This window comes from Desulfovibrio sp. ZJ369 (assembly GCF_011039085.1).
Taxonomy (GTDB): domain Bacteria; phylum Desulfobacterota; class Desulfovibrionia; order Desulfovibrionales; family Desulfovibrionaceae; genus Desulfovibrio.
This window is the reverse complement of record NZ_JAAKEI010000011.1, coordinates 1-81,934: the sequence shown is the minus strand read 5'-3', so window position 1 is coordinate 81,934 and position 81,934 is coordinate 1. Positions and strand designations below refer to the sequence as shown.

Sequence of the window (81,934 nt, the reverse complement as noted above, 5' to 3'; positions counted from 1 at the left end):
AACGCCATGCAAACGAATCTGGACATGACGGATCACGCCATTACCGGCGTGGGCGAAGTCCGGTTTACGGAGCGGGCGATCAGTACGGAAGCCTGTACCGCCGACGAGGATCAGGGTCGCGTCTTTCTGGATCGTGTGCACGGCCTCTACATCTGCCGCAATTACTCCCTGGAGATCATCGGGGATTCCGGCAACTCCGCGCTGTTCAAAAGTGCTGCCGTGGCCGTCAACGGTCAGCGCATCCCCAAGCCCGTTTGCGCGCCATCCACAGGCACGGTGCCGGCCATTTATACCGCGCCGTCCCTTGCCGAGGCCGGGCCACAAGCGCCACCGCTGACTTCACTCCAGACCTGGGCGACCTCGGTATCCGATACCGAATGGCAGGTGCATCTGCGTGTGCAGACCCCAAACAAAAAGTTGGGAGACGCGGACGGCTGGATATACCCGACGGACAGTTACGGCAGGATCATGGTGTTCACCACATGCGCGAAGCAGGAATGATAGTGTTTCTGGCGCTCCTGTGCTGTTGCGCGCCAGCTCATGCCAACACCTTGCGGGAACGTCAGCGGGCCGTGGAGCATCTCTTTGACGCGCCGTGCGCCCGCTATCAGGTGCCGAAAGCCCTGGCGCTGGCCATTGCCCGCACAGAGTCCGGCTGCCGGCCCTGGATACTGAATCTCGCCGGGCGGGACGTGCGGCCGGACTCCAGGGAAAAGGCCCTGCGTCTGGCGCGGGCCGCCCTGCACAGTGGCCGCTCCTTCGATGTGGGGATCATGCAGGTCAATGCCTACTGGATCAGAAAATACCACTGGCCGCTGGAACAGGTGCTGGACCCGGCCACCAACGTCCGGATCGGCGTATGGATTCTGGCGCAGGAGATCCGCCGGCACGGGCTGAACTGGAAAGCCGTGGCCTCCTACCACACGCCGCTGCACAAAAACCCCGAACGCGGACGGATCTATGCGCGAACCGTGTTCGGGCATGTGAAAAAGATACTGGCGGAGAAGTGAAAAATCCTCCACTGAAGGAAAAAGTATGCGAATGAACCAATTTTTCTTGTCTTTCTTTCTCCTGTTTGTTTTCCAACTGACATTTACCCCGCCGCTTGCCACAGGCGCGGATGCTACCGCTTTCAATCCCACGACGGTCGCCGTGGTTGCCAAAAATGCGGGGGGCGGCGTCCCTGTGGGAACCATCGTCGCATGGCCCGTTGCAACCAACCCTGAAGATATGGATAACTGGTTGGAATGTAACGGACAAACCGTGTCGCAGACAGCCTTCCCGGAACTGTTTGCGCTTGTGGGCGGGCGAGTTCCCGATTTGCGAGGCCTGTTCCTGCGGGGGCATGGGGGAAATTCCGCAGGGCTGGGAGCGCATCAGGGGCACGCTACAAGAAATTATAATGGTGTCGGTTATATTTGGACGGGGTTTGGAGCAGATTTACGAGCAAGTGGAGCATTCGTCTGGAACAGCTCATGGGGAATTTCAGCACCTGCCGCTTCATGGGGAGGATGGACCTGTAATCAATATCGAATTGATGTTTCTCCTGCCGCTTACGGTGTACCTGTTGCCAATGAAGTGCGCCCCGATAACCAGGCCGTCCGCTATCTCATCAGGGCTATGCCTTAGAAGCGCCTTAAAATGGCAAAAGCAATTACTCTGCGCGATGGCTGAAGAAAAAAACGGGAAAACCTGGCCGGATCAGCCGATCATTTACGATGAGGAAAAGACGGTGTACGAGGGAAGTAAGAAGTCGGCTCCCGAACGCTTTCAAGCCGGGTGTTGAACGAAAAAAACACTGAACGAGGTGAAATTTATGAGTAAAAAAATTATAGCGGTCAATGCCGGGCCACGGAAAGGCTGGAACACCGATACCCTGATCACCGAGGCATCGAAAGGCGCTGAGTCCTCAGGCGCAACTGTGGAAAAATTCGACCTGTTCCGTCTCGAAAAATATACCGGGTGTATTTCCTGTTTTGGATGCAAGAAAAACCAGAACAAAGGGCACTGCGTGTGCCGTGATGGACTGACAAAAGTACTGGATGCCATCCGCGAAGCTGACGGACTGATCATTGGTTCTCCGAATTATCTCAGCGAAATGACAGCCTCGTTCCGGGCGCTCTATGAACGGCTGGTGTTCCAAAATTTGACCTATAACAGTGAAACGCCGTGTTGCAATCAAAATCCGATCCCCGTGCTGCTGATCATGACCAGCAACGCGCCCGATACGGCTTACACGGGACTGCTGCAAAACTACCAGCAGATTCTGAACAGATTTGTCGGGCCAACGGAAACCCTGGTCAGCGGAAATACGCTCCAGCTCAAAGACTATAGCAAGCTGGACTGGCCCTGGTCGTATTTCGATCCCGAGGCGAAAAAACGCAGACATGAAACCGTATTTCCGCAGGAATGCAAAAAGGCGTATGAGATGGGGGCCGCGCTGGTTATGAAAAACATGTCTTAACAAATTGAGAATATTAACTAAATAATGTTTTACTGTCATCCAGAGATCGGGAGAACTCTTTTTGCGATTTGCATAATCCTACCACTCCCACCAGAAAGCCCCATATGCTACAGCATCGCCAAACGGGGAAAAACCTTTGGCGGCTCTGGCGTATGACGGCTTCAGACCAAAATACTTTCGATGATCGACAGCTTTTCGCTTTCCTGTCCGGGAAAGAGGTGCGCGTACCTCATCGTCATGGTGATATTTTTATGACGCATCAGCTTTTGCAGCTCCATGAGCGTGACCTGCCCAGACTGCGCCAACCACGAGGCGAAGGTGTGCCGCATGGTGTGCAGGGTAATGGCGTACAGGCTGTCGCCGTCCTCAGGGGCCAGGTTGAGCTTCCTGACCGCGGTTTGGAAGCAGGCCGGAGTTTGTTTAAACGCGGCCTTTTTCCTGGGCTGCTGGAAGATCGGTTCAGCAGACTTGCGATTGTAGGCCTGGAGCATTCTGATCATATCTTCCGGCACACGGACGAAAACCCGTTTTCCTCCTTTCTGGAGGATGTAGAGGCCGCAGGCGTTGGCGTCCACATCCTGCCCCTTGAGTTTGAACATTTCGGTAGGCCGGAGGCCGGTTCGCAGGGAAAGCAAAACCATATCGTGCAACTGCGGATGCCGCTTTTCAAGGTCATCCAGAAGAGCTTTGGCTTCATCCCGCGTGAGAAAGCGCAATCGTTCATTATTGGGCTTGACCATTTTCCATGTGCCTCCCCTGGTGGACAGGGGATTGGCGCCACTCCATGCGCCGGTAGCTATGCCCCGGTTGATGGCGGATCGCAGGAAGCTGAAAATGCAGTTTACGGTTTGACCTGCCAGAGTCTTCCGGGGCTTCGCCCTGGACACGGACTCGACAGCAACATTCTTTTTGGATTTTGTGTTGCCCTTTGGGGTAGCGAGCAGTTTCGCCTTGAGATTGGAGAGCAATCCGGCACTCAAGTCGGAAACAGGCAGATCGTGGATTTTAGCTTTGAGGTGGACGCGATACTGACTGTAGTGCTGGTCAACGTATTTCCCCTCACTGCGGCCCCATGTGAGGTAGGCGTCCACGAGCTGTCCGACCGTTACCCTGTCACGGGCTGCGGGGTCTATGCCGGTATCGGCGATTTCGGCAATGAATTTTGCCCGTTCACGTTTGGCCAATGCGGGCCGGACACCCTCACTGTGCCTGCCGACCGTTTTCCAGTGCCCCTTGCCCTGAGCATCGGTATAGCAAAAACAGTAGATGCGATCCGGCTCTCCCGTCTTGGGGTTGCGTTTCTTGGAAGACAGGCGATAGAAAACGCCTTCAAACTTTGTTTTTATGTATTTTCGGGTAGTTACGTCGTTCATGGAAGCATGATAACGGCGAATCCCTCAAAAGGGAAGATGATTATCCGTCCATTATCCAAAATGGATTTTCGGGATAAAAATGATGAAGATAATTATTTGTTTTTATTGATAATTATTGGGCTATTCATGAAAATATGTGAGATGCTTTCAAAGTGAAATTGCTCTAAAAGCAAGACGCGCTACCGCGCGGTCAGGGCCGCGAAGCGGCGCATGCTCAAATGGCAGACCGATACGGCCAGGGCGTCCGAAACATCCAGAGCCCAGGCGGCCTCTTTGACGTTGAGCAGGCGCCTGACCATAAAGGCCACCTGTTCTTTTTCCGCCCGGCCCGTGCCCACCAGGGATTTTTTGACCAGCGTGGGCTCATAGTCGCTGATGCATACGCCGTGCGCCGCGCAGGCGGCCACGGCCACGCCTCTGGCCTGGCCCAGTTTGAGCGCGCTGGCCGCGTTTTTGGCTGTAAACACCTGCTCTATGGCAGCCTCGTCGGGCCTGAAGCGGCTCATGACCGCCGTAAGCTCATGGTAAATGCGGGCCAGGCGCTCGGAAAACGCCCTGCCCGCGGAGGCCGTGCGCACAATGCCGCAGTCCACGAGCTGCAAAACGCCCGAAACTTCGCGCACCACGCCCCAGCCCGTGCGCTGCGAGCCGGGATCAATGCCTATGACGGTAACTGGCTGCATAGACGGTCCACGCTCTTGCCTTTTGTTCCGCTGTAGCCCGTAAGGGCGTACCATCGCGACCGCAACGGCAACAAGGTATTTCGGCGCAGCGATCGTAACACAGAAAACGAAGTTTTGGGTGTTACATGGTACTAATCCGTGGGCATGTCATCGGGAAAATCAACGTTCGCATACACATTCTGCACGTCGTCATTGTCGTCCAGGGCATCCATGAGCCGCAAGACCTTCTGCCCCATGTCCGCATCCACGGCCACCAGGTTCTGAGGCACCATGGCCAGCTCGGCCGACTGCATGACAATGCCCGCGGCCTCCAGAGAATCGCGCACGGCCGTGAAATCGGCCATGGCCGTGTGGATGCTCCACACGTCGTCCTCGTCCAGCACGTCGTCGGCTCCGGCTTCCAGGGCGGCTTCCATGATTTTATCTTCCGCGTAGGCGGCCTTGTCCACGCTGATCACGCCTTTGCGGTCAAACATCCAGGCCACGCTGCCGTTTTCACCCATGGCGCCGCCGTGCTTGGTGAAAAGGTGGCGCACTTCGGCCACGGTGCGGTTTTTATTGTCCGTGGCCACTTCGACCATGACCGCAATGCCGCCGGGCCCGTAGCCCTCGTAAAAGGCTTCCACAAAGTCGCCGCCCGCATCCTCGCCGGTGCCCTTGCGGATGGCGGCCTCAATTTTGTCCTTGGGCAGGTTGACGGCCTTGGCCGCGGCTATGGCCGCCCGCAGGCGGGGATTGCCTGCGGGATCGCCGCCGGTTTTGGCGGCAATGATGATTTCCTTGGCGGCCTTGGTGAAGACCTTGCCGCGCTTGGCGTCCTGGCGACCCTTGCGGTGCTGAATATTGGCCCATTTGCTGTGCCCTGACATAAAACCTCCCGAAAACCTTGAAGTAAATAAAAACGGGACTGATACTTTCGTTCAGATCTCTGCCGCGCCGCCGCAAAAGCCCAGGCCCACGAAAAAAGTTTCCTTGCTTTCGGCGCGCGAACTCTTGGGCTTGAAGGATTTGACCGAAGTAAACGCCCGGCGCATGGGCGCGAGCAACTCCTGAATGTCCGGCCCCATGAAAATCTTGACGACAAAGCCGCCGCCGCTCTTCAGTCGGGCGCAGGCCACGGCCAGGGCTTCCTGGGCCAGCTCCAGGGAGCGGGCCTGATCCGTAAAGCGCGTGCCCGTGGTGCGCGGGGCCATGTCGCTGATCACCAGATCAAAAGGGCCCAGCGCATCAAGTTTGGCCTCAAAGTCGGCCGAGCGCGCAAAGACGTCCTCCTGCATAAAGATGACCTGCGGGGGAAAAACCGTGTCCGTGCTCTGGATGTCGCAGGCCAGCACCAGGCCTTTGGAACCCACTTTTTCTGCTGCTCCCAAAGACCAGGAGCCGGGTGCCGCGCCCAGATCCAGCACTTTGAGCCCCGGTTTGAGCAGCCGGAATCTGGCGTCCAGCTCCTTCAGCTTGTAGACCGAGCGGGCCGGGTAATTTTCCCGTTTGGCCTTGAGAAAGTAATGATCGCGATATTCCTTCATGCAGACTCCAACATATAAGCCTACACTTTTTCAGGCGGTTCGCCAAGTGCCGCGAGGGCTCCCGCCCAGAGCGGACGCAACCGCCGGGCCGCCGGAACAGGCCGTGACATGCCTCGCTCCACATGAGAAAAAGGGCCGTCCATCTGCGCCAGTGGCCTGCGGAAACCTATTTGGAGGCGCAGCAGCACGCATATCTGCTGTAAAAGCAGTATGACCAGGAAAAAGATGCCATGTATTGACCGTCTTTTTAAAAAAGGATAGTCTATTTTTATATCAATAAACACATGTCGTTCGCAAATTTCCGAACGGCAGTACTACCAAGGAGAATAAATTTATGAAAAAAGCAACACTTGCCGTAAGTCTGCTGTGCGGCGGCCTTTTGATCATGGCCGGCCCAGCCCATGCGGAAACCGTCAAAACTCCCGTGAACATGATCAGCGCCGACGGCGTGGGTCAGGAAATCGGCTTCATCACCTTTGAGGACGGCGAAGGGGGCATGGACATCCTTGTTGATCTGGTCGGTCTGCCCCAGGGCCCGCACGGCATGCATATCCACCAAAACGCCACCTGCGCTCCGGCCGAGCAGGACGGCAAAATGGCCGCGGGCCTTGCCGCGGGCGGACATTATGACCCCAAGATGACCAACAGGCATGCCGGTCCCGGCAAGGGCGGCCACCTGGGCGACCTGCCGCTCATCACGGCTGACGACAAGGGCGGCGCTAAGGCCAAGCTGCATGTGGCCGGTTTGCAGACCAAGGATATCAAGGGCCGCTCTGTGGTGATTCATTCCGGCGGCGACAATTACAGCGACAATCCCCCGTTGGGCGGCGGCGGAGCCCGTATCGCCTGCGGCGTGATCAAATAAAGGGCCAAGGTTTATTTTTTGTCTGAACTCCCCGCCCGGCGCAGCAATGCGTTTGGCGGGGAGTTTCATTGCGCGCCTCCCTGCAACCCCGGCAAAAGTTGCGCAGCCTGCTCCTTCTGCCGCGTGCCGTCGCGCAAAAGCCCACGTTTTCAGCAAGGGGCGGAGAATGCGCCGGGCCTTGCGGATTGCCTGCCCGGCCCATAAATGCGCTGGGCCTTGACGGATAAATTCGCTACACTGGGCGGGTAAGACTGTTTGAAAACATGAGGCCAGCATGCCCGGTCGCCCTGCTCCTGAAATGCGTGAAAAAGCTGCTCTGCCGCGCCGTATCTGCCTGCCTGACTTTGCGGGCCGCGCAGTGAGCCTGCCCGAAGAACCCCAGGCCTGGGCAGTGGCCGGAGAAGGCGAGTACGCGCTGCTTTTGGGGCTGGGCCCCGGACGAGCGCGGGATTTGCCTTTTCTGCGGCAGCACGCCCGGGTTTTCTGGCTGGACGAACCGCTCACCCGACGCCGTTTGCAGGCGCTGCGCCCTGTTGCGGAGCGTGAACGGCTGCCTGCCAACTGGCAGGAGATTTCGCCGGATCAGGCTGTGGAACTGGCCCCGCGCTGCACGCGTTTTTTTTACCGCCCGGGGCTGAGGTTGGCCCCGGAATTCTGGGGCCCGCTGCTGGGCCGTCTGGATGCGGCGCTGCTGGCGGCAGGAGAGAAAAACCGCATTCGGCCCGGGGTCGCCACGGCGGCAGGACCGGATATTGCCCCTGCCAAGGATGCTCACAACTGCCGCGGCCCGGTTCTGTTGCCGGGCACGGACCGGCAACTGCTGCACCAGGAATTGCGCCGCGCGCTGACCGTCTGCGGCTTTGCGCCAATATGGGAACATCTCCCGCCAGAGCCCGCCAACGCTCACAATCCGGCTCATGGCAGCGGGGCGTCAGCCCAAGGGGGCGGCCAGGGGGCCTGGGAGAGCCTATGGGCCGGACGCAAGCCGGTATTGCTGCTGTCAGTCAATCTGCGCGGCCTTGACCCGGACGGTCGGCTTTTTTATTTCTGCCGGGCCCTGGGCGTGCCGGTGGCGCTGTGGTTTGTGGATAATCCCTGGCATCTGCTTTCAGCCCTGCGCCAGCCCTGGTGGCGCGAGGCTGCGCTGTTCGTGACGGACGCCGGTTTCATTCCCGGCCTCAAGGCCGCAGGGGCCAGGCGGGTTTTTCATCTGCCTTTGGCTGTCGCCCCGCATATGTGGCAAGACGTGCCGGAACAGGATGGCGAGAAAGCGGCGGGCATCGGCTGTGGGCCGCCGCTCTTTGTGGGGCGCTCAGCCTTTCCGGAACGAGAGCGTTTTTTCGCTGCGGCCCGCGTGCCCGCGGCACTGATGGCCGAGGCCGAGGCCTTGCTCTGTCAGCCCAACGGCGCCGGACCCATGCCTGATGTGCATTGGTGGCTGCAAAAGCTCCACGTCACGCTCTGGCCGGGTCACAGCGTACGCTGCGCCGGCCTGGGCGCGGAGCGTTGCGCGCTCGTCAACCGCGTCCGCTGGCTCAGGGCCGGGGCTCCCGCGGGGCTGCGCGTCGTGGGAGACAACGGCTGGCAAGGGCTGCTGCCGGGGCTGGAGCTTTTGCCGCCAGTGGATTATTATACGGTCCTGCCCCGGCTCTATGCCGCGGCCGCAGCCGTGCTCAACGTAACCAGCCTGCTTTTGCCGCAGAGCCTGAGTCAGCGCCATTTCGACGTCTGGGCTGCGGGCGGCCTGCTTTTGAGCGACCCTACGCCCGGCCTGGAAATTTTCCCTGAGGAGTTGACGCGGCCCATGACTTTGCGCGGCCCGGAAGAACTGCTTCCCCGGCTGGCGGAGCTCCGCGCCCACCCGGCCCGCGCGCATGCCTTGCGTGCGGCCTGGCGCGCTCATCTGCTCGCCGGGCATGGCTATGAGCATCGCGTGGCCCGGATTTGCGAGCTTCTGGAAATTCCATAAGCACAGCCTGCTCCCCAGCAGCTGACGCATCTGAATATTACGTGCAATAATTTTGCTATGTTCTCATAAGCGCTGGGAAGAGCCGCTTCGGCGGCGCGCACTTCGCTCCCACGAAGCCTGCGGCTTCGGGCGATGCTGTCGCATCGCCGCCAGGGCTGCCGCATACAATGCGTCAGCCCTGGCCTGCTCCCAGGAAAGACTTGACAGGCCCGCCTGTTTTGCCTAAAAAATTTTTCCGCAGTGTTTTCGTTTGTGGGGAAGTAGCTCAGCTGGGAGAGCATCGCCTTCGCAAGGCGGGGGTCGAGGGTTCAAATCCCTTCTTCTCCACCATGAATTTCAGGGGGTTAGAGCAACGCACTTTTGCTCTGACCCCCTTTTTGGCCATGCAGGAGTGCCCCCGAAAACGATGTGGGGCTGTGAGGCCGCATGAAAATTGAGAATGAGTCGCACGAGAAATGAGAACGTGCCAGAGCTTAGAGCAATTTCACTTTGAAATTGCTCTGGCGGCCGCGGGAGCGGCCGCCAGAGCGGTTGCCGTTTTCAACAGCAAACCGCTCTATTCAATGACCGTGGCTTTTTTGATGATCACCGGCGTAGTGGGCACATCTTCATAAAAACCCTTTTTGCCGGTGGCCACGCCTGCAATCCTGTCAACCACGTCCTGCCCCTTGATTACCTTGCCGAAGACGGCATAGCCCCAACCCTGGGGCGTCTGGCTTTTAAAGTCCAGAAAAGCGTTGTCCCTGGTATTGATGAAGAACTGAGAACTCGCCGAATGGGGATCCGCGGTGCGGGCCATGGCAATAGTGTATTTCCGGTTCCTGAGTCCGTTGTCCGCCTCATTGCGGATGGGCGCGCGGGCGGGCTTTTCCTTCAGCTCGGCGGTCATGCCGCCCCCCTGGATCATGAAGTCCTTGATCACACGGTGGAAAATCGTGCCGTCATAGTGCCCGGATTTGACATACTGGATAAAGTTGGCGGTGCTGATCGGAGCCTTGCGGGCATCCAGGCGCACCACAATGTCTCCCAGACTTGTCTCCAGCTTGACGGCCGGATCCGCGGACTGAGCCGGATTGGACGAGGCAGCGCGGGCGGCAGCCGGGAAGAAGGACGCAAGGCCCAGGCCAAGCGCCAGACACAAGGCCAGCCCCAGGGCCGAAAGAGCGCGCAGGCGGGGTAATTCCATGGTCAACTCCTTACATGCGACAGGTTTTTTCATGAGCGCGGCGGATCCTTCAGAGCCTGCCGTGCTGTGAGAGCATTTTCTGATTGAACGTATCCAGGTTCAATCCGCGTCAGCGAAAAAAGGCGGTTTTTTCAAGAATGATGCGGCTGTCGCTTTCGCGCCGGGAGAGCAGCTTCACTGTGCAACTGCTCTGAAACTAACACGCCCGGCAGCGGCGGGCAAGACGCGGGCACTTGCTAAACAGGAGCGGAGTCATGTAGTATGCCCAAAGGACTCCGAAAAAACGGTCTCCGCCCGGCTTCTCAGCGGAATGCCGGGGCGCGGTTTTGCGCATGTTTTGCTCAGCCATCAACAGTCTTTCTGGAGGACATATGTCACCGACTACCCGCAGTATCGCCCAGAGCGGCGTCAGCGCCGTTTCCGTCTATATGCGCCAGGTCTATCAGTGGATGACCGCGGGCCTTGCTCTGACCACGGTGGTAGCCTACGCCGTTTCCACATCCCCGGCCATCCGCGATGTGATTCTGGGCAACAGCCTGGTGATGATCGGCCTGATCGTGGCCCAGTTCGCTCTGGTCCTTGCGCTTTCCGCGGCGGTGCATAAAATGTCGGCAGGCACGGCCACAGGCCTCTTTCTGCTTTACTCTGCGCTCACCGGGGCCATGCTCTCGTCCATTTTCGTGGTCTATCCCATTGCGTCCATCGCCAATGCCTTTTTGGTGACCACAGGCACGTTTCTGGCCATGTCGGTCTACGGGGCCGTCACCAAACGGGATCTTACGGCTCTGGGCAGCTTTCTGTTCATGGGCCTGATCGGCCTGATCATCGCCATGCTGGTAAACCTGTTCCTGAAAAGCAGCATGATGGATTTCATCATCAGTTGCTTGGGCGTGCTGATCTTTACCGGCCTTACAGCGTATGACACCCAGAAGCTGCGCCGCTTCGGCGAGGCTGCGCCTTTGGATGACGGCACGGCCATCCGCCGCGGGGCGATCATGGGCGCGTTGACCCTGTATCTGGACTTCATCAACCTCTTCCTGATGCTGCTGCGGCTTTTCGGGGGCAACCGGAACTGATTGCCTGACCGGCCCATGCGGGGCGAAAAGCCTCAAGACCGGCTTTTCGTTCCGCCGTATTCTCTCTGGAGCAAGAGCCGTGAGCAAGGAGCGCGCCCGGAGCCCGAATGCCGCAGGCGTCGCAGTTGCTTCCAAAAAGAACGCGCTCCTTAGGGGCGCGTTCTTGCGACAGTTTTTGACGCGGCTTTACCGCTTGCCGCTTCTTTTGCCCCTTTTCTTGCAGAATACTGCAACAGCAGGAACAGCGTGAAAAAACGTAAAGGCAACCTGGCGCATTCCCATGATTCCCCAATCCCTGGCAGCGAAGAGCTGCTGGAATTTTTCGACCGCCAGGCCCGGCCCATGCGCCTTGACGGTCTGCTGCGCGCGGCGGACCTGCCGCGCAGGGCAAAAAAAGATCTGGAAGCGCGCCTGTCCGAACTGGCGCGGCAAGGGCGTCTGGTACGCTTGCGCGGCGGTCTCTGGACCAGGCCCGAAAGCCTGAAAAGCGTCATCGGCCGCTTCAGCGCCTTGCGCAACGGCGGGGGATTCGTGACGCCGCTGAGCATCCCGCCGGAGCAGGCCCCGGACAAAACCCGCGCTTCGGGGCGCAGCGCACGCCCGCTCGCGGCACGGGATATTTACATTCATCCCCTGCAAAGCAATGAGGCCTGGCATCAGGATCTGGTGCGGGTCATGCTGGCCCCCCGCGCTCCGGGGCGCAACGGCGGGGATTTTGGCCGCAGTCCGGGCCGCAATCCGGAAGGGCGCATCGTGGAAGTCCTGGAGCGAGGGCTCACGGAAGTGCCGGCGCATGTGCAAAGCCGCACCGGCAGGCTTTTGGCCTGCACTCCGGCGGACAGCCGCCTGCCCGCAGCCTTTCACGCGGAGCTGCCCGCGGGCGCGCCCGTGCCGGAAAAAGGCGCGCTGGTGCTGCTGGCCCCGCAGGAACGCCTGGCCTCGGATCTCTGGAGCGCGCGCTTTCTGGGCGCATACGGGCGCGAGGACGACGTGGCCGTGCAGGAGGAACTGGTCAAACTGAACCACGAGGCCCCACGCGACTTTCCCCCGGCTGTTCTGGCTGAAACCGAAGCTCTGCCCGCCGCGCCCTCGCGCAGGGATCTGGCCGGCCGCGAGGATCTCCGCTCCCTGCCCTTGGTGACCATTGACGGCGCGGACGCCAGAGATTTTGACGACGCGGTGCAGGTCGAAGCCCTGCCCGGCGGCAAGGGCTGGCTGTTGCGGGTGGCCATTGCCGATGTCAGTCAGTATGTGCCCGGCCGCAGCGCCCTGGACGCCGAAGCCCTGGAGCGCGGCAATTCCTGGTATTTCCCCCGCTCCGTGGAACCCATGCTGCCCCCGGCCCTTTCCAACGGCCTGTGCAGCCTCAAACCTCAGGAGGATCGGCTGGCCGTGCTGGCCGAGATCCGTTTTTCCCCTGACGGGCAGCCGGGCGCCACGCGCTTTGCGCTTGCCGTCATGCGTTCCGCGGCGCGCCTGACCTATGATCAGGTCAAAGCCTGCCTGCTGGACAAGGACCCGACAGCCCTGGCCGCTTTGGCTGAAAATCCGCGCGGCAAGGAAATACTGACCATGCTGGCCGAGGCGTTCCGGCTTTACGCAGTGCTGCGCGCGGCCCGCAAGGCGCGCGGCAGCCTGGATTTCGATCTGCCCGAGCCGGACTACAGCTTTGACGGGCAGGGCCGCGTGCAAAAGATCGGCTTTTGCCAGCGCCATGATGCCCACAGGCTGATCGAAGAGTTCATGATCGCGGCCAATGAGGCTGTGGCCCGGCATCTTGAGGCGTCCGGCCTGCCCTTTCTGTACCGCGTGCATCCCCGGCCCGACCCGGAGCGTTTGCAAAGTCTTTTCAGCACGCTGACAGCCACGGCCCTGGAAACCCTGCCCCCCAGACCCACGGCCGCGTCGCTTCAGGGCATTCTGGCCGAGGCCCAGGGCACGGACCGGCAATACCTGGTGGATCGGCGCTGCCTGCGGGCCATGCCCCAGGCCCGCTACCAGCCGGAAAATGAAGGGCATTTCGGCCTGGCCTCCGAGGCGTACTGCCATTTCACCTCGCCCATCCGGCGCTATGCGGATCTTCTCACGCACCGCGCCTTGAAAGCCTCACTGGGCCTGGCTCTCAGCCCCCTGCCCGCGGGGCAGAAGCTGCTGCGCATCGGGGATCGGTTGAACCGGCGCGAACGCGCGGCCATGGATTGCGAGCGTGAGCTGGCGCGCCGCCTGGCTTGCCTCGCCCTGCAAGGGCGCGAGGGCGAGCGCTTTTTCGGCGTTATTTCCGGAGTCACGGATTTCGGCCTGTTTGTGGAGCTGAGCGCCATGCCCGTGGAAGGCATGATCCGCGTGGAAGATCTGGGCGAGGACTGGTATGAGTACGACGCCCGGCAACAATGCCTGCTGGGGCGGAATTCCGGCGTGATCTGGCGGCTGGGGCAATGCCTGGAAGTCATTCTGGAAGACGTGCGCCCCGGACGCCTGGAAATCCGTTTTATGCCTTTGGAACTGCCCAGGGGCGCGAGAAAAAAAGGGCGTCGCCCCGGCTCCTCCGCTTCGCCCCGCTCCCGCAATTCACGCGCGCGTGGCGGAGAACCCGCGGGCAAGCGCGCCAAACAGGAGCGTGCAAGCGGCAAAGGCCATGCGCGGCGCGGCGCTGGCGGACCTGCCAGGCAGGGCAAGAGCCGTGCGGCGACCCGGACCAAACGCGCCGGCGGGAAACAGCGCTGATGGGAGTGCTCGCGGCGCGGCAGCGCATGGGCGCGGCGGCCCTGATTCTGGCTGCAAGCGCCATTCTCTCCCGTCTCATGGGCCTTGTGCGGGACAAGGTCATCTCCTGGCAGTTCGGCGCGGGCAATGAGGCGGACATGTACTTTGCCGCCTTTGTGGTGCCGGACATCATCAACTACCTGCTGGCTGGCGGCTTCATGTCGATCACCATCATCCCCCTGCTCTCGCGCCGTTTCGAGGAGGATGAAGCCGATGCCTGGCGCTTTTTTTCCTGCGTGTTTTTCTGGATCCTGGCCATTTCGGTTCTGCTTACCGGCGCGGGCATGCTGGCCGCGGACTCTCTGGCCCGGCTGGTGGCGCCCGGCTTTTCGCCGGAGCAATGGCAACGGCTGGCGTTTTTCATGCGGATTATTCTGCCCGCCCAGATCTTTTTTCTCTGTGGGGCCTGTCTTATGGCCCTGCTCTATTTGCGGCGGCAATTCAGCGTGCCGGCCCTGGCGCCGCTGATCTACAACGGCTGCATCATTGCCGGCGGCCTGCTGCTGCCGCATATTGCGGAAGCCAGAGGCATGACCGGCTATTGCGCGGGCGTGACCGTGGGCGCGGCCCTGGGCGCTTTTGCCCTGCCGCTGTGCGTGGCCGCCGGGGGCGGCCTGCGCCTGCGCCTTGTCTGGCGGCACCGCCTGATGCGCCGCTTTCTGATCACGGCCCTGCCCCTGATGCTGGGCCAGACCGTGATCATGCTGGATGAGCAATTTCTGCGCGTTTTCGGCAGTCTGGCGGGCGACGGCGCGGTCAGCCTGCTCAACTACGCGCGGCGCATTGCCCAGGTGCCTGTGGGCCTGATGGGCCAGGCCGCGGCCGTGGCCTCCTATCCCTTTCTGGTGGCTCTGCTCACCCAGGGCGACAAGGAGCGCTTTGATCAGACGCTGCGCACGGCCCTGCGCGCCGGGCTCGGCCTGATTATCCCCTGCGCGCTCTGGATGATGGCCTCCGCCTGGCCGATTCTGGGCGTGATCTTTCAGGGCGGCCGCTTCGGCGCGGCCGAGACCCAGGCCGCCGTGCCGCTCACGCAAATCATGCTGGCCTCCACGCCCCTGTGGATCGTGTATATGGTGCTGGTACGCGCCTATTACGCCCACGGCGACACCCTGACCCCGGCCGTGACCGGCACGATCATGACCCTGGCCTGCCTGCCGTTGTACCATTACTGGGCCGTGCCGCGCGGCGCCTGGGCCATTGGCGCGCTCTCCGGCCTGAGCGTGAGCCTCTATGTGCTCTGGCTCGCGGGCATCTGGCTGCGGCGGCAGGGCGGCGCGGCCTTTGCCGGACTTTGCGCGCTGGGCCTGCGGGCCTTTTTCTGCGCCCTGCCGGGCGCTGCGCTTTGCTGGTGGCTTTCCGCCTGCTGCCTGCGTACCCTGACGCTGCCGCCCATCTGGGCGGCCTGCGTGACCCTGGCTCTCAGCGGCTGCGTCTTTGCCCTGCTTTTTCTGCCGCTCTCCGCCATATTCGCGCCGTCCATTCTGGAAAGCGTCTGGCAACGGCTGCGCAAAAAACGCGCGGCCTGAACGCCCTGGTAAAGACGCGTTGCCGCTTTATCGTTCTCCATTCAGCGTATCTCTTTCTTCAAAAATATATTTTCAACAAGCCTCATGCTTTTTACTTATCAGCAACAGTCTTGATCATCACTCTGAAATAGAGTACTCTCTGAGTACATGAAGCCATGCCCGCCGCGAGCGTCAGCCGTTGGCGGCTGTGCCGCCTTACGGATGACGACAGCAGAGACAGGCGCAGGCGCAATTTACTTGCGCCGTTAAGCGCCGGAGCGAGCGTTTCAAAAGAAATATGCTTTAAGGCCTGTTGTCTTTGAAGGGCTCCAGCCACAGGTGCAGGCCCGCGTAGCCCACCACATGTTCCGTTTCTCCCGCGGCCGCGGCCGAGGTGTCGTGCAGGACCAGTTCCGCTCGCGGCGCGCCCAGATGTTGCGCGGCAAAAAGCGCCAGGGCCAGAGGTCCGGCCCCGCACATGCTGATGTTTTCCCGCGCGATCACGGAGAGCAGGCCATCGGGATCGCAGGCCAGGGCGCGTTCCAGGGCCAGGGCGTCTTTTTCCCTGGTGCGGCTTTCGCTTTCATAGTGGTTCATGTCCGAGCTGACGATCACGCCCGGAAGCGCGTCTTTCTGCGCGCAGAGCCTGAGCGTTTCGGCCAGGGCCTGCCCGGCCGCGCGCAAGGCCGCGGGCTGTTGCGTGCCCACGCTGATCGGCACTATGCGCAAAGGCTGCCCGTCAGCCGCCAGGCATTGCAGAAAGGGCAGCAGGACTTCAATGGAATGCTCGCCCAGATGAGAAAGCGTGTCCGGCGCGAAGCCGCCGCGGTGATCAGCAGTGCAGAGCCGGGCGGCCAAAGCCGCGTCCACGGGCATGGGCCCCAGCGGCGTGATCCACGCTCCCTGTGGCCAGACGCCCAGCGGTTCTCCCCGACCCGTATGGTTGGGGCAGAGAATGAGCAGCGTGCGCGGCAGTGGCAGCCCGCTCAAGGTCGCGCCCATGACCCGGCCGCAGTAGACATAGCCCGCGTGCGGCAGCATGGCTCCGAACAGGCGTACGGCTTCAGGGGCGACGTGTTGCCCGGCGTTTTTGCCTCTGAAGGCGACTTCGGCGCCAAGCGCAAGCCAGCCGCGAACCTCGTCCCTGAGAGCATCGGCGTCGGCCGGGTAAAAACGCCCGGCCGCCACCGGTTGACGCAGCAGCATTGTCCGTCTCCTTGCTGTGGGGCGCAGCGGCGGGGCAGATGCGCGTCCGCCGTTGCGGCCCTGCCGCCGATAGTCCCTGAAAGGGGCAGACCCTGGAGCATATTGCTTTTGAAACGCTCGCTCCGACGCTTCACGGCGAAAGTAAATTTCGCCAACGGCTGACACGCGCGGGCATGGCTTCGCCCTGCCAGAGCGTTTAGCTCATTTTATTGGCAAAACACTCTAAACCAGCCCGCCCAGCAGCGCTAAATGCGTTTCCATGTATTCCAGCAGGCCTTCGCGGCCGCCCTCGCGGCCCAGGCCGCTGTATTTCACGCCGCCGAAGGGCGTTTCGGCCGCGGCCAGGGCGGCGTCGTTGACGCCTGCCATGCCGTATTCCAGAGCATTGAGCATCCGCCAGCTCCGGCCCAGATCCCGCGTGCAAACATAAGAGGCCAGGCCGTAAGGCGTGTCGTTGGCCAGGGCCACGGCTTCCTCCTCGCTGGCAAAGGGCATGACGGCGGCCACCGGGCCGAAAATCTCGTTCTGGAAGATCTGCATGTCCTTGCGCAGACCGGTGAGCAGAGTGGGCTCGTAGAAATTGCCGCCCAGCGCGTGCGGCTTGCCGCCCGCGATCAACTGCGCCCCTTTGGCCAGCGCGTCGCGCACCATGCCGTCCACCCGCGCAACGGCCTTGGCGTTGATCAGCGGGCCCATGGTCACATCGGGATCCAGGCCGTTGCCCACGCGCAGGCCTTTGATCCGCCGGGCCAAACCTTCCGCGAAGGCTTCGTACACGCCGCGCTGGATCAGAAAGCGGTTGGCGCAGATGCAGGTCTGCCCGGCGTTGCGGAACTTGTTGGCCATAGCCAGATTCAGGGCCAGGTCCAGATCCGCGTCGTCAAAAACAATAAAGGGCGCGTTGCCGCCCAGCTCCAGCGAAAGGCGCTTGAGCGAGGGCGCGCAGTCGGCGGCCAGGCGCTTGCCCACTTCGGTGGAACCGGTAAAGCTCAGCTTGCGCACCGTGGGATTGGCCGCGATTTCGCCGCCGATGGCCGAGGCCTTGCCGGTCAGCACATTCACCACCCCGGCCGGAATGCCCGCGCGTTGCGCCAGCTCGGCCAGGGCCAGGGCGCTGTAGGGCGTGCGGCTTGCGGGCTTGATCACGATGGTGCAGCCCGCGGCCAGGGCGGGCGCGGCCTTGCGCGGGATCATGGCAAAGGGGAAATTCCAGGGCGTGACGGCCGCGGCCACGCCCACGGGTTCGTGACGGGTCAGGACTTGCGTGCCGGGCCGGAAGGCAGGCGTGACCTCGCCGCAGACCCGGCGGCATTCCTCGGCGTACCAGGGGAAATAGGACGCGCCCTGAAGGATTTCGCCGCGCGCTTCAGCCAGGGGCTTGCCTTCTTCCAGGGTGAGGATGCGGGCCAGATCGTCCAGATTTTCCCGGATGGCCCGTTCCCAGGCCCGCAGCAGGTTGCCGCGCTCCAGCGGAGTTCTGGCGCGCCAGGCCGGGTATGCGGCGGCGGCCGCCGCAATGGCGCGCCTGGTTTCCGCCGCCCCGCAGTCGGGCACCACGCCCAGCTTTTCATTGGTGGCGGGATTGCTCACGCTCAGCACGGCCTTGTTGTCCGCGTCGCTCCATTGGCCGTTGATCAGGCATTGCTGGCGGAAGAGACGTATATCTTTCAATGTGTCGGGCATAGGGCACCTTGCTTCAATGGTTGGCGTTGAGTCATGGATGCGTTCAGAACAGGCGCGCGCCGCCGAGCCAATGGTGCTTGACGCGGCCGCGCAACGTCTGCCCCAGAAAGGGAGTGTTGCGGCTTTTGGAAAACATGGTTTCCGGGCCGGGGATCCAGGTCTCGTCCGGATCCAGCAGAAAGAAATCCGCGGGATCGCCCGGGGCAAAGCCGTTCCAGGGCAAATGAAAAATTTCGGCCGGGCTCCGGCACCAGAGGCGTTGCAGATCCGCCTCGCTCAGCACGCCCTGGGCCACCAGGCTCCAGGTCAGGCTGACGGCCAGATCCAGGCCGCTAAGCCCGCAAGGGGCCTCATCCAGCGTGCTTTCCTTTTCCTGGGCCGCGTGCGGGGCGTGATCCGTGACCAGAATGTCGATCAGCCCGTCTTTGACCGCGCGGCGCAGGGCTTCGCGATCCTCGGGCGCGCGCAGGGGCGGGCTGACTTTGGCCGCGGTGTTGTAGCCCTCCAGCGCGCTTTCGTCCAAAAGCAGGTAATGGGGGCAGGTCTCGGCGCTGACTTTCACGCCGCGCGCCTTGGCCCAGGCGATCACCTCCAGGGTCAGCCTGCTGGAAACATGGGCGATATGCACCGGCACATGGAGGTATTCGGCCAGCATGACGTCGCGCGCGGCCTGCACGGCCTCGCCCACGCCGGGTTGCCCCTTGACGCCCAGCAAGCCGCTGGCCGGGCCTTCGTTCATCAGCCAGCCCCTGCCCAGCCAGGGATCCTCGCAGTGATCAATGAGAATCAGGCCCAAATCGGCCGCGTATTCCATGATACGGCGCAGAAGTTCCGTATTTTCCAGGGGGCGGCCGTCATTGGAAACCGCAACGCAGCCCGCTTCCCTGAGTTCGGCCAGGGGGGCCATTTCTTCGCCCCTGAGGCCCACGCTGGCCGCCGCAACAGGATACAGGCGCGGGCCGTGCGGGTGACTGCTCCGCGCCCGGTCGAGCATGAAGCGCGTCACGCTGGCCGTATCGTTGACCGGCCTGGTGTTGGCCATGCACAGCACCGCGCCAAAGCCCCCGTGGGCCGCTGCGGCAAGGCCGGAGGCAATATCCTCCTTGTATTCAAAGCCCGGCTCGCGCAAATGGACATGCGCGTCGATCAGACTGGGCATCAGCACAAGCCCGCGCGCGTCGAAAACTTCGCAGCCCTCGGGCGCGGGATGATGGCCGGCCGGGGTCATGGTCAGAATTTCTGCCCCGTGTACAAGCAAATCCACCGGCGCTTCCAGGTGGCGGGCGTTTTTGATGCAGAGCGTCATGCCTTGTTTCCTCCGAATGTTGACAAAGCCCGCTGCGGGAGCTGCCAGACTGTTTGAGCGGCGACCGCGCCCGCAATTCAGGCGTGTGGCCGCGCCGGGCGGCGCAACCGTCGCGCCTGCGGGCCTGCCGCCGGGTCAGCAGTTTCCCTCTTGCTCTCCTGCCGCGTCGCGCCTGGCCAGCAGATAGAGCACGGCCATGCGCGTGGCCACGCCCGCGGCCACCTGGTTGAGCACCAGGCTGGCGGGCGCGTCGGCTATTTCAGGGGAGATTTCCAGACCCCGGTTCAAGGGGCCGGGGTGCAGCACTTTGGCATCGGGCCGAGCCAGGGCCAGATGCGCCGGGCCCAGGCAGAAGCGGCGCGAGTATTCGGCCAGATCCGGCAAGAGCCCGGCCTGCTGGCGTTCCAGTTGCAGGCGCAGGCACATGACCGCGTCCACGTCGCGCACGGCGCTGCGCAGATCGCAAAAGACCTCCACCGGCCAGGTTTCCACGCCCGCGGGCAGCAGGGTGCGCGGCGCGCAGAGCCGGACCTTGACCCCAAGCAGGCTGAGCAGATGCACATTGGAGCGGGCCACCCGGCTGTGCGCGATGTCGCCCAGAATCAACAGGCTGCGTCCGGCGAAGTCGTCGCCCCAGGTCTCGCGCAGGCTGAAGCAGTCCAGAAGGGCCTGGGTGGGGTGGGCGTGCCAGCCGTCGCCCCCGTTGACGATGCCGCAGGGCAGCAGATCGGCCAGAAAGGCCGCCGCGCCGCTGCTGGAGTGGCGGATCACGATCACGTCCGGCCCCATGGCCTGCAAGGTCAGGGCCGTGTCCTTGAGGCTTTCGCCCTTGTTCAGGCTGGAGCCGGTTCTGGCAAGGGAATAGGTATCGGCGGACAGGCGCTTGCCCGCCACGTCAAAGGAAGTTTTGGTGCGGGTGCTGTTTTCCACAAAAAAAAGCACCACGGTCTTGCCCTTGAGCGTGGGCACCTTCTTGATGGGGCGGCGGTTGATTTCCCGGAAGCGGGCGGCCAGATCCAGCACATGCAGCACGTCCTCCCTGCTCAACTGGGTGACGTCCAGCAGATCCTTGTGAGGCCAGTGATAGCGGTTGTCGGTAGTCATGGGCGCGGGCCCTCGCGGTTAAAAAAAAGCCCCGCTGGCGTCAACGGGGAAAATGAAAAACAAACAGCTCGCGGACCCGGAAATGCCGAAGCATCCGGCCGTTCCGGCATGTTTCGGTCTGGGCCCGGAAATTTTCGGCAGATGCGCTTCAAACGGCTTCATGCCAAAAATGTTAGGCGCGCTGCGGAGCTTTGTAAAGAAAAAAGTCTGTTGACGCTGGGAAGGGCTTTGACTAGAACTTATCTTACAAATCGCCCTCTGGACGATGTATGCGGGGCACTTCGCCAAAAAACGCGGTTTTCGGCTCGTTCCCGGCGGCTATGCCGCCGCGTCAGGCTCTCGCCTGACAGGAGAAGTCATTCCTGCAATGACTTCCAGGAAACGGAAGGCTTTGTGCCGGTCTGGCCGGGTGCGTCGCAAATCACCCGGCGCGGGCTGCACAGCGCGTATTCCCGGAGCGTTTTTTCCGGATGCTTCCGATGAAAAGCGGACAGGTTCCGGCCCCTTTTTCACATTTTCAGGAGACATCCATGCTACTTTCTCTTGCGGTCTATCTTTGCTGTGGCGCGGTGGCGGGCGTGCTGGCCGGGCTTCTGGGCGTGGGCGGCGGCATTGTGATCGTGCCCATGCTGGTGGCCATCTTTCCTTCCCAGGGCGTGCCGCCGCAGTATGTGCAGCAGCTGGCCCTGGGCACCTCGCTGGCCAGCATCGTGATCACTTCCATTTCCAGCGCCCGCGCCCACAACGCGCGGGGGGCCGTGCACTGGGACATTTTCCGCAACATCACGCCGGGCATCCTGCTGGGCACCTTTGCGGGCGGCCTGGTGGCCACGCACATGCCCACGCTTTTTCTGAAGATATTCTTCATCTGCTTTCTGATGGTGGTTTCGGCTCAGATGCTTTCCAACTACCGGCCCCCGGCCAGCCGCAATATGCCCGGCTTTCCCGGCACCAGCGCCGCGGGAACGGGCATCGGCCTGATTTCGAGCTTTGTGGGCATCGGCGGCGGCACGCTCTCCGTGCCTTTCATGAGTTTTTGCAATGTTCCCCTGCATGAAGCGGTGGGCACCTCGGCGGCCATCGGCTTTCCCATTGCCGTGGCAGGCTCTCTGAGTTACATCATCGGCGGCTGGGGGCGGCCGGATCTGCCCGCGTACACCCTGGGTTTCGTGCATCTCTGGGCCCTGTTGGGCATTGCCGTGGCCAGTTATCTCACGGCCCCGCTGGGGGCCCGGCTTTCCCACTCCCTGCCCACGGCCAAACTCAAGCGCGCTTTTGCCGTTTTTCTGATCATCGTGGCCATGAAAATGCTCTGGGGCATCCTGTAGGGTTCCCGTAGGGGGCCCGCGCAAAAAGCGCGGCTTCACGGCACAGGGCGCGGCAATCCGCCTTCCCGCCGCTTTGCTGCCCGCGGCATGGACCGGATCCGAAAAGCTGCCTGCCCTTTTGCGGGCGCACAAGAGAGAAGATGAAGCTGTATACCTATAATCGCCGGCTGGCCGAATCCGTCTGGTGGAATCTGCTCTGGCTCACGCTGGGCGCGCTGCTGGTGACCGTCTGCATTCAGAGCGTGGCCGCGCCGCACGACTTTCTGGCCGGGGGCATTCTGGGCGTGGCGCTGCTGATCTGGTACTGCACGGATCTGCTCACGCCCCTGAGCTGGTATCTGCTGCTCTCCGTGCCGATCTGCGTATGGGGCTGGTTTTTCGTGGGGCGGCGTTTTTTGCTCTATACGGCCTACGGCACGGTCTGCACCTTTGTGTTCGGCATGTTCATCACCTTCCGGATACCCGTGGACAACGAGCTTTACGCCGCTGTGGTGGCCGGGGTGCTGCACGGCGCGGGCGTGGGCATCATGCTGCGCACCCTGGGCAGCGGCGGCGGCACGGACATTATTGCCGTGGCCCTGAAAGAGCGCTGGAACATCCCCATCGGCCAGTTCAGTTTCGGGGTCAACGCCCTGATTTTCATGATCGGCGCGTTCCGCCTTTCGCTGGATCTGATCGTGGCTTCCATGATCATGATGTTCATTTCCGCCAATACCCTGGAATATGTGCTGGGCATGTTCAACCGGCGCAAGCTGGTGCTGATCATTTCCGATCACGGCGAGGAAATCGGCGAGGGCATTCTGGTCAGCGAGCGTTTCGGGGCCACCATGCTGCGGGGCAAGGGGGCCTATTCCGGCTCGGATCGCGAAATTCTGCTCACCGTGACCAACAATGTGGCTCTCAAGCGTTTGGAAAATCTGGTCTATGCCATTGATCCTCATGCGCTCTTCATCGTGGAAAATACGTTTTACGTCTCCGGCGGCCAGTTTGCCCGCAGAAGTTATTGAGACCAGCGGGCGGGGCAAGCCATGACTGCGCCGGTTCTGGCCATCCGGGCCAAAAGCGTGCTGACCCTGGCCGGCGAAAGCCCGGCCAGAGGCGCGCAGCTTTTCGCGGCCCTGAAAAAGATCGACAACGCCGTGATCCTGGTGCGCGGCGGGCTGGTGGAAGACGTGCGCCCCTGGGCGCAGGCCCGTCTGCCCGTTGGCGCGCGCGTGCGCGACGTGGGGCCGGTCTGTCTGGCGCCGGGCTGCGTCAACGCGCATCTGCATCTGGAGCTCTCGCACCTGGCCGGGCGCACGCTCTGGGGCAAGGGCTTCACGCCCTGGCTGGCGAGCCTCATCCCGCTGCTTGGCGCATCCTCAGAGAATGAGGTGGCCGAGGCTCTGGCAAGCGCCTGCGCGGATCTGGCGGGCACGGGCACGGCGCATGCGGGCAATGTGACCGGCTCTCTGGCCCGCGGTCTGGCCCTGGCGGACAAAGCCTGCCGCGAGATGGGCCTGGACGTGAGCCATTTCTGCGAATGGTTCGGCTTCGGGCCGCCCTTTGTGGATGATGCGCGCCCCTGGCCGCCGCGCTGCCGCGCCGCCCTGGCTGCACAGCCTTTTCTGGCGGCCCGCTGCGCGCCTGCCGGGCATGCCCTGTATTCCACGGCTCCAGACGTGCTGCGCGCGGCGCGAAAGGCCTGCGCGGCGCGCGGCAAGGTTTTCAGCTTCCATTTGGCCGAATCGCCGGAAGAAACGCAATTGCTGACCACGGGCGACGGCCCCTTGCGCGACTGCTACGAAAATGTGGTCTTGCCGCAAGGCTGGCGGCCGCCGGGCATGCGGCCCCTGGCCTATGCGGCCTCGCTCGGCCTTCTGGGGCCGGGCGCGTTGGCTGTGCACGGGGTGCAGCTGGACGCGCAGGAGGTGGAAGCTCTGGCCGCAGGGGGCACGGCCTTGTGCCTTTGCCCGCGCTCCAACCGCAATCTGGGCGTGGGCACGCCGCCGGTGCGCGCGTTGATGGAAAACGGCGGCCTGCTCTGTCTGGGCACGGACGGGCTGACCTCCAACAGCGATCTGGATGTGCGCCGGGAGGCCGTCTATCTGCGCGAAACCCTGGACGTGCCCCCGGAAGCCCTGGTGCGGCTTTTGACGGTCAACGGCGCGGCGGCTCTGGGCCTTGCCGCAGGCGGCCGCCTGACGCCCGGCGCCCCGGCAACCTTCTGCGTGCTGCCGCAGGCCCTGACCTATTAGAGCGTTTTTTTGATTGAAAATGAATATTTTCAATCAAAAAAATAAGTTAGAGCGTTTTGCTAATAAAATTAGCAAAACGCTCTAAATCATGCCTTGCCCTGCACGCGCAGGGCAAGCCGCGCGTTTTTATCCCCAGAGCACCAGGCCGGTGTCCAGGGGCGTCCCCAGGCCCTTATGCACGGGCAGAAGCCTGATGCCGTAGCGGTAATGCCCGCTGTGCGTGGGGATATAGGTCACGGAGTATTCCATGCCGTTCTCGGACTGCCGGGGCCGCAGGCGCAACACTTCCGGCGGTTGGCGGAAGTTGCCGTTGCCGTGGGCCGGGCCGATGACCAGTTGAGCCAGGATTTCCTCGGGCTGCATCTCGCCCAGATGCGCGTGCACCCGCACGCTGATCGGCTCGCCGCAGGTCATGGTGTTGCCGTCCGCGCCGCTGATGATGATCTCTTCCATCTTCACCGTGCCGAAGCGTACCGGCAGGTTGCTCAGCCAGGCCGCCAGCTCGCGGCAGAGCGCCCAGTCGTTTTCGGCCAGGAGGTCGCGGCGTTTGGCGCTCGGCAGATAGGCCTGCTGGATATAGTCATGGAGCATGCGGTTGCTGCTGTACATGGCTGTAAGGCTTTTCAGGGAGCGCTTGGACATGGCGATCCAACTGGCGGGCAGCCCGGCGCTGTCAGTGTCGAAGTAGAGCGGCAGCACGGCTGTCTCCAGCAGGGAATAGAGGGATTCGGCATCCGCGTAGTCGTTCTGCTCGCCGCTGGGCAGTTCGGTGGTGACCACCGGGCCGATGGTCCAGCCGTTTTGCCGGTTATAGCCCTCGCACCACCAGCCGTCGGATATGCTCAGATTGATGCCGCCGTTGACCGTCAGCTTCATGCCGCTGGTGCCCGATGCCTCATGCGGGCGGCGCGGGGTGTTCAGCCAGACGTCGCAGCCCTGGGACATGACCCGGGAGACTGCCAGGCTGTAATCTTCAATAAAGAAGATCCGGCCCAGAAAACGCTCGTCCTGGCTCATGCGCAGCACTTCCTGGATCAGATTGATCCCCGCTTCGTCGGCCGGGTGCGCCTTGCCCGCAAAGACGAGGCAGACCGGACGCTGGGGAGTGTTCAGAATCCGCGCCAGCCTGTCGGGATCGGCAAAGAGCAGGGTGGCCCGCTTGTAGGGCGCAAAGCGCCGGGCAAAACCGATAATCAGGGTGTTGGGTTTGAGCAGGCTCTCCATCCGCTCTTGCTGGGCTCTGGCGAGCTTGAATTTTTGCGCAAAGCCCGGAATGCGCGCGCGCAGAAAGTCCAGAAGATCCTCTTTCTGGGTCATGCGCGTCGTCCAGTACTGCTCGTCCGGGATGGCGTCCACCTTGTCCCAGACCGGGGAGTCCGGCCGGGCCGAAAGCCAGTCCGGGCCCAGGTATTGATTGAGAAGCTCGTGCATATGCATGCCCACATAGGAGGGCGTATGCACGCCGTTGGTCACATGGCCGATGGGCGTCTCGGCCAGGGGCAGGCTTTTCCAGAGCTTGTTCCACATGTGGCGCGAAACCTCGCCGTGCAGGCGGCTCACGCCGTTGGCCTTGCCCGAAAGGCGCAGGGCCAGAACGGTCATTTCAAACGCCTGGCTGTTGCCGCCCTCCATCTGGCCGAGCTGCACGAACTGCTGCCAGGAAAGGCCCAGACTGGCGGCAATGCCGCCGAAATAGCGGCCCATGAGATCCAGCGAAAAGGCCTCGTTGCCCGCAGGCACCGGGGTATGCGTGGTAAACACCGTATTGGAGCGCACCCGTACCGCGGCCTCGTCATAGCTCATGCCCATGCTCATGCATTCCTGCAGGCGCTCAATGACCATAAAGGCCGAATGGCCTTCATTCATATGGTAGACATGCGGGGCAAGGCCCAGGGTGCGGATCAGGCGCATGCCGCCCATGCCCAGCAGCATTTCCTGCAAGAGCCGTATTTCGCGGTTGGCCTCATACAGCTTGTCGGTAATCTGGCGGTCTTCTTCGGTATTGCGGCGGGTGTCCGTGTCCATGAGGTAGAGAGTGACGCGCCCCACCTGCATTTTCCAGACGCGGGCAAAAAGAATCCGCCCGGGCAGCTCCAGTTGGACAAAGACGGGCGCGCCCGCGTCGTCATAGACCAGCCTGACGGGCAGTTGCCCGAAGTTGTTCAGGGGGTACTGGGCTATCTGACGGCCGTTGGGGTCGATTTCCTGTTTGAAATAGCCGTTCTTGTAGAGCAGGCCGATGCCGATCAGCGGCACGCCCATATCCGAGGCGGATTTCAGATGATCCCCGGAAAGCACGCCCAACCCGCCGGAATAAATGGGAATGGACTCATGCAGCCCGTACTCGGTGGAGAAATAGGCAATGGGATGATCGGGCGTCACGTTTTCGCTCAGGGCGCGTTGCGGCTCGGCCATATAGGCGTCGAACTCGGCCAGCGTCTCGTTGTAGAGCCGCATGTATTCCTCATTGGAGATCAGGTAATTGAGGCGTTCCGGGGCAGCCTCTTCGATCATCCGGATGGGGTTGCGGCATTCGTCCCAAAGCTGGGGGCTCATGGCCATGAACAGGGCTTTGGCATTGTCGTGCCAGCACCACCAGAGGTTTGCAGCCAGCTCGCGCAGGCGCGCAAGGGCCTTGGGCACTTCGGCCACGGCCATGATCGGCCGCAGAAAGGGCGTCACAGAACAGGAGGCCGTAAGAATCCGGTTCAGGGACTCGCGGCTGTTCAGCTCATGGCTGCCGCGCTCCGCGGCCTTTTCCAGCGCCAGCCGGAAGGCCTGAAGATAGTTGTCGAAAAAGTAGCTCCAGGACGTCTGCTCGGCCACGGCGCGCGCGTTTTTGCGCCACAGGGCCAGCTCATCCGGCGGGCAGGCCGCGCCCTGAAGCACATACTCGTGCAGGGCCGCCACGGTTTGATCAAAGTTGCTGCCGCGCCGGGGCATCACCTGCACGCCGGGCCGCGGCTCGGTCCATTCCTGGGTAAGTTGGCGGGCCCACATGCCGAAGCCCGAAAGATCCGTGGTCAGGGTCGGCACGGACCAGGCCGCGCATTCCTGCGGGGTATAGCCCCAGGGCTCGTACCAGGAAGGGAAGAAGCCGATGTCGCAGGCCGCGATGACCTGTTCATAGGGCATGTTCAGGAAACCGTCGTTGCCGTCCAGCATGGCCGGCACAAAGATCACCTTGACGTGCTTGTCGCAACTGTTGTCCAGACCCAGACGGCGGCAGGCGTTGATGATCGGATCCTGCGGCGCGTTCCAGACGAAATGGGTGCTGATGAAGGGCCGCCCGTTGTCGTTGGCCGCGGGATCGCCGGAAACCGCGGCCGGGTTCACGCCGGTGTGGCCGCCCATGACCAGGCAGAGCACCAGGATCGAGGTTTCCGTGCCCGCCAGGTTTTGATCCGCGCGGGCCAGGGCTTCCAAAAAGACGTCGACGCCCTTGTTGTGCATCTCGTAGCGCCCGGAAATGGCGAAAATGCGGGTGTTTTCCGGCATTTTGCAGCGCAGGAAGCGGCCGGCCGCCTCCAGGATTTTGGCGCGGTTTGCCAGGGGTTCGCGGCGATCTTCCGAAAAATCGGGAATCACGGCCATGTCCAGGCCGTTAACCGTGATCACGTCGGGCTGGCGGCCCAGAAGCACCGTGGATTCCTCGCTGGTGATCGGGCTCACGGTGGTGAAAGCGTCTGCCTCGCGGGCCGAGGCGCTTTCCATGGACCATTTGGCCGTGATGTTTGCGGCCGCGGCCTCATTGGCCGGGTTGATGCCGCGCAGGTTGCTGTAAATATCGCGTCCGGCGCCGGCCAGGGAGCGGCCGAGGATGGTGGCGTGGGTGGTAAAGACCGTGCCCACTTCCGGCGCCATTTTTTTCACGGTCAGCAGCCCGGCGCCGCACATCCATTCGTGAAAAAGCCCCACCGAGCGGCCGCCCAGGGGATGCACCAGACTTTCATGTATCGCGGCGATCACTTCGCCGCAGGCCGTGGCGAACATCACCGGCTCAGTATAGTCCCAGCCGCCGGAAAGCGAATCCACGCCGTAATTTTTCCAGAGATCGTAGAGCAGTTGGTTGGTGGCGTAGCGTTTGGAAAAGTCCACCAGAATGGCTTTGGGCCTGCCCGGTATGTTCCAGCGGCCCAGGCGGCATTTGAGATCCCGGCTGTTCAGAACAAGCCGCAGGGAGTCCCAGATATGCTCGTCGGTTTCTTCAAAGTCCGCGTTCTGTTGCAGGGCCGGGCCCAGGAGAAAATAATCCTCGCCGAAGGTCTCCACGGCCTGCAGGGCCTTGCTGCTGACCACGGTGTAGATGCCCCCGACCTTGTTGCAAACTTCCCAACTCACTTCAAAGAGGGTTACAGGGACGTTGTCGAAATCCATAAAGGCTCCTTAAAACGGACCCGCGGATCCGCTCGGTTATTGACAGGCTCATGGCGTCAGGCGGCCGACAGCGCGGCTTTGCCGCCGTCGTTTTCCAACCTGCCCAGGCTGCCGGCTGCATGAGCCTTTGCAAAAGCGCAACATTTCAAAGGCAATCTGCTCCGGGGCGCGGCAACATGACGCAGGGGAGCGCGACAGCAAAAACGCCGGGGTGAAAACGCGGGCGTCCGCTCCCGCGGCCGCCAGAGCAATTTCAAAGTGAAATTGCTCTGGCTCTGTGCGCGGGCTTGCTGAAGCCCGCTCGCAGACGCTCAGGACATTTTTCTCTTTCCGCCGTTGAGCGTGAGAGCGCTTTTGGGCGCGGCCCCGGCGGCTTTTTTGGCCGGCGCGGCCTTGGGCTTTGCCGTGCCTTCGGCAGTTTTCCGGCCTGGAGAGGGCTTGGGCTTTGCCGCGGCTTTTTTGCCGGGGTTCGCGGGTTTTTTCTCGGCTTTGGCAGCCTTTTCCGCCGCTGGGGGGCGTGACTTCGCGTTGGCTGCTGCCTTGCGCCCGGCTGTGCCCGCTTCAGCCCGCGAGCGCGGTTTGGCCGCGTTCAGGGCGGCGTGCTCCGCCGCGGCAAGGCGCATTTCAAAATCGGCCAGCACATTCATATAGGTGATGTACGCGTCATACGGGCTGCCGAAGGGATTGGCCCGATCCGGCAGATACCCGGCAAACCACTTGGTGGAAATATAATGGAAATGATCCGAGGTTTGCAAGCGTTGAAAATCATGCAGCAAATCCGGGGCTCCCAGCTTGCGCACGCGGCCGGTGAGACCGTAGAGGGCGTGGATGGCGTCCTTTTGCATGTCGTTGCCGAGCCAGGCGGTAAGATCGCGCTCCTCATCAGCCCAGGACATGAAATCGGGCACGTCCACCTCGCCCACCGGGGCGATTTTCCGGCTTACCTGTTCGGGCGTGAGGAAGCTGAAATCCTTGTGTCCAAGAATGGCCGCGGGCAGGGCCTCCATAAAGTCGAAAATGCCTGAATCCCGGTTGTGACGCAATCCGAATACATGGTAATCATTGAATATGTTGATAATTTCCGCCGAACCCGCGAGGCTGTGACACCAGGAGGCGAACTTTTCGGCCGTGAGGGGCCATTCGTTCCAGTCGCGGTTGCTGAAGCGCAGGCCGATGTCCGTGGAGAGGGCAGAGTTGCGCAGCAAGAGCCGCAGCTTCTGAGCGGAGACAGGACGGTACACATAATTGGGACTGCGCCAGCCGAGCACATGATCCGCGCCTTCGGCCAGTACGGTTTTGAAACCGTCTTTTTCCAGCGCCGCGGCCAGATCGTTGTTGTAGACAAATTCCGTGTGGCGGAAGGTCACGGGCTTTTTCCCGAACAGGCTTTTGATGCGGGCGCACTGCTCCCTGACCTGGATCTCGAATTCCTCCCTGGAATACAGAAAGGCCAGGGAGTGCGGCGCGGTTTCGGCCATGAATTCCACGCAGCCCGTGTCGGCCAAAGCCTTGAAGCCGTCCAGGACTTCGGGCGCGTACTGCTCGAATTGATCAAGCGCGGTGCCGGAAATGGAAAGGGCCACCTTGAAGTCCTGCGAGTGGCGGCGGATCATTTTGAGCAACAAATCATTCATGGGCAGATAGCAGGTCCGCGCCGCATACAGCAGGGCGTCACAGTTGCGATCGTCGTCCTCATAGATCGAGTTCTGGCCCATGTCGAAAACAGTATAGCGGCGCAGCCTGTACGGCTCATGAACCTCAAAGCAAAGACAGAGCGCGGGCATCAGTTACCTCCGGATACGCTGCGGTAAGCGGCCATCAGTTGATCCGCGGCGTTTTCCCAGCGGATGGACTTCATTTCTTCACGGCAGTTTTTCACCAGTTCCTGAGCCAGGCAGGGATAACGCAGAACCGCGCAGATTTTGTCGGCCATGTCGCGGATATCCCAGAAATCAGCCTTCAAGGCGTGCTTTAATACTTCGGAAACGCCGGACTGGCGCGAGAGAAGCACCGGCACATCGTAGAGCATGGCTTCCAGCGGGGTGATGCCGAAGGGCTCGGAGACTGAAGGCATGACATAGAGATCGCTCAGGGCGAACATGCGATCCACATCCTCGCCGCGCAGAAAGCCGGCGAAATGGAAACGCTGCCCGATGCGCAACTGCCCGGCGCGGCGGATCAGTTGAGGCAGCATGTCGCCGCTCCCGGCCATGAAAAAACGCGCGTTGGGGATGCGATTCAGCACCAGCCGCGCCGCTTCCATGAAATATTCCGGCCCCTTCTGAAAGGTGACGCGGCCCAGAAAGAGCACCCGTTTTTCGTGCCTGATACGCGGCGGGATGACGTAATGGCGCTCCACCTCGTGGCGGGCCACGGCATTGTAGACCACAACCACTTTTTCCGCGGGCACGCCGTACCGTTCAATGACGGTCTTGCGGGTCAGCCGGCTCACGGCCACCACGAGATCCGCGGCCAGCAGGCCGGCGCGCTCAATGGACGCCACCTGCTCGTTGACGTTTTCGCCGCTGCGGTCGTATTCCGTGGCGTGGATATGGGCCACCAGAGGCTTGCCGGTCAGGGTTTTGGCCAGCATGCCGGCCGGGTAGGTCATCCAGTCGTGCACATGGATCACGTCAAAGCGCTCGCGCAGGGAAATGGCCGCCGCCAGGCGGCTGTAGCGCCGCACTTCGCTCATCAGATCCGGCCCGTAGCCGCCCTTGAGCTGAAACGTGAACGGCGCGTTATGATGCAGGCGCAGGGATTCGCCGTCAGGCGTGCGTGAGAGCCATTGCAGGGATTCGCTGTAGCCCTGCGGGGTGATATAGGGAGAAAGCGGGCTGTCCACCGGCAGGAAACGGATATTGCTTTGCCAGACATCGTGCCCGGCCCGGCGCACGCGTTCCGCCGTAGCAACGCTGATGGGCGTGCCGGATGCGGATTCCAGCCGCAAAAAGTCATTCCGGCCGCCGTCGCCGGTGCGCGGCAGCACAAAGATGATCTCCGCGCCTTTTTTGGCCAGGGCCTGGGTCATGCCGAAACAGGCTGTGCCCAGACCGCCGCTGATATGCGGCGGAAACTCCCAGCCGAACATGAGCACTCGCATTATTTTTTCCTTGTTTACGGGCAACCGCGCTTGTTAAAGACCAGCTCAGCGCGTGCCGACGGTAGTGTTTTCTGTGTTGTTTCCAAGCGTCATGGTGACTCTGCAGACCCCGGCCGTATCCCCGGAAACAGGATGAGCCAGGCGATAGACAGCACGTTCTTCCCAGGCGGCATAGACCGGGGGCGCCGCCCGCTTGAGCAGGATCAGGAGACGCAGGCATTCCGCCACGCTCCAGGCCTGGGCAATAGTGCCGTTGGGTCTGTATGGGGGGGATGCGTCGAAAATTTCTGAAATGCTCGCCAGCCCCGCGTCGGTCAGGTGATCGCAGTACAGCGGGGTCAGGGTGTCAAGCAGGCCCTGCGCCGCGCCGTCCACGTCCCAGGCCACGCGCAGCAGGGCGTCGCCGTAATGGCCGAGCAGCCAGGGCCAGACCGTGCCCTGGTGGTACGCGGCATCGCGAGCCGCCGGGCCGCCCTCGTAGCGGCCCTTGTACCCGGGATCGTCGGGCGCAAGAGTGCGCAGCCCGAAAGGCGTGAGCAGTTTGTTGCGCACGCATTCCACCACTGAAGCCTGATAGCTTTCTTCCAGCACGGGATAGGGCAGAGAGACCGCGAAAATCTGGTTGGGCCGCACGCTCTGATCCAGAAAGCCGTCACGCCAGACGTCGCCCAGATAGCCGCCGCCGCGCGCGACCCAGAAATGCTCGAAAAAGCTGACCCGCAGATCGCGCAGGGCCTGCGTTTCGTCCCATGTGGGCTCGTGGAATTTGGCGGCCAGAAAATCCACAAAGGCCAGGGTGTTGTACCAGAGGGCGTTGAGCTCCACCGGGCAGCCGTGGCGCGGCGTCACGGGCCTGCCGTCGGCCTGGGCGTCCATCCAGGTAAGCTGGGTTTTTTCATCGCCCGCGTGCAGCAGCCCCTTTTCATCCACAAAGATGCCCATGCCCGGCCCGGCGCGGTAGCCTTTGACAATAGCCTTGAGCGCGGGCCAGGCATATTCCCGTATCCAGGCAAGGCCGTCGGGATTTTCCTTCAGATAGCATTGCACGGCCCAGGCATACCAGAGCGCGGCGTCGGCCGAATTGTAGGCGTGCCTGCCGTCCTCGGCGAAGAAATTGGGCACCAGCCCGTTTTTCAGGCTTTTGGCCACCTGCGCCAGAACGCGCAACCCGAACTCGCTGCGGCCGCCGTAAAAGGCCAGGCCCGGCAGGGCGATCAGCGTGTCCCGGCCCCAGGCGTCGAACCAATGATACCCGGCCAGCACCGCGGGAGTGCGGGAAGGCGTCTCAATGCAGAACTGGCGGCCCATCTGGGCCAGATTGCCGATCAGCCCGCCGCCGGCTTTGTGCGCCCTGATGCGGGATCGGCTTTCCGCTTCCCACAGTTCCTCCAGGTCTTGCTCCACGGGCTCCACGCCGACGGCCAGATAGACGCTGCCGCCCTCGGGCAGCGGCGGCAGGGGGATGTCCAGAATGCCGGGCTGGAAAAGATCTTCCTCGGCGGGGAAGCCGCGTTCCTGCTCCTGAAAATATTCCACATTGTGAAACCAGTCCGGCGAGGCGGTGAAGGTGAACGCGCCGTGCACCTGGAAAAAGAGCGGCGGCAGGCCCGCATAGGGCTCGATTCTGAATCCCTGGGGCACGGTTTCGACGTTTGTCTGCACCTGCGGGTTGGCGCGTGTCAGGGCATGAAAATGCCGATAGGCCAGGAGAGGCTTGAGACGCAGGCTCAACGGCGGCAGCTCGGAACGGCCTTTGAGGGAGTAGCGCAGCACCAGGCGGCTTTTGCCCCGCTGCAGAAATATTTCGCGGCGCAGGTGCACGTCGCCCACCCGGTATGTGAATTCCGGCCATTGATCGAGGCGGAAGCTTTCCAGGTATTCATGCCCGTCCGGGTACAGGACGTTGGGATGCTGCCGGGTGGACAGAAAAAATTCCTTGCCCCCGCCGCGCACCGACTCTTCCAGGGCGGAGAGCAGCACATGGCGGCCCAGCGGGGTGTTGACCGTGAGCAGGCCGTGATATTTGCGTGTATTGCAGCACAGGATGCTGCTGCTTGCGTAGTCGCCCAAACCGTTGGTCAGCAGCCATTCCTTGCGTAATGCTCTGCGGATGTTCTGGCAGGCGGCCTTATCAAAACTGAACCGCATACGGCCTCCTTGGCGTACAGGTTAAGAATGACGGCCGATCGGTGCTGCTGGAGGTTCAGAAAGTTCGGAGCAGGGGGCAGCGCGTAGCCCGTGAAAACGCGCCGGACAGGCCGGCTTTCAGCGGTGCGGCAGGGGAGGAATGCGGCGCATTCCAACACTTCCCCTTATCAAGGCATTTCTCCGCTGATAATATAGATTGTATTCTATGGTAAAATTTTTTAGCTGTCAAGGTTTACCGTTTTCTTGCAGGAATTGATTGAAAAAAATCCGCCTTGCCCCTCACAGGGGCGGCTGGAGTGAAATGCCGCCGGGAGGCTCTTTTTTTTGTCGCGTTTTTTCGCCGCGGGCCCGCGGCCTCCGCTTGCGCCGGGCCGGCGGGCAGGGATGGAAAGCCCGCGTGCAGGGCCCGCGGAAAAGGTTGCCGTCCGGGGCTTTTGCTTTCTCCTGTTTTGGGGTAAGCTCTCAGCTTCCTGAAAACTGCGCTGACCGGAATGGAGGTATTCCATGAAAGTACCGGGTCGTTGGCTGGGCGCGCTTGCCCTTGCCCTGTTTCTGCCCGCGGCGGCCGTGGCCGCGGATCTCAAGGTGGGCCTGATGTGCCCGCTCACGGGCAAGTGGGCCTCTGAAGGTCAGGATATGAAAAACATCGTCTCCCTGCTGGTGGATGAAACAAACAGCAGGGGCGGCATCAACGGTCAGAAGATCGAGCTGGTGGTGGAAGACGACGCGGGCGATCCCCGCAGCGCGGCTCTGGCCGCGCAAAAGCTGGCCTCGGCCGGCGTGGTGGCCGTGATTGGCACCTATGGCTCGGCCGTGACCGAAGCCAGCCAGAACATTCTGGACGAGGCGGGCCTGGTGCAGATCGGCACGGGCTCCACCAGCGTGCGGCTGACCGAAAAAGGGCTGCCGTTCTTTTTCCGCACCTGCCCGCGCGATGACGCCCAGGGCAAGTCCGCGGCCGCGGCCATTGTCAGGGGCGGATACAAGGCCGTGGCCCTGCTGCATGATAATTCTTCCTATGCCAAGGGGCTGGCCGAGGAGACCCGCGCCATCCTCGACAAGGCGGGCGTCAAGGTGGTGTTTTACGACGCCCTGACCCCGGGCGAGCGCGATTACACCGCCATTCTGACCAAGCTCAAGGCCGCCGGGCCGGATCTGGTTTTTTTCACGGGCTATTATCCTGAAACCGGCATGCTGCTGCGCCAGAAAAAGGAAATGGGCTGGGATGTGCCCATGATGGGCGGCGACGCGGCCAATCATCAGGACCTGGTCAAGATCGCCGGGTCCGAGGCCGCTGCCGGGTATTTTTTCATCAGCCCGCCCCTGCCGCAGGACATGGACACGCCGGAAGCCGCGAACTTCCTGGCTGCCTACAAGGCCAGGCACAAGAGCGTGCCTGTCTCGGTCTGGGCCGTGCTGGCCGGGGATGCTTACAAGGCCGTGGAAGCGGCTCTGGCCGCGGGCAAGAGCGAGCCCGCGCAGATGGCGGCCTGGCTCAAGCAGCTCAAGGATCTGCCGGGTCTTTCCGGTCCCCTGGGCTTTGACGCCAAGGGCGACCGCGTGGGCGAGTTTTACCGCACCTACAAGGTGGACGGCAAGGGCGTTTTCGTTTTGCAACCCAAATAGCGGCAGTCGCTTCTTTGGCCCGCGCGCGGCGGCGCGCCCCGGCCATGCGGGCGGAGTAGGTTGCGGTGGCGGCCTGAGCCGCCTTGCCATATGGCGACGGCAACGTTGGGGACGCATTTTGTGAAAAGAAGATATTTCCCCGCCGGCACGCAAGGCTTGTTTTTGGAGCCTGGACGCGCGTAAACTACGCGCGCCCCGAAAAACAGGCCTGACGCCGGCGGGGGATCGGCTGTTTTTATAAAATACGCCCAAAATCCGGAAGGCATACGCCAAGCAAGCGCCGGACAGGGACGCTCATCTACGGACACTATGGAACAATTCTTTCAGCAACTTCTGAACGGCCTTGCCGTGGGCGGCATTTACGCGCTGGTGGCCCTGGGCTACACCATGGTGTACGGCGTGCTCAAGCTGATCAACTTTGCGCACGGGGATTTGTTCACCATCGGCGCGTACCTGGGTCTGACCCTGCTGGTGAGCTGCAACCTGGCCGGGCTGCTGCCCCCGGTGGCGGCGGTGCTGGCCGTGTTTGTCATGGTGGGCCTGCTGGTGGCGCTGATCGGCTGTCTGCTGGAGCGCGCCGCCTATCGTCCTCTGCGCACCGCCGGTCGTCTTTCGGCTGTGGTCTCGGCCCTGGGGGCCTCGATCTTTTTTCAGAACGCGATCATGCTGATTTACGGCGCGCGCGTCTATGTGTATCCCGACTTTCTGCGCCCGGATTTCACCGTGCATCTTCTGGGCTATGCGGTGCCCGGCGTGCGCCTGCTGGTCATTGCGGCCAGTGTGCTGCTGATGATCGGGCTCTGGGCCTTCATCCAGCGTACCCGCATGGGCGCGGCCGTGCGGGCCGTGGCCATTGATCCGGGCGCGGCCCGGCTGATGGGCATCAATGTGGACCGGGTGATTTCCCTGGTTTTTCTGATCGGGCCGGGCCTGGGCGGCGCGGCCGGGCTGATGGTGGGCATCTACTACGGCCAGCTCGACTTCACAATGGGCTGGGGCTACGGGCTGAAGGCCTTTACCGCCGCCATCCTGGGCGGTATCGGCAACATTCCCGGCGCCATGATCGGCGGCCTTCTGCTGGGCGTGATAGAGGCCCTGGCCGCGGGCTATATCGCCATTGCCTGGAAGGACGCCATTGCCTTTCTGGTGCTGATTCTGATTCTGATCATCCGGCCCACGGGCATTTTGGGCGAACGCACGGCGGAAAAGCTATGAGCCGCACGCCGTTCTGCATTGCCCTGGGGCTGACGCTCTGCGCCTTGCCGCTTGTCTGCAACGCCTACTGGCTGGATGTGTGCGTGAGCATCGGGCTTTATGCCCTGCTGGCGCTCTCGCTGAACGTGATTCTGGGGCAGGCGGGCATTTTTCATATGGGGCACGCGGCTTTTTTTGCCGTGGGCGCGTATGTGACGGCCATTCTGAACACTGTGCAGCAGTGGCCCATATTCTGGACCATGCCGCTGGCCGGGGCCGCGGCCGCGCTCTTCGCCCTGATTGTGGCCCGGCCGATCATTCATCTGCGCGGCGACTACCTCTTGATCGTGACCATCGGCATTGTGGAGATCGTGCGCATTGCCCTGATCAATGACGTCTTCGGCCTGACCGGAGGGGCCAACGGCATTTTCGGCATCAGCCGCCCGCAGTTTTTGGGCTACAGAATCGTCAGGAGCGTGCAGTTTTACTATCTGGTCTGGGGCATGGCCGGGGTGAGCCTGCTGCTCTTTTACGGGCTCTGGCACTCGCGCTTCGGGCGGGCGCTGAACTACATCAAGGAGGACGACATCGCGGCCGAGGGCTGCGGGGTGAACGTCACCCGCTATAAGCTCGCGGCCTTTGTGCTGGGCGCGTTCTGGGCCGGCATGGCCGGCACGCTCTATGCGGCCAAAATGACCACTATCGCGCCGGAATCCTTCAATTTCATGGAATCGGTGATCATTTTCGCGGTGGTCATCCTCTCCGGCGGCAGCCAGTTGGGCGTGCTGATCAGCGCGTTTTTGTTCATAGGCCTGCCGGAAGTGCTGCGTGAATTTTCCAACGCGCGTATGCTGATTTTCGGCCTGGCCATGATGATCATGATGATCTGGCGGCCGCAGGGCCTGTTGCCGCCCAGGCCGCGCCGTTACCCCTTGGCCGGAGAAAGCGGCTCGCCCGCCTCTCCCGACGCGCCAGGCCCTTGCGCCCGGAAGAATCGGGAAAGCGGCGGTGTCGCGGCCGCCGGGAGGCCCGCATGAGTCTTCTGGCTTTGCAGGATGTGACCAAAATCTTTGGCGGCCTGATCGCGGTCAATGATCTCTCCTTCTCGGTGGAAGCGGGCAGCATTGTGGGCCTGATCGGGCCCAACGGGGCGGGCAAGACCACGGTGTTCAACTGCATTACCGGCAATTACACGCCCGAGAACGGCCGTATTTTCTTTGAGGGCGCATCCATTACCGGCCTCAAGCCGCATTTGATTGTGGAGCTGGGCATTGCGCGGACGTTTCAGAGCATCCGTTTGTTCGGCAAGCTGCCGGTTCTGGAAAACGTGCTGGCCGGGCGGCATTGCCGGATGCAGGCCGGGCTTTTGGCCTGTATGCTGCATACAAGGGGCCAGCGGCGTGAAGAAAGGGCCGCCGTGGCCCGCTGCATGGAAGAACTGCGTTTTGTGGGCCTGGCCGATCGCCATGCCGAGGCCGCGGGCGGCCTGTCCTACGGCAACCAGCGTTTGCTTGAAATCGCGCGCGCCCTGGCCTCGGACCCCCGCTTGCTGATTCTGGACGAACCAGCCGGAGGCATGAACGATCAGGAAACCGCCGGTCTGGTGGAGATTATCCGGGCCATCCGCCAACGGGGCATTACCGTGCTGCTCATTGAGCACGACATGCGCCTGGTCATGCAGATCTGTGAAAAATTGGTGGTTCTGGAGCACGGCACCCTGATCGCCGAGGGCGCGCCCGAGGCCATGCGGCGACATCCGGCAGTGATTGAGGCCTATCTCGGCGTTGATGATGAGAAGTGGTGAGACATGGCTTTGCTGACGCTTTCAGACATCCGGGTGCGCTACGGCAGCGTGGAAGTGCTGCACGGCATCAATCTGCGCGTGGAAGAGGGGGAGATAGTCGCCCTGCTCGGAGCCAACGGCGCGGGCAAAAGCACGACACTGCTTTCCGTCAGCGGATTGGTGCGGCCCTGTGCCGGTGAAATTCTGTTTGAAGGCCGGAATCTCTTGCGCCTGCCCAGCCATGAGGTCGTCAGGCTGGGCATTGCGCAGTCCCCGGAGGGCCGCCGGGTATTCGGGGCCATGAGCGTGCTGGAAAACCTGCGCCTGGGCGCCTTCTGCATCCGCGACACGGCGCGCAGCGAGCGCACGCTGGAATGGATTTTCGACTTGTTTCCGCGCCTGCTGGAGCGCCGGGAACAACTGGCCGGCACGCTTTCCGGCGGCGAGCAGCAGATGCTGGCCATCGGCCGGGCCCTGATGGCCGAACCGCGTCTGCTCCTGCTGGACGAACCTTCGCTGGGCCTGGCGCCCCTGCTGGTGCGCTCCATCTTTGAAACCGTGCGTACCATCAACGAGCGCGGCGTCACCGTGCTGCTCGTGGAGCAGAACGCCCGCGCGGCCCTGAAGCTCGCCACGCGCGGCTATGTGCTGGAAGTGGGCAATGTGGTCATGGAAGATCGCGCCGCAAGCCTGCTGGCCGACGCCAATGTGCGCGAAGCGTATCTGGGCGGCTAGATAAGGGAAGGCGTGCGCCCTGCGCCACTTAAAAAAAGCCCCCGCAGGGGGGGGGCTTTTTGTATGCGGCGACGTCCGGCTCAGGCCAGTTTGGAGAGCAGCGTCTCCTTGATCGAGTCAATGCTTCCCTCGCCGTTGAGCTCAATGTATTTGGTTTTGCCTTCGCCCGCCAGTTTCTTGAAAAAATAGGCCGCGGCCAGGGTGCCGTCCTGGGTGTTGTAGTAGATGTCGTGGCGCTTGTTGATGGCGGCTTCATCCTGATCGTCGCTGCGGGAGCTCAACTCGCCGCCGCACACGCGGCACTTGTCGCCGTCCGGCTTGATGGCGTCGATAAAGATGTTGTTGGGATGATTGTTGTTCTCCTTGCACAGACGGCGCCCCATGATCCGGTTTTTGGCCGTCTCGCGCGGCAGCAGGATCTCCACCACATAATCCAGCGTGAGGCCTTCTTTCTGCAGGGCTTCCCACAATTTTTCGGCCTGCACCATATTGCGCGGGAAGCCGTCCAGCAGCCAGCCGTTTTTGCCTTTGCTCTTGAGCGTTTCCAGAACCATGGGGATGGTGATCTCGTCGGGAACCAGGTCGCCGCGGTCAATATAGGCCTTGGCTTTTTTGCCGAGTTCCGTGCCGCCGCCGATATGCTCGCGGAAAATGGCTCCGGATTCGATATGGGCAAGATTGTATTTTTGCTTGATCAGATTGCCCTGGGTGCCCTTGCCGCTGCCGTTGGGTCCGAAAATCAGAATGTTCACCGTTGCTCTCCTTGGCGGAAGCGTGAAAATTTGTGCAAAAAAGTACAAAAGGCATCTGCTTTTCTATCCTTGAAAGCGCATCCTGTCAACGGGGTTGGAGCGCAAGGCCACATACATGGCGGATTTGCCGCGCCTGTTGTCGGGGCGGCGTTGCGCCAAAAGGGCGGGCTTTGCGGCGCTCGGCGTACAGCGCGGCTTTTCCGTCTTTTTTATCGAAAGAGCCGCCATGTGCCCCGCACAATGCCGCCGAGCACATCCACAAAACCTTGCGTAATGCCGCCCAGGGTGTTCAGAATCAATTTGCCCGTGCCGATGGAGGTCTTGCTGTTGTCCAGGCTGCCGTAGAGCCGCAGGGGAAAATCAGGCAGATTTTTCATGTTCACCGTGAACGTGCAGTCCAGGGTGTCGGTGTTCAGATTGATCCAGCCGCCGCCGTGGACTTTCAGCCCGGGCCCCTGGAGATCAAAGTCGCTGCTGCGGGCGATTCCGGCCGTAACGACGCCCGATGCCCCGGCCGTCCGGAAAAGCGTGGGCTTGCCCTTGAGCCGCCCGTCCGGGCCGCGTTGCTGATATGAGCCGTTGCGCACCATGAATCGCCACTTGCCGTCCAGGGCGGCCGGCAACTGGCCGGGGCCGGTCAGGCTGGCCCGCATTTCGGAGCTGAGGCCCGCGCGGCCTCCCAGCGCGGCGCTGCCGCCCCGATCCCGGCTGGCCGCCCCCAGATCGAAATTTTCCACGGAAAGGGAATTCGCAAAGCGCAGGCCGTTATTGAAATCAATGCTGCCCCGGCTTTGCAGAGGCGCGCCGTAAAAGCGCCCGGTCACAGGCGCGCAGGTCAGGCGGCCGTTCTCCAGCTTGATCGGAAATCTGGCCTCCTGAAGCCTGAAGCGCCAGGCGGTCAGGAGCTTGATGCGCAGTTCCCCTTCTGCGTTGAACTCACGCAAAAAACGCAGATCCCAGCGCTTTCCCGGCGCGCTCGCGACCGCCGGAGAGGCCTGTTTGGCCGCATGGCCCGGAGCGTCAAGATAGCGGTCCAGATCCAGCGCATCGACCGTGAGCTGGAACGCAAGGCTCAACTGCTCGCGCCAGGAGGCAAAAAACGAGCCGCTGATGCTGCTTTGGTCCAGCCTGGCGCGGATCCCGCTGAGCGCCAGTTCGTTGGCGTCGCCCTTGAAGTCGGCTTCCAGCCGCATTGCGCGCAGCCCGGAAGGAAGTTTGAAATTCAGGCCGCGCGCCAGGCGCAGGGTCCGGCCGAGATCGGCGCTCTGCGCAAAAAGGTTGCCCTGCCAGGCCATCCCGCCCTTGCCGTTGACGAGCTGGGCCTGACCACGCGCCTCAATGCCCAGGGCGTTGCCGTGGGCATTGCTTACGGAGAGCATATTGCGCGCTCCCCGGCAGGAAAACTCGCCCGCCAGATCCGCATGCAGCCCCTGGGGCAGGGAACTGCGATCGGGACTCATTTGCAGGGAGAGCGAGCCGGGCAGGTTTTGGAAATCAAGATTGCCGTTGCCCCCGCCGTCGCCGCTGAACCGGATCATGCCGTCGAGATCCGCGCGGGCGTCCAGGCCTTCGCCCTCAAAGCGGCCTTGCCACTGGCCGTTCAGCCCAAGCCCCTGTTTGTCCCATGTGCCGCCGCGCAGCCTGAGCCCGGCCTCCAGACTTTTGAAGCGTGCAACGCCGCCTGCGCCCGACCGGGACAGGCGCAGAACTCCCTGATCCGCGCGCACTGTTGCCGAGCCCCTGAGCTTATCCAGAAATTCCGTGAGCGTCTGGCCCTGGCTCATGATCTCCACATCGGCCCGCAAGCGGCCGCGGGTCAGGGGCAGCACATCCAAAGCGGCCGCCAGCGGCGCGCCTTCCACGTCGCGGAAGTTCACCTTGATCGCATACGGGCTCTGGCTGCCGCCGCCCAGAATGGTTTCCCCGCTCACCGTGCCGTTGTAAAGCCGCCCGTTTATGAAGAGCAGGGTATCTTCCAGCCCGTTTTTATCCATCTTGCCCTGCCGGATGACAACCTCGGCCTCGTTGAGCAGGAGCGGGCCGTAGTCCACGGTCTGCGCGCCCAGACGGATATTGTAATCCACGCCGACGGCGCCGGGCTCGCGCGGGCCGCCCGGCATGGGGGTCAGCGTGGCATGCGGAAACCAGGGATGGTCGGGAGCCTTGCCCACGGCCTCAGGAATGGCCAGGCCCAGGTTGATGCGCCGGGTGCTCAGATCCAGAACCACTTCCGGTTTTTTCCAACTGGGCACGCCGCCGGAGCCGGTAAAGCGGCTGCCTGCGCAGTGCGCCACAATGCGCGGCACCACAAGGCCCTGGCCGTCAAGATGAAAATCCAGGCTGCCGTCCGTGATGTTATCCAGCGCCAGCTGCAAACCAGGCGCCAGATTGCGGGCAAAGCCAAGCCATTGCGTCAGGCTGACGCGGTGCAGCAGCAAGCGCCCGTCCAGGGCGAAGCCTCTGCTTTGGTCCTGGCCTTTGCTGTCTTCTTTGTCCGCCAGTGTGCTCTCGCCGCCGGTTGCGGCCTGCTCCGCGCCTGGATCGCCAAGCCTGAGAACCGCGCTGAGCTGCCCGCTGTCATGGCCGAGGCCGAGCCGGATCTGTTCCAGATTGATGATCCGATCCCGGCTGTTGCGCATGGCCGCCGTGCCTTCCAAAAAGAAGGGCAGCAGGGCCTGATCCTTGCTCACTTCGCCGCGCAGCGCTGTTTCGGCTGTCCAGCCGCCTGTTCCGCCCTGAAGTTGAAGGCTGAAGTCGAGCCGATCCAGACGGCCGGGCAGGCGCAGCGCGCCGCCTGCTTTGAGATGCGGCGTGGCTGTCAGAGGATCGGCCAGACTGGTTTTTCCCTCGGCCAGCACATTGGCCAGCCGCAGGGGAGGGGCGTCAACCGGTTGTAAAAGAGCCGTCCCCAGATGCAGGCGGCCCTTGATCCCGGCCGGCGCGTCCGTGTCCAGGCGGCACTGCAGATTTGTGAGCTGCAGGCGGGATCTGTCGCTTGCCGTGAGATCGGCCTCGCCCTGGACGATGGTCAGGCGGCAGTCGTCGGGCAGTGTGGGCAGCTTGCCCCCGCCCTTGCGCAAGTGCGCCAGGAGCGCCTGGGGATCGCCCAGAGGCAGAGCAATGCCGCCGCGCAGGCGGGGCCGCAGCAGGGAAATGTTGCGCGGCGCGAGCTCCCCGCGCAGCAAAGCCGGAAAATCCGGGCGCAGGGTGGCATAGGCCACGGAAAAATGCAGATCCGGCCCTTCCACCGTGCCGTTGCTGATGGCTATGGAAGGCATGGGAAAAATCACCACGTCAACGGCTTCCACGCTGAACGTCAGGCCCGTGCGTTGGGAAAGTTCGTCCAGAAAGCGCCGGGTAAGGGCTTCGGGATTGCGCTGCAAAAGATAAACGGCCACTCCGAGCAGTGCCGACAGCGACAGAATCAGCGCCAGGAAAATGCGTGCAAGAAAGCGTAGGCGGCGGGCGGTCAACAACATGGCAATATCTCGCGCCTTGACGCCAGAGGGCGTGAAGGCTAGGCTTCAACGGTATTGCATCTTGCCGTGTTTGGCAACCTCGCGGCCCTTGCCCAGGGCTGACGCATCTGATTATTATGCGCAATAATTTTGCTATGTTGTCATAATCGCTGGGAAGAGCCGCTTGCGGGGAAAGCAACGGCATACGATAACGCGCGGAGAGGCCGCGGATCATGTGCCTTTCCGCGTACATGAGCTTTTTCGCTCCGGGGGGCTATGCAACGTCTGCTATGGATTGGCAGTCCTTTTTTCGGCCCGGCTTTGCAATCCTGCGGCTGGCAGGATGTGGCGCTGTATAATTTTGAAGACGCCCGCGTCTTCTGTTGGGAGGAACTGGTGCGCCTGGCCGGATTTACGCCGGACGTGCTGGTTGTGGCCGACAAGAGCCGCCCGCCCTTTGTGCTGGGCATGGAGCGTTTTCCCTGCCTGACGGTCTTTTACGGTGTGGATTCGCATATCCATAGCTGGCAGCCGCTGTATGCCCAGGGTTTTGACGCCTGTCTGCTTTCCCTGCGCGATCATCTGGCCCGGTTCGCGGGCCCGTATCTGCCCCCGGAACGGATCTGGTGGTCCCCGCCCTTTGCCGGGGATGCGGATCGCCCCGATCCTGCCGCGCCCAAACGCTGGGACTGCCTCTTTGTGGGCACGGTCAACGCCGATCTGCCGCGCCGCGCGGCTTTTCTTGAGGCGCTGGGGCAGCGCCTGCCGGGCCTGCATGTGACGCGCGGCAATTATCGCGAGCTGTATCCCCAGGGCCGGGTGCTGCTGAACCATTGCGAGCACGGAGATTTGAATTTCCGGGTCTTTGAGGCCATGGGCTGTGGCGGTTGCCTGGTGACGCCGCGCGTGGGGCATGGCCTGGCGCAACTTTTTGTGGACGGCGAGCATCTGGTGGGCTATGCGCCCGATGATGTGGGGGATGCGTTGTACCGCATCGAATTTTTGCTGAACAATCCCCCTCTGGCGGCATATATCGGCCGGACGGCCCTGGCGAAAATCGATGAGGCGCACCGTGCGTCGCACAGGGCCCAGGCCTTCACGGATCGGCTCTGCGATCTCTGGATGCAGGATGCCCGGACTCTGGTGGCCACGCGACAGGCAAAAGCCGAGGCCATCCGTGAGAATTGCCTGAAGATGCCCTATCTGCTCTGGGCAGAGGAACTGGCCGCGCCCGGGCTCAGAGAAGCCTATCTGGCCGCGGCCAGGGGGCGCTTTGGCCTGGCGGGCATGGAGGCGTGAATCAGGAGTCGCCTGCCCGCCCGTTCGTGGGCGGGTCAAAGTGCAGATCCAGAGCCGGATCGGTGACGGGCGTCTGCACCGGGCGCGGCGCTTCAAAGCTCAGATGCAGCAAGGGATCGTCCGCAGGGGCGGCTTGCGTCGGCGTGGGCCTTGGGGCCGTGCTGCCGTCAAGCCTGTCCAGGCGTGATTCCACGGCCCGCAGCAGCACGCGCAACTGGGCGTGTTCGTCGCGCAACGCGCGGCAGAGCCGCTCCTGGCTGCGCAGCAGGTGGTACAATACAGCCAGCATCCCTGAGAAACACAAAAAAATGAACAGCATAATGGAAAACATGGCGGGCCTCGCAACGTCGCTGTGCGTGGGACGCGGCCTCGGAAGATGCGACCGCGTGTCGCTGTTCCGCTTATATACGCTCATTCCGGCTTGGGCAAGGAGGTTTTATGGCCGCGCAGCGTCTTGAGCCGCATCTGGTCATGGCCGACGAGCGCGGCAATATCTATGATCACCCGGATTTGCTGATGGTTTGCCGCAGGGGCGCGCAATGGGGCCTGCCGCGGCCTGACGAGCTCATGCCCCTGCCGGAGGAAAGCGAGCTTTTTCTCCTGCCGGGTCGCCGGGCCGCAGGCCTTGATCCGCAAAGCGGCGAGATCGAGATCCAGGAGGAGTTGGCCGTGGCCGCTTTTGCCGCGCCCGCGCACACGCTTTCGGCGCACCCGGCCTTCAAAAGCGACGCCCATGCGCCTTTGCTGCCTCTCTTCGCGTATGGAGCCGTGGGCTTTGCCCGCGGGCGCTTTTACGTCTGCGCGCGCAAGGTGGATGCGGATCCGCGCCAGCAATTTCGGAACATCCCGCGCCGGCGCATTGAAAAATGCGCGCGCGATCTTTTGCGGGATCACCCCGCCAATCGCCTGATCCGGCATATCCTGGATAATTGCGTGGCGCGCTATGATTGCCCGGCGGCGCGCAACTTCGCCCTGGGCCGTTTCGAGGCCCCGCTGCCCACCTCGCGGGCCTGCAATGCGCGCTGCGTGGGCTGTATTTCCGCGCAGGACAAGGATTCGCCCCTGACCGTGACGCCGCAGTGCCGCCTGACCTTCACCCCGGAAGCGGCTGAGATCGTGGAAGTCATGCAACTGCATGAGCGCCGGGAAACAGGCAGTCCTGTGTATTCCTTCGGCCAGGGCTGCGAAGGGGATCCGTTGATCAACGCGGATTTGCTGGCGGAAAGCGTGCGTCTCTTCCGGGCCGGCGGCGGCCGCGGCACGGTGAACTGCAATACCAACGCCTCACGACCAGAGGCCGTGGCCAGGCTGGCCGAGGCCGGGCTGACCAGCCTGCGGGTGAGCTGCAACAGCGCCCGTGAGGCGTTGTATCAACGCTATTACCGGCCTGTGGACTACACCTTTGCCGATGTGCGGGCCTCCATCCGGGAAGCGCGCGCCCGCGGAATTTTTGTTTCGCTGAATCTCCTGTTCTTTCCCGGCGTCACGGATACCGAGGAAGAACTGGCCGCCCTGGCCCGGCTGATTGGGGAAAACGGGGTGAGCATGGTCCAGTGGCGTAACCTGAACATTGATCCTGAATGGTACATCAGGCTGATCAGCAGCGGCCAGGGCGACCAGGCCTGCGCCGCGCCTCCGAGCATGGGGCTGGCGGTCTTCATGAAACGGCTCAAAAAGCTCTGCCCCTGGCTGCGTTACGGCTATTTCAATCCTTATCTGGGCGACAGGGCGGAAATAAGCGCGCCCCTGCCGGGCCAGTGGATCATGCCCGAACCCCGCGCCAGAGCGTTTTGCTCATTTCATTAGAGCGGTTTGCTGTTGAAAACGGCAACCGCTCTAGATTGCAACATGACAATCCCCCGAAAGTACGGGCCGCCATCCGGAAGGATTGCGGTCCGTATGCGGTTCAGGCGTCCACCGGCCGGCCCAGATGCCGAAGGGCTTTTCCAGCCATAAGATTATGCTCCAAATGTTCCAGGCTCACGCCTTTGGTTTCCGGCGTCAGGCGGACGGTGAGCCAGATGAACAGGGCGTTGAACGTTGCGAACAGCCAAAAGGTCGTTGCAGCGCCTTGCCACTGCAAAAGCACCGGGAATATGTAGCCGATGCAGGCATTGGCCAGCCAGTTGGTTGTCGTGGAGCACATGATCCCGAATTCGCGGCTTTTCAGAGGCTGGATTTCCGAGCAGAGCACCCAGACCAGGGGCCCGGAGCTCATGGCAAAGCCGATGATGAAAACCAGCAGCACCATCACCGAGAAAAGACGCGCCCCGGGCGTGGCCGTGCCCAGATGAAACAGCAGGCCCAGCAGTCCCATGCTCAGGGCCATGACCGTGTAGCCGAGCGTGAGCATGGGCCTGCGGCCCCAGCGATCCACCAGCCCGATGGCGATGAACGTGGCCAGCACATTGATCAGGCCCACGATGACCGTGCCCCACATTTGCTGCTGGATGCCGGCGTAGCCCGCTTCCTGAAAGATTTTAGGAGCGTAGTACAAGATCACGTTGATGCCCGTGAATTGCTGCATAATCTGCAAGAGCATGCCCAGGCCCACCACGCGCCGCACATTGGGGCTGGCCCTGAAAAGCTTCCAGCCTTCCTGCTTCACGGCCAGGCTTTCCTGAATTTCGTCCATTTCCTGCTGCGCTTCCCCGGGCGTTTCGCGCAGGCGCGCCAGCACTGCGCGCGCCTCGTCCGTGCGATTGCGCATGGCCAGCCAGCGCGGGCTGCGCGGCAAAAAAAGCACGGCCGCAAGCAGCATGGCCGAAGGGATGGCGGGAATGCCGAACATCCAGCGCCAGGCCCCGGAAGAGCTCAGAGCCGTGTCAATGAGATAGGCTGCCAGAATGCCGATGGTGATCATCAACTGGTACAGGGAAATGATCCCGCCCCGGAAGCGGACCGGAGAGATTTCCGAAAGATAGAGCGGCGCGGTGAACGAGGCCACGCCTACGGCCAGACCGAGCACAAAGCGGCCCGCGATCAGCCAGCCCGCCAGCGGGGCCCAGGCCGCCAGCACCGAGCCCCAGACAAAGAGCGCGGCCGCCATGAGCAGACCGGCTTTGCGCCCGAACGCTTTGGAGAACCAGGAGCCGCCCACCGCGCCCACGGCCGCGCCGACCATCAGCACGCTGACCACCCAGCCCTCGGCGGCGGGATCAATGGCGAATTCCTGAACGACAAAGGGCAGGGCCCCGGAAACCGAACCGATGTCCAGGCCGAACAAAAGGCCCGCCAGGGCCCCGGTAAACGTCACAAAGATGACAAAGATCATATTTTTCTTTTGCGTCATATCGCTATCCTCCAGGACCAGGGGCGGCCTGCGGCAGATGCAAACGTCTATCGCGGCGCTTATAATCTGTATTTCAATTTTACCTTCGCTTTCTGTGCGCCTCGGATCGCATTTTTGCTGCAAGCACGGCACGCCCGTCTCTATTCCGCTTCGGATATTCCTAATCCATCGTGGAGAGAAAACGCCGCATTACAGACGTTGCCGGTTCAAAAAGCGGCCGGGAAACGCTTTTGAGTCTTAAATAGTTTACCCTGTTTTGGCAAGAGTTTTCCCGGTTCTCCGCAGGCTTCGCGGGAGCGAAGCGCGCGCCGCCGAAGCGGCTCTTACCCGCGTTTATGCTAACATGACAAAATTATTGCATGTAGAGTGCTTTGCTACTAAAAGTAGCAAAACGCTCTGATGCCGACGGCGCGGCAATTGAGGGAGGAGTGAAAGCATGGCCATCCTGGTTTGCGGCGGGGCCGGCTACATCGGCTCGCACAACGTGCGCGCGCTGCTGGCGCGCGGCGAGGAAACCATCATCATCGACAATTTCCTGACCGGGCACCGCGGTTCTGTGCCTGCCGGGGCGCGGCTCTATGAGGGCGACATCCGCGATGCCGCGATCCTGGACCAGGTCTTCGGCGAAAACGACATTGACGCGGTGCTGCATTTCGCGGCCAGTTCCCTGGTGGGCGAAAGCATGGAAAACCCTCTGAAATATTTCAACAACAACGTGCACGGCATGCAGAGGCTCCTGGAAGCCATGCTGCGGCATGATGTGGACAAACTTGTTTTTTCCTCTTCGGCCGCGGTTTACGGCGAGCCGGAACGGACGCCCATTGAGGAGAGCGATCCGACCCGGCCCTGCAATCCCTATGGCGAGAGCAAGCTGATTATGGAGACGATAATGCGCTGGGTGGGCAAAGCTCACCACATCCGTTCGGTCTCCCTGCGCTACTTCAACGTGGCCGGAGCCTGGCCCGGCGGGGAGATCGGCGAGGATCACCGGCCTGAGAGCCATCTGATCCCGCTGATCCTGCAAGTTCCTCTGGGCCTGCGCGAGCAAATCACCGTTTTCGGCCAGGACTATCCTACCCCGGACGGCACCTGCATCCGCGACTATCTGGATGTCACGGATCTGGCCGACGCGCATCTGCGCGCCGTGGACTACCTGCGGCGCGGCGGGGCGAGCGAAATCTGCAATCTGGGCAATGGCCGGGGCTTTTCCGTCATGGAAATGATCGCGGCAGCGCGCCGGGTCACCGGGCGGGAGATCAAAATCGCGGCCGGGCCGCGGCGACCGGGCGATCCGGCCCGGCTGGTGGCCTCGGCGGCCAGGGCGGCAAAAGTTCTGGGCTGGCGGCCCGAAACCGGCCTTGAAGACATGATCGCTTCTGCCTGGGAGTGGCACAAAAACCATCCTCACGGCTATGCCCGCTGAGCCCGACGCGGCCGCCGCATGGGGGCCACCTTGTTCAAAAGAGAGCCGCGCCGCGGCTTTCAAGGCCCTTGCGGCGCATTGCCGCGCAAAGGCGGCCCCGGAAGCAGAGCCGCCCGCGCCGAATGAGCCTGAAAATCACGCTTTTCAGGCGCTTGTCCCGCTTGCGGGGAAATGATGGCAGCGAACTGATTGAAAATGGATATTTTCAATCAAAAAACGCTCTATTGGCTGGCCAGGGCGACCAGGAGGTTCCAGTCGCTGATCTGCACCTTGCGGGACGTGAAGGAAGTGATTGCGCCGCTCCGCTTGAGCCGCTGCAGGGCTCTGGCCAGCGTGGCCCTGTGGATGCCCAGCAGATCCGCCACCTCCTGCTGGGTCATGCGGCAGGGAAAGGTTGTGCTGTTCCTGTTCTTGCGCGCCAGGCTCAAAATAAAGCGGCACAGATGCACCACATGGCTGCCGATGCCCATGTCCGCGAGAAAGGTGTAGTGGATGAGCATTTTCACGCCCATGGAACGCAGCAGGTTGACGATCTGCGCGGGATGCTCGCGCACGAAGTCGGCATTTTCCAGCAGATGTTCGGGAAAGCGCCAGACCTCCACATCCGAGGTGCAGACAAAGCGCCCGTCCGGATCATAGCCGGAAAGGGTGCGCGCCTCGTTGAACAGGCAGCCGGGTTCGATGTACAGGGTCAGACGCCCGCGCCCGCAGGAGGAAGTGTAGGAGATGGTCACCGAGCCCTTGGCCAGATAGTATATGCCCCGGGCTTTCTGATGGGGGATGACGGCGCCCTTGGGATAAACGACTTTGACCGCATAGTGCAGCACGTCTTCCCATTCCCGGTTGAGATCCGCCACATGTCCGATGCGGGCCATTTCACTGTCTAAGATGTTTTTTGGAGTCGCTGCAATATCCATAAACTGCTCCGAACCGGCGGGAGGGACGCCCCTCCCGCCGCTCAGGCCGCGGCCTTTATGAGGCCACGCAGGATCGTACCGAGCTGTTTGTGGAGGCTTTGGGCGTCGCGCCCTTGGGATGGTGCGTGCGCACCGTTGTAACTTTGTTCTGGGTGAAGAAGTTCAGGCCATCCTTGCCCTGTACCTTGTTTGTGCCAAGAAGGGAACCCTTGATGCCGCCGAAGGGCACATAGGGATGAGGGGCGCAGATGCCCACGTTCACGCCCACCATGCCTACGTCGGCCAGGCGGCTGAAACGCTCGATGTAATAGGCGTTCTGGGTGAAGATGCACGCGCCGTTGCCGAATTCCGAGGCGCGGATCAGGTTGAGCGCGTCGTCCATGTCCGCCACTTTGATGGTGGCCACCAGCGGCCCGAAGACCTCGGTGGTGAACAGCGGATTGCAGGGCGTCACGTCCTTGATGATCGTGGGTCCGACGAAATAGCCGTTCTTGTTCTTTTCGGGCAGGACAGGGTTGCGCCCATCCAGAATAAGTTCACATTTGCCGTGGGCAAGGGCTATGTCCACATATTTCGCCACATTGTCGGCCGCGGCGCGGGAGATCAGCGGGCCCATGTAGACGTCGGGATCAAAGGCGTCGCCCACTTTGACGGTTTTGGAGGCTTCCAGAATGCGCTCTATGACCGTGTCGTAGATCTCGGGCACTGCGGCCACAATGGAACCGGCCAGGCAGCGCTGCCCGGCCGAGCCGTAGCAGGAGTTCAGGAAGTTATCCACAAAGATGTCCATGTTGGCGTCTTCCATGACCAGGAGCATGTTTTTGGCCCCGCCCAGGAGCATGGAACGCTTGGCCCCGCGTGCGCAGCCCTCGGCCATCTTTTTGGCCGTGGGAGTGGACCCCACCAGGCAGACCCCGGCCATGCGCGGATCTTCATACCAGGTGCCGGGGATGGAGCGGTCGCCGTGGATCACGTTGACCACGCCCGCGGGCAGCCCGATCTCCTGGAAGAGCTCGCAGATCAACTGCATGAAATAGGGCGACTGGGTGGAAGGCTTGAAGATGAAGGTATTGCCCGCGGCAATGGCGTAGGGAATGAACCAGCCGAAGACCAGAGCCGGGAAGTTGAAGGGCGCCACGCCCCCGAACACGCCCAGGGACTGCCTGACCACCTTGACGGAAATGTTGCCCGAGACCTGATCCAAAACGTCGCCCTGGATCAGCGAGGGCGTACCGCACGCGGATTCCAGAATCTCAATGACGCGCTGCACTTCGCCGCGCGCTTCGGAGATGTGCTTGGCCTGGTCCCAGGCAATGCCTTGGGCCAGCTTTTCATGATTGCGGATCATGCCCTCGCGCAGTTTGAAAACATAGGCCACGCGCTTGGCCACCGGCACTTCGCGCCAGGTCTGGTAGGCTTCCCAGGCGGTGGCGATGGCCGCCTCGCAGGCTTCCGGCCCGGACATGGGCACTTCGCCAATCTGCTCGCCGGTGGAGGGATTGTACAGTGGCTTGACCGGCGCGCCCGGCTCCTCGCGCCACTGGCCGTTGATGAAGTTTTTGATTTTGACGTAGGATAAGTCGGACATCGTCAACTCCTGTGCCTCAAAGGGCAGTTGCATGTTCGCGCGGAGAGGGTGTTGCCGCGTTCTGTGGCGTTGCAGGGCCGTGCGGACTGTTTACGCTGTTCTCGGCCGCGAGCGTTGCTCAATAAAACTGTTCCAAAAGCTTTTCGAGCACGTCGGCCGTGCCCTTGCGCGGATTGCTGTCCATCAGCCGCTTGTAGGCCGCGCCCAGCTCGGCCACGGTGCGCAGCTCCTCGCGGCGGATGCCGTAATTGGACAGGCCCTGCTTGATGTCCAGGTCATCCATCAGGCTGACAAAGCCCGCGGCGGCGCTCTTGGCCTTTTCGCGCGTGGAGGCTCCGGCAGGCGCGCTGCCCAGGATTTCCGCAATGACCGCGAACTTCTCCGGCGCGGCCAGGGCGTTGAAGGTCATGCCCATGGGCGCGCAGACCGCCATCATCAGGCCATGAGGGATATGATGCTCCGAGGGCACGGACATGCCCAGGGCGTGAATGATCCCGTTCTGAGTGTTGGAAAAGCCCATGCCGCTGATGGCCGCGCCGTAGAGCATCTGCTCGCGCGCTTCCATATTGCCGCCGTTGGCGTAGACCCTGCGGATGTTGTCCGAGATCATGCGCATGGCCTGAAGATTCAGGGCATCCGTGAAGGGCGTGGCATGCAGACTCACATAGGACTCAATGCAGTGCACCAGGGCGTCCAGACCGGTGATGGCCGTGTAAAAGGGCGGCAGGCCCACGGTCAGTTCCGGATCCAGAAGGACCACCCTGGCGTAGAGATAATCGCTGACCGTGCCCTGCTTGGAGTTGGTGATCGGATCATTGAGCACCGCATTGGAGGTCATTTCGCTGCCCGTGCCCGCGGTGGTGGGAATCAGGATGGTGGGCATGCAGGCCGAGGGCACTTTATGCAGGCCGAAGTACCGGCTCATGGGGCCCTCATGCACGGCCAGCAGGGCCGTGGCCTTGGTGCTGTCCAGGGAGCTGCCGCCGCCCAGGCCCACCAGCAGATCGACCTTGTTCGCCTTGACCCAGGCCGCGGCCTTTTCAATGGATTCCGGCGTGGGATCCAGCTCCGCCTTGTCATAGAGCAGAGCGTCCACGCCCGCGTTTTTGAGGGATTCGAGCAGCGGCGTGTGGATGCCTGCGTTCACCAGGCCCTTGTCCGTGATCACGGCGACGCTGCGGCAGCCCAGGCGCAGAACCTCGTCGCCCAGTTTCGCCGCGACGCCCCGGCCGTACACCACCCGCTCAACGGTTTGGAAACTCGAAAACATAGTCTTGCACTCCTCCTGATACTGAAGTGATCCCGGCGGCGGGCTGAACGGATGCCGCGGCAATGCGGCAGGCTTTCCACCTTCCGGCGGTTGCCATCATGTTTTTGCTTTTTGGGGCTGTTTTTCTATCGCAAATGCGACACGCATCTTTTTTTCGGAGAAAAGGCCGGGAACCGGCCATGAGAATAATTTCAAAAGAAAAAAGGCCTGCCCGGCCAGTTGCCGGGCAGGCCTTTCCACCGTCATAAAAACGGAGCTGCCTGGAGTGGGTTGCGTTGGGAAAATGGCTCTGCTTTACCGGTTATAGGTTTGCAGCTCCAGCACCGGCAGGCTGAAATCCACGAGTATATGGACCACATTGCCCTTGCCGTCGCCCAGCAGGGTCACCTCGGCTTCGCGCGTTTCGGCCGCTACCACCTGCAAAAGTTCGGAGAGATTGCGCGCCATGACTTTTGTCTCGCGGCTGATCTGCCGGGTGTCGAACCAGGCGTAGCTCAGGCGGACCGGATTTTTTTTGTCGTGCAGATTTTTAATCCGGCGCTGCAATTCGTCGGGGCCCCCGGTCTTGAGGATGGCCGGAAAGTCCAGACGCGCGCCGTCCGCGAGCATGGCCAGCATTTCAAAGCCCATCTCGCGCAGGCTGCTGTTGACCGCCGCAAGCCGTTGGGCGTCGCCGGCCCCCATCAGGCTCACGCGCACCAGCGCATCCTCGCGGAACTCCAGTCGCACGGTCCAGGACAGCCCGGCGAACGAGGCTTCGGGCAGGATGACGTCGTTGGCGAATTCCCCCTGGCCGGGCCGCGCGCCCGGCAGTTTCACAGCCTGCGCCCTGGGCAGCCCGAAAATGTAGGAGGCAAAGAGTACGGGTTGGCTTTTTCGATCCGTGGCGCATTGCGCTGCCGTGACGCAGGTCCGGGGGATCTCGCGACCGGCAAAAGCGGCCTGAGGCCGGAAGAGCGCCACGGCCGGGAGCAGGAGGCAGAGGAGCAGCAGGACGGTGCTGATGCGCATGGGCGCACTCCGGGTGTTGGCGTGGACGCGGCCAAGACGCGGCCGCGCCCACGGGCGGATGTTATTGTTTCAGATAATTGGGCAGCCAGGTCACGATGGCGGGAAACATGATGATCAGGATAAGCCCCACCAACTGGCAGCCGATATACTGAAACATGCCTTTATAGATGTCGTTCAGCGGCCAGTGCGGCAGGCTTCCCTTGATAAAGTAACAGGAGAGGGCCACCGGCGGCGAGAGCCAGGAAGTCTGCAAGGTCACGGCCACCACCAGGCAGAACCACAGCTTGTCGAAGTGCATGGCTTCCACCACGGGAATCAGCAGGGGCACCAAGATGAGCACGATGGGCACCCACTCCATGGCCCAGCCCATGAAGAAGATGATGGCCATGATCAGAACCAGCATGAACATGGGGGCGATATCCATGCCCAGCAGGGCGTTGGACAGAGCCACCGCGCCGCCCAGACGGGAAAACACGGCGCCGAAGAAATTGCAGGAGGCGATCATGATCAGGATCATGGACGAAAGCAGAATGGTGCTGTGCAGGGCCTTGGACACTCCCTTCCAGGTGAATTTGCCGTAGGCGATCACCAGAACCAGCGCGCCGAAGGCCCCGCAGGCCGAGGCTTCGGTGGGCGTGGCGATGCCGCAGAGAATGCTGCCCAGAGTGGCGAAAATGAGGAGGGCCAGCGGCACCGCCCCGATGAACAGCTCCTTGAATACACGAACCATGCTGGTGGCGCGCTCCTCCTTGGGCAGAGGCGGACCGTACTTGGGCCAGATGGCGCACCTGATCAGCGAATAGGCGATGTAAATGCCCGCCAGCAGAAGGCCGGGCAGGATGGCGGCGGCGAAAAGGTCCGTGATGGGCAGACCCATGATGGGGCCGAGCACCACCAGCATGATGCTGGGCGGGATGAGAATGCCCAGGGTTCCGGCGGCGGCGATGCAGCCCGCGCCCATGCGGATGTCGTAGCCGCTGCGGCGCATGGAGGGCTCGGCCATGATGCAGAGCAGGTTGACCGAAGAGCCCACAATGCCCGTGGCCGCGGCGAAAATGGTGCCCGTCAGGCTGATGGCCCCGTACAGGGAGCCGGGCAGCCGCGCCAGCAGCAACTGGAATGATCGGAACAGCCTGTCCATGAGCCCGGCGCCTTCCAGAAGATAGCCCATGAGCAGAAAGAAGGGGATGGCGCCCATGACCGGGTCGCTCATGACCTGCCAGAACTGGATGGTCAGCAGGTGGAAGACCAGCTTGCCGAAGCCGAGAAAGCCGAACAGCAGGCCGCTGAAAATCATGGTGTAGGAAATGGGGAAGCCCGTACAGAACAGGCCGAACATAGAGATGATAGACAGGACCGCCAGCATTTCATTTGATATATCCATGAGGGTGATCTCCTTCAGATGCCCTGACCGGCGGCTAGTCCTTGGCTTCGCCGAGTTGGTCGCTGTTCCAGAGATTTTGGCCGGTCTTCCAGCGGTACCAGCACTTGATCACTTCAGAGACTCCCTGCAGCAGGGTCAGGGCCACGCATACGGGAATGGCGAACTTGGCTGGCCAGATGACCGGCATCCACGGGCTGGTGACGGAAACCTCATTCTGTATGAAGGATTTCCAGGCATAGGCGATGGCGATATACAGAAAGACCAGATGCGCGGGAAAGAAAAAGATGATGTAGTTGGCCATGTCCACCGCGGCTTTGGTTTTGACCGACCAGGCGTGGTAGAAGAAGTCCGTGCGGATGTGGTTGCCGGTCAGCAGACAGTAAGGAGAGCCGAGCATGAAGTGGATGGCGTAGAGGATTATGGCCATGTCCATGGCCCAGATGGAGGGCGCGGTGAAGATATTGCGCATGATCACTTCGTACATGATGGAAAGCATCATGGGGATGGCCAGCCATGCGGTAAGCTTGCCCACGCCGGCATTGAACCCGTCCACGGCGGCGACGATTTTTTTGGGGCCCGGCGCTACCTGCGCCATGGCCAGTTCAAGCGATTGAGACATAACGTCCTCCTGTGCAACAAGCCTCCCGTCGTTGTGCGGGGCGGTCGGTCCGGCGAAAAAACCGACGTTTTCCGTCGACGTGCGCGGCATGCCGCGAACGCGCGGGAGCAAGGGTTCCCGCGCGTTCGCGCCAGTCGTTTATTTGTAGTCGGTGATGATGCCCTCATCCATGGCGGTTTTGCCCATCATGTAATACAGGCCGTTGGAACGCACCTGGAAAGGCACGGTGAGCTTGGCCCAGGCGATCTGGGAGTCGTGCACCTTCTTGAAGAAGGGATCCTTGGCGTACTTGGCGATGACCGTGCGCGCCGCCTTCATGAAGGCGGGGTAGTAGTCGGCCGGAGTTTCCTCGATGACCACGCCGTCTTCGCGCACCATCTTTTCCAGAGCTTGGGAGTTGACCTTGATGCCGTTCAGCAACTGATCGGTGACGCAGGCCTTCATGGCCACGTTGATGGCCGCCTGGAGGTGCTTGGGCAGCGCCTCGAACCAGGTCTTGTTGATGTACACGTCGCCGATGGAAATGGCCTGGTGCAGGCCCTGCAGATAGTAGTGCTTCCAGATTTCGGGAAAGCCCATGACGATGTCCTCGCCCGGGGCGATCCATTCGGCCGCGTCAATGGCGCCGCGCTGCGCGGCCGGGATGATATCGCCGCCGGCCATGGACACCACGGGCATGCCCATTGCCTTGAAGGCTTCAGCGGGCACGCCCGGAGGCGCCCGGAACGTCAGTTTGTTGATCTCCGTGTGGGACGTGTATTTTTTGTTGAACCAGCCGAAGCATTCGGGACCCATGGGCAGCACGGGCCAGGACATCATGTCCAGCTTCAGGATGTTCTGATAGTATTCGTTGAGCAGTTTGAGGCCCTCGCCTTCAAACATCCAGGAGAGCTGCGCCATCTGGTCGAGGCCGTAACCCAGGCCGCCGATGGGGGCTGAAAACAGCGTGCCCGCGGGGTGCTTGCCCGAGGCCCAGTGCGTCCAGCTCATGCCGCCGTTGACCAGGCCTTCGCTTACGGCGTCGAAAATCTCGAAACCTTTGACAATGGCGCCGTCCGCGAACAGTTCGACCTTGATTTGTCCCTGAGAGAGCTCCTCAATATTTTTTTTCAGGCGCTCCAGCGTCTTGAAATACATGCTTGAGGTGGCCAGGGAGGTCTGGATTTTCAGCTCATAGGTCTTTGCCGACGCCGTGGAAAACCCGCAGGACAGGATAAAAGCCAAGGATAAAAACAGTGAAAACAGTTTCTTCATGACGACTCCTCGCTTGGGGTGGTGATGATCGAACAAAGCCTGTGTGATTTTCTTTTTCCTCCTTTCGCCGTGCGCTTTCGCGCGGGATTCGGCGTGTTGCGTTTCTGGCGGCACGGGAAACCGCTATGCTTCGGTGGAGCTTTTGGGGAGCGTCCGCCGGGCGTGACGCAGAAGTGACAATGGAATATTTACTGAAAGATGTAAGGGTACATTACTCTTTGCGGAACATGCGTACTATCGCAAATGCGACATATGCGGTTTTTTTTCAGACAAAATGATGCATTCCGCCGCGTATGGCCTGCCAGGGCATATGCTTTCGCATCAAATATATATTAATCTATAAAATATGCATTAGACGTTTTCTGTTGCGTGCGCTGCACCATAAACAAACCGCAACTCCAGATGGAAGAGATCGGCTGTGCACAGCTTCCCTGGCAGAGCATTTTCTCTTTGAAAATGCTCTGCTGACGCGAAAGCGGCAGCCGCCGCAACGCGGCGTACATTCAGGCGAAAACCGCGTTTTTCGCCTGAATGCCACCTTTGACTTTCATAAAAAGTCAAAGGTAATCTGCTCTAAGAAAAGAAAAACCGTGTCTCGTTCCATCCCGCCAGCTGCGCACAGGCAACTGAGCTTCTTTTTCGTTCTGCAAGCCGAGGGCAGCGAACAGTGAAGAAAGGGCCGACTCAGTAGTGCAATGAGTCGGCCCCATGACAAAGGGAGGGAGGTGTGAGAGGGGGCAGGTATTTTGGGAGTGCAATAAACTGCATGCGCCTTATGGTGCATTCAGTTTTAGAGCGTTTTGCTCATGAAATGAGCTCAACGCTCTGGCGACAGCGTTAGCTGGGGCCCGCGCCGAATGAGCGTCCATACCGCTTTCTGGACGCGAAATGATGGCAGCGAAGTGATTGAAAATGGATATTTTCAATCAAAAAGTGCTCTAAGGAGATTTTCCATGTGGAACGTGTTTTTTCACCCATACGCTGGCGACCTCGTTTTCACTCCCACCGCGCGGCGTAAGGCCTGCCTGGGAGGGGGGGCAGCCCCTTTGGGGGGGAAGGGACTGCCCCGGTGACAAAGAGTAGGTTGGTTCAGGAATCAGATAAAGTATATTTTTGAAGTTGTAAACAAATATTTTTAAAAATTTTTATATTTTTTTATCAATACAGTTTTATTGAATAATTTATATTTTAGTGCTTCTTTCTATGACCGAAGTTCTCATACTCCCCTGAGCACAGCCATGCCGTCAAATTTTCAGCATGAGCAAAAAATAATCAATTATTATACTTGGATATGTAAAATCATCCACTTACAACGCATCGCAGAGCATATTTTTTGAAACGCTCGCTCCGGCGCTTCACGGCGCGAGCATTTCAAAAGCAATATGCTCTACTGGGCAGCGCCCGTTTTTGCCGCATCGGCGGCGGCGTGAGCCCGAAGGCAAGCCCGTGCGGCGTCCGCCAGCGGGCCCGGACAATTCTCGGCCACGGCGGCCAGCATCTCCCGCAGGCAGGCGGTGAATTCCGGCCAATCAGCAGCATTGCGCGTAAGCAGCGGAAATATGTCCTCAAGAAACCTGCGCGTCTGGAGCGGCCTTGCGGTCAGGCGAGGGTAGCGCAGGCTCCGATCAACCTCCGGGGCCAGGCCCTCGCTGAAATTGTCAATCAGAATACGTCCCACGGCGTCCACGGCGTGCATGGCCGTGCCCGGATCATTCTTGCCCAGGGAACGTTGGCTTATGTCCGCCAGAACCCGCAGGCCGAAGGACGGATCAAGGGTAAAGTTCTGCCTTTGCCCCAGAGTAAAAGCCCTGGACACGATTTGCTGCTGCTTTTCCGTCAGCCGCGAGGAAGTTGCCAGCACCGCCACCGGCAGAGCCGGATGCACGCGCTGCCCGCTGCGCACCAGCAGGTGCAGGCTTGTGTCCAGCTCGTCGGCCAGAGTGTTGAGCGCGCCTAAATCCATTTCCTGGAGGTAGCCTGTGCCCTGCACATGAAGAGGCGTGCCGGCGGGCGTGTCTTCCGGTCCCGGCCGGCAGCCGAGGGTCGGGCGCTGCAAGTGCTTGCGCATGACGCTGGACGTCACATTTTCCAGCCGTTCCACGATATAATCCAATTTGCCGAAGAGCGAGAGCGTTCGCAGCCAGCGCAGAAAGGCCAGGAGCACAAATGTCAGCATCACGACGGTTTCCAGCAGGAGCACCAGACGGCCCGTGGCGCCGTAATAGCCCAGGCCCAGAGCGATGATCGCCACCAGGGAGAAAATGAAGGCGGCCACAAAAGCGGAAATGGCCTCATTGGCCCTGCCGTCGCTGATCAGCACGTCTGTGGCGCGCGGCGAGGTGTGGCTGCTGGTGAAGGAAAAGGTGGCATACAGGATGGACAGGGAAAAAGTGCTGATGGTCAGCATGGTGGGGGCTATGAAGGTGAGCAGGCCCTGGAGCATGTCTTTGTCGACCAGGGGCGCGGTATCACGCGGCAGAAAAGTGTCCGCGAAGGCGGCGAAGAGGACAGCGAGAATGGAAATCACACTGCACACGGCCGGATAAAACCAAAGACGGCGGGTGCACCTGGACCAGAAAGTACATATTTTCGAGATGGACATGCGGAGCCTCTTTTTATCTTCTCTAGTATTTTTGTAAGGATAAACATCCTCTAAGAATGTATTATGATATAAACTAAATTAATTTGCAATTTGAAAGCGCGATGTAAAACTATTCTGCACGCAACTGAAGCCCTTAGAGTGCTTTGCTAATGAAATCAGCAAAACGCTCTGGCGACAGCGTTAGAGCAGCAGGAATCTGCTGCGGCGCATGTGCGGCTCTTGCCCTGGCAAGGCGGGCGGCATATACAGGAAATACAAGCAGCGGAACGGTTGCTGCTTGCCACAAACAACCCGCGCCGGTCGCGTTTTGCGGCCCTGGGGCGCGCAGGGACGAGTATGAATCAGAAAATTTTCAGCATGCTGCGGCGCGCTGTTGCGGCCTTGTTGCTGTTCTGGCCGGTCTGGCCGGTCATGGCGGCAACAGCGGCCCAGCCTGATGCCGCGCAAGAGGCGCATATGACTGCTGCATTCCCCATGCCTCCGCTCACGCAACGCGAGGCGGACGTTTTGTTGCGAAAGGCGACCGAGGCCCCGTATACCGGGCAGTATGTGAACAATCATGCCGTCGGGACGTACATCTGCCGCCAATGCGGTATGCCGCTTTACCATTCCGAAGACAAATTCGACTCCGGCTGCGGCTGGCCTGCTTTCGACGATGCCGTGCCCGGCGCGGTACGGCGCATGCCCGATGCAGACGGGCAACGGGTGGAGATTCTCTGCGCCCATTGCGGCGGCCATCTGGGCCATGTTTTTGAAGGCGAGGGCTTTACCCGCAAGAACACCCGGCATTGCGTCAATTCCCTGTCCATGAGCTTTGCGCCTGCGGGCAGCCCGGAGGAAAAGGCCGCTTTCGCGCGGGCAGCGCGGGCCGCGCCCTGCTCCGGCACGGCCATAGTGGCCGGAGGGTGCTTCTGGGGCGTGGAAGACGCCTTCCGCAAACTGCCCGGTGTCTGCGACGCTGTTTCGGGCTATACAGGCGGCCGGACGGCAAATCCGAGATATGAGGATGTCAGCCGGGGCGATACCGGGCACGCCGAGGCCGTGCGGGTCAGCTTTGATCCTTCACGCGTTTCGTATGAGCACATCCTGCGGCGTTTTTTTGAAGTGCATGATCCCACGCAGCTCAACAGGCAGGGGCCGGATGTGGGTTCACAGTATCGCTCGGCCGTTTTTTATCTGAACGACGAGCAAAAGGCCGTGGCCGAAAAATTGATCGCCCGCCTCAAAGACCTGGGCTACAAGGTAGTCACCCAAGTGCTCCCGGCCGGGCCCTTTTACCCGGCGGAAGCGTACCATCAGCGCTTTGCGGAGCGCACGGGCCGGGGCGGCTGCCATCTGCCCGTGCCGCGCTTTGAGCGCCGCGCCGACGGCAGCCCGGCGCAGTAGAGCGTTTTCTCTTTGAAAATGCTCTGCTGACGCGAAAGCGGCAGCCGCCGCAACGCGGCGTACATTCAGGCGAAAACCGCGTTTTTCGCCTGAATGCCACCTTTGACTTTCATAAAAAGTCAAAGGTAATCTGCTCTAGATGCGCTGCCTTTTCCAGTCTGGCGCAAAGCGACAGGAGCCGCCAAGCGGCATGGATTCTGCCGGAAACGCGTTGTCCGGGCTGAATGCCGCAAAAAAGAGGGCCTTCTCCCCAAGGGGAGAAGGCCCTTCAGTCAGCGCGGCGCTTTATGCCGCTTCAGACTTACTTGTAAGCCGGGATCGGGGTCTTGACCATCTTCAGGAACTTGTTGGTGGCATACTTGCCGTCCTGGACCTTCTTGGCTTCCGCAGGAGTGATGCGACCCACGGTTGTAAAGAAGTCGGCGATTTCGCCCTGCCACTCCTGGGCCTGGCTCTGGCCCTTGGAGTCGTCGAACATCACCAGCTGCTCGTCCAGGTTGTACACGGGATGCTTCTGGATGTCCTTGAGCGCCAGCTTCTTGTCATAATCCTTGCCGGCCCATTCCAGGAAGAAGCGGCGGTATTCGGGCACCAGGCTTTCCGCGCTCTCCTTCTGGAGCATGTTCACGGCGCGCAGATAGATGCCCAGGAATTTGGCGGTGATTTCAGGATGAGAATTGGCATACTTGGCATCGGCAATCAAGACGATGGGGTTGCCCTTTTTGCACATCTTGAGATCCGCGGCAAGCACGCCGCCCTTGTCCATAACCAAGAAGAGGTGCGGCGCCCAGAGGGCCACGCCGTCGCCGATCTTGTTTTCAAAGGCGCCCACGGCCTGGGCCTGATCCATGTTCTTGATCACCACGTCGCTGTCCTTGAGGCCCAGGACGTTAAGCCAGGAGGAAAGCGCATAGTGGGCCGAGCTCACGGTGGTGACCAGGAAGGTTTTGCCCTTCACGGTTTCGGGGCTGCCCAGCACGTCGGGATAGTCTTTGTTCCAGCCCTTGACCTTGGCAATGGGGCTGTCCTTGCGCACTACCACGCCATTGGTCATGGATTCGTCATTGCCGTTGGCAATGACAATGGTGTCGTAGCGCAGATTGCCCAGCATGGCCGGAACCGCGCCCATGCCCGCATACACCCATTCGCCGGAGGGCAGGGCGTTCAGAATGTCCGCGCCGGAGTTGAAGTATTTGATTTCAACGTCCAGGCCGGCTTCTTTGTCCCAGCCTTTTTCCTTGGCATACCACATCAGAAAGGTCTCATGCTCGTCCATCCAGGCAGTGGGCACTTTGACCAGCTTGTCCGCGGCCATGGCCATGCCCGCGATGCTCAGCACAAAGACGGCGGTCAGCGCCAGAGAAATCCATTTTTTCAACATACATATCCTCCTGAATAACACGTTAAGTCCGGGTCCGTTCGCACTCCGTAAAAGCCCGGACGCGGGCCGTCCACGGCAACGGCTGTAACCCTCGACGCAAACTGTCGGCAGCTCCAGGGAGCCGTCTTTCCCCATACGCTTCTACAACACCGGGCAGCGGTGTTTCTTTTCCATTGAAGCCCTGGGCGGTCCGGCTGTTGCGACGCCGCTCATGGCCGTCATCTCCTGTTCTTGCTTTTGCTGAGCTATACGCAAAGCATAGCAGGTGCGCAAGCGGTATGCAAGATATTGCAGCAGGCAGCCCATGCCCGCGAGCAGCAGGCTCGTCAGCCAGTGCGCGCCCATGAGCCATGCCCCAAAAGCCGCCAGGCAGAGCAGCATGCCGCCCACGCGTCGCCAAAAGACCCGGCGGTAGACGGCCTTGATCTCTTCCGTGCTGATCTGCCCGCTGTCCAAGGCCGCAGCCTCTTGCGGCCGCCCGTTGCCTTCCGCATTGCCGCGAAGGGCGACCCCGGCGGCAAAACGCGCACAGACGGCGCGCGCCGCCCACCAGACCAGGATCGCGCCCAGGCCCCCGGCCAGCAGGCTGAAGATCAGCGTGCCCGCAGCCATATCAGAGAATCAGCTCCGTATTGGCGATGATTTCCTCGCGCAGTTCCAAAAGCTCCATGGAGGTATGCTCGCGCGGCCGCGGCAGGTTGATGGGGTATTCGGTCTTGATGGTGCCCGGCAGTTTGCCTTCCATCAGCACAATGCGATCGCCCAGGTACAGCGCTTCGTCGATATTGTTGGTGACAAAGAGCACGGTGCGTTTGTCCTGTTCCCAGATCCGGGCCGTCTCCACCTGCATGTACATGCGGGTCTGGGCGTCCAGCTGGCCGAAGGGCTCGTCCAAGAGCATGACCTTGGGCGAGTTGGCATAGGCCCGGGCAATGCCCACGCGCTGTTTCATGCCGCCGGAGAGCTGGTGGGGGTAATGATTCTCAAAGCCTTGCAGGCCCACCATCTTGATGTAGTGGTCGGCGATGTTGTGCCGTTCGGCCGCGGGCACATCGCGCAGTCTGAGGCCCAGTTCCACGTTATCGCGCACGGTTTTCCAGGCAAAGAGCATGTAGCTCTGAAACACGATGCCGCGATCCGGCCCGGGGCCGGTCACGGGCTCGCCGTCCAGGGTCACATAGCCCTTGTCCGGAATTTCCAGCCCGGCAATAATCTTCAGCAGCGTGGATTTGCCGCTCTGGCCCGGACCCAGGACGACCAGGAATTCGTTTTCGTAAACATCCAGGGTGATGTCCCTGATCACCGGCACTTCCTGATTGCCCTTCTGAATGAAGGTCTTGCTGATGTCCTCACAGTGGATTTTCAGCGTGGGCGCACACTTGTCGTTCTGCTCGCTCATGTGTCTATCCTTTTACTACGCCCGCTTCGGCGGTGAACCGCGCAACCGTGGTGCGCGCGCCTTGGTGGCGGCGTTTGCTCGGGCAGGCGCCAGAGCACTTTCAAAGCAAAATTGCTGCGGGCCGTGGCATCAGACATTGTCAATGCTGCGCTTCCAGGGGCAGAGCTTGCGCTCCAGCAAGCCCACGCCCAGGGAGCTTATCCAAGCCGCGGCCGCAATCAGCAGCATGCCGCTGAGAACCAGGGACGGCTGGTGCGTGTCCATGCCGCGCTTGATCAAAAAGCCCAGGCCGTCGCGGGAGTTCATCAGCTCGGCGGCGAGCACGCAGGTCCAGGCCGCGCTGAGCGAAATCTGCAGGCCCGCGAAGACCGCCGGAAAGGAGGCCGGAAAGCAGACATGGAAGATCTCGTCCTTGCGCGTGCCGCCCAGCACCCGGATGACGTCGTACAGGTCCGGATCCACCAGGCGCACGCCGTTGTAGGCGTTCAACAGGCAGGGCACGAACGTGCCGATGATGATGATGAACACCTTGGAAAACTCGCCGATGCCGAACCAGAGAATGGCAATGGACACCCAGGCGATGGGCGGCATGGGCTTGAACAGGTCGAAAAGCGGCTTGACGATGCTGTTCACGGTTTTGTTCAGGGCCATGAACAGGCCCAGGGGCACGGCCACGATGCTCGCCAGCACAAAGCCGATGAGCACGCGCTGGAAGCTGGCCCAGATGTGGCCCCAGAGATTGCTGCCCGCGAAATTCATGCTGGTCAGGCGGATCATCATGTCCAGCACTTCCTTGGGCGTGGCCAGGGAGTCCCGGAAGATCTTTTCGGCCGCCGTCCAGTGCCAGAGCCAGAAAAAGCCGAGAATCGAGACGGCGTACAAAAAGTAGGTATTGGTGATCAGTTTGTAGAACGTAAACCGTCCGCGTTCTGCGGCGTGGTCAACGGTTTCGTTGGCAATGGATGAAGAACCGCTCATGAATTACCTCCTGATGCCCGCCAGCAGTCGTTTTTCGACATAGTCGATGATGATCCCGATGATCGCGCCCGAAATGCCCACGCAGATCATGCCGAGCACGATCAGATCAGGCCGGGCCACACGGCCGCCCATGGTGATCAGAAAGCCCAGGCCGGAATCGGCGGCCAGCAGCTCGGCGCCCACCAGGTTGGTCCAGCAGTAGGCCAGAGCAAGTTGCAGCGCGCCGAAAACCATGGGCAGGGAGGACGGGATGCAAAGCTGGGTGAATATCTGCCAGTCGTTGGCTCCGTAGGTCCTGGCCATCTGGATCAAAACCGGATTGGTCATGCGCACGCCCACATAGGCGTTGATCACGCAGGGCACAATGCCCGCGATCCAGATGATAAAGACCTTGCCTGTCAGCCCGATGCCGAACCAGAACACGGTCAGCGGAATCCAGGCAATGGGCGGGATGGGCCGGATCAGCTCGAAAATAGGCCGGAAGAGGCCCTCGGCCACTTTAAACCAGCCCATGGCCAGCCCCAGGGGCAGACCCACCAGCAGCGCCAGCACATAGCCGATGAAAGCTTCGGTCAGGCTGGTTTTGAAGTGGGTCAGCATCACGGCCCCGTCGGGATTGGGGTTGGTCAGCTTGTCGATAAAAGCATGGAAGACCTGCGTCGGGGAGGCCAGCAGGGTCTGGGGAATCATGCCCGAGCGCACTGCGGTTTCCCAAATCAGAAAGAAAGCAATGACGCTGATATAGGGAAGCGCTCGAAGCAGCGGCGGTTCTTTGACCACAACAGTTTGGTAAGCCATAACATCCTCCGGGCGGCTGCGTTTGCGGGGGCGGGCCAAAGCCTACCACCAGCGGATAAGCTCCGTGACCTGCCTGCGCAGTTCCACAAATCTGGGGTCGATGAGTTTGCGGGGGCGGGGCAGATCCACTTGGATTTCCGCCTTGACCTTGGTGGGCTTGTTGGTCAGCACAAGGATGCGCTCGGCCACATAGACAGCCTCCTCAATGTTGTGGGTGACAAAGAGAATGGTGCTGTTCAGCTTTTGCCAGAGGTTGACCAGTTCGTCTTCAAGGTAGAAGCGCAGCTTCACGTCCAACTGGCCGTAAGGCTCGTCCATCAGCAAGAGGTCGGGGTTCACCGCAAAGGCGCGGGAAACCGCGATGCGCTGCATCATGCTGGCTGAAACCTGATTGGGGTAAAGATCGGCGCAGGAGGAAAGGCCCACAAGGTCCATAATGTCCGAGGCGCGCTGGAAGCGTTCCTCTTTGCCGACGCCTTTGACCTCCATGCCGTAGGCCACGTTTTCGCGCACCGTGCGCCAGGGCAGGCAGGTGGGCTCCTGAAAGACATAGGCGATATTGTGTTTTTTGGGGTTGGCTTCCTGCCCGTCGATAAGAATATCGCCTTCAGTGGCGGGCATGAGTTTGGAAAGGCAGTTCAAAAATGTAGTCTTGCCGCAACCGGTGGGGCCGACGATGGCCAGCAGCTCTCCATTTTTGATGGTGAAATTGATGCCATCAAGAACGGTGAGATCGCCAAAACGCTTGGTGAGATTATTCACCCGGATTTTGACGTCAGCTTCATCCTGACAGGGCACTGGCAGCTCCTTCTGTTGACGTGTGGAACTCCTTCAGGAACCCCGGCCCGGGGTTCGCCTAAACCGTAAAAACTGTAAAAAGAAAAAAAATCAGTCCATTACAGGTGTTGTTGGCCGCTCTCCGGAACATCTGCCCGGCGGCCTCAAGCTCTCGCCTCTCTGCAAGCGCCCGGTGTTCTCCGGCGCTGCTGTCAAGCTTACTAGCATTGTGGATTATTTGAGCATTGTCATCTCCTTTGAACCGAAGGGCGTCAGAATGTGAAAGAAAGCACATGCACCGACACAACAACAGACATATTCTCGTCCCTGCGGGGCGGCAGAGCTGCAGTCATGCCGCCCCGTTTGTTTGCAGTTGACGTGCTTAGCGCACCATTGCCAGAAGTTTGTCCAAGGAGGCGCTTGCGTCGCCCAGCATCAGAGTTACGCCCGGCCTGGTGTACAGGGGATTGTCCACGCCCGCGTAACCCGGTTTTTCGTCATAATTGCAGATGATCACGGCCTTGGCCTTGTCCGCCTCCAGAATGGGCATGCCGTAAATGGGCGTTCCCTCGGCCGTATTGGCCGCCGGATTGACCACGTCGTTGGCGCCCACCACGATCACCAGATCCGCGTTCGGGAACATGGGGTTGACGGTGTCCATTTCCAGCAGATGCTCATACTCTACATTGGCTTCAGCCAGAAGCACGTTCATGTGCCCGGGCATGCGGCCCGCCACCGGATGAATGGCGTATTCGACCTTTGCGCCTCTGGCTTCCAGGGCGTCGGCCAGTTGTTTGACCTTGTGCTGGGCCTGGGCCAGAGCCATGCCGTAACCGGGCACGATGATCACGTTTTTGGCGGTCTTCAGGGCCTGCAGGGCATCTTGCGCGGCTTCCTTTTTGGGCGCTTCGGACGCAGCCACGGGCGCGGAACCGGAAGCCAGCTTGACGAGATTGTCCACAGTCTTGGCCGCGTCGCCGAGCATCATGATCACGTCGGGCCTGGTGTACAGGGGATTGTCCACGCCCGCGTAGCCCGGCTTTTCGTCATAATTGCAGATGATCACGGCCCTGGCCTTGTCCGCCTCCAGAATGGGCATGCCGTAAATGGGCGTTCCCTCGGCCGTATTGGCCGCCGGATTGACCACGTCGTTGGCGCCCACCACGATCACCAGATCCGCGTCCGGGAACATGGGGTTGACGGTGTCCATTTCCAGCAAATGCTCATACTCTACATTGGCTTCAGCCAGAAGCACGTTCATGTGGCCGGGCATACGGCCCGCCACCGGATGAATGGCGTATTCGACCTTTGCGCCCCTGGCTTCCAGGGCGTCGGCCAGTTGTTTGACCTTGTGCTGGGCCTGGGCCAGAGCCATGCCGTAGCCGGGTACGATGATCACGTTTTTGGCCGTGGTCAGCAGTCGGGCGGCCTGGGCATCGGCATCGGGCGCGACGTCCGCCTGGGCCGCAGCCACGGGCGCGGAACCGGAAGCCAGCTTGACAAGATTGTCCACGGTCCTGGCCGCGTCGCCGAGCATCATGATCACGCCGGGCTTGGTGTACAGCGGATTGTCCACGCCCGCATAGCCCGGCTTTTCGTCATAATTGCAGATGATCACGGCCTTGGCCTTGTCCGCCTCCAGAATGGGCATGCCGTAAATGGGCGTTCCCTCGGCCGTATTGGCCGCCGGATTGACCACGTCGTTGGCGCCCACCACGATCACCAGATCCGCGTCCGGGAACATGGGGTTGACGGTGTCCATTTCCAGCAGATGCTCATAATCGACATTGGCTTCAGCCAGAAGCACGTTCATGTGCCCGGGCATGCGGCCCGCCACCGGATGAATGGCGTATTCGACCTTTGCGCCCCTGGCTTCCAGGGCGTCGGCCAGTTGCTTGACCTTGTGCTGGGCCTGGGCCAGAGCCATGCCGTAGCCGGGCACAATGATCACGTTTTTGGCCGTGGTCAGCAGTTGGGCGGCCTGGGCATCGGCATTGGGCGCGACGTTCGTTTGCGCCCCGGCGGCCGGAGCCTGCCCGGCGGCATAGCCTGCCAGCGTCGCCACGGTCTTGGCCGCGTCGCCCAGCAGCATGAAGACGCCGGGCTTGGTGTACAGCGGATTGGGCACGCCCGCGTAACCCGGCTTTTCGTCATAATTGCAGATGATCACGGCCTTGGCCTTGTCCGCCTCCAGAATGGGCATGCCGTAAATGGGCGTTCCCTCGGCCGTATTGGCCGCCGGATTGACCACGTCGTTGGCGCCCACCACAATCACCAGATCCGCGTCCGGGAACATGGGATTGACGGTGTCCATTTCCAGCAAATGCTCATAATCGACATTGGCTTCGGCCAGAAGCACGTTCATGTGCCCGGGCATGCGGCCCGCCACCGGATGAATGGCGTATTCGACCTTTGCGCCTCTGGCTTCCAGGGCGTCGGCCAGTTGCTTGACCTTGTGCTGGGCCTGGGCCAGAGCCATGCCATAACCGGGCACGATGATCACGTTTTTGGCCGTGGTCAGCAGTTGGGCGATGGCAGCGTCTTTCTGCCCGGCGGATTGCGCGGCCGCTTCGGCCTTGGGCGCGGATGCCCTGGGCGCGGATGTCTTGGGCGCGGCCGCGACCGGAGCGGCGGGCTTGCCGGTTACGGAGGATTGACCCAGCAGGATGGGCATCAGCGTGCGGTTCATGGCCTTGCACATGACGCGCGTGAGCATCAGACCGGCGGAGCCGATGATGCCGCCCACGGCGATAAGCAGCGGGTCGGCCACGGCAAAGCCCGCAATGGCGCAGGAAATGCCGCCCATGGAGTTGAGCAGCGAAATGGTGATGGGCATGTCCGCGCCGCCCACGCGAATGGTGAAGACGATGCCGAAGAGAATGCCCGTGGCGAACATCAGGAAAATGAAAAACGAGGGGAGAAAATTCGGTGCAATGTTGTAAATGCACAGGGAGACGAGCATCACGCCCAGAATGACGTTGATGATCTTGCTGTGATTGGTCAGCACAATGGGTTTTTGCGGCAGGAGCTGATGCAGTTTGCCCGCGGCCACAAAGGAACCCGCGATGGTCGTCATGCCCGAACAGAGCGCCAGGCAGGCGTCAATGCGGTGGAATGCGGAGGCGGTGCCCACGTCCAGAAGCATGATCAGGCCCACGATGGCCGCCGCGCCGCCGCCGAAGCCGTGCAGAAAGGCCACCAGCTGCGGCATCTGGATCATCTTCACCTTGTTGGACAAAAACAGTCCGAATGCCGTGCCCAACGCTATGGCCACCCAAAGGGCCGGAGAGCCGAGCGAACTGTCCCTGTACATGGTGATGAGGATGGCAAGGGCCATGGATATGGCGCACAGCTTGTTGCCGCGCACGGCCGTCTGGACGTTGCTCATCAGGTGCAGGCCGTAAAGAATGGCAAGGGCGAGGACCGCGGCAATGATATTGTAGTATAGTGTGCTCATTTCGCAAACAACTCTCTATCTTTAGGGGTCATTCGGGACGTCAGCGAAAAGAGCCTGCTAGCGCTTTTTGCCCGCGATCATTTTCAGCATCTTGTGCGTGATGTCAAAACCGCCGAAGACGTTGGTCACGGCCAGTGCAATGCCGAAAGCGCCCAGGAACACGCCCACGGTGGAACCGGCCAGATGGGTGGCCGTCAGGGCGCCGAGAATGATGACCCCGTCGAGCGCGTTCATGCTGGACATCAGCGGCGTGTGCAGCAGGCTTGGAATATGGCTGAGTACCTTGTAGCCGATGACCAGCGAAGCAATGAAGACCAGTAAAAGAATGAATGTGCTCAAGGGGACGCCTCCGTATGGTTGATGCGGCTCCTGCGCCGCAACGGCGCAGGAGCCGGGGGCATGAGAAGCAAGCTTCTCATGCTCCGCAATTGCCTACAGCCCGGCTTCTTTGGCGCCGGCGTGCACGATTTCCTTATTGATGGTGGTCAGGGTGGAAGCAACGATGGGATCGTTGCGATCCAGCACGATCTTGCCGTCCTTGGCCAGGTAGGCCAGCAGGTTGTAAATGTTGTTGGCGAACATCCAGGTGGAGCTGGTGGGCAGCATGCCGGGGATGTTCTTGATACCGCTGATGGTCACGCCGTGGCGCACCACTTCCTCGCCGGCTTCGGTCAGCGCGCAGTTCCCGCCCTGGTCAATGGCGATATCCACGATGACCGAGCCGTGAGCCATGGATTTGACCATTTCCTCGGTAATCAGCACAGGCGCCAGCTTGCCGGGAATCAGCGCGGAGAGGATCAGCACGTCGGCGTCCTTGATCACAGGCTTGATGGCCTCGATTTCCTTGGCCAGCCATTCTTCGGGCAGACGCTGGGCGTAGCCGCCCTCGCCGATGGCCACGCTGGCGGGCACGCCGGTGTCAAAGGCCTTGGCGCCCAGGGACTTGGCCTGCTCGGCGGCGTCGGGACGGATGTCGATGGCTGTGACCACGGCGCCCAGGCGTTTGGCGGTGGCCACGGCCTGCAAGCCGGCCACGCCCGTGCCGATGACCACCACGTTGGCGGGCTTGATCACGCCCACCGCGGTGCCGACCATGGGCAGGAATTTACCCAGGTAGTTGGCGGCCATGAGCACACTCTTGTAGCCGGCCACGGTGCTCATGGAGGTCAGGGCGTCCATGCTTTGCGCGCGGGAAATACGCGGAATGCCGTCCAGGGTCAGGCTGATGCAGCCGGTGTCGCGGAGTTTTTTCATGGGCTCGCGGTTCACCGGCGCGGCAGGATGCAGGAAGGTGATCAGGTACTGCCCGTCGCGGAGCATGTCGCTCTCGTGCTTGTTGACGTCCTTGTTGAACAGGGGCTCTTTCACCTTGAGGATCACGTCGGCTTTGGCAAAGATTTCTTCCGCGCCGTCCACAAGGGACGCGCCCGCGTCCACATATTGCTGATCGGAGAAAAAGGAGCCTTCGCCGGCTGTTTTCTGCACAAGCACGGTGGCGCCCTCGGCGACCATCTTTTTCACGGTCTCGGGGGTGGAGGAGACGCGGCCCTCGCCGGGCATGATTTCTTTGGGAACGCCGATGGTCATACCTGAAAATTTCATGGATGCACTCCTTTTCGTTGGAACCGCTTATTGTTTTGGAGCGTTCTTCCGGCTGCCTCTGGCAGGGCACGGCGATCACTGCCCGTGCGACCGGGCCTTGCAAGGGCAACCGCAAAACAACCGGGCAAAATGCCGGGCTTTGCCGTTGCTGCACAGGGGTAAGCCGGATGCGGCGGCATCCTTTCGGCTTGTCCCCGTTTTTTTCCGTGTTTTCCCGCGCCGCGCGTGGCGCGGGAAAACTTCGGGTAGATTTGCGCTAAAGGACGTGAGGAACAGGCAATGGCCCGCCGATTACGCCTTTACGACCTGAAAAGCCTTGTCCAGAGCCTTCAGGACTTCGTCAAGCTCGGCCGTGGTGGCGATCAGCGCCGGGGCCAGGCAGAGGGTGTTGTTCAGTTCGCGGAAGCAGCGGCTGGTCTTGCCGATGATCACGCCCTGCTTCATGCATTCGCCCACAACCTGACCGGCCACGGCTTCGGATACGGGCTCCTTGGTGGCGCGGTTCTTGACCAGCTCCAGCCCGCAGAACAGGCCCTTGCCGCGCACGTCGCCGATGATTTCGTACTTCTTTTCCAGAGCCTTCAGGCCGTCCATCAGGTAGTCGCCCATTTTGACCACATTATCGAGGACCTTGTGCTCTTCCATGTAGTTGATGTTGGCGTAACCGGCGGCAGGGCCCGCGGTGCAGCCGCCGAAGGTGCTGATGTCGCGGAAGTAGCTGTCACGATCCGCGGGATCGGCAATGAAGTCCTGGAAGACTTCCTCGGTGGTGACCGTGCAGGAAATGGGCGCGTAGCCCGCGGCCACGCCCTTGGCCATGGTCACGATGTCGGGCTTGACGTTGAAGTGCTGGTAGCCGAACCATTTGCCGGTTCTGCCCAGACCGCAGACCACTTCGTCGATGATCAGCAGCAGACCGTACTTTTTGCAGATTTCGGTGAGGGTTTCGTAATAGCCGTCAGGCGGCACGATCACCCCGCCGCCGGCAGTGATCGGCTCCACGATCACCGCGCCCACGGTGTCCGGATCTTCTTTCTGCACTACGGTTTCAAGCTCGCGCGCGAACTTTTCGCCCAGATTGGCCGTGCCTTCGGGGTAGGGCGAGCGGTATACCGAGCATGCCGGGAATTCCACAAAGCCGGGAGTGAAGGGGCCATACTGGTTTTTGCGCTCTTCCTGGCCGCAGGCGCTCAGCGTGGTGATGGTGGTGCCGTGATAGTCACGGTTGCGGTAGACGATTTTGTACTTTTTGCCGCCGTGCTTGAGCTGGGAGATCTGGCGGACGATCTTGAAGGCCTTTTCGTTGGCTTCCGAACCGGAGTTGGAAAGATACACGCGGCTCATGCCGGGCATTTTTTCAATCAGTTTTTTGGAGAACTTAATGGTGGGGATGTTGCCGTAGCCGTTGGCGAAATAGCAGAGCTGCATGAGCTGATCGTTCACGGCTTTGACCAGGGTTTCGTTGCCGTAGCCGAGGTTGACCGTCCAGACGCCGCCGGAGACGGCATCCAGATATTCTTTGCCGTGGATGTCTTTGATCCGCATGCCCTTGCCTTCCACAAAGATGGTGGGATCGGCTTTTTCAAAGACTTTGTGCTGGGTGAGGTGATGCCAGACGTATTTTTTATCATCGGCAATCAATTCAGCCGCATTAAAAGACTGAGCCATGTGAGCCTCCAAAGGGTGAGAAGATTTCGGAAAAAATGCGCCTCATTTTCAGGCTCCGGTCGAGTATGCGGCAGGAGCACGGGGATCGTCGTTACAGTGCCGCGTCACAAGGGGCGGCTGAAGAGCAAAGCGGGCGGCAAGCATGCCCCGCCGCGCCTGCGCACTTTTGTTTGCATCTCGGCAGTATTGCCGCCTGCGTCTTTACGCTGTTCCGAACGTTTTAGTCTACGCAAGCCTTGTGCCAAATCGAACGTGCCGGAGATACCATGCAATAGCAAATAGTTATTTCAGTCGCATGGCGCATGGCGCAAGGCTTTTCAAATTTCATAAGTCGAATTCGACTTGGTTTGTCACAGGGAGGCTGCTCAATGTCGAGTCGAATTAGACTCACAATGCAAAATCGACTTATAAAACATGGCAAAAAAATTTGCCTTGTGATGCGCGCAAAACAATTATTGCCGCCGGTTTCCGCCTTGTCAGGCAAAGCCTTACCTGCTTTCACTTCAAACAGCAATGCCTGGAGGCGCATTTCAGTGCTTTTCAAATATAATTTTTCAGGAAGAGCGGTCAGTGGCTGCAAAATTTTCTTTTTTTCCACTGCGGCGGCTCTTGCCGAAAAAAACAACGGCGTTTCAGCGGCAATCGCAGAGCGTCCTTGCACGCAAGGATTTAAGGCGGATGGAGCCGTTAAGAATTTCTCCGCGCAGTTCTTTCAGGCGGCGTTCCAGATCCGGGGGCGCATTTTTACCTGCAACCGCCTTGAAGGGAGCCATATCCGCGATCCCCACGCCGCCGTTCTTCAGGTCATACACGATGATCTCCTTGCCCCTGAAACCATTGGCAGCGGCTGCGGCCACAATTTCATACACAGCTTTGTCCGCCCCCTTCAGAATGGAGGTCAGCATGCGGCCGGGCAGCAGCGCGCGCTGATCGGCATCCAGGCCCACAGCATAGGCGTTGCGCTCCCGTACCTCCTCAAGCGCGCCGGCATTGCCCCGGCCGGCAGCCAGAACCAGCACGTCCGCGCCCTGTTCCAAAAGCCCGCGTGCCTTTTCGCGCCCCGCAGCGGCGTCGCCGAAGGAGCCGGTCACCGTGTTGATCACCCGCACTTGCGGATCGATCAGGCGCGCGCCCTCGCTGAAGCCGTTGAGCAGAGAACGCATGGCAGGCACATCCTCGCCGGACAGCCAGCCGATGATTTTTTCCCGATTAATGCCGGGCAGACCGGTCTGCCCGGTCAGCATGGCTGCCGCCGCTCCTGCCAGAAAGGCGGCCTGCTCATCCGCAAAGGTCACGCACATGATATTGGGCGCGCGTATGCCGGCATCAATGCAGCCGAATAAGGTGTTGCGGAAGTTGGCGGCATTTTCGCGCAAAATTGTATGAAAGCCGTCCGAGGCCACCAGCACGAGGTCAAAATCGCGCGCGGCCCTGCGGAAAACAGCCTCCTGATCCGTACCCGGCGCTGCGGCCAGAGTTTCGGTATGCAGGGAAAAGTCCCGGGCCGCCCTGTCCAGACCCGCGTTGAGCAGTGTTGTCCAACTGTTGCCCGCGCCTGCCGGGCCTCCGTGCTCCAACAGCAGGGCCACGCGCAAAGGGCGCGCTGGATTGCCGGCAGCGTTTGAAGGCGCGCCCGACGCAGCGGCTGCAGCCGCAAGCGGCATTGCCAATGTCAGAACGGCCCAGATCAGGCAGGCCGGAATCAGGGGAAAGCTCCGGCAGGGGATGGATTGCATGTTCTTCTCCTTCTATTGTGATTCGCTGTAACATCTTCGCAACTTCAAGCTCAGCCTTCCGGCCCGGACAGGACGCGGCGCAGCGCGCGGGGCCCGCGGCCCGGCCGTCTTTGCGTGCCGGGGCAGCGCAGGACCGCCCGGCACGCGTAAAAGAGGCGCGGCAAAAAGGTCTGGAGGACTACTGCGCCTGCCCGGCTCCCATAAAGGATACGTCGACGGCGCGTCCGCCACAAGCCCGGCCTGAGGCGGAAGGATTCGTTTTTTTAAGTGAATCCTTCCCACCTTCGGGCATATTGTCAGGCGCATGATTATCGCATATAAACACGCCAGCATCGCCGCCACAAAGCGGCTACCCGCAAATCACCCGTCGGGCCGCACCCGGCAGAGAAGGAGTAGAGATTATGGAACAGGGCACCATCCGCCTGAAGACCGGACTGGCTGAAATGCTCAAGGGCGGCGTGATCATGGACGTCACCACTCCCGATCAGGCGAAAATCGCCGAGCAGGCCGGCGCGTGCGCCGTCATGGCTCTGGAGCGCGTCCCGGCCGACATCCGCGCTGCCGGCGGCGTGGCCCGCATGGCTGATCCCACCATCGTCAAAAAGATCATGGAGGTGGTCAGCATTCCTGTAATGGCCAAGGCGCGCATCGGGCATTTTGTGGAGGCGCGCATTCTGGAAGCCCTGGGCGTGGATTATATTGACGAGAGCGAAGTGCTCACCCCGGCCGACGACCGCTACCACATCGACAAGCGCAACTTTACCGTGCCCTTTGTCTGCGGCTGCCGCAACCTGGGCGAAGCCCTGCGCCGCATTGCCGAGGGCGCGGCCATGATACGCACCAAGGGCGAGCCCGGCACCGGCAACGTGGTGGAAGCCGTGCGCCACTGCCGTCAGGTCATGGATGAAATCCGCATGCTCTGCGCCCTGCCCGACGCCGAAGTGCCCAATTTCGCCAAGGAGTGCGGCGCGCCTCTGGAAGTGGCCATGCGCGTGCGCAAAGAAGGCCGCCTGCCTGTGGTCAACTTTGCGGCTGGCGGTATCGCCACGCCGGCTGATGCGGCCCTGATGATGCACCTGGGCTGTGACGGCGTGTTCGTGGGATCGGGCATCTTCAAGTCCGGCGATCCGGCCAAACGGGCCAAAGCCATTGTGCAGGCCGTGACCAATTATAATGATTACGCGATGTTGGCAGAAATATCCAAAGATCTGGGCGAGCCGATGGTGGGCATTGAAATTTCCTCCATCCCGGATGCCGAGCGCATGCAGGAACGGGGCTGGTAAGATGGCCCGGACGCTTGTGGGCGTTCTGGCCCTGCAAGGCGCTTTCCGCGAGCACGCGGCCGCCGTGGCCCGCCTGGGAGCCGAAGCGCGCGAAGTGCGCCAGCTCAAGGACATGAGCGGCATTGACGCCATGATCATCCCAGGCGGCGAGAGCACCACCATAGGCAAGCTGCTTGTGGAATGGGGCATGCTTGATCCCTTGCGGGAGCGCATTGAAAAGGGCATGCCGGTCTATGGCAGTTGCGCGGGCCTGATCCTGCTCTGCCGGGAAATCGAGAACTCGAACCAGCCCCGGCTGGGCGTGCTCGACGCCACGGTGCGGCGCAATGCCTTCGGCCGCCAGGTGGACAGCTTTGAAACGGATCTGGAGATGCCGGAACTCGGCCTCCCGCCTTTTCCGGCGGTCTTCATTCGCGCACCCGTGCTGACCGGCGTGGGGTCCAGGGTGCGGGTTCTGGCCAACGTCAAGGGGCAGGCTGTGGCCGTGCGCCAGGACAATGTGCTGGCAACCTCTTTTCATCCCGAGCTGACTCCGGACGTGCGCCTGCACCGCTACTTTCTTGAAATGTGCAGGAAATAGCCGCCGATCCCTCATATATTGCACAGTCCCGCGCCGTCAGGTGGTCTGCCCCTTCAGCAGGCAGGGGGACAGACCACCTGACGCAGCCCACCTGACGGGGAATTTTCGCACATGGAAAAAGCGCCCCGTTCGGGGCGCTTGAAAGATCCGGTCCTCAATTTTAGCGCGCCGTCTCCGGCAGATAGGGCACATAGCCGGGATCAGTGCCCGCAATATGGTTGATCAGCCAATCCTTGAGGAAGCTCAGCAGATCCATGCTCACCGTGGCCGTGCCGTTCTTGAGCTGTTCTTCAAATTCATCCAGCCTGGCCACGAATTTTCTGTGGATTTCCTTGTGTTCTGCCGTGCCGGGATAGGCTGAAGGCGCAAAAAGTTTTTCTTCTTCGCTGAAATGCGAGGCCGTATAATCACGCAGCTTCTTCACAATGGCCCGCAGCTCCTCGCCGGTGCGGTTGTTGCGCATGGCCGTGTATAACTCGTTGATATAGCCGCAGAGCATTCTGTGCTGCCTGTCGATGACCGGGACATGCAAATCCAGCTTGGACGTCCACTGCACGAACTTGTCCGAGGAAGCCTGGGCGTAGTCCCCCGTCACCAGGGCATTGACGATCATGTCCAAATCTTCCATGCCGGTCTTGAACGAGAGCAGAGCCGCTGTGAATGTCTCCATATTGGAGGCCGTGCGCTCGGCCACATCCCGGATTTCCTCCAGCGCGCCGTTGGTCCGCGCGTTGCTCTCCGACTGTTCGGCCGCGCCCTGGGCAATGATTTTCAGATGCTCCGCCGTCCCTTCCATGTCCCGCACGATATCGACCATAAAGGAGCCGGCGCTGGAGGCGCGCTGCGCGCCTTCCACAATCAGCAGGGCGGCTTTTTCCACTGTCTGCACATTGACGCGGGTTTCTTCCTGAATGGCCAGAACAGCTTCCTCAACCTCCCTGGTGGCCCCCATCGTCTTTTCGGCCAGCTTGCGCACTTCGTCTGCCACAACCGCGAAACCGCGCCCGGCATCGCCCGCGCGGGCCGCCTCAATGGCGGCATTCAGGGCCAGCAGATTGGTCTGATCCGCCACTTCGTTAATCACGCTCATGACCTGCCCGATGTTGCTGGCTTTTTCTCCCAGCCCGGCCATAGCTTCCTTGAGGTGCATGACCGTGCTTTTGACCTCTTCAATGGAAGACACGGCCTCATGCACTTCTTTTTCTCCGGTGACGGCTTTGCCGCGCGAGGCTTCCGCATTGTCCGTAACGCCGCGCACCCGATCCGAAGAAACCCGCGCGGCTTCGGCCACGCGTTCCATGACCGCGCTGGTTTCGCCGAGGCGGTCACGCTGCACCTCCACGCCTTTCTCCACATCGCCCACCAGCTCGGAAAGGCGGCGCACCTCCGTGGAAAGCCTGTTGCAGACATTATGGGCTTTTTCCAGCACCGGCGCGCTTTGCGAGATCTTGTCCGCCAGGGTCCTCTCACGGTCGCTCGCGGCAAGCGACTCGGCCCGCAGAGCCTGCGCCTCAGTGCGCAACCTCTCGGCTGCGGCCGCGGCCTGTTCCTGCGCTTTTCGGCGCTCGTTCTGCAATGCCTCCAGGCAGTGACGCAAACGTTGCGCGGGCTCCCCGGAAGAACTCGGAGCATCGGATCCGAGCAATGTTTGGGCAAAGGAAAGCAGGTCGGCCCTTTTTTGCCCCGCCCTCAGCCAGAGCCAGGCGTCGGCTCCCGCGCAGACGGCGGCCGCCGCCGTTATCATCCAGGCCCAGACGCCTTCCGGCTGCAGGGCGGCCAGCACCCCCAGCAGTGCAATAATCACGATTTGCAACAAAATCCCCATCGTTCAACCTCTGCAACGTTTGCCTTGCTTATCGGACGTCTTGAAAATACGCTATAAGCATACCTGATGTAAATAAAAATAATTCTCAATATACAAGGAGATGCCTGGCCATGAAAAGCCTTGATTGCCGCAATATCCCCTGCCCCCAGCCGGTGATCCGCTGCCGCGCGGCCGCGGACGCCGGAGAACGCCGCCTGGAAGTCCTGGTGGACAATGAGCCTGCCGTGGAGAATGTCCGCCGCTTTCTGGCGGGCCGGGGGTATGCCGTGGCTTGTGAACAGGCGGGCGAAAACTGCTGGCGGCTCACGGCGCGCGCCGGAACAGAAGGCGTGAGCGAGACCTCGATCGGGCGCTGCGCTGTGCCGGACAGCGCCGAAGAAGGGAAAACTCTGGTGCTGATTACGACGGAAACCATCGGCCGGGGCGACGACAGCCTGGGCAGCAGGCTGATGGACAACTTTCTGGCTACCCTGCCGGAACTGGGGCCGCGACTGTGGCGGCTGATTCTGATCAATGGCGGCGTCAAGCTGGCCACCAGGCCGGGGCCGGCCCTGGAGGCCTTGCAGGCTCTGGCGCAAAACGGCGTCAGCGTGCTGGTCTGCGGCACATGCCTCGCGCATTACGGGCTGCTGGCCGCCAAAGCCGTGGGGGAGACCTCCAATATGCTGGATATTGTCACCAGTCTGGATCTGGCCGACAAGATCATCCGCCCCTGAACCGCAGACAAAGCGCGGGCGCTTGCACAGGAAAAACGGGATGTCGCTGCGCATGCCGTTTTTCTGTTCTGCCGCGCCGGGAGTTCTTCCCGGCAGCGGCAACGGCACGCTTGCCCGCACCGGCCGGGGAGGACCACGGCCGGTGCGGGCCTTCGTCTTAGAGCGTTTCGCTCATTTCATGAGCAAAACGCTCTACAGGGCCGCCCTGTAAATGGCGGCCACGGCCTCGTCGGTCATGATCCGCGGATTGGTCAGGGCGCAGGCGTCCTTCTGGGCGTTGGCCGTCATGATCGGAATATCTTCCTCACGCACGTTTTTGCCGTACTTTTTGCCCAGAGCCACCAGACCGTCGGGGATGCCCACATCCCTGGAGAGAATGTTGATGGCGGTAATGGCTTTCTGCGAGGCTTCATTGGCGCTGATGCCGTCCGTGCGCTCGCCCAGCAGGCGCGCGATCCGCGCGAAACGGCGGCGGCTGGAGATCAGATTGTACTGGCTCACATGCGGCAGGAGGATGGCATTGCATTCCCCGTGCGGCAGATCGTAAAAGCCGCCGAGCTGGTGAGCCATGGCGTGCACATGGCCGAGACTGGCGTTATTGAAGGCCATGCCCGCCAGATACTGCGCGTAGCACATGCCCTCGCGGGCTTCTTTATCCCTGCCGTTGGCCACGGCGCGGCGCAAATAGCGGTTGATGTATTCAATGGCTTTTTCCGCGCAGGCGTCGGTCATGGGCGTGGCCGCGGTGGACACATAGGCTTCCACGGCATGCGTCAGGGCGTCCATGCCCGTGGAGGCCGTCAGGGCCGGAGGCATGCCCATCATCAGGAGCGGATCGTCGATGGCCACGCTGGGGGTGCAGCGCCAGTCGACAATGCACATTTTTACCTTGCGCGAAGTGTCGGTGATAATGCAGAAGCGGGTCATTTCCGAGGCCGTGCCCGCGGTAGTGTTCACCGCCACATACGGCGGGAAGGGTTTGGCGGATTTGTCCACGCCTTCGTAATCATGGATTTTGCCGCCGTTGCCGGCCAGAAAGCCCACGCCCTTGCCGCAGTCATGGGAGCTGCCGCCGCCGAGCGTGATCAGGCTGTCGCACTTTTCGTTCTGGTACACGGCATAGGCCGCTTCCACATTTTTGTCCGTGGGATTGGGAACGGTCTGATCAAAAATGGCGTACTGCATGCCGGCCTTGTCCAGAATATCCGTAATCTGCTTCAGGATGCCGGCCTTGACGATGCCCTGATCAGTGACGATCAGCGGCTTGGCGCCGCCGATGCTTTTCAGGCGCGCGGGAATCTCTTTGGAACAGCCTTCGCCCACAAGCGTGACATTGGGAATGAAAAATGAAGTAATCTGCCCCATGTGCATGCTCTTGACATCCGTGCTCATCAGCGACTCCTTGCTGTTGCGCGGCCTCCCCGCATGGAGAAACCCCATGGTGATAGAAAATAGAGCTTACAAACAGATTATCGCATGTCCAACAGTGTTGCAAGGCGTCTCTGGAAAAAAGAACGCGTTCTTTTTTGAACAAGCCTGGAATGATCGCACAAACAATAAAATACTTGAACAAAGCTGCTACGTTGGAGTTACAGGACGGAAAAAACTTTTTTGCGAAAAAGCCGCAGATGAGAAACGAATCCTCTTCTGCGGCCCTGGAGTTTTCCATGTGAGCCACGGTGCCGGCGAGAAAGCGCCGACCGCCCGCAGCATTGCCGCTGACAGCGCCTCTCTCCGCGCCTGTTTAGAGCGTTTTGCCAATGAAAGTAGCAAACAGTCCTAGGGTGTGTCGTCATTTGATAATTACTGACGAATAATTACTTCCTCTCTACCAACCTGGGAGGATGAATGATACCAGCTCACCGTCGCCACGATATATCTGATGGCCTTTGGGAAATTTTGAAACCACACTTGCCGGGCAGAGAGGGCGTCAGGGGAGTAACTGCAAAGGATAATCGTCTCTTCATAAACGCAGTCTTCTGGATTATGCGTACTGGCGCGCCATGGCGGGATTTGCCTCCTGATTTTGGTGACTGGAAAAATACACATCGCAGATTTTGTCGCTGGCGGGACAAGGGCGTATGGGAAAAACTTCTCGAAATATTGATAGATGAACCAGATTTTGAATGGCTTATGATTGATGCCTCATATATAAAGGTTCATCATGATGGAATGGGCGCAAAAGGCGGCAGCCAGGATATGGGGCGCACAAAAGGGGGATTAACTCAAAGATACA

Annotated in this window: 67 protein-coding genes, 1 tRNA gene and 1 pseudogene; 28 read left to right on the top strand and 41 right to left on the bottom strand. The window is 61.3% G+C overall.

Annotated features, from left to right (window positions below):
• From G7Y51_RS05775 to G7Y51_RS05760, 4 genes and pseudogenes are all read left to right on the top strand, one after another.
• Positions 1 to 501, top strand: a pseudogene (locus G7Y51_RS05775) (shufflon system plasmid conjugative transfer pilus tip adhesin PilV); the annotation flags it as partial.
• The gene (locus G7Y51_RS05770; RefSeq protein ID WP_241160148.1) at positions 483 to 1,010 is read left to right on the top strand and encodes a lytic transglycosylase domain-containing protein; all 528 of its coding nucleotides are present in this window, start codon (positions 483 to 485) and stop codon (positions 1,008 to 1,010) included. The pseudogene G7Y51_RS05775 and the gene G7Y51_RS05770, both read left to right, overlap by 19 nt.
• Positions 1,011 to 1,035: 25 nt before the next feature.
• Positions 1,036 to 1,629 carry a phage tail protein gene (locus G7Y51_RS05765; protein ID WP_206214261.1) on the top strand — a complete coding sequence of 198 codons (594 nt, stop codon included), beginning with the start codon at positions 1,036 to 1,038 and terminating at the stop codon, positions 1,627 to 1,629.
• A gap of 187 nt (positions 1,630 to 1,816) precedes the next feature.
• Positions 1,817 to 2,464 carry a flavodoxin family protein gene (locus G7Y51_RS05760; protein WP_165175469.1) on the top strand — a complete coding sequence of 216 codons (648 nt, stop codon included), beginning with the start codon at positions 1,817 to 1,819 and terminating at the stop codon, positions 2,462 to 2,464.
• 161 nt (positions 2,465 to 2,625) lie between these two features.
• On the opposite strand, the gene G7Y51_RS05755 is transcribed toward G7Y51_RS05760, so the two are convergent.
• Positions 2,626 to 3,204 (bottom strand): site-specific integrase, encoded by a 579-nt coding sequence (locus G7Y51_RS05755; protein WP_241160147.1) that lies wholly within the window; start codon positions 3,202 to 3,204, stop codon positions 2,626 to 2,628.
• Here G7Y51_RS05755 and G7Y51_RS05750 point away from each other — a divergent pair.
• Positions 3,109 to 3,993, top strand: a complete 885-nt coding sequence (locus tag G7Y51_RS05750) for a hypothetical protein (RefSeq protein WP_165175353.1) — start codon at positions 3,109 to 3,111, stop codon at positions 3,991 to 3,993. The two genes, G7Y51_RS05755 and G7Y51_RS05750, sit on opposite strands and share 96 nt — an antisense overlap.
• A gap of 23 nt (positions 3,994 to 4,016) precedes the next feature.
• Here the strand turns inward: G7Y51_RS05750 and ruvC are convergent, their stop codons facing one another.
• From ruvC to G7Y51_RS05735, 3 genes are all read right to left on the bottom strand, one after another.
• Positions 4,017 to 4,520: a crossover junction endodeoxyribonuclease RuvC gene (gene ruvC, locus G7Y51_RS05745; RefSeq protein ID WP_165175457.1), complete on the bottom strand. Its 504-nt coding sequence runs from the start codon at positions 4,518 to 4,520 to the stop codon at positions 4,017 to 4,019.
• 131 nt (positions 4,521 to 4,651) lie between these two features.
• Positions 4,652 to 5,389 (bottom strand): YebC/PmpR family DNA-binding transcriptional regulator, encoded by a 738-nt coding sequence (locus tag G7Y51_RS05740; RefSeq protein WP_165175455.1) that lies wholly within the window; start codon positions 5,387 to 5,389, stop codon positions 4,652 to 4,654.
• Positions 5,390 to 5,440: 51 nt separating this feature from the next.
• Positions 5,441 to 6,046 (bottom strand): RlmE family RNA methyltransferase, encoded by a 606-nt coding sequence (locus G7Y51_RS05735; RefSeq protein ID WP_165175453.1) that lies wholly within the window; start codon positions 6,044 to 6,046, stop codon positions 5,441 to 5,443.
• 334 nt (positions 6,047 to 6,380) lie between these two features.
• Here G7Y51_RS05735 and G7Y51_RS05725 point away from each other — a divergent pair, with 334 nt between their 5' ends.
• The 3 genes from G7Y51_RS05725 (at position 6,381) to G7Y51_RS05715 (ending at position 9,210) form a co-directional block, all read left to right on the top strand.
• Positions 6,381 to 6,911, top strand: coding sequence for a superoxide dismutase family protein (locus tag G7Y51_RS05725; RefSeq protein WP_165175447.1), 531 nt, complete (start codon positions 6,381 to 6,383; stop codon positions 6,909 to 6,911).
• Between the two features lie 274 nt (positions 6,912 to 7,185).
• A complete protein-coding gene (locus G7Y51_RS05720; protein WP_241160146.1) occupies positions 7,186 to 8,880 on the top strand; it encodes a glycosyltransferase in 1,695 nt (564 codons plus the stop codon).
• 254 nt (positions 8,881 to 9,134) lie between these two features.
• Positions 9,135 to 9,210: transfer RNA gene (locus G7Y51_RS05715), tRNA-Ala, on the top strand.
• Positions 9,211 to 9,436: 226 nt separating this feature from the next.
• Here G7Y51_RS05715 and G7Y51_RS05710 read toward each other — a convergent pair.
• On the bottom strand, positions 9,437 to 10,066 hold the full coding sequence (locus tag G7Y51_RS05710; protein WP_165175444.1) for a peptidylprolyl isomerase: 630 nt from the start codon (positions 10,064 to 10,066) through the stop codon (positions 9,437 to 9,439).
• Positions 10,067 to 10,437: 371 nt separating this feature from the next.
• On the opposite strand from G7Y51_RS05710, the gene G7Y51_RS05705 reads away from it, so the two are divergent.
• From G7Y51_RS05705 to murJ, 3 genes are all read left to right on the top strand, one after another.
• Positions 10,438 to 11,142: a Bax inhibitor-1/YccA family protein gene (locus tag G7Y51_RS05705; RefSeq protein WP_165175441.1), complete on the top strand. Its 705-nt coding sequence runs from the start codon at positions 10,438 to 10,440 to the stop codon at positions 11,140 to 11,142.
• Between the two features lie 246 nt (positions 11,143 to 11,388).
• Positions 11,389 to 13,866: a VacB/RNase II family 3'-5' exoribonuclease gene (locus tag G7Y51_RS05700; RefSeq protein ID WP_165175438.1), complete on the top strand. Its 2,478-nt coding sequence runs from the start codon at positions 11,389 to 11,391 to the stop codon at positions 13,864 to 13,866.
• Entirely contained in the window at positions 13,866 to 15,434 is a 1,569-nt protein-coding gene (murJ, locus tag G7Y51_RS05695) for a murein biosynthesis integral membrane protein MurJ (RefSeq protein WP_165175435.1), read from the top strand. The genes G7Y51_RS05700 and murJ overlap by 1 nt, the downstream gene beginning before the upstream one ends.
• Before the next feature lie 282 nt (positions 15,435 to 15,716).
• Here the strand turns inward: murJ and amrB are convergent, their stop codons facing one another.
• From amrB to G7Y51_RS05675, 4 genes are all read right to left on the bottom strand, one after another.
• On the bottom strand, positions 15,717 to 16,619 hold the full coding sequence (amrB, locus tag G7Y51_RS05690) for an AmmeMemoRadiSam system protein B (RefSeq protein WP_165175432.1): 903 nt from the start codon (positions 16,617 to 16,619) through the stop codon (positions 15,717 to 15,719).
• A 222-nt stretch (positions 16,620 to 16,841) separates the two neighbouring features.
• Positions 16,842 to 18,302 (bottom strand): NAD-dependent succinate-semialdehyde dehydrogenase, encoded by a 1,461-nt coding sequence (locus G7Y51_RS05685; protein ID WP_165175429.1) that lies wholly within the window; start codon positions 18,300 to 18,302, stop codon positions 16,842 to 16,844.
• A 43-nt stretch (positions 18,303 to 18,345) separates the two neighbouring features.
• On the bottom strand, positions 18,346 to 19,608 hold the full coding sequence (locus G7Y51_RS05680; RefSeq protein ID WP_165175426.1) for a dihydroorotase: 1,263 nt from the start codon (positions 19,606 to 19,608) through the stop codon (positions 18,346 to 18,348).
• A gap of 135 nt (positions 19,609 to 19,743) precedes the next feature.
• Positions 19,744 to 20,712: an aspartate carbamoyltransferase catalytic subunit gene (locus G7Y51_RS05675; RefSeq protein WP_165175422.1), complete on the bottom strand. Its 969-nt coding sequence runs from the start codon at positions 20,710 to 20,712 to the stop codon at positions 19,744 to 19,746.
• Positions 20,713 to 21,242: 530 nt separating this feature from the next.
• On the opposite strand from G7Y51_RS05675, the gene G7Y51_RS05670 reads away from it, so the two are divergent.
• The 3 genes from G7Y51_RS05670 (at position 21,243) to G7Y51_RS05660 (ending at position 24,277) form a co-directional block, all read left to right on the top strand.
• Complete coding sequence (locus tag G7Y51_RS05670) at positions 21,243 to 22,040, top strand: sulfite exporter TauE/SafE family protein (RefSeq protein ID WP_165175420.1); 798 nt, start codon at positions 21,243 to 21,245, stop codon at positions 22,038 to 22,040.
• Positions 22,041 to 22,180: 140 nt separating this feature from the next.
• Positions 22,181 to 23,047 (top strand): YitT family protein, encoded by an 867-nt coding sequence (locus G7Y51_RS05665; RefSeq protein ID WP_165071443.1) that lies wholly within the window; start codon positions 22,181 to 22,183, stop codon positions 23,045 to 23,047.
• Between the two features lie 21 nt (positions 23,048 to 23,068).
• Positions 23,069 to 24,277, top strand: a complete 1,209-nt coding sequence (locus G7Y51_RS05660; RefSeq protein WP_165175416.1) for an amidohydrolase family protein — start codon at positions 23,069 to 23,071, stop codon at positions 24,275 to 24,277.
• 126 nt (positions 24,278 to 24,403) lie between these two features.
• On the opposite strand, the gene glgP is transcribed toward G7Y51_RS05660, so the two are convergent.
• The 4 genes from glgP to G7Y51_RS05640 all read right to left on the bottom strand — a co-directional run bounded on the left by glgP (position 24,404) and on the right by G7Y51_RS05640 (position 33,905).
• Positions 24,404 to 28,654 carry an alpha-glucan family phosphorylase gene (gene glgP / locus G7Y51_RS05655; protein ID WP_165175414.1) on the bottom strand — a complete coding sequence of 1,417 codons (4,251 nt, stop codon included), beginning with the start codon at positions 28,652 to 28,654 and terminating at the stop codon, positions 24,404 to 24,406.
• A gap of 311 nt (positions 28,655 to 28,965) precedes the next feature.
• Entirely contained in the window at positions 28,966 to 30,438 is a 1,473-nt protein-coding gene (locus tag G7Y51_RS05650; protein ID WP_165175412.1) for a glycoside hydrolase family 57 protein, read from the bottom strand.
• Positions 30,438 to 31,757, bottom strand: coding sequence for a glycosyltransferase family 4 protein (locus G7Y51_RS05645; protein WP_165175410.1), 1,320 nt, complete (start codon positions 31,755 to 31,757; stop codon positions 30,438 to 30,440). Before G7Y51_RS05645 ends, G7Y51_RS05650 begins: the two co-directional genes overlap by 1 nt.
• Before the next feature lie 45 nt (positions 31,758 to 31,802).
• Positions 31,803 to 33,905, bottom strand: coding sequence for an amylo-alpha-1,6-glucosidase (locus G7Y51_RS05640; RefSeq protein ID WP_165175408.1), 2,103 nt, complete (start codon positions 33,903 to 33,905; stop codon positions 31,803 to 31,805).
• 504 nt (positions 33,906 to 34,409) lie between these two features.
• On the opposite strand from G7Y51_RS05640, the gene G7Y51_RS05635 reads away from it, so the two are divergent.
• The 5 genes from G7Y51_RS05635 to G7Y51_RS05615 all read left to right on the top strand — a co-directional run bounded on the left by G7Y51_RS05635 (position 34,410) and on the right by G7Y51_RS05615 (position 39,243).
• Positions 34,410 to 35,531, top strand: a complete 1,122-nt coding sequence (locus G7Y51_RS05635; RefSeq protein ID WP_165175406.1) for a branched-chain amino acid ABC transporter substrate-binding protein — start codon at positions 34,410 to 34,412, stop codon at positions 35,529 to 35,531.
• Positions 35,532 to 35,840: 309 nt separating this feature from the next.
• A complete protein-coding gene (locus G7Y51_RS05630) occupies positions 35,841 to 36,746 on the top strand; it encodes a branched-chain amino acid ABC transporter permease (RefSeq protein ID WP_165175404.1) in 906 nt (301 codons plus the stop codon).
• On the top strand, positions 36,743 to 37,762 hold the full coding sequence (locus G7Y51_RS05625) for a branched-chain amino acid ABC transporter permease (protein WP_241160145.1): 1,020 nt from the start codon (positions 36,743 to 36,745) through the stop codon (positions 37,760 to 37,762). The genes G7Y51_RS05630 and G7Y51_RS05625 overlap by 4 nt, the downstream gene beginning before the upstream one ends.
• Positions 37,759 to 38,529 carry an ABC transporter ATP-binding protein gene (locus G7Y51_RS05620; protein WP_165175402.1) on the top strand — a complete coding sequence of 257 codons (771 nt, stop codon included), beginning with the start codon at positions 37,759 to 37,761 and terminating at the stop codon, positions 38,527 to 38,529. The genes G7Y51_RS05625 and G7Y51_RS05620 overlap by 4 nt, the downstream gene beginning before the upstream one ends.
• Positions 38,530 to 38,532: 3 nt before the next feature.
• Complete coding sequence (locus tag G7Y51_RS05615; protein ID WP_165071468.1) at positions 38,533 to 39,243, top strand: ABC transporter ATP-binding protein; 711 nt, start codon at positions 38,533 to 38,535, stop codon at positions 39,241 to 39,243.
• Between the two features lie 80 nt (positions 39,244 to 39,323).
• Here G7Y51_RS05615 and G7Y51_RS05610 read toward each other — a convergent pair whose 3' ends face one another.
• On the bottom strand, positions 39,324 to 39,995 hold the full coding sequence (locus G7Y51_RS05610; RefSeq protein ID WP_165175400.1) for an adenylate kinase: 672 nt from the start codon (positions 39,993 to 39,995) through the stop codon (positions 39,324 to 39,326).
• A 209-nt stretch (positions 39,996 to 40,204) separates the two neighbouring features.
• Positions 40,205 to 43,474 carry an AsmA-like C-terminal region-containing protein gene (locus G7Y51_RS05605; RefSeq protein ID WP_165175398.1) on the bottom strand — a complete coding sequence of 1,090 codons (3,270 nt, stop codon included), beginning with the start codon at positions 43,472 to 43,474 and terminating at the stop codon, positions 40,205 to 40,207.
• A 255-nt stretch (positions 43,475 to 43,729) separates the two neighbouring features.
• Here G7Y51_RS05605 and G7Y51_RS05600 point away from each other — a divergent pair, with 255 nt between their 5' ends.
• Positions 43,730 to 44,752: a glycosyltransferase gene (locus G7Y51_RS05600; RefSeq protein ID WP_165175396.1), complete on the top strand. Its 1,023-nt coding sequence runs from the start codon at positions 43,730 to 43,732 to the stop codon at positions 44,750 to 44,752.
• A gap of 1 nt (position 44,753) precedes the next feature.
• On the opposite strand, the gene G7Y51_RS05595 is transcribed toward G7Y51_RS05600, so the two are convergent.
• Positions 44,754 to 45,083, bottom strand: coding sequence for a hypothetical protein (locus G7Y51_RS05595; RefSeq protein ID WP_165175394.1), 330 nt, complete (start codon positions 45,081 to 45,083; stop codon positions 44,754 to 44,756).
• Between the two features lie 107 nt (positions 45,084 to 45,190).
• On the opposite strand from G7Y51_RS05595, the gene G7Y51_RS05590 reads away from it, so the two are divergent.
• Positions 45,191 to 46,558: a radical SAM protein gene (locus G7Y51_RS05590; protein WP_165175392.1), complete on the top strand. Its 1,368-nt coding sequence runs from the start codon at positions 45,191 to 45,193 to the stop codon at positions 46,556 to 46,558.
• Positions 46,559 to 46,658: 100 nt separating this feature from the next.
• Here the strand turns inward: G7Y51_RS05590 and G7Y51_RS05585 are convergent, their stop codons facing one another.
• Positions 46,659 to 48,044 (bottom strand): sugar porter family MFS transporter, encoded by a 1,386-nt coding sequence (locus G7Y51_RS05585; protein WP_165175390.1) that lies wholly within the window; start codon positions 48,042 to 48,044, stop codon positions 46,659 to 46,661.
• 436 nt (positions 48,045 to 48,480) lie between these two features.
• Here G7Y51_RS05585 and galE point away from each other — a divergent pair, with 436 nt between their 5' ends.
• Positions 48,481 to 49,467, top strand: coding sequence for a UDP-glucose 4-epimerase GalE (gene galE / locus G7Y51_RS05575; protein ID WP_165175388.1), 987 nt, complete (start codon positions 48,481 to 48,483; stop codon positions 49,465 to 49,467).
• Between the two features lie 221 nt (positions 49,468 to 49,688).
• On the opposite strand, the gene G7Y51_RS05570 is transcribed toward galE, so the two are convergent.
• The 10 genes from G7Y51_RS05570 to G7Y51_RS05525 form a co-directional block, all read right to left on the bottom strand.
• Complete coding sequence (locus G7Y51_RS05570) at positions 49,689 to 50,384, bottom strand: Crp/Fnr family transcriptional regulator (protein WP_165175386.1); 696 nt, start codon at positions 50,382 to 50,384, stop codon at positions 49,689 to 49,691.
• A gap of 55 nt (positions 50,385 to 50,439) precedes the next feature.
• The gene (locus G7Y51_RS05565) at positions 50,440 to 51,972 is read right to left on the bottom strand and encodes an aldehyde dehydrogenase family protein (RefSeq protein WP_165175384.1); all 1,533 of its coding nucleotides are present in this window, start codon (positions 51,970 to 51,972) and stop codon (positions 50,440 to 50,442) included.
• Positions 51,973 to 52,090: 118 nt separating this feature from the next.
• Positions 52,091 to 53,242 (bottom strand): iron-containing alcohol dehydrogenase, encoded by a 1,152-nt coding sequence (locus G7Y51_RS05560; RefSeq protein ID WP_165175382.1) that lies wholly within the window; start codon positions 53,240 to 53,242, stop codon positions 52,091 to 52,093.
• 96 nt (positions 53,243 to 53,338) lie between these two features.
• Positions 53,339 to 53,488, bottom strand: coding sequence for a hypothetical protein (locus tag G7Y51_RS05555; protein ID WP_165175380.1), 150 nt, complete (start codon positions 53,486 to 53,488; stop codon positions 53,339 to 53,341).
• A gap of 48 nt (positions 53,489 to 53,536) precedes the next feature.
• The gene (locus G7Y51_RS05550; protein ID WP_165175378.1) at positions 53,537 to 54,253 is read right to left on the bottom strand and encodes a hypothetical protein; all 717 of its coding nucleotides are present in this window, start codon (positions 54,251 to 54,253) and stop codon (positions 53,537 to 53,539) included.
• Between the two features lie 61 nt (positions 54,254 to 54,314).
• Positions 54,315 to 55,637 carry a TRAP transporter large permease subunit gene (locus tag G7Y51_RS05545; RefSeq protein ID WP_206214259.1) on the bottom strand — a complete coding sequence of 441 codons (1,323 nt, stop codon included), beginning with the start codon at positions 55,635 to 55,637 and terminating at the stop codon, positions 54,315 to 54,317.
• 34 nt (positions 55,638 to 55,671) lie between these two features.
• Positions 55,672 to 56,256 carry a TRAP transporter small permease subunit gene (locus tag G7Y51_RS05540; RefSeq protein ID WP_165175376.1) on the bottom strand — a complete coding sequence of 195 codons (585 nt, stop codon included), beginning with the start codon at positions 56,254 to 56,256 and terminating at the stop codon, positions 55,672 to 55,674.
• A gap of 138 nt (positions 56,257 to 56,394) precedes the next feature.
• Complete coding sequence (locus tag G7Y51_RS05535; RefSeq protein WP_165175374.1) at positions 56,395 to 57,510, bottom strand: TRAP transporter substrate-binding protein; 1,116 nt, start codon at positions 57,508 to 57,510, stop codon at positions 56,395 to 56,397.
• Between the two features lie 351 nt (positions 57,511 to 57,861).
• Positions 57,862 to 58,071, bottom strand: a complete 210-nt coding sequence (locus G7Y51_RS13560) for a hypothetical protein (RefSeq protein WP_206214258.1) — start codon at positions 58,069 to 58,071, stop codon at positions 57,862 to 57,864.
• Between the two features lie 826 nt (positions 58,072 to 58,897).
• Positions 58,898 to 60,112, bottom strand: coding sequence for a DUF2254 family protein (locus G7Y51_RS05525; RefSeq protein ID WP_206214257.1), 1,215 nt, complete (start codon positions 60,110 to 60,112; stop codon positions 58,898 to 58,900).
• A gap of 336 nt (positions 60,113 to 60,448) precedes the next feature.
• On the opposite strand from G7Y51_RS05525, the gene G7Y51_RS05520 reads away from it, so the two are divergent.
• Positions 60,449 to 61,498: a bifunctional methionine sulfoxide reductase B/A protein gene (locus tag G7Y51_RS05520; RefSeq protein WP_206214256.1), complete on the top strand. Its 1,050-nt coding sequence runs from the start codon at positions 60,449 to 60,451 to the stop codon at positions 61,496 to 61,498.
• A 301-nt stretch (positions 61,499 to 61,799) separates the two neighbouring features.
• Here the strand turns inward: G7Y51_RS05520 and G7Y51_RS05515 are convergent, their stop codons facing one another.
• From G7Y51_RS05515 to G7Y51_RS05455, 12 genes are all read right to left on the bottom strand, one after another.
• Positions 61,800 to 62,879 (bottom strand): ABC transporter substrate-binding protein, encoded by a 1,080-nt coding sequence (locus G7Y51_RS05515; RefSeq protein WP_165175370.1) that lies wholly within the window; start codon positions 62,877 to 62,879, stop codon positions 61,800 to 61,802.
• 141 nt (positions 62,880 to 63,020) lie between these two features.
• Positions 63,021 to 63,491 (bottom strand): hypothetical protein, encoded by a 471-nt coding sequence (locus tag G7Y51_RS05510; RefSeq protein ID WP_165175369.1) that lies wholly within the window; start codon positions 63,489 to 63,491, stop codon positions 63,021 to 63,023.
• Position 63,492: 1 nt separating this feature from the next.
• Positions 63,493 to 64,278, bottom strand: a complete 786-nt coding sequence (locus G7Y51_RS05505; RefSeq protein ID WP_165072598.1) for an ABC transporter ATP-binding protein — start codon at positions 64,276 to 64,278, stop codon at positions 63,493 to 63,495.
• Between the two features lie 129 nt (positions 64,279 to 64,407).
• Positions 64,408 to 65,256 carry an ABC transporter permease gene (locus tag G7Y51_RS05500; protein ID WP_165175368.1) on the bottom strand — a complete coding sequence of 283 codons (849 nt, stop codon included), beginning with the start codon at positions 65,254 to 65,256 and terminating at the stop codon, positions 64,408 to 64,410.
• A gap of 3 nt (positions 65,257 to 65,259) precedes the next feature.
• On the bottom strand, positions 65,260 to 66,054 hold the full coding sequence (locus G7Y51_RS05495; RefSeq protein WP_165072594.1) for an ABC transporter permease: 795 nt from the start codon (positions 66,052 to 66,054) through the stop codon (positions 65,260 to 65,262).
• Between the two features lie 42 nt (positions 66,055 to 66,096).
• On the bottom strand, positions 66,097 to 66,852 hold the full coding sequence (locus tag G7Y51_RS05490; RefSeq protein ID WP_165072592.1) for an ABC transporter ATP-binding protein: 756 nt from the start codon (positions 66,850 to 66,852) through the stop codon (positions 66,097 to 66,099).
• A gap of 361 nt (positions 66,853 to 67,213) precedes the next feature.
• A complete protein-coding gene (locus G7Y51_RS05480; RefSeq protein WP_165175366.1) occupies positions 67,214 to 70,288 on the bottom strand; it encodes an NAD(P)(+) transhydrogenase (Re/Si-specific) subunit beta in 3,075 nt (1,024 codons plus the stop codon).
• Positions 70,289 to 70,345: 57 nt separating this feature from the next.
• Positions 70,346 to 70,627 (bottom strand): NAD(P) transhydrogenase subunit alpha, encoded by a 282-nt coding sequence (locus tag G7Y51_RS05475; RefSeq protein ID WP_165070815.1) that lies wholly within the window; start codon positions 70,625 to 70,627, stop codon positions 70,346 to 70,348.
• Between the two features lie 93 nt (positions 70,628 to 70,720).
• The gene (locus tag G7Y51_RS05470; protein ID WP_165175365.1) at positions 70,721 to 71,890 is read right to left on the bottom strand and encodes an NAD(P) transhydrogenase subunit alpha; all 1,170 of its coding nucleotides are present in this window, start codon (positions 71,888 to 71,890) and stop codon (positions 70,721 to 70,723) included.
• A gap of 291 nt (positions 71,891 to 72,181) precedes the next feature.
• On the bottom strand, positions 72,182 to 73,558 hold the full coding sequence (locus G7Y51_RS05465) for an aminotransferase class III-fold pyridoxal phosphate-dependent enzyme (protein ID WP_165175364.1): 1,377 nt from the start codon (positions 73,556 to 73,558) through the stop codon (positions 72,182 to 72,184).
• A gap of 220 nt (positions 73,559 to 73,778) precedes the next feature.
• Positions 73,779 to 74,156, bottom strand: coding sequence for a hypothetical protein (locus G7Y51_RS05460; protein ID WP_206214255.1), 378 nt, complete (start codon positions 74,154 to 74,156; stop codon positions 73,779 to 73,781).
• Positions 74,157 to 74,190: 34 nt separating this feature from the next.
• Positions 74,191 to 75,294 carry a BMP family ABC transporter substrate-binding protein gene (locus tag G7Y51_RS05455; protein ID WP_165175362.1) on the bottom strand — a complete coding sequence of 368 codons (1,104 nt, stop codon included), beginning with the start codon at positions 75,292 to 75,294 and terminating at the stop codon, positions 74,191 to 74,193.
• Between the two features lie 401 nt (positions 75,295 to 75,695).
• Here G7Y51_RS05455 and pdxS point away from each other — a divergent pair, with 401 nt between their 5' ends.
• Both pdxS and pdxT read left to right on the top strand, forming a co-directional pair.
• Complete coding sequence (gene pdxS / locus G7Y51_RS05450) at positions 75,696 to 76,577, top strand: pyridoxal 5'-phosphate synthase lyase subunit PdxS (protein ID WP_165175361.1); 882 nt, start codon at positions 75,696 to 75,698, stop codon at positions 76,575 to 76,577.
• A gap of 1 nt (position 76,578) precedes the next feature.
• On the top strand, positions 76,579 to 77,157 hold the full coding sequence (gene pdxT, locus G7Y51_RS05445; RefSeq protein ID WP_165175360.1) for a pyridoxal 5'-phosphate synthase glutaminase subunit PdxT: 579 nt from the start codon (positions 76,579 to 76,581) through the stop codon (positions 77,155 to 77,157).
• Between the two features lie 160 nt (positions 77,158 to 77,317).
• Here pdxT and G7Y51_RS05440 read toward each other — a convergent pair whose 3' ends face one another.
• Positions 77,318 to 78,982, bottom strand: coding sequence for a bacteriohemerythrin (locus G7Y51_RS05440; protein ID WP_165175359.1), 1,665 nt, complete (start codon positions 78,980 to 78,982; stop codon positions 77,318 to 77,320).
• 110 nt (positions 78,983 to 79,092) lie between these two features.
• Here G7Y51_RS05440 and yedF point away from each other — a divergent pair, with 110 nt between their 5' ends.
• Positions 79,093 to 79,698, top strand: coding sequence for a sulfurtransferase-like selenium metabolism protein YedF (yedF, locus tag G7Y51_RS05435; protein WP_165175358.1), 606 nt, complete (start codon positions 79,093 to 79,095; stop codon positions 79,696 to 79,698).
• 192 nt (positions 79,699 to 79,890) lie between these two features.
• On the opposite strand, the gene G7Y51_RS05425 is transcribed toward yedF, so the two are convergent.
• Positions 79,891 to 81,090, bottom strand: a complete 1,200-nt coding sequence (locus G7Y51_RS05425) for an iron-containing alcohol dehydrogenase (protein WP_165175356.1) — start codon at positions 81,088 to 81,090, stop codon at positions 79,891 to 79,893.
• Between the two features lie 46 nt (positions 81,091 to 81,136).
• Between G7Y51_RS05425 and G7Y51_RS05420 the strand changes: the two genes are divergently transcribed.
• Positions 81,137 to 81,481 carry a hypothetical protein gene (locus tag G7Y51_RS05420; RefSeq protein ID WP_165175355.1) on the top strand — a complete coding sequence of 115 codons (345 nt, stop codon included), beginning with the start codon at positions 81,137 to 81,139 and terminating at the stop codon, positions 81,479 to 81,481.
• A gap of 65 nt (positions 81,482 to 81,546) precedes the next feature.
• A partial coding sequence (locus G7Y51_RS05415) for an IS5 family transposase (protein ID WP_165175354.1) occupies positions 81,547 to 81,934 on the top strand: 388 nt, incomplete at its 3' end.

Coding starts and splice junctions, on each gene's coding strand:
- G7Y51_RS05710 (WP_165175444.1), bottom strand. CDS start 10,066: ATGGAATTACCCCGCCTGCGCGCTCTTTCGGCCCTGGGGCTGGCCTTG.
- murJ (WP_165175435.1), top strand. CDS start 13,866: ATGGGAGTGCTCGCGGCGCGGCAGCGCATGGGCGCGGCGGCCCTGATT.
- ruvC (WP_165175457.1), bottom strand. CDS start 4,520: ATGCAGCCAGTTACCGTCATAGGCATTGATCCCGGCTCGCAGCGCACG.
- G7Y51_RS05595 (WP_165175394.1), bottom strand. CDS start 45,083: ATGTTTTCCATTATGCTGTTCATTTTTTTGTGTTTCTCAGGGATGCTG.
- G7Y51_RS05480 (WP_165175366.1), bottom strand. CDS start 70,288: ATGAGCACACTATACTACAATATCATTGCCGCGGTCCTCGCCCTTGCC.
- G7Y51_RS05615 (WP_165071468.1), top strand. CDS start 38,533: ATGGCTTTGCTGACGCTTTCAGACATCCGGGTGCGCTACGGCAGCGTG.
- G7Y51_RS05725 (WP_165175447.1), top strand. CDS start 6,381: ATGAAAAAAGCAACACTTGCCGTAAGTCTGCTGTGCGGCGGCCTTTTG.
- G7Y51_RS05680 (WP_165175426.1), bottom strand. CDS start 19,608: ATGACGCTCTGCATCAAAAACGCCCGCCACCTGGAAGCGCCGGTGGAT.
- G7Y51_RS05585 (WP_165175390.1), bottom strand. CDS start 48,044: ATGACGCAAAAGAAAAATATGATCTTTGTCATCTTTGTGACGTTTACC.
- G7Y51_RS05670 (WP_165175420.1), top strand. CDS start 21,243: ATGCTACTTTCTCTTGCGGTCTATCTTTGCTGTGGCGCGGTGGCGGGC.
- G7Y51_RS05465 (WP_165175364.1), bottom strand. CDS start 73,558: ATGGCTCAGTCTTTTAATGCGGCTGAATTGATTGCCGATGATAAAAAA.
- pdxT (WP_165175360.1), top strand. CDS start 76,579: ATGGCCCGGACGCTTGTGGGCGTTCTGGCCCTGCAAGGCGCTTTCCGC.
- G7Y51_RS05470 (WP_165175365.1), bottom strand. CDS start 71,890: ATGAAATTTTCAGGTATGACCATCGGCGTTCCCAAAGAAATCATGCCC.
- G7Y51_RS05630 (WP_165175404.1), top strand. CDS start 35,841: ATGGAACAATTCTTTCAGCAACTTCTGAACGGCCTTGCCGTGGGCGGC.
- G7Y51_RS05440 (WP_165175359.1), bottom strand. CDS start 78,982: ATGGGGATTTTGTTGCAAATCGTGATTATTGCACTGCTGGGGGTGCTG.
- G7Y51_RS05550 (WP_165175378.1), bottom strand. CDS start 54,253: ATGCGCATCAGCACCGTCCTGCTGCTCCTCTGCCTCCTGCTCCCGGCC.
- G7Y51_RS05515 (WP_165175370.1), bottom strand. CDS start 62,879: ATGTTGAAAAAATGGATTTCTCTGGCGCTGACCGCCGTCTTTGTGCTG.
- G7Y51_RS05635 (WP_165175406.1), top strand. CDS start 34,410: ATGAAAGTACCGGGTCGTTGGCTGGGCGCGCTTGCCCTTGCCCTGTTT.
- G7Y51_RS05570 (WP_165175386.1), bottom strand. CDS start 50,384: ATGGATATTGCAGCGACTCCAAAAAACATCTTAGACAGTGAAATGGCC.
- G7Y51_RS05505 (WP_165072598.1), bottom strand. CDS start 64,278: ATGAGCGAGCAGAACGACAAGTGTGCGCCCACGCTGAAAATCCACTGT.
- G7Y51_RS05625 (WP_241160145.1), top strand. CDS start 36,743: ATGAGCCGCACGCCGTTCTGCATTGCCCTGGGGCTGACGCTCTGCGCC.
- glgP (WP_165175414.1), bottom strand. CDS start 28,654: ATGGATTTCGACAACGTCCCTGTAACCCTCTTTGAAGTGAGTTGGGAA.
- G7Y51_RS05735 (WP_165175453.1), bottom strand. CDS start 6,046: ATGAAGGAATATCGCGATCATTACTTTCTCAAGGCCAAACGGGAAAAT.
- G7Y51_RS05600 (WP_165175396.1), top strand. CDS start 43,730: ATGCAACGTCTGCTATGGATTGGCAGTCCTTTTTTCGGCCCGGCTTTG.
- G7Y51_RS05495 (WP_165072594.1), bottom strand. CDS start 66,054: ATGGCTTACCAAACTGTTGTGGTCAAAGAACCGCCGCTGCTTCGAGCG.
- G7Y51_RS05455 (WP_165175362.1), bottom strand. CDS start 75,294: ATGCAATCCATCCCCTGCCGGAGCTTTCCCCTGATTCCGGCCTGCCTG.
- G7Y51_RS05755 (WP_241160147.1), bottom strand. CDS start 3,204: ATGGTCAAGCCCAATAATGAACGATTGCGCTTTCTCACGCGGGATGAA.
- G7Y51_RS05650 (WP_165175412.1), bottom strand. CDS start 30,438: ATGCCCGCGCTCTGTCTTTGCTTTGAGGTTCATGAGCCGTACAGGCTG.
- G7Y51_RS05740 (WP_165175455.1), bottom strand. CDS start 5,389: ATGTCAGGGCACAGCAAATGGGCCAATATTCAGCACCGCAAGGGTCGC.
- G7Y51_RS05685 (WP_165175429.1), bottom strand. CDS start 18,302: ATGCCCGACACATTGAAAGATATACGTCTCTTCCGCCAGCAATGCCTG.
- G7Y51_RS05720 (WP_241160146.1), top strand. CDS start 7,186: ATGCCCGGTCGCCCTGCTCCTGAAATGCGTGAAAAAGCTGCTCTGCCG.
- G7Y51_RS05705 (WP_165175441.1), top strand. CDS start 10,438: ATGTCACCGACTACCCGCAGTATCGCCCAGAGCGGCGTCAGCGCCGTT.
- pdxS (WP_165175361.1), top strand. CDS start 75,696: ATGGAACAGGGCACCATCCGCCTGAAGACCGGACTGGCTGAAATGCTC.
- G7Y51_RS05510 (WP_165175369.1), bottom strand. CDS start 63,491: ATGGCTGCGGGCACGCTGATCTTCAGCCTGCTGGCCGGGGGCCTGGGC.
- G7Y51_RS05555 (WP_165175380.1), bottom strand. CDS start 53,488: ATGACGGTGGAAAGGCCTGCCCGGCAACTGGCCGGGCAGGCCTTTTTT.
- amrB (WP_165175432.1), bottom strand. CDS start 16,619: ATGCTGCTGCGTCAACCGGTGGCGGCCGGGCGTTTTTACCCGGCCGAC.
- galE (WP_165175388.1), top strand. CDS start 48,481: ATGGCCATCCTGGTTTGCGGCGGGGCCGGCTACATCGGCTCGCACAAC.
- G7Y51_RS05765 (WP_206214261.1), top strand. CDS start 1,036: ATGCGAATGAACCAATTTTTCTTGTCTTTCTTTCTCCTGTTTGTTTTC.
- G7Y51_RS05500 (WP_165175368.1), bottom strand. CDS start 65,256: ATGAGCGGTTCTTCATCCATTGCCAACGAAACCGTTGACCACGCCGCA.
- G7Y51_RS05420 (WP_165175355.1), top strand. CDS start 81,137: ATGGTGATAGAAAATAGAGCTTACAAACAGATTATCGCATGTCCAACA.
- G7Y51_RS05665 (WP_165071443.1), top strand. CDS start 22,181: ATGAAGCTGTATACCTATAATCGCCGGCTGGCCGAATCCGTCTGGTGG.
- G7Y51_RS05675 (WP_165175422.1), bottom strand. CDS start 20,712: ATGACTACCGACAACCGCTATCACTGGCCTCACAAGGATCTGCTGGAC.
- G7Y51_RS05770 (WP_241160148.1), top strand. CDS start 483: ATGCGCGAAGCAGGAATGATAGTGTTTCTGGCGCTCCTGTGCTGTTGC.
- G7Y51_RS05545 (WP_206214259.1), bottom strand. CDS start 55,637: ATGGATATATCAAATGAAATGCTGGCGGTCCTGTCTATCATCTCTATG.
- yedF (WP_165175358.1), top strand. CDS start 79,093: ATGAAAAGCCTTGATTGCCGCAATATCCCCTGCCCCCAGCCGGTGATC.
- G7Y51_RS05565 (WP_165175384.1), bottom strand. CDS start 51,972: ATGTCCGACTTATCCTACGTCAAAATCAAAAACTTCATCAACGGCCAG.
- G7Y51_RS05425 (WP_165175356.1), bottom strand. CDS start 81,090: ATGAGCACGGATGTCAAGAGCATGCACATGGGGCAGATTACTTCATTT.
- G7Y51_RS05645 (WP_165175410.1), bottom strand. CDS start 31,757: ATGCGAGTGCTCATGTTCGGCTGGGAGTTTCCGCCGCATATCAGCGGC.
- G7Y51_RS05525 (WP_206214257.1), bottom strand. CDS start 60,112: ATGTCCATCTCGAAAATATGTACTTTCTGGTCCAGGTGCACCCGCCGT.
- G7Y51_RS05520 (WP_206214256.1), top strand. CDS start 60,449: ATGAATCAGAAAATTTTCAGCATGCTGCGGCGCGCTGTTGCGGCCTTG.
- G7Y51_RS05640 (WP_165175408.1), bottom strand. CDS start 33,905: ATGCGGTTCAGTTTTGATAAGGCCGCCTGCCAGAACATCCGCAGAGCA.
- G7Y51_RS05760 (WP_165175469.1), top strand. CDS start 1,817: ATGAGTAAAAAAATTATAGCGGTCAATGCCGGGCCACGGAAAGGCTGG.
- G7Y51_RS05590 (WP_165175392.1), top strand. CDS start 45,191: ATGGCCGCGCAGCGTCTTGAGCCGCATCTGGTCATGGCCGACGAGCGC.
- G7Y51_RS05535 (WP_165175374.1), bottom strand. CDS start 57,510: ATGAAGAAACTGTTTTCACTGTTTTTATCCTTGGCTTTTATCCTGTCC.
- G7Y51_RS05540 (WP_165175376.1), bottom strand. CDS start 56,256: ATGTCTCAATCGCTTGAACTGGCCATGGCGCAGGTAGCGCCGGGCCCC.
- G7Y51_RS05620 (WP_165175402.1), top strand. CDS start 37,759: ATGAGTCTTCTGGCTTTGCAGGATGTGACCAAAATCTTTGGCGGCCTG.
- G7Y51_RS05560 (WP_165175382.1), bottom strand. CDS start 53,242: ATGTTTTCGAGTTTCCAAACCGTTGAGCGGGTGGTGTACGGCCGGGGC.
- G7Y51_RS05605 (WP_165175398.1), bottom strand. CDS start 43,474: ATGTTGTTGACCGCCCGCCGCCTACGCTTTCTTGCACGCATTTTCCTG.
- G7Y51_RS05660 (WP_165175416.1), top strand. CDS start 23,069: ATGACTGCGCCGGTTCTGGCCATCCGGGCCAAAAGCGTGCTGACCCTG.